Raw genomic sequence first — 112,260 nt, forward strand, 5'->3', positions numbered from 1 at the left:
CCGGGGGTGGGGCGACCGGAGGCGGAGCGACGGGGGGGGGGGGGGAGTCGGTTTGCGGGGCGCCGAAGCCCTGGTGTAGGGTTCATCTTCGTGCCCGGGTGACCGGGCGCACAGGGGTATGGGGTAATTGGCAGCCCGCCGGATTCTGGTTCCGTCAGTCTAGGTTCGAGTCCTAGTACCCCTGCGGAAGGTGTTAAACTCCTTCTCGCTAGGGCCCCGTTGTGTAGCGGCCTAGCACGCCGCCCTCTCAAGGCGGTAGCGCGGGTTCGAATCCCGTCGGGGCTACGAGTTGAATCCCTTGCCGGAGAGATCCGGCAAGGGATTTTTCCGTGTCCGGCCCATCGCGGGACCCGCCCAGCTCCTTCCGGGTATGCCTGGCGACTGCCGCTGTGGCGCTGTCCGACTCCTGCCCTCAGTCGCGGCCTCGGGTCGCTGCCGTCGTCGGCTCACGGGGCGCAAGAGCAGGGCTCTGGATGCACAGGGAAGCCTGGCGCGCCGCGGCCAGGAGGCAGATGTCGACGGGGGATCCCGCCAGGTGGGCGGCAAGGAACCCTGCGAAGAAGGCATCTCCGGCGCCGTTGGTGTCCACCACCTCCTCGACGGGGAGGGCCTGGACGTGCCTGAGCACCCCGTCGGTCGCCATCGCGATCGCTCCGGCCGCGCCGCGGGTCACCACTGCCAGCTGGGCGCCGCCGCTGATGCGGTCGGCGACGAAGCCAGCAGGATCCGGCAGGGCGTCGTCGTTGCAGAAGACGAAGGAGGCCTCGTGGACGAACTGCTGGTGCCACGGTGAGGTGCCGTCGTAGTCGTGCAGGTCGCACCAGACTGGGCGGCCCAGCTCGCGCGCCTGGCTCAGGAGCGCTCGGCCGGGGTCCGACAGGTCGATCACTACGGCGTCGGCGGACTGCATCGACCGGCGCGCTTCATCTGCCAAGCGGACGTCGGCCACCTCCAGCGTGGGCGCGCGCAGGTACAGCGACACCCGCCCACCAATGGGGTTCATCAGGTTGAGGTGCTGTTCGGTGATCCGGTTCGAGGCCTCCTCGGCGAGCACGTCGATGCCGGACTCGCGGAGCGCCATCAACACCTGTCGCCCCTCGGGGTCATCACCCACCACCGTCCGCAGAGTCACGTCGACCCCGAGAGAGCGCAGATTGAGCGCCTTCCCGGCGGACGTCCCGCCCAGGGCCCATCGGTGCGAGCGCGCGAACGCCATGTGCGAAACGGGCTGCGGCAGCGCGTCCAGCATGACGATCTGGTTCCACGACGCCGGTCCCGCGACGAACACGTGACCGGACATGGCCACTACTCCGGGGCGCCGCTGCGACGCAGCACCTCGCTCAGCCGCTCGGCCGCCGCAAGGACCGCCGGGGCGTGGAGACGGCCGGGCGAGCGGGTCAGCCGCTCGATGGGCCCGGAGACGGAGACGGCCGCGATCAGCTTGCCCGACGGGGCCAGCACCGGGGCGGACACGGACGCCACCCCCGCCTCCCGCTCGGCCACCGACTGGGCCCAGCCCCGCCGTCGGACGGACTGCAGGGTGGTCAGGGTGAACGAGGCGCCGTCGAGGAGCTTCTCGAGCTTCTCCGGCTCCTCCCAGGCCAGCAGGACCTGCGCCGCAGATCCGGCCGTCATGGACAGCTGGGCGCCGACGGCGACGGTGTCGCGGAGGCCGGTGGGGCGCTCGACGGAGGCCACGCAGATGCGCATGTCACCCTGGCGGCGGAACATCTGCACCGACTCGCCTGTGATGTCGCGCAGCCTGGTCAGGATGGGGCCGGCGGTGGCCAGCAGGGGATCCTCGCCGGCGGACTCGGCCAGCTCGATCAACCGCGGCCCGAGGACGAAGCGCCCCTGAAGGTCTCGGCCGACGAGGCGGTGATGTTCGAGTGCCACCGCGAGCCGGTGCGCCGTCGGGCGCGCCAACCCTGTGGCGGTCACGAGGCCCGCCAGGGTGAGGGGATTGCGCTCCAGGGCTGCGAGAACCGAGGCCGCCTTGTCGAGTACGCCAACGCCACTTGTGTCGTCCATATGGTGAGATTATCAATCCACTATGTGGACATGCAAACCGGTGGTGGGCGTGTTGCGGGTCATACTTGGCGACAGATTTCCACGTCGAATGTTTGAGAAGAGGAGCCATGGGCAAGACCCTGAGCGAGAAGGTATGGGACGCGCACGTCGTCCGCGCGGTGGAGGGAGAGCCTGACCTGCTCTACATCGACCTGCACCTCGTCCATGAGGTGACCAGCCCCCAGGCCTTCGACGGCCTGCGCCTGGCCGGCCGCCCCGTCCGCCGCCCGGACCTCACCCTGGCCACCGAGGACCACAACACGCCCACGCTCAACATCAACCTGCCGATCGCGGACCCCGTCTCGCGCACACAGGTGGACACGCTGCGCAAGAACGCCGCCGAGTTCGGCATCCGGATCCACTCGTTGGGCGACCGTGACCAGGGTGTCGTGCACATCATCGGCCCCCAGCTGGGCGTCACCCAGCCCGGCATGACCATCGTCTGTGGCGACTCGCACACCTCCACCCACGGCGCTTTCGGCGCGCTCGCGTTCGGCATCGGCACCTCCGAGGTGGAGCACGTGCTGGCCACGCAGACGTTGCCGCAGAAGCGGCCGCAGACCATGGCGGTCAACATCAACGGTGAGCTGCCTGACGGCGTTACCGCCAAGGACGTCGTCCTGGCGCTGATCGCCAAGGTAGGCACCGGCGGCGGACAGGGCTACATCGTCGAGTACCGCGGCTCCACCGTCGAGGCGCTCTCGATGGAGGGCCGGATGACCATCTGCAACATGTCCATCGAGTGGGGCGCGAAGGCGGGCATGATGGCCCCGGATGAGACCACCTTCGCCTACCTGAAGGGCCGCCCGCACGCGCCCGAGGGCGAGGACTGGGACGCCGCCGTCGAGTACTGGAAGACGCTGCGCACCGACGACGACGCCACGTTCGACGTGGAGGTGGACATCGACGCCACCCAGCTCACCCCCTTCGTCACCTGGGGCACCAACCCCGGCCACGGCGTCCCGCTGGGCGGAGTGGTCCCGGCACCTGAGGACTTCGACTCCGAGGTGGAGCAGTCCACGGCCAAGCGCGCCCTGGAGTACATGGCGCTGACCCCCGGTACACCGATGCGCGACATCACCGTCGACACCGTCTTCCTGGGCTCCTGCACCAACGGCCGCATCGAGGACCTGCGCCTGGCCGCCTCCATCCTGGAGGGCCAGCACATCGCCGACGGCGTGCGCATGCTCGTGGTGCCCGGCTCGGCCCGTGTGCGCCTGCAGGCCGAGGCCGAGGGCCTGGACAAGATCTTCCTGGACTTCGGTGCCGAGTGGCGCGCCGCCGGCTGCTCGATGTGCCTGGGCATGAACCCGGACCAGTTGGCGCCGGGGGAGCGCGCGGCGTCGACGTCGAACCGCAACTTCGAGGGCCGCCAGGGCAAGGGTGGCCGCACGCACCTCGTCTCGCCGCCCGTCGCCGCGGCCACCGCCATCGTCGGCCACCTGGCCGCCCCCGCAGACCTGATTGGACGCTGATCATGGAACCCTTCGTCAACCACACCGGCGTGGCCGTCCCGCTGCGCCGCTCCAACGTCGACACCGACCAGATCATCCCGGCGGTGTACCTCAAGCGGATCACCCGCACCGGCTTCGAGGACGGGCTGTTCGCCGCCTGGCGCAACGACCCCGAGTTCGTGCTCAACCAGGAGCCGTTCACGACCGGCACCATCCTGATCCCCGGCCCCGACTTCGGCACCGGCTCCTCGCGCGAGCATGCGGTGTGGGCGCTGCAGAACTACGGCTTCACGGTGATCGTGGGCACCCGCTTCGGCGACATCTTCCGCTCCAACTCCGGCAAGGCCGGCCTGCTGGTGGCAGTGGTCTCCGAGGAGGACCGTGACCGGCTGTGGGACGCCATCGACGCAGACCCGAACGTGCCCACCACGGTGGACCTGCCCAGCCAGACGATCACCCGCGGCGACGTGGTGGTGAGCTTCGAGATCGACGAGTACACCAAGCATCGCCTGCTCAACGGCCTCGACGACATCTCGCTGACCCTGATGCAGTCGGACTCCATCTCCGCCTACGAGGCGACCCGGCCGTCGTTCAAGCCGAAGACCCTCCCGGTGCGGACGGCCGACACCGTCGCCTGACGCTCGCTGATTCCACTCGACGGCAGCACGGGTTCCCTCGGGAACCTCTGCTGCCGTCGTGCTTCTCCCTGGGACTCTCACTCGCTCACCGGCGGCCTTCGGGGTGTCGGGAACGCAGGTGGCCAGGCTCCGCCACGCCATGGCCGGCTGGGTTGCGTGTGTCGCATATTCCTCGAGCCCACTGACGCATACGACGGCGGCGCGGCTCATCGACACCCGACCACCCGGCGCGCGAGGCGGGTCCAACGCTGAGGTCCCTACACTGTGACAGTGACCTCCCCTGACGATGCGTCGGCCCCTCGTGACGACCCGTCGGCGCCGGCTCGGTTCGACCGCTTCAGCCGCGGGATGTACGGCGCGTTCCTGCTGTGGGGATGGTTGCTCTACTCATTCGGTCCGGTGATCCAGATTCTGGGCGGCGAGTTAAGCTTCAGCGCCGCGGAAATCGGTCTGCACGGGACCGCGCTGGCGATCGGGACGGCGCTGGCGGGCATGGTCCTGGCCCCCGTCGTCAGAGCGCTCGGTCGACGCGGGGCGATCCTGCTGGGAGCGGGCCTGGTCGCGTCGGGCGGGGTTGGGCTGACGGTGTTGTCGACCCTGCCCGCGACCTTGAGCGCAACGGTGGTGCTCGCCGTCGGGGGCAACATGGCGATCGCGGCGGCCCAGGCCGGGCTCGTCGTCCACCATTGGCTCAAGCCGGCCGACGCCGTCACCACGGCGAACGGCCTCGGGACGCTGGTGGGTCTGCTGGGCCCGGTGGCGGTCGGTGCGGGTGTGGCGGCGGGCTTCGGCTGGCGCCCCGTGGTCCTGGTGACGGTGCCGATGAGTGTGGTCATGGCCGTCGTCTGGCTGCGAATGCCGGCGTCGCGTGCGATGACGCCACGTGGTCAGTCCGGGCCGACCAGTGCCGAACGCCCTCGCGGTGCGGACGGGAGGCGCACGCGTGGGCCTGCGCTGCGCCAGCTGCCCGCTGCCGGCTGGTGGTTCCTGATGGCCATGCTCATGGGGGTCGCCATCGAGAACGCCACCACATTCTGGGCCCTCCCCCTGATGACCGAGCGCACCTCGGCCGGGACTGCTGTGGCCGCGGCGGCGGTGGCGGCCTTCATCGGGGGCATGGCGACCTCGCGGCTGATCTCGTGGTGGTTCACGGCCCGGTACACACCGAGCCGGCTCGTGGTTGTGGCCTTCGGCGTCACGACCGTCGGCTGGCTGGCGCTGTGGTTGGCCACGGTGCCTCCGGTGGCGATCCTGGGGCTTGCGGTCTCCGGGATGGGCTGCGGCCTGCTGTACCCGTTCGCGTCCAGCATCATGCTCTCCACCGCACGCGGGTCCAAGGACTCAGCCCAGGGCCTGGTCATGGTGGCGCTGGGCGTCGCCGTGGGCGTGGTGCCGTTCTTGCTTGGTGTGCTCGCCGACGCCGCGGGCGTGCACACCGCGTTCCTGCTCATTCCCGCGCTGGCGGCCCTCGGGGCGGTGGCGGCAGGGCTGGGCGCGTGGCTTCTCGGGAACGCAGGTGGCCAGGCTCCGCTGCGCACGCAGCGGTGATGCTGCACTACCGCTCTGCTGCAGTGGCGACCAACGCTCGGTGCCTGTCGCTACGTTGTCTTGAACCCCTTCAGCACGAGCAGGATCAGCGAGGAGACACCGACGATCAACGCCACGGCGGCCGCGACCTCGGCCACGCCTGACCACTGCCGGGTCCTGTCCATCCACGCCACCTCGTCGGCCGAGAGGCGTTCGCCGGAGAGTTCGATGGTGAGACTGGCGGACCTGCTGTCGGAGGCGTTCTCGAAGTAGCTTGTGAGCGCCGTTCCGGGACCGGCGTCGACCGGGTAGAAGAGCTGATAGTTGAGGACCAACGAGGCCTCACCCGCAGCGACATCCTCGTCAGGCAGGTGGACCCGATGCTCGACGGTGAAGTCCCGCTCGTCGGGATCTCCCGAGAAGGAGTTGGGCCAGTCCCGGCCGATGGGCCCGTGCTCACGCCCTTCGCCGACGGACCGTCGACCGCCTGGTAGCTCGACGGCGGTCTCAACGCGACGTGAAAGGCGACGAACAGCAGTACAGACGCCAGCAGGAGCGCGCCCCAGAGCACCCGAGCCCGTTTCGTGGCGGCGCCCGCACGGGCGGGCGGCCGACGTGACGCACTGCGCACCCGAATGGGCCCAGCCTTGCTCATGGCCTTACCTTCCTGGTCCCTCACTGCCCATGATCCTCCCGGGGTGGCCGCCCCGCACGGGAACGGCGCTTCCGGCCGCCGCGTGCCCGCGTCGGGTCTAGGCTCGATATGCCCGCCCTCCCGGGGCGCGGGCTGCGGCGGCGACGGTGCGGGAGGTGGCACTCGTGGGGCTCGATTACCGGTACCTGCTGTTCTTCGAGCGTGACGCTGAGATGGACGCGTTCCGACACCTCGCGCGCATCTCGGCGGGCCGCCCCGACGAGACGTCCGTGGAGGTCCCGGCCGCCGGCGACATCCCGTACCGGACCGAGACGCTGCCGTTCCGTGTGTCCGGCGGGACGCCGTCGCACCTCTGGTGGGACGACCCCGGCCCGCGCTGGGACTTCGCCACCGTGCTGGCCTTCGAACCCGACGACGCGATCCGGTGGTACCAGCGCGACGACCCGAGGCTGGATGCGCAGGGCCGCCACGAGATCGGCTACATCTACCTCACTGTCCATCGTCGGATGGGGGAGTGGGCCTCAGGCGCCGACGAGGGCGTGGTGCTGTTCGAGTACGGGACCACCGGCTCGAAGATGAGCGCGATGTTCTCCGAGTCCGAGTCGGTGCGCCGCGCGATGGTGAGCCTGCTCGAGGACTCTCGCGGGGTGTGCGGGATCTTCGACTGGGAGGATCACGCCACCCTCTTCTGGTGGCGGGGACGCGAGGTGGACGTCGAGTTGGAGCAGGCTGAGCTGGACCTGGCCGAAGTTGCGCTGTCGGTTCCGCCGGTGGATCCGGAGCCGGAGGTGCCCGCACCGCCCGAGCCGCCGTCGGAGCCGGACGTGGCCGAGCCGTCGTTCTGGACACCCCGCAACTCCACCTGCGACCCCTGGTGGCGTCGCATGCTGGACCGGATCCTCAGCGCGGCTCGCCGGCCTAGCTGAGGGGCGCGTCGGGACGAGGGTCCCGAGGAACCTCTGGCAGCGGCAGCGGCAGCGGCCGGGCCGACGGCACGACGAGCAGTGCCAGGAGCGAGACGGCGCCGACCACGATCAGCGCGCGGAGGATCCCGTAGTGGTCCCCGAGGAAGCCGAGGAGGGGCGGGCCGGCCAGGAAGGCGGTGTAGCCGATGGTGGAGACCACGCTGAGCCGGGCGTGCGCCCGGGCCGGCTCGTCGGCCGCCGCGGACATGCCGACGGGGAAGCCGAGGCTTGCGCCTACGCCCCAGATCGCGGCGCCCACGAAGGCCAGCCATGGCGTGCCGAAGACCACCAGGAGGCAGCCGACGATCGCGGAGACGAACAGGGCGCGCAGCACCGGCACCCGTCCGTAGCGGTCAAGGAGCCGGGTGCCGAGGATCCGTCCTGCCGTCATGAAGCTGAGGAACACGGCAAGCGCCAGCACGCCCAACGTCTTGTCCAGGCCGTGGCCGTCGACGAAGGCGACAGCCATCCAGTCGTTGGCCGTGCCCTCGGTGAACGCGGCGGCGAGCACCATGACCCCGATGAGGAGCGTGCGCGGCTCCGTCCAGGCCGACCGAGAACGGACGGCCGGCGCGGGGGAGGCGTCGTGGTCGCCGTCCTCGAAGGCAGGCAGGAACTTCGACGTGCCCCACAGCACCAGCGCCGCGGACACCGCGCCCACGGCGCCGATGTGCCAGATCATCGGCACCTCCAGCCACACCATCAGTGCGCCGACGAGCGCGCCGAGCACGGTCCCGCCGCTGAAGGCGGCGTGGAACCACGGCATGATCGAGCGGCCCAGGCCCCGCTCGACGATGGTGCCCTCGAGGTTCTGCGCCACGTCCCACACGCCGGTGCCCAGCCCGAGCAGAAACAGACTGGCCGCCACCGCCGCCATGGGAAGGCCCATCTGCACGCCCACTGCGGCCAGCACCAGGCCGGGGAGCGCGACCACCATCGCGGCCCGGACGGCGCGGGTGGCGCCGAGGCGTCGGGTGATCAGCCCGGCGAGCGGCAGCCCCAACAGCGCGCCCACGGAGACAGCCAGCAGCAGCAGCCCGAGCTGCCCTGGGCTGAGCGCCAACTGCTCCTTGACGTCGGGCACCCGCGACATCCAGGACGCGAACGCGAACCCGTTCACGGCGAACACCACGAAATCGCCGTTTCGGGCGCTCATCACAGCACCCCGCCCGCTGGTCGTGGCAGTTCCGGGGTCGTCGTCGCTCGTCATGGGCACGAGCCTACAAATGCCGCGCCGACTCCATGGCATTGGCCGGCCCCGGCGGTTGGCGTCGATCTACGTCGGGACCGGGCCAGGAACGCTAGGACCAGGGGGTGCGCTGCCGAGGCTGGTTTTCACCGTCGACGGTGACGTCGAGCCGTTCAGTGAAGAAGGCGATGAGATCGCGGACGGGCTCCCCGTCGTGGAGCGGGTCCTCGTAGGACCAGGCAATGTCATGCAGGATGGTGTCTCCGACGCGGGCGGACCAGTACGAGGCGCGACCTTTGTAGGCGCAGATGGTGCGCGTCTCCGAGGGCTCGAGGAGATCCATCGCGACGTCCTCGCGTGGAACGTAGAAGCGCGGCGGAAGCGGTGTCTCGAAGAGCAGAGTCGGCCGGTTCGTGGAGGCGAGGCTGACGCCGGCGTGAGCGATCTGCACACGCCGGCTCGAGCGAAGGCAGTCGATCCGGTCGAAGGGGTCATGCGGGTGACCTATGACAGGCTCGTCCTCTTCGTACCACTGGGTGAATGCGTTCCAGTCCAGGACGACATACCCCGCCAGGTCCGGATCGTCCGGCAGGAAGGCCGCCGCCGTCAGGTTGGCGTGGGGCGTCTGGATCGTCATCGGAGTGCCGGGCGTCGTGTGGGCGGCGAACGGGGTGGTGGGATCCAGGACGGGCGGGCCGTCCTCCATCGTGACCGGGCGCTGGGGCGTTGCCGCCGCAGAGGCGGCGACGAGCTGCCCGAGGACGTCATCCTGAGGAACGGCGTACGACCCCACCGCACGCCGCGGCTCCCACACCAGTAGGGCCCGGCGCGTGTCGATGACGGTCTGGGTGCCAACCGTGGCGCGGATCCACTTCCGGACCGGATGGACGCGGAGGTCGTCGATCGCACTCCACCACAACTGACTCATTCGCGTCGCCATCGCACCAGTGTCCACCCGGCTGCCTCGGCTCACCAGAGGGTTGGCGGGCACGACACGCCGATCGATTCGATCCTCGTGGCGCTCCTCGCTCCTCAGCCCGCGGCTCGCTCAGAACATGCCGTTGGCGTTCTCCGCGTGGCCGGGCACCACCTGCAGCACGTCCCAGTGCTCGACGAGCTTTCCTTCTCCGTCGAGGCGGAAGATGTCGATCCCGGCGTAGTCGCTGTCGCCCGGCCAGGTCTGGCGGCAGTGCAGCACCACGTAGTCGTCCTCGGCGATCGCCCGCACGAACTCGACCCGCTTGCCGGGATACTCGGCAGCCATCCGCTCGAAGTACTCGACGAAGGCCTGCTTGCCGTCGCCCACATGGGGATTGTGTTGGGTGTAGGTGTCGCCGGCGTGGCGCTCGATCGCCTCGGCCGGCCGGCACTGGTTGAACATGAGGTCGTAGAACTCCTGCACGTTCCGCTTGTTCATCTGCTCGCGCTCGTTCCTGGACACCTGCGCACCTTCCGTGACTCGATTACCCAGCAAACCCCTCGTCGGCTCGGCATATTCCGCCAGTAGCGCGCAGCGCCCTGCAACTTGCTACCTATACGGCGGCTTCTGTGTATATGCGCAGAAACCGCCGTATAGGTAGCAAGTTGCAGGGCGAACGCGAGGGGTCGAGGGTCTTGAGCCCCAGGATGGCCCGACCAGGGCCCTCGGGGGCTCTGCCAGACCCCTGATGGGGACAGGTGCTTGTGTCGCGGTCGGCTCGTGCGGATGTGCGCGCGAGTCTCGGCAGGTCGCGTGGTAGGTGTTGACCATGACGATCCTCGACGCAACGACTCTCAGCGGCCGTCTGGTCAGGCTTGAGCCCCTCGGCGACAAGCATGTCGATGGCCTGACTGAGGCGGTGCAGGACGGCCGCATCCACGACCTGTGGTACACCTCAGCCCCCACGCCCGGGGGGATGGCGGCCGCCGGCGTGTGTGCTTCCGGGCGACGTGGTTCAATCATCAGTCGCGACGGGCGATCGAAGGTCTCGGGGCCGTGTTCGAGGGGCGCATCCGCAAAGACCGGATCCTGCGCACCGGCGAAGTGACCGACACCGCGCAGTACTCGATCACCGACGGCGACTGGCCCGCCGTCAGACGGCACCTCCACCACCTCCTCGACAGTCCCTGATTCCGGGCAAAGGCCGCGGTGAGGTTCAGTCGGTGGGCTAGGGCCGGCGGACGCTCTGCCACACAGCCTGCGAGCCCAGGTGTCACGTGCCCGCCCGGTGCTGGTGGCCCACGGTCGCGGTTGTCCCTGATCGTCGACGGCGTGGCTGCACTAAGCGATCGCTACCGCGCCCGCCAGGCCGATGGCGCCGATGAGGAGGGTCGCGGCGCCCCCCAGCACCAGGGGTCTGCGCCCGACCGCCACCAGGGCGCGCAGGTCCACGCCCAACCCGAGCGCGAACATCGCCGCGGCGAGCAGCAGTTGCTGCGCGTGGCCCAGAACGGCGAGCGCGGGCTCGGGGATGAGCCCCGTCGTCCGCGCGGCCATGGCCGCGAGGAAGCCAACGACGAACAGCGGGAGCGAGGGAGGCAGCCGCACGTCGCCGCTCCCCCCGGGCAGCCGCCGGAGGCGCCGTCGCTCCCGGAGGGCGAGCACCCCCATCACCGGCGCCAGCAGCGCCACCCGGGCGAGCTTGACCGTGACCGCCACCGCCAGCGCCTCGGCCCCCACCAGGCCGGCTGCGGCGACCACCTGCGCCACCTCGTGGGTGGAGGCGCCGATCCACACCCCGGCGACGGTGGGCGTCAGGCCGAGGAGCGCGGCCAGCAGCGGCAGCGCCACGATCATCCCGGTGCCGAACACCACCACCAGCGCCACGGCGGTGGCCACCTCCTCGTCGTCGGAGTCGGTCACACCCTCTGCTGCCGCGACCGCGGCCGCCCCGCAGATCGAGAACCCTGCGGCCACCAACAGCGACTGCTCGGCGCCCAGCCCGAGGCGTCTACCCAGCCAGGCGGTGGCGGCGAAGGTGACGCCCACCGCCGTCGCGACGAGCACCAGTGTCGCGGGGCCTAGCCCGGCCACGGTCACGAGCGACACCTGCAGCCCCAGCAGCACGATCCCGACGCGCAGGAGCTGTCGGCCGGCCAGCCCAACCCCCGGAGCCCAGGAAGCCGTCGTGCCCCGCGCCGTCCGCCACGCGACCCCGGCGAGGATCGCCACCAGCAGTGGGCTGGCGATCGGCACCACCGTGTTCACCGCGACCGACGCGACGGCGGCCGCCAGGCAGGCGGCCAGTCCGGGGGCGACGGCGCGGAGGAGGTTCACCGCTCTACCGTGCGCCGGATCAGTCGCGCGGCGGTAACCCGATCGAGACAGCAACCCATATGATCGCGATATGACCGCCCTTCCTCCCGACGAGCCCGGCCTGCCTGCCCTGCGGCTGCTCGTCGCCGTCGCCGAGCAGGGGTCGCTGGGCGCCGCGGCACGGGAGATCGGGATGGCGCAGTCCAACGCGAGTCGCGCCCTGGCCGGCCTCGAGCGACGACTGGGATTCGCCGTCGTGCAGCGCAGCGCAGCCGGCTCCGAGGTCACGCCCGAGGGCGCGCTGGTGGTGGGCTGGGCGCGGGAGGTGGTCGAGGCCATGGACCGGCTGATGGCGGGGGCGGGCGCCGTGACGGCCACCGCCGGGGGAGCGGTGACGGTGGCGGCGAGCATGACGATTGCCGAGTACCTCGCGCCGGTATGGCTCGCCGCGCTGCGGCGCGTGCACCCCGACGCCGCCGTCTCCCTGGAGATCCTCAACTCCGACGCCGTGATCGAGGCGGTGCGGCACGCGCGGGTGGCCGTCGGGTTCGTCGAGTCCCCGGACGTGCCCGACGACGTGTCCAGCCGGCTGGTGGGTCGCGACCGGCTCACGGTGATCATCCCGCCCGAGCATCCATGGGCTGAGCGTCGCGGGGCGGTGACGGTGGGGGAGTTGGCCGGCACGCCGCTCGTGGAGCGGGAGCCCGGCTCCGGGACACGTCGCTTCCTGGACCGGGCCGCCGCGTCCGCGGGGGTGACGACGCGGGCAACGCCGGTGGCTCAGCTGTCGAGTAATGCTGCCATCGTGGCCGCCGTGGCCGCAGGGTTGGGGCCGGCCGTGTTGAGCAACCACGCCGTCCGCGGCGCGCTGATGGACGGCAGGGTGCTCGCGGTCCCCGTCGAGGGCGGTCCGATCGAGCGGGAGCTGCGCGCCGTGTGGATGGGCGGTCCGGTCCCGGGCGGCATTGCAGGGCGCTTGGTCGACGTGGCCGCGTCAACGCAGACCTCCCCCGGTCCCTGAGGAGGGTCGCCCGCGGAGCGGCGTGGCCCGTCCCCCGGTCCCTGAGGAGGGTCGCCCGCGGAGCGGCGTGGCCCGTCTCGAAGGGTCGTGGCTCGCGCCCTGGAGTGAGACTGCTTGTCAGGTTGGGTTACGACCCTTCGAGACGCCACGCGCCTTCGGCGGTGGGGCCCTCAGGGAGCGATAAGCGACGCCCACGCGCCTCCGGCGGTGGGGCCCGTCCCCCGGTCCCTGAGGAGGGTCGCCCGCGGAGCGGCGTGGCCCGTCTCGAAGGGTCGTGGCTCGCGCCCTGGAGCGAGACTGCTTGTCAGGTTGGGTTACGACCCTTCGAGACGCCACGCGCCTTCGGCGGTGGGGCCCTCAAGGAGCGATGAGCGACGCCCACGTGCCTTCGGCGGTGGGGCCCTCAGGGAGCGGTGGTGGTGCGGAATCCGGTTGGGCGGATCAGCCTGGCCGGGACGCCCGCGACAATCATGTCCGGCTCCACGTCCTTGGTGACGACCGAGCCGGCACCGATCACCGCACCGTCGCCGATGGTCACCCCTGGGACCACCGTCACGCTCGCGCCGAACCACACCTTGCGGCCGACGGAGATGGGCGCGGGGACCATATCTCCGCGCCGGTCCGGATCCATCGCGTGGTTGATGGTGGTGAAGGTGCAGCCGTGCCCGATGAGGGTGTCGTCGCCGACGGTGATGCCGCCAGTGTCCTGGAACCGACAACCCATATTGATGAAGACGCGCTTGCCCAGTGTGAGGTTCCTGCCGAACTCGCTGTAGAACGGCGGGAACACCGTCACCGACTCGTCCACAGGGCGGCCGGTCAGCCGCGACAGGAGCGCGCGCACCTCGTCGGCGGACCGGTACGCGTTGTTGAGCTCCGCGGTGATCCTCAGCGCCTCCTCCGAGGCCCCGATCATGAATCGGTGGAGCTCCGAGCCGCTCTCAATGAGCTGCCGGCGTTGGACGTGGGCGAGGAAGTCCTGCATTTCCATGGGCTCACCGTCCTGTCAGGCGCTGTACTCGTCGTCGGTGACGTGCTCAAGCCAAGTCACGGTCACGCCCTGATCGTCGGCCTCGTGGATGGCGACGTGCGCCATGAACCGGTCCGACGTGGCGCCGTGCCAATGCTCCTCGTTCGGCTCGATGTAGACCACGTCGCCGGGGCGGATCTCCTGCACCTCGCCGCCGCGCCGCGCGACGTACCCGATCCCGTCGGTGACGTACAGCGTCTGCCCCTTGGGGTGGCGGTGCCAGGCGGTCCTCGCGCCCGGGGCGAACCGGACGTGGGCGGAGCCGACGGCCGACTGCTCGTCCGGGGTGCGGATGGCATCGAGGAACACGGTGCCGGTGAACCAGTCCGCGGGGCCCTGGGTTGTCTGGCCGCCGCTGTGGGTGATCTTCATGGGGTGACTTCCTTATCGTGTGTCGTGGTTGTGGACGAGCCGGCGCAGCGATCCTTCGAGCCGTTGCGTGGTGCCGGACGGAAGGGTCACGCGCCCTTGGCCAGGTAGTGGTTGATAGCCTCGCGTGCGAGTTCGGACTCGCTCACTCCTGCGGCGTCCGCGGCCGACTTGAGCCGGTCGTGCAGTTCGCGGGGAAGGCGGACTCCGATCCGGCTCGTCTCGGTGGACAGTCGGGGGCGCCCGCCCTTGCGGCCGTGGCGGGCCGCGATGTCGCGGGCAATAGCGGCGGCGCGGGCCTCCGTGAGCCGCTCGCCTTCGAAGTAGACGACCTCGTCGTCCAGGTTGATGTTCTCGATGCTGGTGATCTCGGCGCTGGTGCCGTCACCTAGCTGGATACGCATGGCGCTCATTTCCTCCTCAGTGCCGTCGGCATGGCATGGATAATCAGCATCGTCGGCTCGCCGTCCGTCTTGACGAGGACCCCGACGATCTCCAGTTCCAGTCCACGGTCATCCTCGCCGATCCAGCAATACTCAGGTTCCCCGCTGGTTCTGACCCCTACTGTGGGCTGACTAGTGCTGACCACATGGGCGATCCGGGCTGCACCGATGCGATGCTTGCGAGCCGCTTGAGTCAGCTTCAACCTCACTCTTCAAGTGTGCAACGAAACCGGGATATGTTCAACAAGATCTCCATGGATTATTCCTCCTGCGCCCGGGCTCTTGGTGAATACTCTCGTCCCATGACCGACATGAGCCGATCCGCCGAGGGGCCTCGCCGCCGGCGGCCCATCGTGGTTGCGGTGATCGGCACCGGCATGGTGGTGGCGTACGCGCTGCTCGCGGCCGTCCAGATCCTTGTGTTGAACCCGCTGGCGGCGGTGCCCGGTGCCGAGCTCTCCCAGATCTACGCCGACGTCTCCGCGGCGGGGGAGTCCATGGGCGCGCCGCTGGTCTTGGGCGGCCTGGCGGTTGGTCCCATCGTCGCGGTCGGCCTGCTGTTGCGCACACGGAGGCGGCCCGACGTCGAGGCTCGGATCGTCGCTGTGCAGTACCTGGCGCTCGTGGCGCTGGGCGCTTTCGGCTACTTCTGGGCCAGCTTCGGACCCGGCATGGCGCTAGCCGACACGTATGGAATCAGTGGTGGAGACCACTCACCGTGGGCCACGCCCCTGCAGGCGGTCAGCGGCGTCGCGTTCGTGGTGTTCCTCATGCAGGTGCCCGGAGCCGTGTCGATGGCGCGGGCTCTGCGTGGCGGCGCGATGCGGGGCTGAAGCCCGTACGTCTATACCCGGGCGAGACTGTCTCTGGCCTTGCTGGCGCGCTGATGCTCTTCACTCCTCCTTGACACGAGAGCGCTCTCACGGAAAGGTGGGGCTTGCGCGCAAGCTGAGAGCGCTCTCAGTGACCGTGCGTGTCCGCGCTACTGCGCGGAGGTCAATGACGACTAAGGGAGTCACATGTCATCTGTTTCATCCTCATCCCGATGGAGAGCGCTGGCGCTCAGCGGGTTGGCGGCAACGCTGCTGGCCCTGCCCGCCCAGGCCTCCGGTTCCACCGATGGGCTCGCCGGCTCGGACCTCTACCTCAACCCCTACAGCACCACGCTCGAGGCGGCCCAGAAGCTGAGCGGTCAGGCGCGCGCCGATGCTCAGCTCCTCGGGAGCATCCCCTCGGCCGACTGGTTCACGAAGGGCACGCCGGAGGAGGTGCGGATCGCCGTCGACGAGGTGGTCAGTGCGGCCGAGGCGCGCGGCGAAGTGCCCGTGCTCGTCGCGTACAACCTCCCGTTCCGCGACTGCGCCCAGTACTCGTCGGGAGGTGCGCTCGACACCGCGGCCTACACGGCCTGGATCGACGGGTTCGCGGCCGGGATTGGCGACCGACCTGCCACGGTGCTCCTCGAGCCCGACGGCCTCGGCGTCATCCCCCACTACGAGACGCTCGACGGCTCGGTCGAGTGGTGCCAGCCGGCTGGGCTCGACCCCGCGACGGCGACCCAGTATCGCTTCGAACAGCTCAACCACGCCGTCGACGCGTTCGAGGCGCTGAAGGGCACCGACGTGTACCTCGACGGGACGTCGTCGGCCTGGCTGAACGTCGGCGAGATCTCCGACCGGCTCGTGAAGGCCGGGGTGCAGAACGCGACGGGGTTCTTCCTCAACGCGTCCAACTACCAGTTCACCGCCAACCAGGTGGCCTACGGCACGTGGATCTCATCGTGCATCGCCTACGCCACCGAGGTGGCCCCGGGCGTCTTCGCCGAGTGCGGCAACCAGTACTGGAACGGCGGGCCGGCAACCGAATGGCAGGGCGACGCGATGTCCAACTACGGCGAGTGGTCGGCTGACAATCCGGACGCCGTGCTGAACACGTCGGGCATCGACTCGCGCTACGCCGCAATCCTGGGCGACGTGGAGCCGTCGACCCATTTCGTCATCGACACCAGCCGCAACGGCATCGGGCCGTGGGACCACGAGGGCCAGTACGACAGCACCCACGAGGACTGGTGCAACCCGCCGGATCGCGGCGCTGGGGCCCGTCCCACGACCACGACCGGCATCCCGCTCGTGGATGCCTTCCTGTGGATCAAGGTGCCGGGCGAGTCCGACGGCCAGTGCTACCGCGGCACCGAGGGTCCGCTGGATCCGGAACGCGAAATGCAGGACCCGCCCGCAGGGCAGTGGTTCGCCGAGCAGGCCAGGGAGCTGATCGAGTTCGCCTCCCCGGAGCTCAAGCCGCAGGAGTGCCACGTGGTGTGGGACGCCAAGGGCAAGGGCAAGGCGTTCTCCGCGAAGGTCACCGTGACCTCTCCGTCACCTGAGTGGACGCTTGAGTACGCGTGGCGCGACGATCAACGCATCAACAACGTCAGCCGCGGCCGCGCGACCCAGGTTGGCGTGGACGTGAAGATCGTCTCGGGAGCACCGTCTGTGGTCGTCTCCGCCAAGGGCGGCGCGACGGAGCCGTGGCTGTTCACGGTTGACGGCCAGCCCTGCACCTCGGCCTAGGGGTCAAAGGCGCAGTGAGGAGGGGGTGCCAGGCGATGTCTGGTGCCCCCTCCCTTTGTTTTGCGACGGCCAGGTGAGCGTCAGCAGGTCGCCGACGGCTCGACCTTGGTCGAGCAGCGTCTCCCTCACGCAGGACCCCTCCAGTCACCTTGTTCACCGGTTGTCGCCCCCAATAGAACTGAACAAACTCCGAGTGAGACGAGGCGATCCATGTGCCTGTCTGGGGTGTCATGGACGGTTCACCGCGTTTCTGCAGGCGAACTCTGTCCTCGCATGACACCAGCGTCCGGGTTGGGCTGTGGCATCCAGGGCTACCCATAGTGGTAGCGGCAAGCGGCGATCCGGACCTCGTCGCCGGCGATCTTGTAGACGAGGCGGTGCTCGTCGGTGATTCGTCTGGACCAGTAGCCGGCGAAGTCGTGCTTGAGCGCCTCCGGTTTACCGATGCCTTCGTTGCCGTTGCGTTGGATGTCAGCAAGGAGCGCATTGATCCGCTTGAGGACCTTCCGGTCCTGCGCCTGCCACCAGAGGTAGTCGTCCCAGGCGTTCTCATCCCAGACGAGCAGCACGTCAGTCGGTGTCGATCAGATCGTGGGCCTGACCGCGCCCAGCCTCAAGTCGCTCCATGGCGTCCAGCAGCCGGCGGGCGTTCGCGGGGGAACGCATGAGGTAGGCGGTCTCGCGCAGCGACTCGTAGTCATCGAGCGACACGATCACCACGGGGTCGTGCCCGGCGCGGGTGATGACCACCTCTTCGCGGTCGTTGACGACCGAGTCGAGAACCTCTGCGTATCGTGCTCGGGATTCCGTGTAGCTCATAGTCTTCATGGCAGCCTCCTGTACAGAAAAGTGTACGTCCCTCCCGGAGGTCAGGCAACCAGTGCCAGGTCAGTGGCTCGTCGACGAGTGGCGAAGGTCGTACGTGGACAGCGGCTCGGGTCCCGCCACCACCCGGCGGGTCACCTGCAGGATCGCGTCCTCGTTGGGGTCTACACGCCACCTGACCAGAGAGATGGCGCTGTTCTCGATCTCCAGGGCGGTGATGTGCGACGGATAGATGCAGCTGCCGGAGTTGAAGTAGGGCATCTGGTCGCCCCGCGGGAACTTCTCGCGGTGTGTGTGGCCGCAGATGAGTGCCATTCGGTTCTGGCGGATCCACTTCACATAGTTGCGCTCCACCTTGTGCCGCTTGTAGGAGTTGGCAACGGGGCTTGTGGGGCTGTGGAACCCGAACGCATGCGCATACCTCCAGAACGCGCGCATCATGAACCGGCTGAACCTCCAGGCCTGGTCGTTGGGGAAGTCGCCCTGGTGGCCGTGCACCAGTAGGACGTCCTGCCCGGTCTCCCGGTGCCGGAACACCACCGACTCAACCGCCTCCAGACCGTGGAAGAACGGCTCGATCTCACCGGTCACCGCGTCCTTCGCGGTCCAGAGGTGTTGTCGCACGAACCTGGGGTCTCTCAGGTCGAGGTCATGGTTGCCCCACATCCGGATCAACCTGCCCGCCTGGTGGAATTGGCGCAGCTGCTCCCACACGGCGCGGTTGGCCCTGATGATGTGCTTGAAGTCGTGCTCCCAGAGCTCGTCGCCGTCGCCTGCCTCCACGTAGGTGAAGCCGTTCTTCCAGTAGTAGTCCATCGCGGCCGTGAACGAGTTCTTGTTCTTGAGGAACTCGTCGGACTTGGAGCCGTCCCCGCGATGGCAGTCGCTCATGATCACGTAGCGGGAGGTATCGTCGATGAACTCGACGCGGGCGTCCCTGTAGGCCTCCGTCAGACGTGTCATCGTCTTCACAGTCATCACCGCCATGCTCGGTCGTGTCGTTTCCGATCATAGGTCGGTGGCGCCGGAGGTGTCCGCCAATCGCCCAGGTGCTACCTGCTCGGCGCATTGAGTTCGCGTAAGAGCCAGCCGACTTCGTGGGCCAGCATCGCGGGGGGTAGCTCATGTCCGCCGTCGAAGATCTCGTGGTCGGCGATGCATGGTGCGAAGGCGGCGACGACCTCGTCGACGCCCGAGATGGGGAACAGAGGGTCGTCGCGGCCGGCCACGAGGAGGACTCGTTGCTGGTGGAAGGCGCGTGCGACGGCGGGGGAGTCGCCGAGTGTCACGATGCCGGGCGGATACCAGGCCGGGTTATGGAGAATGCCGGCGGGCTCGAAGGACGCCACCGTCCCGACGCCGCAGTTGAGCACGCCGGCGACGATGCGCTCATCGCAGGCCATGGAGAAGAAACTGACTTGGCCGCCGAGCGAGTGTCCGATCACGCCGCACGAACCGGCGCCGGTGTGGTGGAGGATCCAGTCGATGGCCATGGAGACGTCGGTGACGTGTGTGCCTTGCAGGGTAGTGCCGTGGGCGATGAGGTTCCATGCGTGGAACCGTTCGTCGTGGGCGCCGTCGCCAGAGGGGTCGCGCCGCCCCTCGAACCCGTGGAGGTCAGGGATCAGCGTGGTGACCCCGGCCTTCGCCAGTGCGAGGCCGTAGGCCATGCCCGGGTCGCCCGCCATCCCGGCAGGTTCGCTCTTGCCGAGGTGGAACTCGCCGTTGTGTTGGTGCACGGCCACGACGGGCAGGGGCGTCGAGAGGTGCTCCGGTTCCAGGAGGAGGCACGGAATCGTGTGCTCGTCGGAGGCGCGCAGCAACACCCGTGATCGTGAGATCCCCTGCCATGGCTCCGGTGCCGAGGCTTCGGCACCGACGAGGCGATTCCGCGCAGGCTCAATACCCAGCAGGCGTCTCACGCCTGAACGATCCATGACCACTCCTCCTCAGGCCCAGCGGGGCGCGTGTCCAGTAGACCACTGTGGGTGGATCTATCAACGATCTGTGTCGGGTCGGGTGTCCGACCCTGGGGAGTCCTGTCACACCCTGGACGGACGGGCATGCGGACGCTTGACACAATACGTCGTTCTAGCGAATATATGTGCCATGGAGTTGACGGTCGCACAGATCGCGGAACAGCACGGACGCTCGGACAGGTTCGTGCAGCAAGCAGTGCGCTCTGGGGATCTGGCCGCGCTGAGGACGGTGGGGCGCCTCGCGCTGGTCGACGACGTGGCAGTGATGGCATGGGTGCGCGCCTTGGCGCGGGGCCGGCGTTGGAGCTCCGACGTGCGCGAGGCCGCCATGGACCTTCTCTCGAACGGTCGCACGGAGAGGCTGTCGAGTTCCGAGAGGTCCAGGCTCCGCTCGCGACTCAGGGAAATGTCGGTTGTGGAGATCGCGCACGCAGCCGACGGACTCGGCGGAGGGTGGGCGCGCTACCGGGTGGCGCACGCTCCCGACCTCCCCAGGGTCGGTCCTTCGGCCGCGGACATGACGACGCTGGGCGTCGTTCCGGGAGAGGGTTGGATCACGTTCGTGGAAACCGACGACTTGGACCGGCTGGAGCAGGGACACGACGTGATCCTCGATGCTGACGGGAACCTGGGCGTCGTGGAACGCCCAGTCACCACCCCGCGCCCCGCCAGGTTGCTTCTGGACAGTTATCTGCTGGGCGACGCCAGGGTGTCGGCCGCTGCGGCGAACGAGTTGGAGCAGCGGGCTCATGATCTCTGACGTCTTTGAGCGCCTGGACGAGATCGCAAGCGCTCTGCCCCCGGAGCGTTGGATGCTCGTGGGCGGACTCATGGTCCACGCTCACTCGCTACTGTCCGGGGTCAGTCTGCGCGGCCTACAGATGACGCTGATCTGGTGGTCGAGCTGGTGAAAGCGCGGACATCCATACGAAAAACGTAAAATTTCGATGGCTCAGACTGATACTGTTGCTCCATGATCATGCTCAGCTTCACGGTGCGCAACCACAAGAGCATCCGCGACGAAGTCACGCTGGACCTCGTCCGTCCTTCATTGCGGACCCTTCATCCCAAGGATGGGGACTGGAGTTCAGCGTCCTACCCCCTGGCTGGCATCTTCGGTGCGAACGCAACCGGGAAGTCGGCAGTGCTGGACGCGATGAGCTATGCCTTTGCCGCGATTCGCCGCTCAGCAACGGCCTGGCAGGATGCGCCGTCGATGATGCGGGCTCCCTTCCTGCTCGACGGCACTTCTCGCACCTCCACGAGCACCTACGAGCTGGATTTTGTGCACGACGGGCGTCGTCATCTCTACGGTTTCGAGGTTGACGCCGATGGGGTCAGGCGCGAGTGGCTCCGCGATGTCCCCAGCTCTCGTTGGCGCTCGCTGCTGGAGCGAGACCGTACCGACGGCACGCTCAAGCTCCACCCGAGCATGCGCACTGTGGGTGCGGTGACTAACCGCGAGTTGGTGCTCAGCCGCGCGCTCCTCATGCCCGACTCGCCGTTTCATGCGATCGCCGAGAGGTTGGTCGGAAGTTTTGACTACGTCACCGTGAAGGACTCTCACCGGGAGGCACGCCTCAAGAAGATCGCAGACTCGCTGGCTGATGGGACGATCACGTTTGCTGATCTCGAGTTGCTGCTTCAGGTCGCTGACATCGGGGTAACGAGCGTGAGCATCGAGGAACGGAACATCCCGGAAGAGATCTGGCGGGCCGTTTCGCGCTTTCTCCGTGAGGTTCAGAGCGGCAGCGATAGCGATGGCCAGGCTAGAAAGTCGGCTGAGACCGAAGCGGCCGACAACCCTGGTGAGCTCGACGACGATCAGCTGGAACAGGTGGTTCGGCACCTCACCTTCACGCACCGAGGGACGGTAGACGACTGCCCACCGTTCTCGATTCAGAACGAAAGCGACGGCACCATCGCGTGGCTTGCGACCGCCGTTCCCGCGCTGGAAGCGCTGCGCGCCGGGGGACTCCTAGCGGTGGACGAGATTGACGCGAGCCTCCATCCCCATCTGCTGGAGTTGCTGCTGGAGATGTTCGCCGATCCCGCGGTCAACAGCCATCATGCGCAGTTGGTGTTCACCAGCCACGAGTCCTACGTGCTCTCGCCGTTGAGTGACGTGCAGCTCGCGCCGGAGCAGGTGTGGTTCACGGACAAGACCTACGACGGGGTGACCACGTTGACGTGTCTGGCGGACTTCCCGCAGCACCCTGATGCCAACGTGGCCAAACGCTATCTGACGGGCCGCTATGGAGGGACGCCACGCCTCTCGAGTAGCTCCTTTGCCGCACTCGTCAACTCTGGGGCTGAGTGACGGGCGTGGCATCGAGCAAGAACTCAACTCAGCGTAGGCGTCGTCCGCCGCGTCAAGAGGCCCGGCGCGTGCTCGTCGTCACAGAGGGCACGGAAACGGAGCCGCAATACGTGGAGCGCCTGGATGCGTTTCTACGAAGCAGTGAGTTCACGACCCATGTCAAGCGCGTCGGCGTAGGGAAGGATCCCCTCAGGGTGGTGGAAAAGTGCGTGGAGCTCCGGGACAAGGCAGACAGTGATGACAAGCCATACGACATCTGCGTCTGCCTGGTGGACGTTGATCAGCACTCCACTCTCGAAGAGGCATGTCGTCTTGCCCGAAACGAGAGCATCCTGGTGCTGATCTCAAACCTCAAGTTCGAGGTCTGGCTGCGCTGGCATGTGGAGGAGAGCCGCTCGGTCCTGACCTCTGATCGGCTCGATCAACTGGTCTCCAAGTTGGGACTCCTTCAGGGAAAGGCGCTTACGCCCAAGTTCCCGATCGAGTCCGTCCACGCTGCCTGCACCGTGGCGCTCAAGGCGGATCCAGACTTGGCTGCGTGCAGGAAGGGTCCCGATCCGTCCACGGCCATGCCGCTGCTGGTGGATCTACTTCGGGGACAGCTCTAGGGTGGTCGTTCTCCGCCGGGGGCCTTCGACTCTCGGTCAAACACTCTGACTCCGCCCTCGCCCAACCTGACCGACCCAGCCGATAGGCTCCATCCCACGATGAGTAGCACGAACACCTTCGCACCCGGCAACGTCGTCGTGGTGCGCGACGAGGACTGGCTGATCACATCAGTCGACGAGTCGTCCGACGGACCCGTCCTCAACGCCCAGGGTCTCTCCGATCTGGTCCGCGGCCAGGACGCCGTCTTCTACCCCTCGCTGGACCGGATCAAGCTCAACGACCCCCGCGACACTCAAGTCCGCGCCGACGACTCACCCAAGTACCGCCGCTCCCGCCTCTGGGTGGAGTCCACCCTCCGCAAGACCGCCGTCCCCCTCAGCGACGACTCGCTCACCGTCTCGCCGCGCATGCTCGCCCGCCAGCTCGGTTACCAGCACAAGGCCGTGGCCAAGGCCCTCGACCCCGCGACACTGCGGCCCCGCATCCTCCTCGCCGACGCCGTCGGCCTCGGCAAGACGCTCGAGATCGGCATGATCCTCTCCGAGCTCATCCGCCGCGGCCGCGGGGAGCGGATCCTCGTCGTCACCCCGCGACACGTCCTGGAGCAGATGCAGCACGAGATGTGGAGCCGCTTCGCCATCCCGTTCGTGCGCCTCGACTCCCAGGGCGTGGCCCGCGTCAAGCAGAAGCTGCCCGCCAACCGCAACCCGTTCTCCTACTTCCGCCGCGTGATCATCTCCATCGACACGCTGAAGCAGGAGCGCTTCGTCCACGACCTGCGCCGCCACCACTGGGACGCCGTCGTCATCGACGAGTCGCACAACGTCACCAACACCGCCACCCTCAACAACCGCCTGGCCAGCATCCTCGCGCCGCAGGCCGACGCCCTCATCCTCGCCTCCGCCACCCCGCACAACGGCTCGCGGGAGTCGTTCGCCGAGCTGGTCCGCCTCCTCGACCCCACCGCAGTCAAGGCCGACGGCGACCTCGACGCCAAGCGCGTCGAGCAACTCACCATCCGACGACACCGACACAGTGCCGAGGTGGCCGAGGAGGTGGGGGCCGACTGGGCCGAGCGTCTGGAGCCCGACAACCGCCTCATCGACGCCTCGCCGCAGGAGGACGCCGTCGTCGACGAGCTGGTCGACACCTGGCTCCGCCCGACGACCACCTCGCCCTTCTCCGGCGCCAACGGCCCCCTGTTCCCGTGGACGCTGGCGAAGGCCTTCCTGTCCTCGCCGGCCGCCCTCCGCGACACCCTCCGCAACCGCATCGAGCGCCTTGACCACACGCCCGCCGCCCACCGCGAGGCCGAGGCCCTGCGCCGCCTGGCCGTCCTCAACGAGGCCACCATGGCCACCTCGTCGAAGTACCAGGCCCTCGTCAGCTACCTCCGCGACGAGGTCCGCGTCGGCCCCACCTCGCCCATGCGGGCCGTCGTCTTCTCCGAGCGCGTCGCCACCCTCCACTGGCTCCAGACGAAGCTCCAGAAGGACCTCGGCCTCAAAGCCGACCAGGTCGAGGTCCTCCACGGCGGCCTGGCCGACGACCAGCAGCAGGCCATCGTCGAGAGCTTCAAGCAGACCAGCTCGCCCATCCGCGTCCTGGTCACCGGCGACGTCGCCTCCGAGGGCGTCAACCTCCACAAGCAGTGCCACCACCTCATCCACTACGACATCCCGTGGAGCCTCATCCGCATCGAGCAGCGCAACGGCCGCATCGACCGCTACGGCCAGAAGCAGCCCCCGCAGATCACCACCCTCCTGCTCAACACCTCAAATGAGCGCTTCTCCGGCGACATCCGCGTCCTCACCGCCCTCGTCGCCCGCGAGCACGAGGCCCACCGCGCCCTCGGCGACGCCGCCAGCCTCATGGGCCGCTACAGCGTCACCGCCGAGGAGGAGGCCATCCGCCAGGTGCTCGCCGGCTCCAAGAGCTTCGACGACGTGGTTGCCGGCCCCGAGGACATCGCCACCAGCGTCGACGACTGGCTGGCCCAGTACCTCGACGACGACGCCGACGATCAGCCCGAGCCCGCCGTCGTCGGCGATCACCTCCTCTACGCCAAGCCGGTCGACTTCCTCCGCGACGCGCTCCACGAGTACTACCCCTCACCCGAGGACAGGCCCCTCCCGCGGGACCTCGGCGGCGTCGCATGGCGCGAACACCAGGCCGAGCACATCGTCGAGTTCGTCCCGCCCGCCGATCTGCGCCAGCGCTTCGAGGTGCTCCCGCAGAGCTACCTCGCCGACCGCAACGTCCTCGAGCGCCTTCAGCTCGTCACCGACCCCAACGCCGCGAGCACCATCCTCGACGCTGCCCTCACCGACGCCAGCGCCTCCTCCTGGCCCCAGGCCCACTACCTCGGCCCACTCCACCCCGTGCTCGACTGGGCCGCCGACCGCGCCCTGGCCCGGCTGGCTCGCGGCGAGATCTTCGCCGTCCGCGGCGACGTCGACGTGCCCACCGTCCTGCTCAACGGCACCCTCATCAACCGCCGCGGCCAGGTGGTGGCCTCGTCGTGGCTGTCCGCCCAGTTCCACGGCGCCACGCCCTTCGTCGAGGTCCACGCGACGGCGGGGGAGATGCTCGCCGACGCCGGCGTCATCGGCGAACGCAGCAACCCCGGCCCCGTCCAGCTACCTGACATGGATCTCGTCCGGCCCGCCGTCGAGCGCGCCGAGGACACCCTGCGCTTCCAGTTCCAGGCCGCCGCGGACGCCGCGAAGGCGCGGGTCGACGAGTGGGTGGCCCGCGCGGAGGAGTGGCAGTCCGAGGCCGAGGCTCTCATCCAGCGCGACCAGGTGCGCCGCCGCCGCGCCCTCGTCGACGCGCAGGAGCGGCTGAGCCGCGACATGACCCCCGACCGCCAGCTGGTGCGCCCCCTGCTGGCGGTCCTCCCCGCCGACACCCCGGAGGCCACCCATGGCTGACAGCGACGCCCTCCTCGTCGTCGAGGACTGGATCAGCGAGCACTTCTTCACCACCGACGCCCGCAAGGAGTCCTACCTGGCCCGCGTCCTGGACCGGGTCAAGCAGTGGCGCGACGCCGAGCACCCCACCACCAAGCCGCGGTTCACCGCCGAGCGCTCCAAGCTGGCCACCTCGATGGCCGCCCTCTACGCCGACGAGGACCCGGACCCCGACGCCGCCGCGGCCCTCCACGCCGACCTCCGCCGCATCCTCGGCTACGAGCCCGGCCCCTACGAGACCACCGTCAACGGGCCCGTGCGGCTGCTCCGCTCACCCGGCCTCGAACCCACCCTCGCGATCGTGGAGGCCAAGCCCGCCGCCACCCTCGACGAGCTGTTCGCCCGCCACGTCGACACCCTGGCCGAGCCGTACGTCGTCGACGACGAGGACCCGATCACCTCTGCCACCAAGCTCGTCTCCACCCTGTTCCTCGACCACGAGGAGACCAAGTTCGCGCTCATCATGGCCGGCCGCTGGCTGGTGGTGGCCGAGGCCTCCCGCTGGCCCGAGGGCCGCTACCTGGCCGTCGACCTCCACACCGTCGCCGAGCGCGGCGACACCAAGCAGGGCGGCGAGATCGACCGCGCCCTGGTGGCCGTCGACGCCGAGTCGCTGGCCCCCGACGCCGACGGCAACATCTGGTGGGACGCGACGCTGGAGGCGTCCGTCGCCCACACCGTCGGAGTCTCCGCCGACCTGCGCGAGGGCGTGCGGGAGTCCATCGAGCTCATCGCCAACGAGGTGGTGGACCGACGGCGCGCCCAGGGCCTCGACCCGCTTCCGCAGAGCCAGGCGCAGCCGCTGGCGCTGCAGTCGCTGCGGTTCCTCTACCGGATCCTGTTCCTCCTCTACGCCGAGGCGTCGCCGGAGCTGAAGATCCTGCCCGTCGGAGACCCCGACTACGCCCGCGGCTACTCCCTGGACCGGCTCCGGGAGCTGGTGCAGGTGGAGCTCGCCTCCCCGCGCGCCCGCTCCGGCACCCACCTGTACGAGTCGCTGGCACTGCTCTTCCGCCTCGTCGACCGCGGCCATTCGCTGGTTGAGGAGCTCGACGGCGGAGCCGGCGAGCGTCTCGAAACCTATGAAACGCAACCTGCCGCAGAGACCGAAGACGGCAACTATCTCCCCAACAACCTGGACCGCCTGGTCGAACGAGGACTAGAGTTCCAACCCCTCCGCGCAGACCTCTTCTCACCCCAGGCCACCGCCCTCATCGACGAAGTACGCCTCGGCAACCACGCCCTCCAGGAAGTCCTCCGCCGGCTCCTGCTCAGCAAGGAGCGCTCCGGCAAGGAGCGCGGCTTCATCAGCTACGTCGAGCTCGGCATCAACCAGCTGGGCGCCGTCTACGAGGGCCTGATGAGCTACACCGGCTCGTTCGCCGACGTCGACCTCTACGAGGTGGCCCGCGACGGCAACCCGGAGAAGGGCTCCTGGGTGGTGCCCGTGGAGCACGCCGACCACCTTGAAGAGAAGGACTTCGTCAAAGACACCGACCCCGTCACCGGACAGAAGAGCCGCCGCCGCTACACCCGCGGCCAGTTCGTCTTCCGGCTCTCCGGACGCCAGCGACAGCGCTCCGCCTCGTACTACACCCCCGAGGTGCTGACGAAGTTCACCGTCTCCGAGGCGCTCGCCGAACTGCTGGACCAGGACGGCCGCACCACCACCGCCGAGGAGATCCTGGGCCTCAGCGTCTGCGAGCCCGCACTCGGCTCCGGCGCGTTCGCCATCGAGGCCGTTCGGCAGCTGGCCGAGCAGTATCTCAAGCGCCGGCAGGAGGAGCTGGGGGAGCGGATCGACCCCGACGTCTACCCGGCCGAGCTACAGAAGGTGAAGGCCTACCTGGCCCTACACAACGTCTACGGCGTAGACCTCAACGCCACAGCCGTCGAGTTCGCCGAGATCACGCTGTGGCTGGACACCATGGCCGAGGGGCTGCAAGCCCCGTGGTTCGGGCTCCGGCTGCGCCGCGGCAACTCGCTGGTGGGGGCGTCGCGCTCCTTCTACACGCGCGATCAGGTCAACGACAAGCGCTGGCTCACCTCCCCGCCCACCGCGGAGCCGCTCACCGACATCGCTGCGCGCATCGAGCAGGACCGTCCCGAGCTCAGCGGCTCCGGCGGCCGCATCCATCACTGGCTGCTGCCCGCCGCGGGCTGGGGTGCGACGTCCGAGTCCAAGGAGGCCAAGGAGCTCGTCCCCGACCGCGTGGCCAAGGTCAAGGCGTGGCGCAAGGCGATCAAGGGCAAGCCGACAAAGAAGCAGCTCGACCAGCTGGTGGCGATCTCGCACCAGGCCGAGGAGCTGTGGGCGATGGCCTACCGCCGCCTCAAGGTCGCCGAGGAGCAAACGGCCCGTCACATCAAGCTGTGGGGTGACCCCCTTCCGCTGGCTGAGGTGCCGCGAAGCGGCCTCGAAGCCTCAGGAACCCTCGGCTCTCCGTTGGCTGAGGTGCCGCGGAGCGGCCTCGAAGCCTCAAAGACTCGCACCCCCAACGTCACCCGCGAACAGATCGAAGCCTCCCTCGCCGACGACGACGGCGCCTACCGCCGACTCCGCCGCATCATGGACGCCTGGACCGCGCTGTGGTTCTGGCCGCTGACCGGCGACGAGGTGGCCCCTCCCACGCTCGACCAGTGGATCGTCGCCGCACAGGGCATCCTCGGCGCCCACCAGCCCAACCGCGGAAAGAAGGCCAGCGCAGCAGACCAGCCTCTCGCCCCAGCCGACGCCTGGCAGGCGTTGGCCGACCAGGAAGACTTCACGCTTCACACGTCGAACGCCAAGCGCGTCTACGTGGTGCTCGAAGAACACCCGTGGCTGCGCGTCTGCGAAGACGTGGCGCGCGAGCAGGGCTTCTTCCACTGGCAGCTCGACTTCGCGACGGTCCTTGGTCGCGGGGGCTTCGACCTCCAGGTCGGCAACCCTCCGTGGGTCCGGCCTCGAGGCGACGTCGAGTCTCTCCTGGCGGAGGGCGACCCGTGGTGGCAGTTGGCGTGGAAACCGTCCGTTGCGGAGAAGAAGGCGCGCCGCGAGCAGACGCTCCAGCAGCCCAGGGTCGAGCAAGGCGTGGTCGAGGGCGACGCGGAAATCGTGGCCCTAGCCGAGTTCATCGGGGACGTCACGACCTATCCGGTGCTGGCAGGTCTACAGCCTGACTTGTACCGCTGCTTCATGTCCCGGACCTGGCTGAACTCGTCCGCTCGCGGGACGACCGGCCTCATTCACCCGGAGACCCACTTCACAGACGAGAAGGCTGGCGTGCTTCGCGAGGCAACCTACGCGCGCCTCCGCCGCCACTGGCAGTTCGTCAACGAACTGCAACTCTTCGACGAAGTCCACCACCTGGTCAACTACGGCGTACACGTCTATGGCCCTATCGGACAGGCAGTCTTCCTTCACGCGGCCGGGCTCTACCATCCCGAGACAGTTGCTCGTTCGGCTCAGCATGATGGCTCGGGTCCCGAACCGGGCTTCAAGCACGAGGGTGGCTGGGATCGTCGCCCTCACCGATCACGCATCCAAAGGGTCAATCGGGAGACACTGCAAGTGTGGCGCGATGTCCTGGAGTCTCCGACCACGCCGGTCGAGCGCTCACGGATGCTCTACACGGTGAATAGCTCCTCGGCTACGGTTCTTGCTCGTCTGGCGAAGGCCAGGAGAGTCGGGGAGCTCGGCTTGAGTTTCTCACGAGGCTGGGATGAGTCGATCGACCGACAGAAAGGCCGCTTCGTCCAGGAGTGGGGGCCGGCGTCCTGGGACGACGCGATCCTCCAAGGTCCCCACCTTCACGTCGCGAACCCTTTCTACAAGTCGCCGAACCCCACGATGCTCCACAACCTGGACTGGTCGTCGGTGGACTTGGAGACGCTCGAGCCCGACGCTCAACCGGTCACGGCCTACAAGCCGGCCGGCGAGCGAGCGGTCTACGACTCCGCCTACGGCACCTGGGACGGCGTCCCTGTCCGCGACCACTACCGCGTAGCGTGGCGAAAGATGGCCGCGAACAGTGGGGAGCGAACGCTCATCTCAGCCGTGGTCCCTCCGGGTGTGGCTCACGTTGACGGCGTCTTCTCGGCTGCTGGTCCTGGCGATCAGGACACTGTCCTCCTAGCTGTCGTGATGTCGTCGTTGCTGGCCGACTTCACGATTAGGGCTGCTCCCAAGGCAAATATCCGGTCCGCGCAGATCGATCAGTTGCCGCTGCCCCCAGCGGATCATCCGCTGCTCCCGCGTGCTCGGCTGAGGGTCCTTCGCCTGAACTGTCTGACCTCGGCCTACGCGAAGCTGTGGGCGACCAACTGGGATCCAGCGTTCGCCGCCGACGAATGGCTGCTCGACAAGGCCTCCCCTGAGGCGCCCGAATTGGGCGACGTCGGACCTGAGTGGACGCCCGACACCCCGCTGCGGCGCGACCTCGACCGTCGCAACGCCCTAGTGGAGATCGACGCCCTCATGGCTACGATGCTCGGCGTCACTGCGGATGAACTCTCGACGATCTACCGCACCCAGTTCGCGGTCCTACACGGCTACGACCAGAACGACTATGTCTACGACGCCAACGGCCGCCTCGTCCCCACCCAGGTCCGCCAGGTGTGGCGCAAGAAGGGCGACAAGCTCACCCAGGAGGAGCGCACCGCCACCCGCCCCGCTGGCACGGTCTACACCTACGAACTCCCGTTCGCCCCCCGCGACCGCGAGGTAGATCTCCACGGGGCAAAGAGTGGTTTGGGGCGGTATGTGCAACTTCTCACTGTGCCTCCCTCGATGCGTGGATAGTTGTGCTCCGCCGGCAGCCTATGTTTTGGCACTTCCGGCCTTCGCCAGATTGGCGGCGCTTATGGAGACATGACGTGAGTGGGCCCTGCGACGTGACCAGCACGGGAATGACATCGCTCTAGTGGCTTTGTTCACCCCTGAGTCAAGGCAGGCTGTCCCTCGGTCGGGGAGGTGTTCGTGGCCGCCGAGCAGGGAGTCCACGGATCCTTTGCGCCTAGCGAGTAGCGACGGGCCCGCCGCCTTTGGATCTGGAGTAAGGCGCCCCTCCCGCGTGAGCGAAGTCGGAAGAATGGTAGGGTTCAACGATGCAGATTCTTTCAGTCCTAATGCCGGGTTTCCGTGAGCTGCGCGCGCCCCTTGTCTCCGGTGTTCTTTGGACACTGATGCTCTGCGTCGTTCTGTTCGAGCGGCGTCAGGACGTGTATGCACTCGCCGCCGCAGCCGAGGCCCTGCTGCCCTTCTCGCCGACGTATTCCGACGCAGTTTTGTTGGGGGTTCTTGCAATCCTTATCTACATTATGGGAACGCTCGCGATGACCGCGTCTAGAGGCGCCATTTGGCTCGTTTTCACAGTCGTGCGCATAGCCGTGCACCGGGGGCGGCTAATGGCACGCGCTCCACGCAACGGATACTGCTTCTATCGGTCCTTCCGTATACGTAGCCGATTTCATCCCATCCCCCGCGAATCGATCGAGTACGCTAGAGCGACGGTAGTTCGCACTCTTCCTGGCCCGATCGCAGAGAGGTTTCCGCTACCGGCGGTTCTATGGGACTCCGCCGCCTCGGAACAGCAGCTTGCTACGAGTCACCCTGAGCAGTTTCAGCGTATTGATCGGTCGAGGGCTGAGTCTGATTTCAAAATCGCAGTCGCCGGTCCCATGCTTGCCTGTTCTTCATTTCTGCAATTCCAACTGGGACTGAATGTGTTCAGTGTGGCACTAGGTGGAGCGGCATTGCTGCTATTGGTCCTTGCCCTGGATGACACTCGCACAGCGAACCGTGTGCTCTGGACCGCGGTATATCTGGGATACGCGAGCCCTCCCATTCTAAGCTCAGCGGCTGCCAAGCTGGACCCAGAGGAGGACTTGCACGACTTTGATATCCGTAATTGGCTCGATGGGCATCTCCGTGACTCCGGTGTTAGTTGGCAGATTAGGCAGGATTACATTGCGCAAGCTTGGTGAACACGTCACTCGCGGCGCAATATCCACCTCATAATCTCGTTCCCTCAGCTTTCCCTCGATCACTTTCGATCCGCTTTCCTTCACCGTCCTATACCCTGAGTGGTCGATGGTGTCAGGTGAAAGTCTGTTATGCCGCCAAGGCGCGAAGTGCCGGATTCCTATGATTGGCAGCAGGATGTTTGACTGAAGCGGGCGCGGAAGTACTGCGGCCCGATCTCGATGACAAGCCTCCCCGAAGCGCCGTGCGTCTGTCAAAGTGCGCCCCGTGGCGGGAACTCCGGGCTGAGTCGTCGTCTCACGCTTGCATGTCCGACTGGTTCCTGGGGCGATCAGGCGTTGAACCGGTAGAAGCGTTCGTGACGGTATCCAACCCTTTCCAATACGTAGTCACGGCCGTCTGGCACAAGAGATGTTCGATAGGTTGGTGTGCGGACGGGGTCAACCGTCGCCCCCGCGCAGGAGGAAGACGTTGTGAGTGAGTTGCTGCCCGGGCGTCACTCCATGCGGCTGCGGGCAGGCCTCATTGACTACCTCACCACCACCTTCGCCCTCGTCGATTCGGATGCGCAGGGAGCTCTCCGCGAACTGTTGGCGGATGAAGCGGAAGGGATGTTCAAGGGCCCTTACCTGCGGACAGGGATGCCGTTCAGCGCAGCCCCGCGCCGAGCCGTCGCTCCGCTTGACTGGATGCCCTCCGGTTTCGACCCGTACGCCCATCAGGCAGCAGCATTTCGGCGGCTCTCCAGCCTGAACGGCCGTCCCCAACCGACGCTGGTCACCACCGGCACCGGTTCGGGTAAGACAGAGGCCTTCCTCTACCCGATCCTCGACCACTGCCTCCGCGCCCGTCGGCAGGGAGTCGGTGGCATGAAGGCCCTCATCCTCTATCCGATGAACGCCCTGGCCAACGACCAGGCGCAGCGCCTTGCCCGCCTGGTCACCGAGCGCGACGCGGATGGCCACCAGCCCCTCGGCTCGATCACGGCTGCCCTCTACACGGGTGAGGCAGCCGTCTCTGCCGCTGGAAAGCGCTCGGGTCCCGCCACCAAGGTCACGGAGAACGGGCTCATCACCGACCGGGCGATCATCCGTGACGACCCGCCGGACATCCTGCTGACCAACTACAAGATGCTCGACCAACTTCTGCTGCGTTCCGCCGACCAGAGGCTGTGGGAGAAGTCGGCCGAGTCGCTGACCTACCTGGTGCTCGACGAGTTCCACACCTACGACGGGGCGCAGGGCACCGATGTCGCCATGCTGTTGCGCCGGCTTGGGTTGGCGCTGAAGTCGTACTGGCCGGAGCGGGGAGGCACTGGCGACACCCACAGTGCCGAGGAGTGGGGTCGGCCGCTGGGACGGATCACGCCTGTGGGGACGTCCGCAACCCTGGGGCCGCGGGAGGATGCCGTCTCTGAGGATCGGGACATCACGAAGTTCGCCACGCGAGTGTTCGGCGAGAAGGTCGATGAGGGCAGTGTGGTGGGCGAGCAGCGCTTGGCTCCGGATGACTGGTCCCTGGCCGTTTCTCAGGCTCCGAGGCTCGCTGGCGCTCGCACCTCAGCCAGCGGAGAAGGCGGGGGAGTGGAGGTCACGGAGCAGGTGGCTGCCGACGTCGTCGGGCAGATCGACGACGACACCGAGCCTGCCGAGCTGTGCCGGATCGTGCTGTCCGCTCTGCACGAGGATCCGGACACCGCCGATCTCAATGCACTCGCGAAGTCCAGCGCGTTCATCCGCGACTTCCTCGCCGCCACCGCGCAGGCCACCGACGTCACCGAGCTGGCGCGACTCGTCCGCGGCACCCCTGAGACGCTGGACGTTCGCCGTCGGTTCGTCATCGCCGTCCACGGGGCGCTCGGACACCTGCGGGCCCGCGGCAAGGACGGCGGGCCCGACCGGACCATGCCGTCCACCGAGGCCCACATGTGGGTGCGGGAACTCAGCCGAATCGACCGCTACGCCGACTCGGCCGCCCGCTTCCGCTGGGCCGACGACGGCCCACCTGTCGCCAGTGAGGACGCCACCCAGGGCGGGGGCATCGCGTTCCCGGCCATCCACTGCCGGTTCTGCGGCCGTTCCGGCTGGGGCGTCGAGCTCGGCCCCGTCGGTGACACGCTCGCAGCCAACGACGAGAACATCCGACGCCACCACGTCACCCGAGAGGGCCGGTTCCGGCCGCTGCTCAACGCCTCCGCCGAGGTCGATTCCGACGCCGCACCCGAGACCGGGCTGGCCTGGTTCGACCCCCGCGATCGCCGGATCACCACCACACCCACCGACGTCGACCCCACCGCCGTCCGCGAGGGCCGCGTGCTGCGCGTCGTCACCCACACCGGCGAGGACGCCGACGACGACTCCGCCAAGGACACCTGCCCCAGTTGCGGGCAGACCGACGCCATCCGCTTCACCGGCAGCGCCATTGCCACCCTGATGTCGGTGACGCTGTCCAACATGTTCGGCCAGGCCACCCTCGATGAGGCCGAGAAGAAGTCGCTGGTCTTCGTCGACTCCGTCCAGGACGCCGCCCACCGCGCCGGCTTCGTCTCCTCCCGCTCCCACACCCTCACCCTGCGCTCCGTGCTGCGCGCCGCCGGCGACGCGCCGCGATCGCTGCCCGCTCTGGTGGAGCACGCCGTCGACCAGGCCAAAGACGACAAGTTCAAGCGCTACCGGCTGCTCGCACCCAACCTCACCGCCCGCGAGGAGGAGTTCAAGCCCTTCTGGGAGCGGGACAACCCGCCCGCCAAGCTCACCGCCATCGCCAAGGAACGCCTGCTGTTCTCGGCCACGCTCGAGTTCGGCCTCACCAGCAGCTTCGGCCGCACCCTGGAGCGCACCGGCACCATGAGCGCCCACGTCGCCATCGACGAAGCCGACCTGCTGCGCTCCGCCATGAAGGCACTCGACTCGCTCGACCCCGGGCTGTTCCCCCACGACGTGGAGGACCGGATGCTCACCGCCTGGGCCCGCGGTGCCGTCGAACGCATCCGCACGCAGGGCGGCATCTGGCACCCGTGGCTGGAGCGGTACGTCACCGAGGACGGCAACCGCTGGCACCTGTGGAGCCGCAAGGGCCGCGCCAAGTACATGCCGCCCTTCCCTCCCGGCCGCTCCACGCCCGCCTTCCCGCGGGTGGGCGGCGCGAAGATCGATGCGAACAAGGCGCTGCTCGACCCCGTCACCGGCACCCGCGCCTGGTACGCCCAGTGGGCCCGTCGCTGCCTGAGCGTCGACGGCGCCGCCGGGGGAGTGCTCGCCCGCACCCTGCTGGACCAGCTGGCCAAGGACCAGCTGCTCCACGCCGTCGAGACCCGCAGCGGCGCCACCGTCTACGCCATCGAGCCGGAGCGCGTCGTCGTCGCGCCCACCGAGGATTCGGATGTGGACGCCGGCCGCCACACCTTGCGCTGCACCACCTGCCACGGCGAGTTCCCCGTCAGCCTCGCCACCGGCGCAGAACTCGACGGCGGCCCCTGCCTCCACGCCACCTGCGCCGGCACCCTCGCCGGGCACACCGGCGACGCGGACAACTACTACCGACGCCTCTACCGCTCCTCCGAGGTGCGGCGCGTTGTCGCGCGCGAACACACCAGCCTGCTCGACACAGCGAAGCGCCTCGAGTACGAGAACGCCTTCAAGTCCAGCGCCGACGACCCCACCGCGCCCAACGTGCTGGTGGCCACCCCGACGCTGGAGATGGGTATCGACATCGGCGACCTCTCCTCGGTGATGCTCGCCTCCCTGCCCCGGACCGTCAGCAACTATGTGCAGCGCGTCGGCCGCGCCGGCCGCCTCACCGGCAACGCGCTGGACCTGGCCTTCGTCCAGGGCCGCGGCGAGTTCCTGCCCCGCCTCGGCGACCCGCTCTCCCTCATCAACGGCGCCGTCACCCCGCCCGCCACATACCTCAGCGCCGAGGAGATCCTCCGCCGCCAGTACATCGCCCACCTCGCCGACAGCCTCGCACGCGACCCCGACGCCATCCACCCCCGCACCACCGGCACCGCGCTCGCGCAGCCCACCGGCGGGAAGAACACCTTCCTCGACCAGCTCGTCGAGGCCTCCCGGCAACCCGGCGCGGTCGACCGCTTCCTCGCCGCGTTCGCCGTCGACGGCGACCTCACCGCCACCCTCCGCCGCGACGCCGCCGAGGCCCTTCGCGAGTGGGCCACCCCCGGGCCCGACGGCTCCAGCGGGCTGGTGGTCACCATCGGCCGCGCCGCCCAGCGCTGGCACGCCGAGCAGCAGGACCTCAAGGACCGCCTCGAGCAGCTGGTCGCCGAAATGCCCGACCTCGAGGCCCGCGAGCAGGACAGCGACGACGACGCTCGTGCGCTCAAGGAGGCCCGCGCCGAGCAGCGCATGCTGGAGGCCCAGATCGGCGCCGCCTACGGCGACTTCTGGATCTCCGCGCTGGAGCGGATCGGGCTGCTGCCCAACTACTCGCTGGTCGACGACTCCGTCCAGCTCGACGTCACCATGAGCTGGATCGACTCCGACACCGGCGAATACCACTCCGAGGCCGCCGACTACTCCCGCGCCAGCGCCAACGCCCTGCGCGACTTCGCGCCCGGCGCGTCGTTCTACGTCGGCGGCCACCAGATCGACATCGACGCCGTCGAGGTGGGCCACGACGGCTCCGCCATCCGCACCGTGCGGCTCTGCCCCCACTGCGGCTACAGCCACGACGGCGACGACACCCCCACCACCTGCCCCCGCTGCGGAAAGTCGGGCATCAACGACGTCGGCCAGCGCTTCGAGACCATCGAGCTCACCCGCGTCTCCGCGTTCGTCCGGCGCGACGAGTCCCGCATCGACGACTCCAACGACGAGCGCGTTCGCGCCGGCTTCTCCATCGTCACCGCCGCCGACGTCGACCCGCAGACCGTGCAGGACCGCTGGTACACCACCGGCGGGCTGGGCGTGGCGTACCTCAAGGGCATGGATGTGCGCTGGTACAACCTCGGCCCCCGCCGCCACACCGCCGGCGAGATCACCATCGCCGGCAACCGGCTCGCCGGGCCGCGGTTCCGGATCTGCGAGGCCTGCGGCCACCTCGACCGCACCGGCCTGGCCAACAAACGCGACGAGCACCGGCCCTGGTGCAAGCACCGCCACAGCCACGAGGAGCACACCCGCTCCGTGCTGCTCACCCGCAAGCTCACCACCGAGGGCGTCGTGCTCACCCTGCCGCAGGGCATCGCGTTCGGCGACGACGTGTTCGCCGTCCCCAGCCTCACCGCCGCCGTGCTCCTCGGGCTGCGCGAGAACTACGGCGGCGCGCCCGACCACCTCGACGTCGCCTTCATCAAGGACCCGCTGCTCGACAACCGCGACGCCCTCCTCCTGCACGACCTCGTCCCCGGCGGCACCGGATACCTGGCCGAGCTGGCCGATCCGCGCGAGCTGTGGCAGGTGCTGACCGGCGCGCTGGAGCGGGTCAAGGACTGCGCCTGCGCCGACGAGGGGCGCCTGTCCTGTCACCGCTGCCTGCTGCCATTCGCCGCTCCGTACAACCGCGAGGTCACCTCCCGGGTCGCCGCCGAGCGGCACCTGCGGACGCTGCTGGGCATCGACGGCGGGCAGCCGCCGCTCGTGCCGTCGTGGAAGGTCACGGCGGCACCGCCGGCGCCGGACCCGACGGGGGAGTCGTGGCTGGAGGAGCGGTTCCGGGCCGCGTTCCTGAGGCTGGCGGCCAAGCTCGGCGGCATCGTCAAGCAGACCCCGAGCATCTCCGGCAGCAACATCATCACCGTCTCCCTCGGCAGCCGCACCTTCCGGCTCCGCCCGCAGGTGCACGTCGCCAACTCCAAGCCCGACTTCGTGCTCTCCAGCGAGGGCCTGCCCGACGTCGCGATCTTCACCGACGGCTGGCAGTTCCACGCCTCCCCGAAGTGCAACAACATCGCCGACGACGCCGCCAAGCGCCGCATCCTCCGCCAGGGCGGCACCCTCGTCCTGGCGATCACGGCGCAGGACCTGGCACTCAACGAGGCGGGCGAAGCGGTGGCGCCGCCGTCATGGTTCAAGGCGCCACTGGCCCAGCGGCTGAACGCCGAGCCGACGATGCAGCACACCGCCGCCGCGCGGGAGGCACTCCTGGGCGGGCCGCTGGCGTTCCTGGCCGGGTGGATGCAGCAGCCCGACCCGGACAACCTGCAGCGCTTCGCCCGGGCTGCGGCGTTCTCGGTGTTCGCCTCCGGCGCCGCTCCTGCGGACGGGCCGGTGGACGACCTCGCGGTCGGCCTGCTGTCCGGATCGGGCGGGCAGACCCGGGTCTGGCGGCACGGGAGCCTCGTCGTCGCGGTGAGCGTCCCGGCCCCCGGCTCGGTGCGGCTGGCCGCCGTGCTCGACGACACCGTCGACCTCAACATCCCCGAGGCCAAGGAGGCCTGGCGCGAGTGGCTGCGGCTGGCCAACGTCCTGGCGCTGCTGCCGGCGTCGATCGCCGCGTTCGAGGCCCGCTCGGCCGCGGCCGTCCCGGCGGCTCCGGTGGTGGACATCGTGCACGGTGGCGTCGACGTCGGCGCCGAGTGGCAGCCCATCGTCGAGGAGCTCGCGGGGGAGTCGGCCGAGGTGCTGGACCTCATCGCCGCGCTCAGCGAGGCCGGGGTGGCCGCGCCCGACGGCGAGGTGGGCTACGAACTCGACGGCGTGCCGTTCGAGCTGGTGTGGACGAGCGAGAGGATCGCGGTGCAGCTCGACCCCACCGCGGGCGTCGAGGTGGACGGGTGGCGCATCCTCGCGCCCGACGCGGCCGCGATCGCGGCGGCATGGAAGGAACAGAGCAGTGCCTGAGAGCGTCATCATCTACCCGAAGCAGGACAAGCTGCTCGACTCGTCGATCAAGCAGAAGGCCTACAGCTTCCTCGAGAAGCTCGCCCAGGATGACAGCGCGCCCGGCCTGCACATTGAGCCGGTCAACAACGCCGCCGACGCCCGCGCCCGCACCGGGCGGGTGGACCAGCAGTACCGGGCGCTGCTGTTCAAGCTCACCACGCCCACCTCGACCGCCTACGTGGTGCACGGCATCTACAACCACGACGACGCCTACACGATGGCCGCCAAGGTCAAACTGACGATCAACCCCATCAACGGGCTGCCGGAGTACAGCGAGGCGGCGGCGCCGGAGCCGGTCCTGACGTGGGCGGAGCCGGCTGGAGTTGAGCCTCTGCCGGCAGCGCCCCAACCGCTGATCGCGTTCAGCGCCGCCGACCTCACCGTCTCCCTCGGCATCCCGCCGGCAACAGCGGAGCAGGCCGTCGCGCTGACGAGCAAGGACGCGATGCAGGCGTTCGCGCAGACGCTGCCGGAATGGCAGGGGCTCGCGCTGCTGCTGCTGGCCGACGGGGAGTCGATCTCGCAGATCCAGCAGGAGCTGGAGATCATGAACCGTCCGATGAGCCACGAGGAGGCCGCCACCCGGTTCGTCGAGCCGGAGCCGGTCAGCGACCAGGAGCTCCTCGACAGCTTCGACCACCCCACCGCCCAGATGGGGTTCGCCAAGCTCGCCGGCGCCGACGAGCTCCGCCGGGTCATCACCGGCGGCGACTTCTCCGCCTGGCGCGTGTTCCTCCACCCGCAGCAGCGCACCTGGGTGCGGGGCGACTGGAAGGGCCCCTACCGGATCTCCGGCGGCGCAGGGACCGGCAAGACGGTCGTCGTGCTCCACCGGGCGCGGCGGCTGGCCGTCGAGGACCCGGGCGCGCCCATCGTCGTCACGACGTTCACCACCAACCTGGCCGCCGAGCTGTCGCGGAGTCTCGAGCGCCTCGACCCAGACCTCCGTTTCGCCGACGCCCTCGGCGCGCCCGGGCTGCACGTCAAGGGAATCGATGCGCTCGCCCGGGCCGTGGTGCAGTCGGCGGGCGCGGACGTGAGCGAGGCCGTCGCGACCGTGCTGGGGGTGGGGCGGACCGACATCTCCGGCCGGACGGATGCGGAGCCCGCGTGGCGCCAGGCCATGCTGCGCGCCGGTGAGGACCTCGACGAGAAGCTGCGCAAGCCCGCGTTCCTGGCCGCGGAGTACGAGATGGTGATCCTGCCGCACCGCATCACGCAGCTCGCGGACTACCTGAAGGTGGCGCGGCCGGGCCGCGGGGTGCGGCTGTCGCGGGCGGGGCGCAAGGCGGTGTGGGCCGTCGTCGAGGCCTACCGCGGAGCCGCCCGCGAGGCCGGCACGCTCGACTTCGCCGAGGCCGCCTCCATCGCCGCCGCCCACCTCGAGGCGACGGGGCAGCGGACCGCCCGGCATGTGCTGGTCGACGAGGGGCAGGACTTCAAGCCCTGCCACTGGCAGCTGGTCCGGGCGCTGGCGGCCGAGGCGTCCAACGACATCTTCATCGCCGAGGACGCCCACCAGCGGATCTACGGGCAGAAGCTGATGCTCTCGGCGTACGGGATCCGGACGCAGGGCCGGTCGCGGGGGTTGAAGCTCAACTACCGCACCACGGCGCAAAACCTGGCGTGGGCCGTCGGGGTGCTGACCGGGCAGGAGGTCGTCGACTCCGACGGCGAGGCCGAGACCATGGCCGGCTACCTGTCGGCGCGGACGGGCCCGAAGCCGGAGGTGCGGTCGTTCCCGACGCTGACGGCGGAGCTGGACTTCGCCGCGGACCTGGTCGGCTCCTGGGTGTCTGGTGGTGAGGTGGCGGCGGAGACGGTCGCGGTGCTGGTCCGCGACCGGGTGACCCGCGACCGCGTCGTCGCCGGGCTGGGGGAGCGGGGCGTCGAGGTCCGAGCCCTGGAGGCGGGGACGGTGAAGCCCGGCTACCCGGTGGCGCTGACGATGCACCGGGCCAAGGGCACGGAGTTCGCGCGGGTGCTGCTGTTCGGGCTGAACAAGGACTCGATGCCCATGGGGCTGAAGGCCTACGACTACGACGACGAGGAGCTCAGCGAGGCTCAGCTGCGGGAACGGTCGCTGCTGTACGTGGCGGCGTCGCGGGCCCGCGACGAGTTGGTGGTGACGTACAGCGGCACGCCGTCGTCGCTGCTGCCGAGCTCGACGGGCACAGTGGCGGCTGGCGGGACTGAGGAGTAGCGGAATCATGATGCGGCTGAACATGGCGGTGTCGCGCGAGGTGCGCGCCGAGCTGGAGCGCCAGGAACTGAAGCCCAAGGCGATCACCTTCTGGTTGAACTGCAGCGACGGCAAGGCAAGAACCCTCTGCGCCGGGAATTCTGTCTGGACGATGGCCGACTTTGAGGATGTCTGCGATGGCCTAGGCGTAGACGTCTCGGAGATGCTGTCTCGCTGCGCGGCTCGTCTCCAAGACCCTTGAGGCGGCGGTCGGGTTCTCCGCCGCCTATTGCGACTCGAGCCACTAGGGGTAACGAGGAAAAGCCTCGTGGAGCTGCCACAGCAGAGAATCGGATGTTGCCGTGAAACTGATAGCTGGTGGTGCGATTCTTTGGATGTCAGCGTCGACCCCACGATCGCGAACGGTGACGGAGTGACGCCGCGCAGCACACCGAGCGATTCGGCTAAGACAGTGTCGCCTCCACTCTGCGAGGCGGCACCTGGTGAGAATGCCCTGGACCTCGCCGCTGCCGCGTTGGGTCACGGGCAGCCCCGACGAGACGGTCGGCGGAGCCGTGGGCCAGGCTGGGTGAGGCTCCTCTGAATGACAGAATTCTGCGCGGCACAGGGGCTCGAACAGGAATTCCCGTGACCATGCACCCCAGACCATTCGGAACGGCACTGCGGATAACGATAGTGAGCTGCGTCCAATGGACCTCCCGCCGCAATCGAAGCCAGACCCTCCTGCTAGGTTTCGTGCTATGACTAGTAACTTTGGGGGAAATCAGTCCGGACCGTACGGGGTCCCTTACCGGGTGCCGGGTCCACCGCCACCGCCACCGCCACCGCCGCCGGCAAAGGGTCTGGCGATCGCGGCCTTGGTGGTCGGCGTCGTCGCTTTCTTGCTGGGCTGGGTACCCGTCGTCGGACTGCTCGCCGGTGCGGGGGCGATCGTGCTTGGAGTGCTAGCGCTGAAGCGCGTGCAGTCGAAGCCCATGGCGATCACCGGGATGGTTCTCGGCGGGCTCGCTGCCCTGACGTCACTGATCATCACCGCCGCGCTGATCGTCGCGCCGAGCGAAGTTTCTGATGGCTTCGAGGAAGGAGTGGCTGCCGCGACTGTTGCCCCGAAGGAGACACCGGTCACGACGGTCGAGGAGGTCGCGCCAGAGCTTGCCCTAGTGCCCGATGTGGTCGGTATGCCTGTGTCGGAGGCGATCGTCGCGTTGCAGGATGTGGGGTTCACCGTTAACAACGGAGGCGCAGGGGCGAGCGACGTAGTTTCCGCGACCGATCCCGCGGTCGGTGCAGAGGTGGAGGTGGGTTCGGCGATAGTGCTGGTTGCTGAGCCTCCGCTGGTGGAGGTGCCCAACGTAGTAGGTATGGCCGTCGGCGAAGCTGAGAGTGCTCTGAGCGAGACGGGGCTGACAATAGACCCGGGTGGCTCGCCTGACGAGTACGTCATCTCGCAGCAGACGCCAGCCGCTGGCGAGGAAGCCGATGAGGGTGGCGTGGTCACCGTCAGCGCGGCGCCTCGACCGGTAAACAAAGGAGAGTACGCGTCTCTCAGTGAGCGGGAATTTGGACTAATCGGCAAGGATCCTGACGCGCATACTGGTGAGCGGGTCGTCCTCTACAGCCACATCTTCCAGTTCGACTCCTTCACCGGTAAGTGCGGGTTCATGGCGAACTCAGCGAACACGGAACAGGAGTACTCATTCGAATACGACCAGAACACCGCGGCGTTCGCCGGCGATGGCAACACGAATTGCCCAATCCTGGATGACATCATCGAAGGTGATGTCGTGAAGATGTGGGCCACCGTGTCCGGATCATACGAGTACGAGACGCAGATCGGCGGCAGCACGACCTCTCTGCTAATCCAGGTCGACGCAATCGAGTTCGTGTCCAACGGAGAATAGATCCTGGTCGCTGTGCTGAGCGGCCTACCTGAGGGTCAACGCTGGATCGGCGGGCGTGGGGGACCGAAGCTCGCCGAGGCCTTCGGCGCGCCCGGCCGCTACGTCAAGGGCGTCGATGCCCCGAGACCGCGTCGTCGCCGGGCTGGGGGAGCGGGGCGTCGAGGTCCGAGCCCTGGAGGCGGGGACGGTGAAGCCCGGCTACCCGGTGGCGCTGACCATGCACCGGGCGAAGGGCACGGAGTTCGCGCGGGTGCTGCTGTTCGGGCTGAACAAGGACTCGATGCCCATGGGGCTGAAGGCCTACGACTATGACGACGAGGAACTCAGCGAGGCGCAGCTGCGGGAACGGTCGCTGCTGTACGTGGCGGCGTCGCGGGCGCGGGACGAGTTGGTGGTGACGTACAGCGGCGCGCCGTCGTCACTGCTGCCCGCCTCCGCCTGAGCGGTTGTCGCGGACGCGAGGAGCTTGGTGCTGGGCCGCGGGTCGAGTTCGGATCCGATGGTCGGGTGGTTGGTTGTCGTTGACCTCGATGTCATACTGGTACAAGAAGTAGTACCAATGGAGAGAAGGGTGGCCATGGCTGTCACCGCAAGTGAAGCTCGCAAGAACCTGTTCCCGCTGATCGAGCAGGTCAATGAAGACCGCACGCCGGTCGAGATCACATCCCGGCGGGGTGACGCAGTGCTCATGTCCCGAGCTGACTACGACGCGCTCACGGAGACCGCTCACCTCCTGCGGGTGCCCGCCAACGCACGACACCTGCTCGAAAGCCTCGCCCAGGCACATGCGGGGCAGCGCGACAAGCACGACCTCATTTGATGAGGCTGGTCTTCACGCCGAACGGGTGGTCGGACTACACGTACTGGTTGGCAGCCGACCGGCAGACACTCACACGGATCAACCGCCTCATCGACGACGCGATGCGCGACCCTGTCAGCGGAATAGGTAAGCCCGAACCACTGCGACACATGCTGGCCGGTGCGTGGTCCCGACGGATCGCCGAGGAGCACCGCCTGGTGTACCTGGTCGACGGCGACGACCTGATCATCCTGCAGGCACACTTCCACTACAGCTGACCAACTCATCTGCCAATGTGCGAGCATGCAATCTGTCTGATTCATGCCGTGCTAATTGACTGATTCAGATCCTGCTTCTTGTATGGTTCATGCATGGAGTATGCGCGCCGGATTCTTGATGACGAGTTGGATGAGCTGTTCGGGCAGGTTCCGGCGATCGCGGTTGACGGGCCCAAAGGGGTGGGGAAGACCACGACCGCTGAGCAGCGGGTTGCCGGAGTGGTGCGGTTGGACTCGAGGGCTATTCGTGAGTCGATCGCCGCGGAGCCGGAGCAGGTGTTGGGGCGTGGGCGTTCGCTGTTGATTGACGAGTGGCAGAAGGTCCCCGAGGTGTGGGACGTCGTGCGCCGTGCGGTGGATGCTGATCCGACGGGCGGGCAGTTCCTGCTGGTCGGCAGCGCCTCCCCGGCGCCGGGCGCCACGGCGCATTCCGGGGCTGGTCGGATCGGCCGTTTGCGGATGCGTCCGATGACCTTGTCCGAGCGGGGAGTGACGCAGCCCACGGTCAGCTTGCGGGGTCTGCTGGGTGGAGATCGCGGGCCGCTGGCCGGGTCGTGCCCGCTGACTTTGAGCGACTACGTGGAGGAGATCGTCGCGTCGGGTTTCCCGGCGATGCGACCATTGGTGGGGCGGTCGCGGCGGTTCCAGCTCGACTCCTACCTGCACAACGCGGTTGATCGTGACGTCCCGGAACAGGGGCTGGCGGTGCGGAAGCCTGAGGCGATGTTGGCGTGGTTGCGTGCCTACGCTGCGGCGACGGCGACCACTGCGAGCTATGCGCAGATCCTGGATGCCGCCACGCCGGGGCAGGGCGATAAGCCGGCCCGCTCCACGTCGATCGCCTACCGTGACGTGTTGTCCAGTTTGTGGCTGCTGGACCCGGTGCCGGCGTGGGCGCCGACCGGGAGTCTGTTGACCCGGCTGGGGCAGACGCCCAAGCATCATCTTGCAGACCCGGCGCTGGCCGCGCGTCTCCTAGGCCTCAGCCGTGACGCTCTGCTTGATGGCGTTGGCACGTCGGTGGGTCCGCAGTCAGGCAGCGTTCTGGGTCACCTGTTCGAGTCGTTGGTGACCTTGTGCGTCCGGGTCCCGGCGCAGGCAGCGGAAGCCGCTGTCGGTCACCTGCGTACCCGCAACGGCGACCACGAAGTCGATCTGGTCGTCGTCCGCGACGACGGCCGAGCCCTGGCGGTCGAGGTCAAACTGGCCAACACCGTCACCGACCAGGACACCAAGCACCTCCACTGGCTGGCCGACCGCATGGGCGACAAGCTGCTAGACGCAGTCGTGATCAACACCGGGCCAAACGCCTACCGGCGTCCCGACGGCATCGCTGTGGTCCCCCTCGGACTCCTCGCACCGTGACTGGACATCCGACTCTGCCGCGCTGGGGACAGTGCTGCCAGCGAGTCCGTGGGTCCGGGAAGCAGGCTGAGCTGCGCCGTCTGGAGCGTTGTTTGACGGCCGAAGCCGCTCGCGGGCGGTGTTGAATTCGGTGATGAACTCGCCCCTTGTGTTCCCTAGAGGGAAGGCGATGCCGCTGTCGTGGAGGAGGGTGAGCCCGGCGGCCCGAATCGGGCCTTGCAGAAGGGGGTACAGGTCCTTCTTGACCACTATGACCCCGTCAGGGTTCAGCTCAGAGGCGCGCTGCACGCAGTCGTTGACATACTCTGCACGCCTCCTGCGGAGGTGCGCCTGACTGGCGTTCACAGGATGGGGCACAAGATCGATCAGGTAGAAGCCGTCCTGGTGAAGGCGTTCGAGCCACGGGCGCTTCCCTCGCTGGGCCAGGTCGTGGCTGGTGACCCCGTACATCGCCGCCACTACTCCGCGAAAGAGATTGTCGGGGCCGAGTCGTTCCGAGTAGAAGAATCGCCGCTTGCTTGGATCGCCACCATCGTCAGGGGCGGACTCGGCGATGAGTAGAAGGCTCACATGGCTCGGTCTCCAGACTTCACGAAGCTGCGAGTACCACGGGTTTTCGGTCACAGCGTCACGCTACCCCGGGTCAGACGTGGGGATGTCTTCCTTGTATCCGCTCATGCCGCTCCAAGGAAGTCAAACAGCCTGGAGCGGCTCGATCCGGTCGAGGGCGTTGCCGAGGTGGTCCTTCTCGACCTCGAGATCGAAGCGGGTCTGGAGGTTGAGCCAGAACCTGTCGGTGGTGCCGAAGTAGCGAGCCAGCCGCAGCGCTGTGTCGGCGGTGATGCGACGCTTGCCGTGCACGATCTCGTTGATCCGACGTGGGGGTACGCCGATCGCGACGGCGAGCCGGTTCTGGCTGATCTGCAGCGGCTCCAGGAACTCGTCCATCAGGATCTCGCCCGGGTGGATCGGTGGGATCGCTGTTGTTGTCATGGGTGGCACCTCCTCAGTGATAGTCGACGATTTCGACGTCAGTGGGTCCGGCGTCGGTCCAGGTGAAGCAGATCCGCCATTGCTGGTTGATCCGTACGCTGTGCTGTCCGGCCCTGTCTCCACGGAGTGCCTCGAGCCGATTGCCGGGAGGTACCCGGAGGTCGTCCAGGATGTGGGGGCGGGTGGGGTCCCCGCGCTGGGACGCGCGTGGGGACCCCTGCCCATTGCCGTCGGTCAGGCGCCGAAGGCCGCGCGACCCTGTGTGGCGGAGGTGCCCAGATCGCTCTTGGGGAGGGCGTGGCCGGCGGTGACGGCCGCAGTCCATGCCTGGGTGGTTGCGACGGCGGCGAAGTTGGAGTGCAGGAGCACGAGCAGGGTCTCGTGGAGCTGGTCCGCGGAAACCTGGCCGGCCTCGTTGGCCAGGTGGATGGCGCCGGTGGCGTCGGAGAGGATCTCTGCCGCCAGGCCGAGCTCCTCGGCGCCCACTGCCGTGGCGATGTCGCAGTTGTTGGTCATGTAGCCGACGATCGTGACGGTGTCGACCTCTCGTTCGGCCAGCCACTGGGCCACGTCGGTGCCGGCGAAGACGCTGCCCTTGTCCTTGCTGACGCACTTCCAGGACGGGTTCAGGCGCTGCTCGATCTCGGGGTGCAGCGACCAGCTTTCGCTGCCGACGGCGAAGACGGGTGCACCCTGCGGCAATTCGTGCTGCACGACGACAACGGGCAGGTCCTGCTGCTCCGCGACCTCGAGGGCGGCCACGATGTTGGCGAGCGTCTGGTCGCGCGGCGGGGCCTGGATCTGGAGGATCCCGGTGAAGTACTCCTGCTGGACGTCGACGACGATGAGTGCTCGGCGGGGGGCGGTCATGGTTTCTCCTTCGGTTGGCGGATCTGTCTTGATCCATGATCGCCAGGGGCGATGGGCTATCGTGAGTGGCACAAAAGACGTTCTTCGATGGAATCGGGCCAATCATGCGGATTGCCGTTCATGCCTTCGACGGCATCACGATGTTCCACCTGGCCGCCCCCTTGCTCGTTTTCGGTGAGGTCGGCCGTCAGTGCCTGGCCGCGGGGTGGGATCCGGTCGTGTGGACCCGCGACGGTCGCGGCATCCGGACAGCCGAAGGCCCCCGCATCGAGGACGTCAGGGGCCCCGACGCGGTGGAGGACGCCGACCTGGTGGTCCTGCCATCCTGGCCGATCGATCTGCCCATGACCGACGAGCCCCTCACGGCCCGAATCCGAGCCGCGCACGCACGCGGAAGCCGGATCGCCGGCCTGTGCCTGGGGGCGTTCCCGGTGGTGGACAGCGGCCTGCTCGACGGCCGCGAGGCCGTGACCCACTGGGGCTCAGCCGACGTGCTCGCACGCCGTCGACCCGAGGTGAAGGTCCAGCCCGCCGCGCTCTACGTCGACCACGGGGACGTCCTCACCTCGGCCGGCACAGCGTCGGCCATCGACGCCTGCCTGCACATCGTCCGATCCCACCTGGGCTCCGCCGCCGCAGCCACCGTCGCCCGCAGCCTCGTCGTCGCGCCCCACCGCGACGGCGACCAGGCCCAGTACATCGATCGCCCGATCCCACAGCCCGGGGGAGTGCGGCACCTCGGACCAACCATCGACTGGGCCCTGGCCCACCTCGACCACGAACTCACGGTCGACGACCTCGCGGCCCACGCGCGCATGAGCCGCCGCAACTTCACCCGCCGGTTCGCAGAGGCCACGGGCACCACCCCCGCGCGCTGGGTCTTGGCCCGCCGCCTCGACGAAGCACGGCGCCTCCTGGAGACGACGGCGTGGCCGGTCACGCGCATCGCCACGGCCTGCGGCTTTACCAGCGTCGTGACGTTCAGGCAGAACTTCACCGCCACCTACGCCACCACGCCCACCTCCTACCGCCAGCGATTCTCGGCTTCCTCGACGTGACGCGCTCAGGACCGTGAAAGCCGCATAGCATCGCAGCATCAGAGGAATGGGGTGTGATGAAGGTGGTGGACCGAGTGGCCGCGGGCCTGGCGCGCGGAGTGCGCGGGTGGATGGCCGTTGCCGCGGTGGTGCTGTTCGCGGTGTTCACCGCCATGGTGCTGCCAGCCCAGGCTGAAGCCGGGGCTTTCTACACGGACCGCTACGCCGCCCCGGACACATCCCTGTGGTACTCCCCGGACGACCTGTACGCGGCGGCCGAGGCGTGGGGATCTGACGGTCGAGCTGCCTACGTGTACGCGCGGGTCACGTTCGACGTCATCTGGCCGCTGGTGTACGGGGCGTTCCTGGTGACGACGCTCGCGTGGGTCTGGGCGCGGGGGACAGCTCCTGGGAGTCGGTGGCGATGGGTGGCCCTGCTGCCGGTGGTCGCGGTGGCGCTGGACTACGCCGAGAACATCTGCGCCGCGACGGTGATGGCACGCTATCCGGCCCGGACGCCGGTGCTCGCGGAGCTGGCGCCGTTCTTCACCACCGGCAAGTGGCTCGCCCTATCGGCCAGCTTCGTGCTGTTGGCGATCGGCGTTGTCATCGCCATCGCAGCGTGGTGCCGCGGCTGGAGGCTGAGCCCAGACCAGCTTGCCACGAGACGGCACCTGTAGACTGATCGGTCTACAATCGGGTAGAGTTGGTTCATGTCCGAGACAACGACGATCCGCATCAGCAGGGTCACGCATGCGCAGGTGACCCGATTGGCAGCCGAACGCCACGAAACGATCGATGAGACGGTGAGCAAGGCCATCCGCACGCTCCGCCAGGACGCCATGGCGCAGGATCTCCGCGTTAAGCTGACCGACGACGAGACTGAATGGCTCGATGCTGACGCCGGGTGACGTCGTCGAACTCGACTTCGGAGTGCCCGCCGGACACGAGGCCGGACTTCTTCGGCCGGCCATCGTCGTGACCGCGAGGCGGGTCCTGAGGGGCGGGCCGAACGTTATCCAGGTTGTGCCGTTGACCCGGATCCTTCGTGAGAGCAGTACCGAGGTGGTCATTGAGCCCGATGACGACAACCGACTCGCGGCCCCATCGTCGGCGCAGTGCCAGCATGTGCGCTCCGTGGCCGTGACTCGGATTCATCGGCGCACTGGCAATGTTGGGCCGGCAGCCCTGAGCGAGGTGCGCGAGATCCTGGGGTTGCTGCTGGACCTGTAGCCGCTCTGACAGGCGAGCCTAGCCGGCCTTGTGTCGTCGGGCGAGGTGGATCGAGTGCGAGGACACCGGCCACGTGGTCATCTGGGACAACCGGAGAGGCTGGTCAGCCGCGCGACGAGTCGCCGCATCGTGGGGATCCCGCGGCAGGTGACCGGGACACCGATCAGCCGGGTGAGTATCGGTCCGGCCGAGACGCCGGCCCCGGTGGCGCTCGTGACCGCGTGGCGGTTGGTGAGTGCGTGCACCACGAGCTCACCTGATGGAGTGCGTTCGACGTGAGGCAGGATGAGGTCCGGCAACAGGGGGGCGTCGAAGAGGGCGACCTCCCCGGCGGTCAGGCCGGGGTCTATGTATCCGAGTGTGTCGATGAGCCAGGCAGCGGAGCGGACGACGACCAGGTCGGCGTAGCCGGTGACTGCGGTGAGGCGGGTCACGACGGACTCTGCGAGTGCTGCCGGTTCGCCGCAGGTGAAGATCACCGTGCCGTTGGTCTGGAAGTTCACTGCGCTGGCGGCGCCGGCGGCTGCGAAGGCATCCAGCAGTTCGGAACTGCGCGGCGATCGGCTCCGCGCCTGGCCGAGGTTCATGTTCCGGAAGAACGCCACCTGGATGCTCACGTGCCCGATCATCCCATGCTGTCCCTCGTCGAACATCGGCTGTGGCCCCTGACTTTGTCGTCGTGGCGGAGCCATCGCGCGCTGTGGGAACTGGGTCGTGTGCCAAGCTGGCGGCGTGCCTCTGCCTCTGCTCACCTCCACTCAGTCACTTCAGGCGTGCCCGCGCCGCGTGCTGGTGGCGGGGACCCCCGGGTCGGGGAAGACGACCTTGGCGTCTCGAATCGCACGCCAGCTGGGCATTTCTCACGTCGAGATCGACGCGCTCTATCACGGTCCGAACTGGACTCCTCGGGAGTCGTTCATGGACGACGTGTCTGCTCTCGTGGCGGAGGACGAGTGGGTGACCGAATGGCAGTACAGCAGTGCCCGCGCCGTTCTGGCTGCCCGAGCCGATCTGGTGGTCTGGCTCGACTTGCCCGTCGCCACTGTGATGCGTCAGGTCACGGTGAGGACTCTGCGTCGACGGCTGCGACGCGAGGTGCTCTGGAACGGCAATCGTGAACCGGCGCTCTGGACCGCGTTCACCGACCCTGACCACATCATCCGCTGGGCCTGGAAGACCCGTCGCCGGACGGCTGAGCGGGTCGTCGCTCTGATGGGCGAACGCCCCGAACTGCCCGTTGTCCGCCTGCTCTCGCACCGGGAGGCGCGCGCATGGCTCGCCGGACCGCTCGCTGCGTCGTCGCGCTGAGGCAGCGGCGCACCGAGCGTAGACGCGGCTCATTGGTGGTTCTGATGCCGTCATCGGTACTCAGGTCTGACTCTTAGTCCTCGTGAGGCACCTGCGGGGGCCAGAGGACGGGCAGCACCACCTCGTTGCGACGGCGGAACCACGGCGTCCAGGGAGGGTCGAAGCGAGCGAACCGCGGGACCCCGCTGGCCTCGAGGCCAGCCTGCTCTATAGCGGCGCGGAGGTCGCCCAACTGCTTTTGGTAGATGTGCTCCGTCCAGCGTCCGGTGAAGCTCTTGACCGCGGCCACCTGGACAGGCACCTGCCGGACGGTGATGCGCGGGTCGGACGGTGTCGGCAGCGTCTCCAGCGTGAAGTGAGAGGGCATCACGAAGGCCACCGCCTGTGGGCCTGACTCGGCGGCGGGCTGCTGGACCACGGGTGAGGTCATCTCGATCGTGGTGGGCGCCTGCTCCTGCAACACCGTCGCGGTCGTCGCGACCTTTCCTCGGGTGCTGTTGCGGCCCGAGATGAAGCTCACTAGCACCCCGACGCCTCGTTGCCCGCGCGGGTGAACGAGGCGTCCACCTCGACCTCGGCCACCAGGTGTGCTGGGTAGCGGCGCACCTCGAAGTGGGGGAATCGCGCGAGGACGTCGTACGGTTGCTGCTCCGTCATGACACCAGCGTGACACTGGGGGCCGACGGATCACCCGGAACTCCCACATCCGGCCCGTGAGATGTGGGAGGCAGCGGCACGTGAGGTGTTCAGCCCGCGTTGTGGAAGGCCTCAGCCATCCAGCCGCGGACCTCGTCGTCGATCTCTTCGATGTGGTGGAGCTCGATGTGGTGCATCCACACGTTGCTGGACGGGTGGGCAACCTGCTTGAACCGGGGGGAGGTCACCTCGTGAGGCAGCACAAGGGACAGCACGGCGGGCACGTCGCTGTTGACATACTGCCCAGGACGCCAGAGGTACAGGAAGCCCCTCCGTCGCCGGAAGGCGATCTGGCTCTTCGTCACTCGCACGGAAGCCTCGCCGAAGTTCCGCACCGCCTGCTCCACCGCCGCGTACAGCCTCAACCCGGCCGGAGAGCCATCGAAGAACCCCTCCGGGGTGCGCTCGGGCTCGCCCGTACCCATGGTCCCCACCGTAGCCACCCCAGGGCGCGCTCGTGCTGCCCGATGGTGATGGACCGGATAAAGGTCGGGGAGCCAAGCGAGGAAGGCTTCGAGAGCTCACGTGCGGATGATCCGGCGCTCGATGGCAGCAGCCACCGCGCCGGCACGGGTGTCCACGCCGAGCTTGGTGTAGATGTGGGAGAGGTGAGACTTGACGGTGGCCTCCGAGACGAAGAGCTCGCGTGCCATCTCCTTGTTTCCCAGCCCGCGGGAAAGCAACTCCAGGACCTCCACCTCGCGTTCGGTGATGGTGATGGCCCCGGGTGTCGCACGGCGCACCAGAGTGGCGGCGACGGAGGGCGCCAGCACCGTCTGGCCCCGGGCGGTGGCCCGGATGCCCGCGAACAGCTCATCGGGCGGGGCGTCCTTGAGCAGGTAGCCGCGCGCGCCCGCGTCGAGTGCGCGCAGGACGTCTGCCTCGGTGTCTTAGGTGGTGAGCACGAGCACCTCCGGCGGGGCGACGAGGCCGCGAAGCGCCGTCGTGACCTCCGCTCCTCCGGGTCTGCGCTCCCCGAGGTTGAGGTCGACCAGCACCACGTCGGGCCGCTCGTCGGTCACGACGGCGACCGCGGCTTCGAGCCCGTCGACGTCGGCGATCACCTCGAGATCGTCCTGGCCGTCGAGGAGCGCGCGCAAGCCGGCGCGGACCACGGGATGGTCGTCCACCAGAACGATGCGGATCACGGGGTCTCCAGTGGTGGGCGGATCGGAAGGTGAACCGAGATGGTGGTGCCCTCGCCGGGCGCGCTCTCAACGTACGCGGCGCCGCCGAGCGAGACGGCCCGCTCCCGGATCCCCGCCAGCCCCCGTCCACGTGCACCCCGGACTCGCGCCTGGGCGGGGTCGAAGCCGCGTCCGTCGTCGCGCACGTCCAGGACCACCTCGTCGGAGTGATAGGTCAGGGTCAGGGTGACGCGATCCGCTTGGGCGTGCTCCCGCACATTGGCCAGGGCGCCCCGCGCGGTTCGCACCAGGGCCGCCGCGACGTCCGTGGGAAGCGCCTCAGGCTCTCCGTCGACTCGCACCTCGACCTCCATCCCAGGTCCGAACTGTTCCGCGACCCGGTGCAGGGCGGCCGGGAGTCTGCCGCGAGGGTCGTCGCCTTCGAGGTCCGTGGGCGCGAGGTCGCGCACCACTCGGCGCACGTCCTCCAGGCTGTCGCGGGCGGTCGCGGCCGCGGTCCGGGCGTGGTGACGCGCGCGCCCGGGGTGGCTGTCCCAGTCCTGGTCCGCGGCCTGGAGCAGCAGGTTGATGCTGGAGAGCCCCTGGCCAACTGAGTCGTGGATGTCGCGGGACAGGCGGGTTCGCTCGGCGAGGGCGCCGGCGCGCTGCTGCTCGTCGGCCAGGTCCTCCTGCGCATCGATCAGCTGATCAAGCAGGTCCTGGCGGGCCCGCGACTCCAGATCGAGGGCACGGAAGGCCATCACAGTGACCAGCGCCACCCCGACGGGGCCGACGACCTGCACCGGGTCGAAGTCCTCCACAATCCGCTGCCAGGCCGCGGTCAGCAGCAGCATCATCGCCACCACCGTCCCCACCGCCCACCCGAACGGCAGCACCCGCAGGACGGCGAAGGCCACCGGGACGGCGCACCACGCGAAGGACGGCGCGGCGGCGGTGAGTGCCCCCCACAGGACGACCATCCCCACCACCCACGCCGCGGGCCACCACGGGCGCGACGACATGAGGCCACGGGTGGCGTAGGCGAGTCCGAGCAGCGCCGCTCCGGCCAGCACAGCGACGCCGGCCGGGTCGAGCCCGTGCCGATCCACGTAGCGGACCGCGGAGGTGACCAGCAGCACGATGAGCACCACGAGGAGCCAGCGGTCGAGCCGGACGGCGGGGGCCAGGATGCCGTGCACACCCGAGGCGCGGTCTCGGACGTCCGTGGGGGTGCTCATGGTGTCCTCATCGTATGGAGAACCCCGGCGAGCCGCATCAACCAATCGGCTACCCAGCGGTGGCCGTTCCACCGACGCGCCGCGCCGGCCGCGCACGCAGACTGGACCAGTTCGCAGACCTCAGTTCGAGGAGACCACAGTGACTCGCTACACACGCCCGACCATCACGTTCGCCGTCGCAGCGATCGCCACCCTCGGCCTGGCCGTCGGCGCGGCTCCGGCTGTGGCTGACGGCCCCCGCCCCACCACCTACCAGCTGACGGGCGACGTCGACACCGCCACCGGCTCCAAGTTCGAGGGAATCGGCGCGGACGAGCGGCGGGGCCTTTTCTACGTCAGCGAGGTCACCGGCGGGGAGATCCACCGCGGCTCCGCGGACTCAGACGAGACCGTGGAGTGGCTTGCCGGCGACGGGACCGACGGTCGCTTCACCGCGCGGGGTATCACCGTCGACGACCTGGGTCGGGTCTACATCGCCGGTGGCCCCAACGGCCTCGGCAACGGACGCCCTGACCTGTGGGTCTACGAGGCAGACGGCACGTTGCTGGCCGCCCTCCGCGCACCCGGCGCCGGCGTCTTCCTCAACGATGTCGCGCTCGGGCCGGACGGCGCGGCCTACTTCACCAACTCCAACGACGCCCAGGTCTTCCGCGTCGCCGACGACGGTGCGGGCTGGCAGGCGAGCCTCTGGGCGGATGCCACAGACCGGGTCGAGCGGCTCGCCGGGTTCAACCTCGGCGGCATCGTGCTGTCGGCCGACCGTAGCGCCTTCGTGGTGGCCCAGGGCAACGCCGGCCTGCTGTGGCGCTTCGACGCCGGCACCGGCGACGTCTCGGAGGTTGCGTCGGGTGGTGCGGACCTCGTCAACGCCGACGGCCTCGTCCGGCGCGGCAACCAGCTCACGGTCGTGCGCAACTTCAGCCGGATGATCACCACTCTGCGCCTGTCGGCCGACGGCTCCCGGGCGGTCCTCCTGGCCCAGGAGGCCACGGCGGCTGACCGGGTACTGACAACTGCGAAGGCGCTGCGCGGGCGCATCCTGTACGTCGACAGCAAGTTCGACGAGCCGGTCGCCACCGGCCCCTACGAGATCGTGACGGACCCCACCCGATGAGTCCCATCATCCGTACGGCGATCGCCGCCATCCCTCTTGCGCTCATCCTCAGCGCGTGCGGGCCTGGCGAACCCACCGCGCCGCCGAGTACCGTGCCCCCAGACTGGGCGAGCAGCAGCCCGGCCCCCGAAACGACCCCCAGCGTGGCCCCCAGCCCTGCTCCCAGCGCCGCTCCCAGGAAGGACGAACGCGTGCCAGACCCCTCTCTCGACGCCCAGGAGCAGGCAACCCTCGACGAGCAGTTGCGGGATGCAGCGTGGGCCAACGACGTCGAGCTTGCCCGACGACTCGTCGAGGCGGGCGCCGACGTGAACGCCAAGGACGAGACCGAGCAGTCCGCCTACCTCATCGCGACCAGCGAGGGGTACCTCGACCTGCTTCGCCTGGCGCTCGCCAACGGGGCACTGGTGAACGACAAGGACAGCTGGAACGGCACCGGTCTCATCCGCGCCGCCGAACGCGGGCACGGCCTGGTCGTCGGCGAGCTGCTGCAGGCCGGCATCGACCGCGACCACGTCAACCGGATCGGCTACCAGGCCATCCACGAGGCCATCTGGCTGGGCGAAGACACCCCGACTTACGCCACCACAGTGCGGGTGCTGGCGGCGGGTGGCGTCGAGCTTGACCGCACCTCGCCGTCAGCGGGGTTGACGCCGCTGGAGATGGCCGTTGAGAGGGGTTACGCGGGTTTGGGGCGAATCCTGCGGACGGTGACGACCGCCGATCACCCCGACGACCCGGACGCCGCGCTGCTGAGGGCGGCCGAGGCAGGTGACGCGGACGCCGTCGCGATCGCGCTGAGGGCCGGCGCCGACATCGAGGCGCGCGACGAACGCGACCGTACGGCACTGCTCCTGGCCGCGACCTTCGACCGTGTTCCGGTGGCCGAGGTCCTCGTCGCGATGGGCGCCGATCCCGACGCGCTGGACGACCGCCACGACACGCCCTGGCTGGTCACAGGCGTGACCGGCAGCGTGGCGATGCTCGAGACGCTGCTGCCCGCAAACCCCGACCTGACCATCCGGAACCGCTTCGGTGGGCTTTCGCCGATTCCGGCCAGCGAGCGCGGCCACGTCGACTACGTGCGGCGCGTGGTGCAGACCGGTGTCGACATCGACCACGTCAACAACCTCGGCTGGACCGCGATGCTCGAGGCGGTCATCCTCGGCGACGGCGGCCCCCGGCACCAGGAAATCGTGCAGATCCTGCTCGACGCCGGCGCCGACCCCACGATCGCGGATCGGGACGGCGTGACGCCGCTGCAGCACGCCGAGCGAAGCGGCCACGACCGCCTCGTCTCCATCCTGCGCGGCAGCACCAGCTGAGGCAACCTGGATCACGGGTCCGGCGAGGATCCGCCCCTTGACAAGATTAATTGTCAGGCGCATGGTGGGGTCATGCGTGACGTGGAGGTCATCGAGAGCGCGGGGGCTGCCGCCGTAGCGCTGGATCCGATCCGGGCCCGGCTGCTCCGCGAGCTGGCTGTACCGGCCTCCGCAGCCGGGCTCGCGGCCCGGGTCGGTATCACGCGCCAGAAGGTCAACTACCACCTCAAGGCGCTCGAGGCGCACGGCCTGGTGGGGCTGTCCGAGGAGCGCCGGCACGGGGGCATCACCGAGCGCGTGCTTCAGGCGTCGGCGGTGTCCTACGTCGTGTCTCCGGCGGCCGTCAATGAATCGGCGGCCGACCCGGACGCCAACCCGGACCACCTGTCGGCGGGCTATCTGGTGGCCCTGGCCGGCCGGATGGTGCGCGAGGTCGGCGCCCTCGCGCGCCGGGCCGCGGCCACCGGAAAGAGGCTCCCGACACTGGCGATCGACGCGGAGATCGGCTTCCGCTCGGCCGCGGACCGGGCTGCCTTCGCCGACGACCTCACCGCCGCGGTGATCAGCCTGGCCGCTCGCTACCACCACGAGGACGGGCGCCGGCACCGCCTGGTCGTCGCCGCCCACCCACTCCCCGAGGAGCAGTCATGAGCACCACCCCGAACGTCCCCTACCGCCTCGAGTTCAGCGTCGAGGTGCCGGGCACCCCTGAGCAGGTCTGGCAGGCCATTGCCACCGCACAGGGCATGAGCGCCTGGTTCCTGCCCACCGAGATCGACGAGCGCGCGGGCGGCTCCCTGCATTTCGCGATAGGCCCCGACATGGGCTCCGACGGCCAGGTCACCGGCTGGGACCCGCCTCGCCGCCTCGTCTACGAGGAGGATTGGGCCGCTCTGATGGGGAAGGACCCGGACGAGCTCAGCCCCTTGACGTCCGAGTTCCTGGTCGAGGCGCAATCCGGCGGCACCTGCGTCGTGCGGGTCACGAGCAGTGGCTTCGGGACCGGCGCCGATTGGGAGTCGGAGTTCTGGGAGGAGATGGGAATCTACTGGATGCCGTACTTCGACAACCTACGTCTGTACCTGTCGCACTTCCCCGGCCAGGTGGCAACCCAGCTGGAGGTGACCGCCTCCCACCCCGGCGACGGTGAGACGCTCTGGTCCACCCTGCGCGACACACTCGGCTTGGCCGGCGTGGGCACGCCGGTGGAGCTGCGCGACACCACCGGCACGGTTGAGGTCGTCGGCGATCGGCAGGCGCTCGTCCGGCTCACCGCGCCTGTCCCCGGGATGCTGAACATCTACGTGTTCGAGGAGGGGGCCGGCAAGTCCCTGGTGGGCGTGCGCGCGTACCTGTTCTCCGAGGATGCGAAGGACTACGTGCGGCGCGAGGAGTCGGCATGGGAGGCCTGGCTGCAGGATCGTGTCCAGGGCACCATGGACAAGGGAGGAACCGCGATGACCGTCGAGGCCGTCACTCACACCGCCGAGGCACCCGGGGCCACCATCGTCTACGACGTGCGCGGGCCCCTACCCACCGTCGACGGGCGGCCCCCGCTGCTGCTGATCGGGCAGCCCATGGACGCCACCGGCTTCGCCACCCTGGCTTCGCATTTCCCGGACCGGACCGTCGTCACCTACGACCCGCGCGGCCTGGGCCGCAGCATCCGCACGGACGGCCGCACGGACAACAACCCGCAGCAGCATACCGAGGACCTGCACCGCCTCGTTGAGGCGCTGGGCGCCGGGGAGGTGGAGATCTTCGGCAGCAGCGGCGGAGCGGTGGACGGGCTGGCGCTGGTCGTCGCGCACCCGGAGGACGTCCGCGTCCTCGTCGCGCACGAGCCGCCGCTGACCCACTTGCTGCCCGACGCGAACGCAGTGCTCCGCGCCGAGCAGGCCATCAACCGTGCCTACCAGGAGGGCGGCTTCGGCCACGGCATGGCCCGTTTCATCGCCTACACCTCCTGGGAGGGCGAGCTCACCGACGAGTTCTTCGATCGCGCCGCCGCGGATCCCGCGGCCTTCGGCCTCCCCTCTGAGGACGACGGCTCCCGCGACGACCCGTTGCTGTCCGGCGACTCCGACGGCGTGGTCGCGTGGACGCCGGACCTCGATGCCCTCCTTGAGTCTGGCGTGAGGCTGGTGATCGCAGCGGGGGAAGAGTCGGCGCGTCAGGTGACCGGGCGGTCCGCCGAGGCTCTGGCGGCGAGGCTGGGCCTGCCGCTGACGATGTTCCCCAGCCACCATGGAGGGTTCGTCGGCCCGGAGTTCGGCTGGCCAGGCCAGCCGGAGGCGTTCGCCGCACGGCTCCGGGAGGTCCTGGACGCACAGGGCCGCTGACTGCGCCTACACCCTGGGCTACTTGGCGGCAAAGCCTCCGTTGCTGTGCAGCAACTGCCCGGTGATCCAGCCGCCGGCGGGGGAGAGCAGGAACCCCACGAGATCGGCGGTGTCCTGCGGCGTGCCCAGGCGTCCTGCCGGTGTCTGCCGGGTGAGGAGGTCGCGCAGCTCGTCGTCCATCCATCCGGTGTCGATGGGGCCGGGGTTGAGGGCGTTCGCGGAGATCCCGCGGTCGGCGAGCTCGATGGCCGCGGCGATGACGACGCGGTCCAGGGCGCCCTTGCTCGAGCCGTAAGGCAGGTTGTGGGCGGTGTGGTCGCTGGTCAGCGCGACGACGCGCCCCGCCCGGGCGGCGCGGACCTTGTCGGGGAGCTGCTCGGCGAAGGCCTTGATGAGGAGCCACGACGCCCGGGCGTTGACCGCGTAGTGCCGGTCCCAGCTCGCGACGCTGGTGTCGAGGATGGAGGAGTCGACACTCTCGGTGTGGGAGAGGACGAGGGCGGTCAGGTCGTCGCGGCGGTTGGCCGCGGTGATGAGGTGGGCGGGTACGTCCGGGTCTGCCAGGTCCGCGGGCAGCAGGTCGACGGTGGCGCCGGAGGCGCGGCAACGTTCGGCGACATCGTGCGGGTCCCGGGGGTCGTGCTCGAGTCCGATGCGGTCGTCGTAGTCGGAGAGGTATCCCAGCGCGAGGTCCCAGCCTTGCTCGGCGAGGTGGACGGCGATGCCGGCCCCGATCCCCCGAGCCCGGCCAACACCGGTCACCAGCACTGTGCCCTTGGCCATGTGGCTCACCCCTTCCGACCGTGTACGACGTCTGTGCCATTGCATCATCTCCGGGCCCCTGAACCGCGGTAACCGGAGCTCGTCCTGTTCTCGGGGGGCGGGTAGTGGCAATGGCAAGCCGCGGCCCGCTCGTTGACGACGATGGGGGATTCATCGCCTGCCTGATATAGTAGAAACGTCAACTACTTGAAGGACCGAATCGCCCATGACTCTGCTGGCTGTCTCCGAGCACCTCACCGCCGACCGCATCTTCACCGACATGCACACCGCGTACCGGTTCACCTCAGAACCGGTGACCGACGAGGAACTGGCCCGCGTTTACGAGTTGGCGAAGTACACGCCGACGGCGATGAACAGCCAGCCGCTGCGGGTGACGTTCGTGCGGACTGCGCAGTCCAAGGGGCGGCTGCTGCCGTTGATCGGGGAGGGGAACCGGGCGAAGTCAGCCTCGGCGCCGGTGGTGGCGATCCTCGCCGCGGACGCAGACTTCCACGAGCACCTCCCCGTCGTGGCGCCGCAGCACCCGGGCGCCCGGGAGCGCTTCGCGGCGAACGTCGACCAGCGTCATGCCATGGCGATGAACAACTCCTGGCTTCAGGCGGGCGGCTTCATCCTCGCCGTGCGGGCAGCCGGCCTCGACGCGGGACCGATGGGTGGGGTGGATCTCTCGGGTATCGATCGGGAGTTCTTCGCGGGCTCGTCGCTACGCACGATCATGGTGGTCAACATCGGCCACGCTGCTGAGGACGGCACCTTCCCCCGCAACCCTCGGTTGACGTTCGACCAGGCGGTTGCTCTGGCCTGAGCCCCCGGCTTGGCCCGCGACGCATCCATTCGCGACTCTCGTCCGGAGTAGCAGTCGTGTCACTCCGCTCGGCGGAGTGTCGCGGCTCAAGCGGTTGGCCTCTGGCGTGGGAAGGCCTCGTGGAGCTGCCACTGCAGGTCGGCGATCTGTGCTTCGTCCAGGGGGCCGAGTTCTGTCAACAACGCCTTGAGCTTCTTGGGCCAGACCACCGCCACGTTGTTGACGGCGAACGAGCCACCGATGAGCGGCCAGTCCGCATCCACGAAACACAGCACACCTCGCACCGGGACCTCGGGCCGGTCCGCCAACGCTGCGCGGACCAGGGCGACCTGCTTCTCCATGCCCGTCACGAGCGCGGTCCGGTTGCGACCGGCCACCATCAGCAACTCGGTGCGGGGCCGAATCAGGCCGCCCTCGACGCGCAGCTGGGGGCGCGAGTTGCGGTAGCGCTTGGCATCCACAACCACCACGCCAGCGGGGCACACGACCAGATGATCGATGTTCGCCCTGGTGCGCGGGATGCGTCGGTCGTGCAGAACACGCAGCGAGTTCCCGGCCATGGACGCCAACATCTCACTGAGCATCCGTTCGCCCTCGGCACCGACCGACCAGGCACGCGTGGACTGGGGATCATCGAACACCGCCAGCAGAAACCGTCCCATCCGCGGATGGTTACTTAACACGCGTTCCCGGCGGGCATCGTTCCGCCGCTGGTACTCGGCAGCCGCGGACGCGCCCCCGTGCCCGTCCACCACTCCCAGGCTGGGCTGGTCCCCTGTGCCCGACTGAGGACGCGCTGGATCGGTGGCGGCGTCCACGATCGTCGCCTCGACAGCCGTGCGGGCGGCGCTCGGGTCCATCTGGTCGGGCTGGGCCTTGTGGGGTGGGCAGGTCATGCACGACACCGTCCGGCTAGCGCGGTTGTAGTCCGCAGTGACGCCTGCAATCAGCGACGTGCCGCAGAGTACGCAGGTGCCTGCGTAGCGAAGCCGCATCCGCTTCACGTCCATGATCGATCCCGGGTCCCCCTCCATGCCGAACAACGTAGCGGTCCAATCGGCTAGCGTGACTGCGAGGCCGAATAGGGGGCCGACGAGCCGAGGGATAGGAAACCTGATGGAGACAGCAGCAATCACGGCGTGGACCTTTCAGGCGGAGGTGGCAGTCCCGCAAGACGTCGCGCACCTCCTTGTCGCGAACGAGAGGGCCGTGGCCGCCTACCAGACCTTCCGCGACATGGCGATCTTCACAACTCGACGAGTTATTGTTCGCGACGCGCAAGGGATCACGGGCAAGAAGGTCGAGGTTTACTCCCTGCCCTACTCGAGCATCAGCATGTGGTCGTCGGAGAATGCGGGGACTCTTGACTTCAACGCCGAGATGGAGCTGTGGACCCGCGCCGGTCACATCACGATCAAGCTTGGTCGGGGCGTCGACGTGCGTCGGTTGGACAACTTGATTGCGCACGCGGTGCTCGGCGCGGTCGTGTGAACCGCGCAGCGGTCACGTCGGAGCGGCGTGACCCGTCTCGAAGGGTTGTAACTGGAGCTGACAAGCAGTCTTGCCCTGCCTGAGGGGCGGCGACGCCCTCCATGGACTGGTGTCGGGGAGCGCCAGAAATTGCCCAGACTTTCTTTTGCCGGGGCGGCTACCTGGGCCCGTTTCTGTCAGTGGTGGGTGCCAGAATGATTCACATGAGCGAGACGGTGGTGGATCTGGGGCAGCGGTATATCGCTGCGCTGTGGGACGCCGCGGGATCGCTCGGCGCTGACGGGGCGGCTGTGGAGCGGTTGGTTGGTTTGGTGGCCTCGATCGGTGAGGCGGAGGCGCAGCTGGCCGGGTTGCGGCTGCATCTGCTGCGCGAGGCGCAGTTGTCCGCGGCCGCCGCGGTGGTGGAGGGGGTGCGGCAATCGGTGCGGACCACGCCGGCTCAGGCGACGGCCGCCTTGCGGCTGGCCTCGGATCTGGGCGACAGGTTCCCGCTGATCGCGGCGGCGTTGAGCGACGGGGTGGTGTCGTTGGCGCAGGCCGACGCCATCGTGACCGGTTTGCGGAAGCTCCCTCCGCGGCTGACCCGCGCCCAGCTGGCCGAGTGTCAGGAGCTGATCCTGGCCCACGCCGACACCCTGGGCCCCGCCGAGTTGCGGACGTTGGCGGCCCGGTTGTCCGAGGTGGTCGATCCGGATCGGTCGGATGCGGATGAGGCGAAGCGGCTGGCGCGGGAGGAGGCGGCGGCGCATCGGGACCGGTTCCTGCGCATGTCGCCGGACTTTCATGGGTCGGTGCGGATTTCGGGGCAGTTGCCGGTGGCGGATGCCGCGTTGTTGTCGGCGGAGTTGGATGCGTTGATGCCGGCGGCGTCGGCGTACAAGCACACCGGCGAGCACCCCAGCAGGGACGCGCGCCGCGCGGATGCGTTGGTGCTGCTGACCCAGCGTGCTGCGGGCGGGGGGACGTTACCGTCGCATGGGGTGGACCGGCCGCAGGTCCACATCACCGTGGATCTGGACACCCTCAGGTCGGGTGTCGGTGAGGTGGTGTTGCTGGGTGCGGGCGGCGTGGACGGGCTGTCGGCGGGTGAGGCGCGGCGGATGGCCTGTGACGCGGGGCTGATCCCGATGGTGCTGGGCACCGCGTCGCGGCCGTTGGATGTCGGGCGCACGCATCGCCTGTTCACCCCCGCCCTCCGCGCGGCGTTGACCGAACGGGACCAGGGGTGCGTGTTCCCCGGCTGCACCGCCACCCCCGCCGCCTGTGAGGCGCATCACATCGTTCCCTGGTGGCAGAGCGGTGCAACGTGCCTAGCCAACGGCATTTTGCTGTGTCCCTTCCATCATCGGTTGGTTGAGCCGGATCCGTTGCAGTCGGAGGAGTCGCAGTGGCGGGTGCACCTCGACGAGGCAACCGGGTTGCCGTGGTTCACCCCACCCCGCCACATCGACCCCGCCCGCCGGCCGAGACAGCACCAACGCCACAGGCTTCAGCAACTCACACCCCACGTCGGGGCACCACCCTGCCCACCCGACCCCGGGCCCCCCGGTTGGGATCCGGACCCGCCGGGCCCGGACGCCCGCAGCGCCAACAGCGCCCGCGACAAGTACGCGGAGCACAGCCTCGATGAGCTGATCGAGCGCAGCGCCGCCATCTGGGCGAGCGCCGGCTAGCTGACGGTTGCATTCTCAAGGTGGGCTTGGCGCAGCGCGTCGAGACGGGCCTGTCTCTCCTCGACAGTGTCTCCGAGGTTGGGTGCAAAGCGACTGGTGGTGGGGTCGATGCGGGCGCCCAGGTGGCCGAGCTCCACCAGGAGCGGCACCGTCGACAGCCCGAGCTCGGTGAGGGAGTAGCGGCCCTGCTTGCCGCGCGCGACCGCCGTCTTGGTCAGGAACCCCGATGCGACGAGGTCTGCCAGCCGCCGCGACAGCACGGGGGCGCTGATGCCCTCGCCGCTGCCGGTGAGCAGGTCCCGGAACGAGCGACGGTCGTGCACGGCGATATCGCGCAGGATCAGCAGGCTCCACTGGTCGCCGAGCATCTCGAGGCTGCGGTTGATGGGGCAGTCCGAGCGTGGGTCGGGGATCATCGCGCCTCCGGTTCGGTAGTTGCTTTCTGTTATCACTCAGCCTACCCTGGGAATGTAGTAACAGACAGAAACTAGTTGAGTTTGCAGCGAGGAGCAGAGCGTGAAGGCATTCGTCCTGGAGAAGTACGGCACACCGATGCGGGAGGTGTCGATGCCCGAGCCGACCGCCGGCCCGCTGCAGGTGCTGGTGCGGATGGTCGCAGCGGGCGTGAACCACGCCGATGAGCGCACCCGCGCGGGGGAGCTCAAGACAGTGTTCCGGCTCGACCTGCCCCAGGTGATGGGTGGGGAACTGTCCGGTGACGTGGTCGCGGTCGGTGACCAGGTGACGGAGTTCGCCGTCGGGGACGAGGTCTACGGCTACACCGGAGTGGTGGGGATGGGCACCTTCGGTGAGGTTGTTGCGATCGACGCCGACGCGGTGGCCCTCGCGCCAGCCTCCGCTGACCTGGTGGAGGCAGCGTCGCTGCCGGTGGTTGCACTGACCGCATGGCAGGCGCTCGCCGAGATCGGGCACCTGCAGCCTGGGCAGCGGGTGCTGGTCCATGGCGGATCCGGCGGCGTCGGGTCGGTGGCCATCCAACTCGCCAAGCACCTCGGCGCGACCGTGGTCACAACAGCCTCTGCCCGGAATGCGGAGTTCGTGCGCGGGCTGGGCGCCGACGAGGTGATCGACTACCGCACCGACGACTTCGTCGCGCGCCTCGCCGGAAACCCGGTGGACCTCGTCCTGGACACCCAGGGTGGGGACACCACCACCCGGTCGCTCACGGTGGTGCGGCCCGGCGGCACCGTCGTTGGGGTCGCGGGCACCCCGGATCCGCACCTGGCCGACCAGGCGGGCGCGGGCAGGGTGGTCAAGCTCGTCCTGGCCGCCGTGAGTCTGCCGCTGCGTCGACGGGCCAGGAAGCTCGGCGTCTCCTACCGCTTCCTGTTCATCCGTCCGGACGGCCAGGCGCTGCGCACGATCGCCGGCCTGGTCGATGAGGGCGTGCTGCGCCCCGTCGTCGACCGCGTCCTGCCGTTCGACGAGACACCCGAGGCGCTGAGGCAGGTCCTGGCGGGCGGAACACTAGGGAAGGTCGTCGTCACGACCCGGCTCTGATGGGCAATGGGCGGTCAGGCTGTCGTCGTCGTCCGAAGTTGCGGCGACCTTCCTCCGCGATCGGCACGCCAGGCGCCAGACTGGGGGCATGTCTCGTTTGTCGCCTGAGCAGATCTGGCCACCGTTCGCGCTGCGGATCACCGCCGGGGACCTGGAACTGGCTGTGGTGCGCGAGGGGGAACTCCCTGAGCTCGTCGAACTGGTGCTCGACGGCATCCACGACCCGGCCCAGATGCCCTTCCTGTTCCCGTGGACCGACGCGCCGGCCGAGCTGCTGCCCGCCAACTACGTGCGCTACTTCGGCCGCACCATCGCGGGGCAGACGCCTGAGACCATCAACCTGCAGCTGGTGGTCCGACGGGCTGGTCAGGTCGTCGGGATCCAGGCACTGGAGGGGGAGGGGTTCCCCGTGACCCGCACCCTGGAGACAGGTTCGTGGCTCGGCCGCCGGTTCCATGGCCAGGGCATCGGCACCCGGATGCGCCAGGCCGTGTGCGCGTTCGCATTCGACCACCTCGGCGCCGAGCGCATCACGTCGTCGGCCTTCCTCGACAACCCGGCGTCCCTGGCCGTCAGCCGGAAGGTGGGCTATCAGCCCAACGGGCGGCAGTGGGTGTCGCGGCGCGGGGAGGCCGCCGAGCAGCAGCGGCTGCTGCTCCCTCGCGGCACTTTCGTGCGTGGCGACCAGATCCACGTCGATGGCGCCGCCGAGCTGAAGGCTTTCCTGGGCGTCGCTTGAGCGCCGGCTTTCGGCTCGCCAGATCAGTTGGACTAGGCCGGCGCTCAGAACGGCAGGGGCTGCGCGATCGCCATCCAGGCGATGACGCCGCAGTTCGCGACGACCGTGATCCAGTACGCCGTCCGGAACGGCTGTTTGCGCGTCTTGTGCCGCAGCGCGTGCCGGGCGACCAGAGCGCCGGGCCAACCGCCGATCAGCGACACGAGATGGAGGGTCGATTCCGGGACCCTGCGCTCGCCGCGGACGGCTGCCAACTTGTCGAACCGATACATGAAATAGGCGACGGCGCTCAGAAGAAGCAGTACGCCCGGCGCCGCACGAGGCAGCACATCAAGGACCGCGAGGACACCCACACCCCCGATGAACAGCGTCGCCCCAATCACGGCGGCGACTGATCCCTGCGGCAGCGTGTGGCGGCGCCGCCCGGAACCCACGTACTGGACGTCGGCGGCGCGGGGTCGGCCCCGATCGTCGGCCGCCGGACGGTAGGTGATTGTGGACCCGACGGTGGGGCGGGTCCCTGAGGGAAGTGCGCTCACGTGCACGAAGGCCTCCGGTCCCCCCGATGTGGGAGTGATGAATCCAAAGCCGCGCTCGTCATTCCACCGCGTGATCGTCCCCTGTTGACGCATGAGCTCCCTCTCTGTGGCTGCGCCCCCCGCGCCCGCCGCCGGCTCAGGATACTTCGGTGCGTACTGGGGCAACCCTTGGGGGAGACGCGGCCGGTAGAGTTCTGGGCCTACGTGGCGATCACCACTGGAGGCGCGAGATGTCCCTGACGAGAGTGCACAACCTGTCCATCTCCCTGGACGGCTTCGCCACCGGCGAGCCGCAGTCGGCCGAGGCTCCCTTCGGCCATGCGGGCCAGAGGCTGCATGAGTGGATGATCGCCACGCGGTTCTGGGACCCGGCCGGCACCGCAGGGGTCGATGACGCCTTCGCGCAGCGACACAGTGTCGGCATCGGCGCCGAGATCATGGGGGCCAACAAATTCGGGCCGCCAGGCTGGCAGGACGACCCTGAGTGGAGGGGCTGGTGGGGCCCCAACCCGCCGTTCCACACGCCGACGTTCGTGCTCACGCACCGCCCACAGGCGCCGATGTCGATGGAGGGCGGCACCACCTTCCACTTCCTCGACGCCGCCCCCGCCGTCGCGCTGCAGATCGCGCGCGAGGCGGCCGACGGTTTGGACGTGCGCATCGGCGGAGGCCCCACCGTCGTGCGCGACTTCCTCGCCGCCGGGCTGATCGACCACATGCACGTCGTCCAGGTGCCGTCCTGCTCGGCCGCGGCGTCCGCCTCTGGGACGGGCTGGAGGGTCTCGACGAGTCCTTCGACATCGAGACCGTCTCCTCACCCAGCGGGGTCACCCATCTCACGTTCACGCGCAGGGTCGACGCGTAGAAGGCGCGGCGTCGGCTGCATCACGTGCGGCTCTCCATGACGAGGAAGAGGAAGCTGATGAACCGCCTCGTTCCGGAGGGCGGCAGGAGCTCCTCAGGGGTGTCGTCTGCCACGGCCGGCTCGTGGAGCGAGACGATTCGCAGCCCGGACTCGTTGACTGCCTGATAGATGTCGTCGAGCGTGCGGTGCCACATGAACAGGCTCGCCTCACGGCCCGCGAACGTGTGCTTGAACTCGTACTGCTCGATCCCGAAGTACTTGTTCTCGGTCATCGCGTACGCGAGGGGGTGGTTGACCGAGGCGACCAACCTTCCCCCAGGCCGAAGCACCCGCCGGATCTCGGACAGCGGGGCCACCCAGTCCCGCAGGTAGTGCAGCACCAGGGAAGCGCACGCCACGTCGAAGCTGTCGTCGGCGTAGGGCAGGGGATCCGCCAGGTCCGCGACACGCAGGTCGACGGCGTCTCCCAGTCTCCTGCTGGCGATCTCCACCATTGCGGAGCTCTGGTCGAAACCAGACACTCGAGCGCCGCGCTGAACCAACTTCTCCGCCAGCGGGCCTGCGCCGCATCCGATGTCCAGCACATCTCTGCCGGCCACATCCCCGGCGAGGTCCAGCATTGCCGGGCGCTCGTAGTAGGCGTTGAGGAGGCTGCGCTCGTTTTCCTCGTTGTAGTGCGCGGCGAAGGCGTCATAATCGGTCTGCATCGGCTCAGGCTCCATTCTGCTCGTCCCGTCCGCGAGCCTAACCCGCAAACGCGGCCGTCAGGCCGGTGTCGGCACCACCTCCGGAGCTACCTGAGACTCCTCTGCCGGTGAGCTCGGGAGGTTTGGCGACGCGATGCTGAGGATGAATAGGTTCCACCGGGAGCACGCCTGGGGTCGAGACGTCACACTTGAATGCCAAGAGCAGACAGAAAGTGGGCGCGTCGGCATGGGGTTCCTCATCGCTCCGTTGGTGCTGGGTGCCATCGGCTACCTCCTGCGGTTCAGGCACTGGGGTTGGCTGGTGTCGGGGTACAACACGTCATCGAAGGAGGCGAAGGCGCGCGACGACGTGGTGGCTCTCACGAGAGGCGTGGGGAACTTCACATTCCTGCTGGCCGCGATTCAGGTGGTGGCCGGGATCGGGTTCCTGGCCGGCCTGGACTGGGTGCCGGTCGCGGCGATGGTCTCGCTGGTGGTCGCATCGGTCGTCTTCATCGTCTATGCGAACACTGGGCGCCGCTACATGAAGAATCCGTGAGCCTTCCGTCGACCGACGGCGACACCTGGCCGGGCTGACCCCTCATGGAGAAGCCGATGCGGCATAGTCCGAGAAAGGTGGTCGGCAGAGCGTCCAGCTCGACCCACAGCTTGGGGCCGCACGTCTTCCTCCCACACATCCTCCGTGTCAGCCGGGCACGGGCTGGGACGCATCGACGAACGTGCGCACGAAGGTGGTCAGGTCTGTGGGCTCGATTCCGTAGGTCGCGTTGGATTCGGTCATGTCGATGGGGGAGTCGTAACCGTCGAGAGCCGTGAGAAGCTGTGCCACAAAGTCAGGGAGGTCCACCGGGTCGCCTGCTGCCACTTTGCGGACCGGGACCCGCCGGCCGAGCTGGTGCTCGAAGGCCTGCACCACGTCGTCCCAGCACAGTGGCCTGGGCCCGCCGACGCGGATGGTCCGCCGGTGCGCCTCCGGGTGCTGCACGACGGCGACGGCGTAGGCGGCGACGTCACGAACGGCCACGAAAGAGTGCTCGCTCCTGCCCTGCCCGATGAGTGTGACGGTGCTGTTCGATAGCGCCGGGAGCCCGACCACCATTGGAATGAGCCGGTCCATGAACACGTCGGGCTGCAGGATCGTCCAGTCCATGCCCCCGGCGCGCAGGCGCTGCTCGCTCAGGCCCTTGGCGCGCAGCAGGGGCATCGGGTGCCCGGGGGCCGCGCCCAGGGCGGACACGAAGATGAACCGCTGAACCCCGGCTGCCTCGGACGCCTCGATGAGGTTGAGGTTCCCGGCCAGGTCCACCGACTCGATGGTGTCCGGAGCGCCCCGCGTGGTGGCGCTAGCGGTGGTGACGACGGTGCTGACTCCGTCGCAGGCCGCCCTCAACGTGGCGGGGTCTTTGAGGTCTCCGAGGACGGTCTCCGCGCCGGGCCAGCGGTCGGTTGGTGCAGCCCCGTGCCTACTCAGCACCCGGACGCAATCGCCCCGCTGCAACAGACGGTCTGTGATCTGGCTACCGAGATCACCGCTAGCTCCGACGACGAGAATCATGACGGCTCCTGAAAGGGTGAGGGATGGTCGGTGACGCGGCGGACTGCTTCATCTACTCCGCCGCTGAGGTGTTCCACGGGTTCCAGGTAGAACAGTGCGCTGCTGATGCTGGAATGTGAGGGGACCTCCATGATGAGCACCCCGCGCATGAGGAACTCCGTAGCATCTGTCCGCGTGCCGCTGAGTTCCCATTCGCTCCACAGGCACTGCCCATCCCGCGTGCACCGCAGGACGCTCGCCCGGACGTCGGGCACCGTGGCGAAGATGTGCGCCCAGTTGCGGCGGACCTGATCCCTGCCGACGAACCCGCGGGTGGGGTGCGCCGGGGTGTGGTTGACGTAATCCTCGGCGAAGCAGCCCACCAGGGTCTCGAGGTCGTGGAGGTGGATGGCGCGGACCATCCGGTCCAGCGGAGGCGGAAGGGCGAGGTTCGGCATGGCGGCACCTGGTTTCCGTTACAGTGGTATGTAACTGATTTCAGTATGGGAGTTGCCATGAGTCAAGTCAAGACCCGCCGCTACGACTCCAGCCGCCGTCAGGAAGCTGCCCGCCGCAACAGGGAGACCGTCCTGGAGATCGCCGAGCGCCTGTTCCTGGCCCACGGTTATGCCGCCACCACCGTTGCGGCCATCGCCGGGCAGGCAGGCGTGTCCTCGGAGCTGATCTACAAGGTCTACGGCGGCAAGGGCGGGCTGATGAAATCCATCTACGAGCGTCGACTCGCCGGGACAGGGCTGGTGCCGGCCTACCAGCGATCTGACGACATGCGCGAGCAGCAGACCGACCCGAAGGCGATCATGCGCGAGTGGGGTCTGCTCACTGCAGAGGTCGCGGCCGAGCTGACGCCGGTCCGGCTCCTGTTGCGTGCCGCGGCCACGGCCGACCAGGAGATGGCCGGCCTCCTCGAGCGCACCGAGGCCGAACGGTTGGCCAGAATGCAGCATCACTCCCAGTTCCTCGCCGAGCGCGGCTACCTCCGCCCAGACGTGAGCCTCTCGGAGGCCACCGACATCCTCTGGGCGTGCAGCTCGACCGAGTTCTACGAGTTGTTCGTCGTCCGACGACAGTGGTCGCTGCCACGGTTCGCCGCATTCATCACGGACTTCATGACTGCGGGCCTCCTGCCTCGATAGCGGCCGAACGGGGCCGGCGTCGAAGCCTGCATGCTCGCCACCGGCGAGTCACCCGACGACACACCTGCCGGCGCCCCTGCTCTCGACGGCATCCGCGAAGGCTGCGATGGACTCGTTCACCGGCTACCGTCTGGCGCATGACTGCGTTTGAGGGCGTCCCGTTCGAGGCGGTGGACTTCTACGAGGAACTGGAGCTCAACAACTCCCGCGAATGGTGGGGCACTCACCGGCAGCTGTACGACACCGTCGTCAGGGCTCCGATGGAAGGGTTGGCCGCCGCTCTGGAGGACGAGTTCGGCCCTGCGAAGCTGTTTCGACCCAACCGCGACGTTCGCTTCTCGCAGGACAAGTCCCCGTACAAGACCCACCAGGGCATCGTCGTCGCGACCTCGTCCGGGATGGGCTGGTACGTGCAGGTCAGCGCGGCCGGTCTAATGACCGCGGCCGGGTGGTACTCGGGCACGGCCAGCCAGGTCGCCCGCTATCGCGGCGCCGTCGACGACGAGGATTCGGGGGAGGAGCTCCAGCGGATTGTTGACGGGCTCCGAGAGGAGGGGTACGCCATCGACGGCGACCGTCTGAAGACCCGGCCGCGCGGTGTCGCGGACGACCACCCGTTCCTCGAGCTGCTGCGCCACCGGACGCTGACGGCTGAACGGCAATACGGGGCACCCGAGTGGTTGCCCACGCCGGGGGTGCTGGATCACGTGGCGGCGGACTGGCGGGCCTACCGCCCGCTGATGGCCTGGCTCGGCGAGCACGTCGGCGAGGGCTGATCACCGGCCCAGGCTCGGTTCACACCGGACGCTCCCCGCGTGTCGCCCGTCCCACGATCGTGGCGATCCGAACAGTCCTCGTCTCCGGACGGCGGGCCAACGCGATCCAGCCGAGCGCCTGCTTGCGCACGCTCGGCGGGAACGCATCCCAGGCGGCCCGCGCGTCAGGATCGGCATCGAGCGCGGCGGCCAGCTCCGGCGGCTCCTCGAGCGACTCGACGGAGTCGAACAGCGTCCACATCCCGCTGGATTTGGCCCGTTCGATGGCCGCGATCCCGGCCGGCTGGAGCCGGCCCTCCTGTTCGAGCTCCGAGACGCGCGCCTTGTTCGACGCCGCCCACGGGCTGTTCGACCTGCGTGGCGCCATCCACTGCATCGACAGCTCCTCGTCGAGCACCTTGACCTGGCCGTCGATCCAGCCCCAGCACAGGGCTTCCCGGACAAGCTCGTCGTAGGGCAGCGGGGTCCGACCCGATCGGCTCCGCCAGCCGACCACCCACACGCCCTCGCGACGGGTGTGGTTCTCGGCCAGCCAGTCCCTCCACTCCGCCAACGCCGCCGGGTGGAACCGCTCAGCCTCTGCTCTGCCCATGCACGCATCCTGGTAGCCAGGAGGCCTCCCGACAAGCCCGACGAGCGGAGAACGTCACAGAACCTGCGACTGCTAATGTTCGCCGCACAAGCGGGGCGTCCCGGACTGCCCTTCGTCCCCGAGTTGGTGGCGTCGGCATCGCCGTCGGGGCAATCGCACGGCGAATCGAGGCATCGTGAGTGACACCCCGCAACGGGCGCAGATGGCCCGTCTCCTCCGACTCGGGAGGGCGAGCTGGGCGGCTGTCGGCGCCGTTGTCCTGCTCGTGATCATGTCGGCGGCGCTCGGAGCGATCAACGGAATCGTGGTGCCGCTCATCGTCGCCTTCATCATCGGGGTGGTGCTGGAGCCGCTCGTGTTGAGCTTGGAGCGCCGAGGCCTCAGCCGGCTTCTCGCCGCTGTCGTCGGCCTGTTCGTGGCCATCGCGCTGGCCGCGGCGACGGTCACCGTCGTCGTGCGCGGCTTCCTCACTGAGTTGCCTCAGATCTACCAGCAGCTGTGGGCCGGCTGGAACTCGTTCGTGGCCTGGGGGCGGACGCTCGACCTGGACCCGCTGATGCTCGAACGGTTCAGGGCCAACCTCGAGGAGTACGCACCGAGGGTGGCTCAGGGCGTCGTCGGCCTGGCCTCCGGCACCTTCTCGGGGGCGTTGGCGTTCGGCATGGGCACCTTCTTCGCCCTCTTCTTCCTCTTCTTCGTGCTGCGCGACGGCCGCGAGTTCCCGGGGTGGCTGTCGCGGGTGGCCTCGTGGGATCCCGGACTCACCGACGATGTGGCCACCGTCGTGCGGCAGTCGCTTCGCGGCTACTTCAAGGGCATCTCCATCACCACACTGCTGACGGCGCCCATCTTCATCGTGCCGCTGCTGCTGCTGGATGTGCCGTTGGCCGGCTCGATCTTCATCCTGTACTTCGTCCTCTCGTTCATCCCGTTCCTCGGTGCGTGGATCACCGGCGCCTTCGCGGTGCTGATCGCCTTCGGATCGGGAGGCGCCTCCACCGCTGCCATCATCGCCATCACGTTCGTGATCTCCAACGGCACGATCCAGAGCGCGGTCAGTTCGTGGGCGCTCGGCTCGGCACTGCGCATCCATCCCCTGGTGGTCCTGCTGTCCACCCTGATCGGTGGCACTGTCGCGGGCCTTCTCGGCATGGTCCTCGCGCCGCCTCTCGTCGCTGCGGCAACCAAGTCCGTCGCCGTCATCCGGGAGCGGAGGGCGATGGCAGCCGCCGGGCTCCGCGCTCCAGGCCAGGAGTCGGCAACAGCACTCCACTCAGGGTGATCGCGGCGACGCCCACTCCCGTCGAGGGTGCGGTCGTCACTCCAATGCCGCCACTGTCAAGCGACGCGGCCGGAGTCTGGGGAATTCTCAGGAGATTCTTCGTTTCAGGGTCTTGTGCTGGCTGCCAGACAGGCGTTCAATGGTCTGTACGCGAAAGGCCATCGACAAGCACAACCCTCGGGAGAAGCTGAAGATGGAATGAGCGGTCGAGTGGTTTCCAGATGGATTGCCGACGATCTACATCGCCGACGCCCGCCGAGACGGACGGGCAGGTCTCAGAGCCACGCGAGTCCGGGAGCCGTCCTCCCCCGAACAATGTGCGAAGGCCGAGCACTGAGAAGTGCTCGGCCTTCGTTTTTGTTCTCGGCGGAGGCGCTGGAGGGTGTCGGGGATCGTGGGCGAACGCTGGGTGCGGCCCTCCTCAGCTGCAGGATTCTACGTGGAGCGCGGCTTCTGCATATATGCACAGAAGCCGCGCTCTGGATAGCAAGTTGCAGGCCGGGCCCGAGGTGCAGCAAGCCGTCGGCCTGACCAGCTCGTGAGCTGACGCTCAAACGGGGACGTAGCTCAGTCGGAGGACGTCACCGTCGATCCGGTCGGCGCTCACCAGGTGCAACGGCGGTCGAGGCCCGGCGAAGTACGGATCCCCATGGCCGAGCACGACGGGGTGGAGATAGATGCGGTACTCGTCGATCAGCCCCAGGTCGGTCAGGCTTCCGGCCAGCCGTGGGCCCGCCACTGCGATCTCGCCGTCGTAGTCCGCCTTCAAGCGCCGGACCTCGACCTCCAGGTTCCCCTCGACCAAACTTGCGTTGGGGCCGACCGAGGTGAGGGTGCGGGAGACGACCCACTTCGGCTGGCTTCGCCACGCCGTCGCGAAGGCGCGGTCGTCGTCGCACCAGGAAGGATCGTCGTCGTCCCAGTAGCTCATGATCTCGTAGATGCGGCGGCCATAGATCGAGGCCGCCTCGGCCTTGGCCTCCTCGATGAAGTGTCGGAAGAGCGTGGGGCCGGGGGCGAACTTGTCGTGGTCCACGTAACCGTCCAGGGACATGTTCATCCCGAATACGAGCCTGCCCATGCTCTGATCCTTCCCTTGTGCCCCGTTGGGACCCACTCCACAACTATGGCTGGCAATCGGTGCGCCCACCAGACCCCGGACCCGACTTCATCCACCCGCCGAGCCCGATGCTCCCCCGACCGCCCACATGACAACATCAGCGCATGGTCACCCTGAAGTCCGTCGTCCTGTTCGCCCTCGCCGCCGTCGCCGAGATCGGCGGCGCGTGGCTGATCTGGCAGGGAGTCCGGGAGCACAAGGGCTGGATCTGGATGGGAGCCGGGGTGGTCGCGCTGGGCCTGTACGGGTTCGTCGCCACCCTCCAGCCTGACGCGAACTTCGGCCGCATCCTCGCCGCCTACGGCGGGGTTTTCGTCGCCGGTTCTCTAGCCTGGGGCATGGTGGTCGACGGGTTCAGGCCGGACCGCTACGACCTCGTGGGCGCGCTCGTGTGCCTCGTCGGGGTTGCGGTCATCATGTACGCGCCCAGAGCCGCCTGACTCTGAGCACCCCCACCCGGCGGAGTAGCTTTCACCGCAGCGGGCGGGTGGCGGCTTCGACCATGCAGCGAGGCTCACGCGGAGCCCCTGAGGGGGTCTCCGCCGAGGTCGTAACCCTTCGGGACTCGGCGTGCGGGACGGCCGAGCAGGGAGCGGGCTTCGGAGGCAAGCGAGATCCATCCATAACGCAGCCGGCCCATGCGGCGGATGCGGCGCATCGACGTCGGGATCCGGACTGAACGCAGCACGCCGAAGCGTCCAGCGTGAGCGGCCCGCCGCGCGTAGTCGTGGTCCTCGGCGAGGGCAATGGTCTCGTCGAAGCCGCCGAGCCGGTCGTGCATAGTTCGCCGCACCAGGATGCAGGCCCCCACTGCGTGCGGCCGCGCCTAGGAGGCCCACTGAAGCCAACGGGCGATGACGGCGTAGACCAGCCTGAAGTCCCAATCGCGGTCGGTCGGTACCAACGCTGCCGTGGCGACGTCCAGGCGGCGGTCGAGGAACTCGCCCACTGCGCGCTCGAGAAACCGGGCGTCAGGCCGAACGTCTGCGTCGAGGAAGAGCACCAGGTCACCGGTCGAGGCGGCGGCCCCGGCGTTGCGAGCCGCCGCGGGCAGTCCGCCCGCAAGGACAAGGGCCCCGGCGCGACGCGCCAGCAACACGGTGCCGTCGTCGGAGCCCGCGTCGGCCACCACCACCTCGATCGGCGGCAACGTCTGCGCAGCCAGCGCATCCAACAGGCACGGCAACAGGACGTCCTCGTTCAGAGTCGGCACGACAACCGACACTGTCGGAAAGCCTCCACGACCAACCATCCCGCCACCTCCTGACCGAACTCCCAGGAGACCTCTCGCCGAACCAGGTCCCCACGTGAGCATCCTCGCGTAGCCGCGTCCACTCTGGGTCAGGCGCGCTCCACACGTCGCTCCCTCCTCGCAGGTGGCTCAGCTCCTACCGTCCTGCTGAACAGCGAAGTCCAGCCAGGGCCGGGCGGCCCGGACGCAGGCACCAGGGGCGTGACAGGGGCTGATTCTGCGGCACAATCGTTGCGTGATTGATGAGCAGCGGCTTGTGGCCTGGTGGGCGGGGCTCACACCTGAGCAGCAGCAGCGCGCCGCGGCCATCGCTGCGCGCCCGGCGCCGCGGGGGATGGCGGTCGATGACCTCACCGCCACGATGATCCTGGCCGGCCTGCCGACGTCGCGCCAGATCTGGACCGGACAGCCCGATCACCTCGTCGAGATGCTCGACGACGTGGCTGAGTTCGTGTTGCGCACCGTCCGGGCGAACTGAAGGCAGCTGTGCACGTCTCCCGGGCCGGCTTCACCTCGCTGAAGGGCGCCCGTCACGTGGGTCGGCCGTTCGTCGACCTGACGCTGGACGGGCCGGTCGGCGACAGGGTGTTCTGCCTCGTCGACCCGTCGCGAGGACGGGTGGTTCGCACCGTCGAGAGCCCCACCCTCATGCAGGCCACGGCCAGCTGGACCGACGGCGTGCTGACCGTCACGCTGCCCGGGGCGGTGGTGGACGGCGTGCCGGGGTCCAGAGGCGAGACGCGCACACTCGACTACTGGGGGCGAGGTGTGGAGCTCGAGATCGTCGAGGGGCCGTGGGCGGAGACGTTCTCCGCGTTCCTGGGATTCGACGTGGTGCTTGCGCGGGCCGGCGGGGGAGAGGTGGTCTACGGCGCCAGCGTCAGCCTCATCACCACCGGTTCGCTTGACGAGCTCTCCCGCCGGGTCGGCACGGCCGTACTCGACTCGCAGCTGCGGGCCACGTTCACCGTGCGGACGGATGCGCCGCACGTTGAGGACGCATGGATTGGTCGGCGACTGGTCCTCGGGGAGGCCGAGATCGAGGTGCGCCGCGCGATCCCTCGCTGCCATGTGATCGACCTGGACCCCGTCACGGGCAGGGGCCGCACCCAGGGGCTGAAGGCCCTGGCGGACTATCGCCGTCAGGGAAACGAGCTGGTGTTCGGGGTGGACGCCGTCGTGACGACGGCGGGACGGGTCCATGTCGGTGATGGTGTTCACCTGGCCTGAGGCCTCAAGGCGCTACTGCGGCGGGCCTTCAGCAACGGCGCAGTGGGTGCCTGCGCGTGACGACGGCCTCGGTCGCCATGGGAAGGTGTGCGCCCGCTTGTCGGCAGATGGGAATCCGTGCTGTCACGGATGACGACGGCAGCTCCTGCCGGTCGGACAATGGAGACATGCCCACGATGCAGACATCGGTCGGCGCCTCCTATGTGTTCCTCGACACCGTGCGGGACGGCCTGCTCGACATTCTGGTCGCACTGTCGCTGGCCCTCCTGGCGAGCCTCGCCATCGCCGTGACTACGCTCGGCGCTCTCGATCCCTCGACCACGGACTTCAGGGCACCCAGCCCTAGCGCCCAGGCCGCGCCCCTGACCCCGCACGGGTAACGGACCGGCGCGTGGCTCCCCGGGCCCACGACCCGGTCAGGCGGCGACCCGTTCGGGCGCCTCGGGCCTGACGTCGGCCGGCCGCAGCTCCCACCGGTCGACGACGGGCTGTGGGACCCTCAGCGCGACGATCGCCGTCGAAAACAGCATGAGCGCCACCACCGCGACAAACACGGCCGGAATGCCGAACCACTGCGCCACCTGCCCGCCGACGACGGCCCCCAGCGGCATGGTGCCGAAGCCGATCACCCGGGCTGCGCCGTGCACGCGGCCCAGCAGCCGCTCCTCGACCATCCGCGGCCGGAGCGACCCGCTGACGACGTTGCCGACGACGCCGAACACTCCCGCGCACATGAGGAACAGTGCGAAGGACCAGGCAGCGGGCCACAGCAGGGGCAGCAGGTTGATCAGACCGGCGGATCCCCAGCAGGCGACCAGCACCCGCATCTCCGGCCACCGCGACGTGAGCGGCCCCGCGACCACGCTGCCCAGGAGCCCGCCGACCGGCATGGCCAGCAGGATCAGGGACCACTCCTGGGGTGTCAGCTCGCCTGCCGATCCCGGACCCACCATCCACAGCACGATGACGGCGGACAGCGCGGTGGACGCGAAGTTCCACAGGCCCGCGGCGATCAGCAACGGGCGCAGCACGCGATGCCGCCAGAGGACGCCGAGGCCCTCCCCGAGCTCGCGGCGGAGCGTTCCGGCTCCAGCCCCGGCCCCGGCGTCACCCCCATCCTCGACGGCCGCCCGAGGCGCGGTGAACCGGCCCCGGAGCCCTAGCGCCAACACGATCACCGCCGCGACGACGATGAGCGCCGGGACCCCGGTCACCCACCCCGCTCCGACGGCCACGAGCAGGCCCGCCACCGGCGGGGCCACGAAACCCCCGGCGGCCTGCTCGACGGCGAGCAGCCGCGAGTTCGCGCTCCGCAGCGTCGCTCCGTCCCGGCCGACCAGTGCGGGCACCTGCGCCTGGGCGGCCAGGTCCGTGAACACCTCTGTGAACCCGTACGCCAGCGCGAAGCCGACCAGCCACCAGATGCTCAGCCCGCCCGCGGCGCCCGCCACCGCGACCGAGGCGAGGAGGAGTGCGCGCACAGTCAGCGCCACCAGCATCGTGCGACGGCGGTCCCATCGGTCCACCAACACGCCGGCCGGGATGCCGGCCAGCAGCCATGGCAGCCAGACGGCCGCGGTGAGCAGCCCGATGAGCGCCGGGGAGCGGGTCAGGGTGACGGCCAGCAGCGGCACGCCGGTGGCGACCACGCCGTCGGCCAGATTCGCCAGCGCGACGGTGGACAGGTGGACGCGGAATCGTCGATCCAGGGGACGCACGGCCATGAGATCCTCCAGTAGACTGATGCAGAAGAAGCTATGCAAAGATTTCTCTGCAAAGGTACCTCTGCATCATGTCCGAGCGCAAGACCCATTCCCGGCCGGCCACGGCCCAGCAGATCAAGGCGTTCGCGCACCCCCTGCGCATGCAGCTCTATCGCCTTCTCAGCGACCAGGGGCAGGCCACCGCGAGCGTCCTCGCGCGCGAGACGGGGGAGAGCAGCGGCCAGACCAGCTACCACCTCCGGCAGCTCGCGAAGTTCGGCTTCGTCGAGGAGGTCGCGGGCGAGGGGACAGGGCGCGAGCGCTGGTGGCGCGCCGTCGGCTTCTCCTACGACAAGGTGGCAGACCCGGATACCCACACCGTGCGGACCCTCAACCGGTGGATGATCGACAACCAGGCAGACACGCTGCACGCCGCCGTCGAGGCGCTGGAGGACGACCCTGAGGGCTGGCGGGACGCCAGCGTGCTGGGATCCACCAGCGCGTGGCTCACTCGAGACGAACTCGAGGCGCTCAGCGACGAACTGCTGGCCGTCGTCGAGCGGCACACCGAGGAGGCGAAGGGCCTGCGCGAGGCCGCGGGCCCCACCCCAGCCCACCTGGCCGCCCGTCCGGATGAGCGCCGGGTGCGGGTCTACGTCAGCGCCGTCCCGCTGCCGTCTGTACCCGGAGACGCCGCGGCGATCGGGGCCGGGCGATGAGCCGGGGGGCACACCGCCGGGTCGAGCGACCCGGAGAGCCCGACGGGCCGCGCGTCGAGCGGACCGAGAGAGTGTGGCGCATCAGGTCGCTCGCCGCCGCCCAACAGGTGCTCCGCGCCCGGCACGCCACCACCCAGGCCGGATTCACCGCCGAGGCAATCCCCAAGGGCTACCTCACACACCACCCCATCCTCATGTCTGACGGGCCGATGCACGACGAGCAGCGCAAAAAGGTTGCCCGGTTCTTCGCCCCCGTGGTGGTCACCAGACGCTACGAGACGCAGATGGAGGACTGCGCGGACAGGCTGCTCGACGAGGCGGGCCCGGAGATCACGCTCGACGAGCTCGCGCTCCACTACACCGTCGAAGTGACCGCCGAGGTGGTCGGGCTCACGGCAGCGCCGCCGAAGAAGATGGCCAAGCGGCTGGTGAGCTTCTTCAACCAGCCCCCGTTCGACATCACCAAGCCCGGCCTCGGCCGCACCAATCTGCAATGGGCGAAGGCGGCCTTCAACGGGCTCCTGCCCATCGCCCGCTTCCACCTCCAGGACGCCCGCCCCGCCATCCGCGCCCGGCGCAAGGAGCCCCAGGACGACATCATCAGCCACCTCATCGCGGAGGACTACTCGGACATCGAGATCCTCGTCGAGTGCGTCACGTACGGCACCGCCGGGATGGTGACCACCCGGGAGTTCATCTGCATGGCCGCTCTGCACCTGCTGGGCGACGACGCCCTTCGGGAGCGGTACCTGGTGGCGGGTCAGCCGGAGCGGCACGCCATTCTCAACGAGATCATCCGGTTGGAGCCTGTCGTCGGGCACCTCTACCGCCGCGTCCAGGAGCCCATCGAGGTGACCGACCGCGGCGAGACCTGCACCATGGCCGCTGGAGACCTGGTGGACATCTTCGTGCGCACCGCGAACGCGGACCCGGACGCAGTCGGCGAGGACCCGCTCCACCTCAGCCCCCACCGCGACACCGCCGCCGGCGTCAACGAGGCCGGGCTCAGCTTCGGCGACGGCGCCCACAAGTGCCCCGGACAGCCGCTGGCGATCCTCGAATCCGACGTGCTCCTCACCCGCCTCCTCCGACGCCGGCCGCGGATCCTACGGGAGCCCGACGTGGGCTGGGACGACCTCATCGCCGGATATTGGCTGCGCGGTTTCCGGCTCAGGATCGACGGCTGAGGGCGGCCACCTGCCATGATGACCCAATGACGAAACCGGTCACCGTCGCGAAGCCTTGGCGTCGCCCGCTGCGCAAGGTCAACCATGAGCCCGCTCCCTGGGTCTACCACCTGATCGGGCACCTCGCCCGGTCCGGGGTGCCGATCTTCGCCCGCCAGACCTGGGCCGGGCAGGAAAACATCCCGCCCACCGGCGGCGTCATCCTCGTGGCCAACCACATCTCCAACTTCGACCCCATCGTGCTGGGCGGGTTCGTGATCTGGAGCGGCCGGTGGCCGCGATTCCTGGGCAAGTCGGACATCTGGAAGGTGCCGGTGCTCGGCTGGGTGGCCACCCAGTGCGAGCAGATCCCCGTGCATCGCGGCACCTACCGTGCGGGGGACTCGCTCTCCCACGCGGCGAAAGCCCTGGAGAAGGGGCAGGCCGTGGCCATCTACCCCGAGGGCACCATCACGGCAGACCCGGACGTGTGGCCCATGACCGGCCGACGGGGGGCCGCGCGCCTGGCGCTCTCCTCCGGGGCGCCCGTCGTCCCCATCGCACAGATCGGGGCCAACCTGATCCTCGGCCAGAAGAAGCTCGAGTTCCGGCGGATCTTCGGCCGCCGCAAGGACGTGGCCATCATGGCCGGCCCGCCCATCGATCTGAGCCGCTACATGGGCATGAAGCCCACCCCGGACGTGCTCGACGCGGTGACCGACGAGATCCTCGACGTACTGACGGACATGGTGGGCAAGCTCCGCGGGGAGGAGCCGCCCACGGACCGCTTCGACATCAGGGTGGGCAGGCGCGTGCCGAAGAAGCCGCGACCCTCCGAGTAGACTGCCGCTCGCATCACCCCTAGGAGGACCAGTGAGCGACCGCATCCGCGTGGCGTTGATCTTCGGCGGCCAGTCATCGGAGCACGGCATCTCGTGCCTGACGGCCTCCGGCGTCCTCAAGGCCATCGACCGTAGTCGCTTCGACGTGGTGGGCGTGGGCATCAGCCGCAACGGCCGGTGGACGCAGGTCCCGCTCGAGGTGATCGCCGGCTACCGGATCGTCGACGGCAAGGTCCCCGAGGTGGCGGACCCCGAGCACGACGCGGTGTGGATGGTGGGCGAGCACGGCTGCGAGGTGGCCACCCGCTCCGGCGAGAAGCTGGTCGACATCAACGGGGTGGACGTGGCCTTCGCACTCCTGCACGGCCCCTTCGGCGAGGACGGCACCATCCAGGGCATGTTCGAGCTGATGGGCATCAAGTACGTCGGCAGCGGCGTCACTGCGTCGGCCGTCGGCATGGACAAGCACTTCATGAAGGTGGCCTTCGAGGCCGCAGGGCTCCCGGTGTGGCCCTACGTGGCCGCGTCGGGCCACCGCCTCCGGCACGACCGGGCCGCCGTCGTCCGGGAGATCAACGAGAACCTCACCTACCCGCTGTTCGTCAAGCCCGCCCGCGGCGGATCATCGCTGGGCATCTCGCGGGTCACCGGCCCGGACCAGCTCGACGCGGCCATCGACGAGGCCCAGCGCTTCGACCCGAAGATCGTGGTGGAGCAGGGCTTCACCGGGGCGCGGGAGCTCGAGGTCGCGGTGCTGGGAGACCCGGAGGACGCAGAGGGCTGCCGCGCCTCCGGCGTCGGTGAGATCAGGGTCCAGGCGGCCGACGGCTTCTACGACTTCGAGGCCAAGTACATCGACGAGAACGGCGCCGCGCTGGACGCCTCCGCGGACATCCCCCCGGAACTCACCGCACGCCTCCAGGCCCTGGCCAAGCGTGCCTACGCCGCCGTCGACGCCGAGGGCCTCGTCCGCGCGGACTTCTTCGTCACGGATCAGGGCGCGTGGATCAACGAGGTCAACACGATGCCCGGCTTCACGCAGATCTCCATGTATCCCACCCTGTGGCAGGAGACGGGCATGACCTATCCCGAGCTGGTGGGTCGCCTGATCGACCTGGCGCTGGCGCGCCCGGTGGGGCTGCGCTGACGTGGCGGGTGAGTTCGAGCTGATCGAACGGATCACCTCGGGGCTCGTCGTCGGCGACGACGTGGTGCTCTCGGTGGGCGACGACGCCGCGGTCCTGGACCTGGCCGGCCATGTGGTCGTCACCACCGACATGCTGATCGAGAACGTCCACTTCAAGCGCCAGTGGTCGCCCGCCCGCGCGGTGGGCCGCAAGGCGGTGGCGGTCAACGTCTCCGACGTGGAGGCGATGGGGGCACGGCCCAGCTCCGTGGTGGTGGCGCTGGCCTTTCCCAAGGACCTGGACCAGGACTGGGTGGCCGAGTTCGAGGAGGGCGCCAAGGAGGAGTGCGCCAAGGCGGGCGTGAGCCTGGTGGGCGGAGACCTGTCGTCGTCGGCGCACATCGCCATCTGCGTCACGGCCCTCGGAGACCTCGGTGGCAGGCCTGCCGTGACCAGGGCCGGTGCCCGGGTCGGAGACGTGGTGGCGGTCTGCGGGCGCCTCGGCTGGGCGGGTGCAGGGCTCGCGGTGCTGCAGCGCGGCTTCGGCTCACCCAAGGAGCTGGTCGCGGAGCAGCTGACCCCCACCGTGCCGTACGGGCAGGGGATCGCGGCCGCCCTGGCGGGGGCCACCGCGATGCTCGACGTCTCAGACGGACTCCTGGCGGACCTCGGCCACATCGCCGAGGCCAGCCACGTGCTCATCGACGTCGACACCTCCTCACTCGCCGTTCCCGAGGCGGTCCAGCGGGTGGCCGCGGCCACAGGCAAGCCCGGGCTGGGCTTCGTGATGGCCGGGGGAGAGGACCACGCACTCGCCGCGACATTCCCGCCCGGAGCCCCCCTCCCCGTCGGATGGCGCAGGGTCGGGGTGGTCCGTGAGGGCCGGGGCGTGCTCGTCGACGGCGCCCACTTCGACGGCAGCCTCGGCTGGGACCACTTCGCCTGACCCGCCGGATCCGCCGAACGGCCGGGGCAAATACGGGCCACGCGGCGGGCCTGGGCTAGGTTGGGACGCATGGCGTCCCGCGGCTCTTCCCCCACGCGGAGCGCCAGCACGAAGTCGAGCTCTTCGACCAGTGCTGCGCGTTCCAGCAAGACAACGGCAACCAAGAAGCCGGCCTCCCCGTCGAGGTCCGGCTCTTCGTCGCGCCGTCCCGCGCCCGCGAAGGCGGCGCCACCCCAGGGCCCCGGCGGCTTCAGCCGCGCCATGCGGGCCCTGGCCCGCGGCATCGGCGCCACGTTCCGCGGGCTCGCCGGGGGCGTCGGCTGGATCGCGCGCAGCTTCGGCGGTGCCGCCCAGGACGTGGACCCCAAGCTCCGCCGCGACGGCTGGGGCCTGTTCCTGCTGGCGCTCGGCATCGTGGTGGCTGCCCGGTTCTGGTTCCTCCTGCCCGGCCCTGTGGGCCAGGGCCTGGGGGACGGCATCTCGACGGTATTCGGTTCGCTCTCGGTGGTGGTCCCCGCGGTGCTGCTCTACGGCTCGTGGCGGGTGCTGCGTCATCCGCGTGATGTGGACGCCGCTCCCCGCACTGGACTCGGCTGGGTCCTCATCACAATCGGCGTCCTCGGGTTGGTGCACATCAACCGTGGGATGCCCCAGCCCAGCGACATGACCGCGCTGCGGGAGGCCGGGGGCATCGTCGGCCACGTGGCCTCCAGCCTGCTGGTGGAACTGCTGACCGTCTGGGTTACGGTGCCGATCCTGGTGCTGGTCACCCTCTTCGGCGTGCTCGTGGTGATCGGGCGCCCGCTGCATGAGCTCGCTGCCGGGGCGAAGGGCCTTGTCAGTGCCCTCGTCGAGACCGACGGCGACGCCGACGAGTCGCGCCCCAAGCTGAAGCTGGGCGTCGACGTGCCCTACGACACGCCGCTGGTGGCCGATCCGGCCGAGGAACCCTCCGAGGAGGCCGTCTACGACATCGACGACGAGGGCTATCTCCTCCCCGCCGAACCCGAGGTCCGGCCCGCGCCCGGCCGGCCCAAGACCGAGGCGCACCGCGAGCTCGATCCGCCGCCGCACACGCCCCCGCCGGCCAAGGCCGAGCAGCTGCAGCTCGGCGGAGACATGGTCTACACGCTCCCCGACGACCGGACGCTGGCCACCGGCTCCAAGCCGAAGTCGCGCACGGAGGCCTCGGACAAGGTGGTGCGCCAGCTCGGGGACGTGCTGCGCGAGTTCGAGATCGACGCGCGCGTCACCGGCTACACCCGCGGCCCCACCGTCACCCGCTACGAGGTGGAGCTCGGCTCGGCCATCAAGGTCAGCAAGGTCACGGGCCTGGCGGACAACATCGCCTACGCGGTGGGATCCAACGAGATCCGGATCCTCACCCCCATCCCCGGCAAGTCCGCCATCGGCATCGAGATCCCCAACCTGGACAAGGAGGTGGTCTCGCTCGGCGACGTGCTGCGCTCCCCGAAGGCGAAGAACGACCACCACCCGCTCACCGTGGCGCTCGGCAAGGACGTCGAGGGTGGCTTCGTGGTGGCCAACATGGCCAAGATGCCGCACCTCCTTGTGGCCGGCGCCACCGGCTCCGGCAAGTCCAGCTTCATCAACTCGCTGATCACATCGATCATGATGCGCGCCACCCCGGACGAGGTTCGCCTCCTCCTGGTGGACCCGAAGCGGGTGGAGCTGAACCACTACGAGGGCATCCCGCACCTGGTCACCCCCATCATCACCAACCCGAAGAAGGCCGCGGAGGCCCTGGCCTGGGCCGTGCGCGAGATGGACCTGCGCTACGACGACCTCGCGGCCTTCGGGTTCCGGCACGTCGACGACTTCAACAAGGCCGTGCGCGCCGGGCAGGTCAAGCTGCCCGAGGGCTCGGAGCGCGTCCTGGCGCCGTACCCCTACCTGCTGATCGTGGTCGACGAGCTCGCCGACCTCATGATGGTGGCGCCGCGCGATGTGGAGGAGTCCGTGGTGCGCATCACGCAGCTCGCCCGCGCCGCAGGCATCCACCTCGTGCTCGCCACGCAGCGCCCCTCCACGGACGTCGTCACCGGCCTGATCAAGGCCAACGTGCCCTCCCGGCTGGCCTTCGCCACGTCGTCGATGACCGATTCGCGCGTCATCCTGGACCAGCCCGGGGCCGAGAAGCTCGTCGGCAAGGGCGACGGGCTCTTCCTGCCGATGGGGGCGGGCAAGCCCGTCCGCGTCCAGGGCGCGTGGGTCAACGAGTCCGAGATCCGGGATGTGGTGTCCTTCGTCTCCACGCAGCTTCAGCCCAACTACCGCGACGACGTGACGGTCGCGGGCGGGGGCGAGAAGAAGGTGGTCGACGACATCGGCGACGACATGGACCTGGTCCTGGACGCCTGCCGCCTCGTCGTGGAGCTCCAGCTGGGGTCCACCTCGATGCTGCAGCGCAAGCTGCGGGTGGGGTTCGCCAAGGCCGGACGGCTGATGGACATCCTCGAGAGCAGGGGAGTGGTGGGCCCGTCCGAGGGCTCCAAGGCCCGCGACGTGCTGGTCAAGCCCGATGACCTCGACGACGTGCTGGCCAACCTCGCGGCCGGGTAGCGGATAATGGCCCGGTGAAGACAGCCACCCACTCCGTCCACATCGCCTCCCTCGGCTGCGCCCGCAACGACGTCGACTCCGAGGAGCTGGCCGCGCGCCTCGAGGTGGGTGGGTTCCTTCTCGTCGACGACCCGGGCGCCGCGGAGACGGTGGTGGTCAACACGTGCGGCTTCGTCGAGCAGGCCAAGCAGGACTCCATCAACACCCTCCTGGAGGCCGCGGAGCTGAAGGACGCCGGAACGGTGCGCGCCGTCGTCGCTGTCGGGTGCATGGCCGAGCGGTACGGCGTCCAGCTCGCCGACGAGCTGCCGGAGGCCGACGCCGTCCTCGGGTTCGACGACTACGCCAACATCGCCGACCGGCTCCGAGGCATCCTCGACGGCGAGCACCACACCTCGCACGTCCCCCGCGACCGCCGCCTGCTGCTCCCGCTGACGCCGTCGGCCCGTCCCGCCGCGGCTGGAGGTGTCGCGGTGCCGGGGCACTCCCCGCTGCCCGACGGTGTGGCCCCGGCCTCGGGGCCCCGCACGCTGCGCCGCCGCCTCGCCGGGGGGCCGTCCGCGTCCCTGAAGATCGCCTCCGGGTGCGACCGTCGATGCGCGTTCTGCGCCATCCCCGCCTTCCGCGGCAGCTACCTGTCGCGCCCCGTCGACGAGATCGAGGCGGAGGCACGCTGGCTCGTCGAGCAGGGCGTCAAGGAGGTCTTCCTCGTCTCGGAGAACACCTCCTCCTACGGCAAGGACCTCGGGACGGAGCACCGGCTGGAGACGCTACTGTCGCGGCTGAGCCGGGTGGACGGGCTGGACTGGATCCGGGTGTCGTACCTGCAGCCGGCGGAGATCCGCCCCGGGATGCTGGACGCCATGCTCACCACGGAGAAGGTGGTGCCCTACTTCGATCTCAGCTTCCAGCACGCCTCACGCTCCGTCCTCCGCGCCATGCGCCGTTTCGGCGATGCGGACAGCTTCCTGGACCTCATCGGCAGGATCCGGGCGCATGCCCCCGCGGCCGGCATCCGCAGCAACGTCATCGCGGGGTTCCCGGGGGAGACCGAGGCGGACCTCGAGATCCTGAGAGGGTTCATCGTCGAGGCGAACCTCGACGTCATGGGCGTCTTCGGCTACTCCGACGAGGAGGGCACCGAGGGCGTCGGGCTGCCAGGGCACCTCCCCGAGGACGAGATCGAGGCGCGGCGCGCCCACCTGGCCGATCTGGCCCTCGAAGTCTGCGAGGCGCGCGCCGCGGACCGGGTTGGTGAGGATATCGTCGTCCTTGTGGAGAGCATCGACGATGAGATCGTCGGGCGCGCGATGCACCAGGGCCCTGAGACCGACGGTGTGGTCACGCTCGATCGCGAGGCTTCGGTCGGCGATCTGGTGGCCGCGCACGTGGTGGATTCGGCCGGAATCGATCTGATCGCGGAGGCGACATGAGCCAACCCAAGCGGGCCGTCGGGAAACCGAGCAACCTGAACGTCCCCAACGTGCTGACGGTGATCCGCATCCTGCTGGTGCCCGTCTACGTGGTGCTCATGTTCATCGCCCCGGATGATCTCGGCTGGCGCCTCGCCGCCACCGCCGTGTTCGTGGTCGCCATGTTGACGGATCTGGCCGACGGCTACATTGCGCGCCGATACAACCTCGTCACGGACTTCGGCAAGCTCTGGGACCCGGTCGCGGACAAGGCGCTGACCGGCGCCGCCTTCGTCTCGTTGTCCATCCTGGACTCCTTTCCCGGCCAGGTGGGCCTGCCGTGGTTCTTCACCATCATCATCCTGGTGCGCGAGTGGGGCATCACCTGGGTGCGCGCCGCCATCGCCAAGTACGGGATCATGGCCGCGAACAAGGGTGGCAAGGCCAAGACGCTCACCCAGACCCTTGCGCTGATCGTCTTCAGCGTCGGGCTGCAGTTCCTTCCGAGCGCCGTCCAGTTCATCGCCTGGGCGCTCATGTGGGCCGCGCTGATCCTCACGGTCGTCACAGGCGCGGACTACCTCCGCCACGCCTGGAACATCCGCAAGCAGGGCAGGGCGGGCCAGGTAGGCTGACCGGACGGACGCGACGAGGGGGCCTGGTGACCACGGCAGAAGATGTGATCAAGAAGATGACCCACCGGTCCGTGACGCTCGCCACCTGCGAGTCGCTCACCGGCGGCGGCATCGGTGCGGCCCTCACCTCGGTGCCCGGCGCCTCGGTCGTCTACCGCGGCGGCCTCATCACCTACGCCAGAGACCTCAAGGCCCGCCTGGCCGGGGTGGATCCGGAGCTGATCGACTCGGAGGGGGTCGTCAACGAGCTCACCGCCCTCCAGATGGCGGTGGGCGCCAAAGCACGCTGCGATGCGGACTGGGCCATCGCCACCACGGGCGTGGCCGGTCCCACGGAGACAGACGGCGCCAAGGTGGGCACCGTGTGGTTCGCCGTCGTCGGCCCCAGGGTGGGGATGTCGCCGGCTCCCCAGTACACGGAGCTCAGGGTGTTCGACGGAGACCGTGAGGCCGTGCGTGCCGCCGCGGTCGAGCACGCCTTCGAGATGCTGCTGCGCGTTCTGTAGATCCAAACAATCGGGAACAAACCGGCAGCTGCCGTGGTTTCACCCTCCGAGGACGGGCAGTGAGCCCTCCAGTTGGGTAGGTAGCCGTGAAGACGATTCTGATTCGTAAGGTGATGGGTGAGACGCTCCGGGAAAAGCGGATGTCCACCGGCATGACCCTGCGTGAAGTGTCGCTGGCGAGCATGGTCTCGCTCGGCTACCTTTCGGAGATCGAGCGGGGCCACAAGGAGGCCTCCAGCGAGGTGCTCTTCGCCATCGCGACCGCTCTGGACCTGTCGCTGTCGGATCTGATGATCGCCATCAGCGGCAAGTTGGCCGCCCTCGAGGCGCAGCGGATGCGTCGCGTGCCGGTGGCCGCCTGAGCAGAGGGCCCGCTCAGTGGCTGGGTGGTCCCTCCACCACGTAGACCTCGACGCCCGCGTCGCGGATGCGTTGCAGCTCGTCTTCGGGCGCTCCCGCATCCGTGACGAGGGCGTGGATCTCTGTGATGTCGGCCATCTTGGCCAGGGTCACGTGACCCACCTTCGTCGAGTCCACCACCACCACCACCCGCTCGGCGCGCTCGATCATCGCGTAGTTGGTGCGCGCCTCGATCTCGTCGTGTGTGGTCAGCCCACCTGAGGCGCTGACCCCGTCGACCCCCACCACGGCTGTGCCCACGTTGACCAGCTTCATGGTGGATTCAGCCAGGGAGCCGACCAGCTCCAGTGAGCTCGGACGGAGGACGCCGCCGGCGATCAGGATCCGGGCCTGGCCCTGCTCGGCGGCCTCGAGGCCGATGCTGATCGAGTTGGTGATGATCGTCAGATCGCTGCGGTGGTGCAGTGCGCGCAGCACCTCCGCCGTCGTCGTGCCCCCGGTGAGGCCGATGGCGTGCCGCCCCGGAGGGAGGAGCCCGACGACGGTGCGGGCGATGCGGCGCTTGGCGTCCTGATTGCGCCCATCCCGCAGCCGCACCGGCAGTTCCCTGCCCTTGACCGCCCGCGCGCCGCCGTGCGTGCGCTCCAGCAGTCCCTGTGCGGCGAGGAGGGCCACGTCGCGGCGGATGGTGGCGGCCGACGCGCCGAGTGTCGAGGCCAGGTCCGACAGAGCCAGCGGCCCGTTCTCGTTGAGCATCGCCAGCAGCGCCACCATGCGGTCTGAGCGCTTGTGGGAGGTCAGTCCAGGCGCATTCATCCGAGCGGGCTCCTTCGCACCGGTTGAGCGTTGTGCTCAACTTTCTGAGCGAGTCTACATCCCTCGCTCATCGCTCTCGCGTGAGTCGAACGCGGGTTGCGTGGGCGGCTACGGTGGCGGTGTGCGTGAGGTGGAGTTGTGGCTGCGAATGGGCACCGTGCTGCCCTCCGGGTACGCCGCCGTGTGGGCGGATCAGGTGGTGCTCGCGGAACTCGGGGGCCGCACGGTCCGGGAGGCGCTCGAGGCGGGGCTGCCCTGCAAGCGCATCTGGCGGGCCGTATGGCTGCACCTCGAACTGGATGACACGCAGCGTTGAGCGTGTCGCGCGGCATTCGAACGAGTGTTCGCCTAGGCTGGGTTCCACAACAGTTCTCCACAGGCGGTGGCTCGGCTGAAAAAGTGTCCGAGCCGTTTCCTAGAGTGACAACACCACACAGCAGCTGGCCGTTCGCGGTCCAGTCCTCGAGAGGATTCATCCCATGGCCGTAGCGGACCGCAACAAGGCGCTAGAAGCAGCCCTCGCCCAGATCGAGAAGGCCCACGGAAAGGGATCCGTGATGCGCCTGGGGGAGGACAACCGTCAGCCCATCGACATCATCCCCACCGGTTCCGTGGCGCTGGACGTGGCGCTCGGCATCGGGGGTCTTCCGCGCGGCCGGGTGGTCGAGGTCTTCGGCCCGGAGTCCAGCGGAAAGACCACCGTGGCTTTGCACGCCATCGCCAACGCCCAGCGCGGCGGCGGCATCTGCGCGTTCATCGACGCGGAGCACGCGCTGGATCCCGACTACGCGCAGAAGCTCGGCGTCAACACCGATGAGCTGCTGGTCTCCCAGCCGGACAACGGCGAGCAGGCCCTGGAGATCGCGGACACGCTCGTGCGGTCCGGGGCGATCGCGCTCATCGTGATCGACTCGGTGGCCGCCCTCACCCCGCGCGCGGAGATCGAAGGCGAGATGGGAGACTCGCACGTCGGCCTCCAGGCTCGCCTCATGTCGCAGGCGCTGCGCAAGATGACGGGCGCCCTGAAGACCACCAACACCACCGCCATCTTCATCAACCAGCTGCGCGAGAAGATCGGCGTCATGTTCGGCAGCCCGGAGACCACCACCGGTGGTCGCGCCCTGAAGTTCTACTCCTCCGTGCGCCTGGACGTCCGCCGCATCGAGACCCTCAAGGACGGCACAGAGAGCGTGGGCAACCGCACCCGCGTCAAGGTGGTCAAGAACAAGGTGGCACCGCCCTTCAAGCAGGCCGAGTTCGACATCATCTACGGCGAGGGAATCTCCCGTGAGGGCAGCCTGATCGACATGGGCGTGGAAGCCGGCATCATCCGCAAGGCCGGAGCCTGGTTCACCTACGACGCGGATCAGCTGGGGCAGGGCAAGGAGAACGCCCGCAACTTCCTCAGGAACCACCCCGACGTGGCGGCCGAGATCGAGCGCCGCATCCGCCTCCACCTCGGGGTGGACAAGGAAGGGGTCCCTGAGGGGATCAACCCGGAGACAGGCGAAGTTGACTTCTGAGGTTCCCACGGAGCGGGCCACCCAGCTCGAGGTGGCCCGCAAGATCGCGCTGGACCAGCTGGCTGTGCGCCAGCGCTCCGAGAAGGAGTTGCGCAGCGCCATGGCGCGGCGCAACGTTCCTGAGGATGTGGCAGACGAGATACTCGAGCGCTTCACGGATGTCGGCCTGATCGACGACGCGTCGTTCGCTGCAGCGCTCACCGCGTCCAGGTCGGGGTTCGGTCTTCGAGGACGGATGCGGATCAGGCAGGAGCTGCAGACCAAGGGCATCGAGCGTCACGTCGCCGATGAGGCGTTGGCAGGGCTCAGCAGGGACGACGAGCGCCGTGCCGCACTCACGCTGGCCCGTCGCAGGCTGCGGTCGATGGCTGCGCTGGAGCCGGCGGTCGCGCGCCGCCGGCTCTACGGTGCACTCGCCCGTCGCGGGTTCGACGGGGGCGTGGTGGCCTCGGTCGTCGATGAGGTGATGGGGGAGTCCGAGGAGACCGGCGTCGCGGATGATGATTTTTGATCGTGCCAACTGTTGAGTTTTCCACAGGTCAGGAATAGGCTCGGGGGCAAGGTTCCAGGACCCCGCATAAACTCTCGCCTGCTTCGGCCGGTGAATCTGAAACGACACCACTCGGTGGCCTCGGCCACCGCATGACGCCCACCCTCGGAGTGCGCTGGCGCGCTCCGAACCTTTTCCCGACCCATGAGGTCGGGCGTGTCTGCCCGGAGATGTGCGGTGCCCGCGAACCATGTGGTTCTAGCGAAGGAGGCGCCGTGCGCGAGCTCGGTTGGATCGTTGCAGGCCTTCTCCTGGTTGGCGTCCTCGTCCTGATGTGGTTCCTGTGGCGATCAGCCGCGCGGTCACGGGCGGAGCGTGACTCCTGGGAGCGGCGTTCCCGGGACGACATGGCCTCGATGCGGGAGTCGGCCCAGGTGGCCGCCAACTCGCTGCGCGAAGACGCGGAGCGGATGCTGGCGAAGGCCCAGGACCGGGCCCGGGAAGCCATGGAGGACGTGGAGCGACGGCGTGCGGAGATGGAGATCTCGCTCGCCGCGCAGCGCGCCGAGCTGCGGGAGATCCGAGCCACCCAGGAGAGACGCGAGTCACGCCTTCACGAGCGCGAGGACCGGGTGGCTGCAGACGCAGAGGGCCTCGAGTCCCGCGCCCAACGGATGGAGGCGCAGCGTGCCCAGCTGCGCGAGCAGCGTGAGGCCCTGCGCGAGGAGCGGGAGCAGGCCAATGCTGAGTTGGAACGCGTGGCCGGCCTGACGGTGGCCGAGGCGAAGGCGGAGATCATCGTCGAGGCGGAGCGGCAGGCCAAGCTCACCGCCACATCGCTGGCCCGCGACATCGAGGCCACCGCAAAGCGGGAGGCGGATCGGCTGGCACGCTCGATCGTCATCACCGCCATCCAACGGGTGGCCTCCGAGCAGACCAGCGAGTCCGTGGTCTCGACGGTGGATCTCCCGAGCGACGACATGAAGGGCCGCATCATCGGGCGTGAGGGCCGCAACATCCGTGCCTTCGAGCAGATCACCGGCGTCAACGTCCTCATCGACGACACTCCCGAGTCGGTACTGCTGAGCAGCTTCGATCCGGTCCGGCGGGAGACGGCCAGGCTCACGCTGACGGACCTGGTGGCGGACGGCCGCATCCACCCCGCCCGCATCGAGGAGGTCTTCGAGCGCAGCCAGCGCCGCATCCACGAGCGGATCGAACGGGAGGCCGAGGATGCTCTCGCCGAGGTGGGCATCGTGGATCTGCATCCGGACCTCATCCCGATCCTCGGCTCGCTGGCCTACCGCACCTCCTACGGACAGAACGTGCTGCGCCACCTGGTCGAGTGCGCGCACCTCGCCGGGGTGATGGCGGCGGAGCTCGGGCTGGACGTGGCGGTGTGCAAGCGGGCCGCCTTCCTCCACGACATCGGCAAGGCGCTCACGCACGAGGTGGAGGGCCCCCACGCCCTCATCGGCGCGGAGCTGCTGCGCAAGCACGGCGAGCACGAGGACATCGTCCACGCCGTCGAGGCCCACCACAACGAGGTGGAGCCCCGCACCGTCGAGGCGGTGCTCACCCAGGCCGCGGACGCCATCTCAGGCTCGCGTCCCGGCGCCCGGCGCGAATCACTCGAGGCCTACGTCGAGCGGATGGAGAACCTCGAGGGCATCGCGATGGCGCACGAGGGGGTCGTGCGCGCGTACGCCATGCAGGCAGGCCGCGAGGTGCGGATCATGGTGGCCCCGGAGAGCGTCGACGACGCACAGGCGCACTCGCTGGCGCGTGACATCGCCGCGGAGGTGGAGCGGAACCTGAGCTATCCGGGGCAGATCAGGATCACCGTGGTGCGCGAATCGCGCGCCACGGAGACCGCCCACTGACGCCGGTCAGCTGACCCGGAAGCCCCACACCGAGCGCGACGACGCCCCCGGCTCCAGCACGATCAGACCCTCGTGGGTGGGGCCCTCGTTGAACGCGTCCGGGCCGCAGGTCATAGGCTCGACGGCCAGAGCCTTGCGCTGAGGCTGCGTGAACACCTGCCCCCAGGGGAGCGTCTCGTCGGCCCACAGGGTGACGGTGCGCCCGAGCGTGGTGAGCGTCAGCTCCCACGCGCCGTCGACGCCGGTCAACGCCGTGTCGAACTCGGTGTCGCCGATGACGCGCGTCTCGCGGAAGTCGTGCTCCGCTGTGACCTCGGCGATGGAGATCGGCAGCAGCCGCTCCGGGTCCACCAGCAGCTCCTGCGCGAAGGGGAGGGTGAGCTCCGCCGTGGCGAGGTCCGCCGCCAGGTAGGGGTGCGCGCCGTAGCCGTAGGGGGCGCGCGTGGCGCCCACGTTGGTCACCTCGACGCTCACCGTCAGCCCGTCGTCGCCGACGCGGTGCCCGATGGTGGCCTCCAGCACCGCGTTCCACCCGCGTTGCGGGTAGTAGCGCGACGTGAGGATCACCTCGTCGGCCGTGTGGCTGACGAGCTGCCAGGCGACGCCGTCGTTGAGCCCGTGCAGGGCTGTGGTGCGCGGCACCTCGGTGATCGGCAGCTGGTAGCTCTCCCCGTCGAAGGTGTAACGGCCGTCGCGGATCCGGTTGGGCCAGGGGAGGAGCTGGCGCCCCATCGAGCCGGAGGGGGCCTCGTTCTCGGCGAAGGTCCAGAGCACCTCCTGGCCGTCAAAGGTCAGGCTGCGCAGCGTGGCTCCGACCTCCGTGACGACGGCGGCGAAGCGGCCGTGAGTGATGGTGAACTGGGTGCCGGTGGGGTTGAGCGTCATGGGGCCGAGCCTACGGCAGGCCCATGATTGGGTGGCCCTCAGGCGGGCGATTAGCATGGTGGAACCATGGCTGACCCACGCACCTACCACGTCATCACCTACGGGTGTCAGATGAACGTCCACGACTCGGAGCGGATCAGCGGGTTGCTGGAATCGGCCGGCCTGTCCCGCGCGCAGGCAGGCGACGGGCTCGGCGCCGGAGCCGACGTCGTGGTGTTCAACACGTGCGCGGTGCGGGAGAACGCGGACAACCGGCTCTACGGCAACCTGGGCCACATGGCCAGCGTGAAGGCCCGTCATCCGGGCCTGCAGATCGCCGTGGGCGGCTGCATGGCCCAGAAGGACCGGGACCTCATCCTCGCGAAGGCGCCCTGGGTGGACGTGGTGTTCGGCACCCACAACGTCGGCTCCCTCCCCACGCTCCTCGAGCGGGCACGCGTGGAGCGCGAGGCGCAGATCGAGATCAAGGAGGCGCTGGAGACGTTCCCCAGCAACCTGCCCACCCGTCGGGAGTCGCCGTACTCCGCGTGGGTGTCGATCTCCGTGGGCTGCAACAACACCTGCACGTTCTGCATCGTGCCGGCGCTGCGCGGCAAGGAGGCTGACCGGCGCCCGGGCGACATCCTCGCCGAGATCGAGATGCTGGTGGAGCAGGGCGTGCAGGAGATCACCCTGCTGGGCCAGAACGTCAACGCCTACGGCGTGGAGTTCGGGGACCGGCAGGCGTTCGCGAAGCTGCTCAGGGCCTGCGGGGAGGTGAAGGGCCTTGAGCGGGTGAGGTTCACCTCACCCCACCCCAAGGACTTCACCGACGACGTGATCGACGCCATGGCGGAGACCCACAACGTGATGCCCCAGCTGCACATGCCGCTGCAGTCCGGATCAGACCGGATTCTGAAGTCCATGCGCCGCTCCTACCGGTCCGAACGGTTCCTCGGGATCCTGGACCGCGTGCGCTCAGCCATGCCGGAGGCCGCCATCACCACCGACATCATCGTCGGCTTCCCCGGCGAGACGGAGACGGACTTCCTGGCCACGATGGACGTGGTCCGCCGCGCCCGGTTCTCCGCCGCCTACACGTTCCAGTACTCCATCCGGCCCGGGACCCCCGCCGCGACCATGCCGGACCAGGTGCCGAAGGCGGTCACGCAGGAGCGCTACGAGAGGCTGGTGGAGCTCGTCAACGACCTGGCCTGGGAGGAGAACCGCCGCCTGGCAGGCAGCGACATCGAGGTGATGTTCGCCACCGGCGAGGGCCGCAAGGATGCGGAGACACACCGGATGAGCGGCCGAGGCCGCGACAACCGCCTCGTGCACGTGGCTGTGCCCTCGGAGCCCGCGCTACGCCCGCGCCCCGGGGACATCGCGACGGTGCGGGTCACCCACGCGGCGCCCCATCACCTCAACTCCGACGAGCCCCTGAGGAACCTGCGGCGAACCCGGGGCGGCGACGCCTGGGAGGCGGCCACCGCTCAGCCGAAGCCCGTGGGCATCGGGCTGGGGATGCCTGCGGTGGGCGAGCCGGCGCCCGAAACGGTGAGCGCCGGCTGCGCCTGACCCGTCAGGACCCTGCGGGGGGCGCCTGGTCGCCCGTGACAGAGTCGAGCTTCTCGTTGGCGAACGCCTGCGCCTGATCGACCTGGCCGGCGTACTTGCCGCCGGTCTTCTCGTCGATCAGGTCACCGGCCTGCTCGATGCCGGCCTCGATCTGCTCCTCGTGCTGCTTGGCGAGGTCTCCGATGTTGTCGAAAAGTCCCATGTTGTGCTCCTTCTTTGGTTGGTGGATCGAACGCCTCCATCATGCCCGGCGCGCAAACCGACGGCGGGCAGCGTGGCACACTGGCGTGCGTGTCCCTGCCGCTCATCGTGCTCGTGGGCCCGACGGCGACGGGCAAGTCCCGACTCGCCGTCGACCTGGCCCTCAGCCTGATCGCCTCCGGCCGTCCCGCCGAGATCGTCAACGCGGACTCGATGCTGGTCTACCGCGGCATGGACATCGGAACGGCCAAGCCGACCCGCGAGGAGCGGGCCGGGGTGCCGCATCATCTGATCGACACCGCTGAGGTCACCGAACGGGCCTCCGTGGCCGAGTTTCAGGCGGCGGCGCGGTCGGTCATCGCCGAGCTGCGTGCCCGGGGGGTGGTGCCCATCATGGTGGGCGGTTCGCCCCTGTACACCCGGGCCATCGTGGACCACTTCGATTTTCCCGGCTCGGACGCGGAGATCCGGGCCCGGTGGGAGGCCGAGCTGGACCGGGTCGGGGCGCCGGAGCTGCACCGTCGGCTCGCCCTGCTCGCGCCGGAGTCCGCGGCCAAGATCGAGCCGGGCAACGGACGCCGGACCGTGCGGGCGCTGGAGGTGGCGGAGCTGACCGGGGGCCACCGGCCGAGCCTGCCGGAGTGGACCTACGAGCTACCCGACGTGCACCAGTTCGGCCTCAGCTTGGAGCGCGCGGCCCTGGACGCGCGCATCGAGCAACGGGTCGATGCAATGTTCGACCAGGGGCTCGTCGACGAGGTGCGGCGGCTACTGGACGTCGGGCTGCGCGAAGGGGTGACGGCGGTGCGCGCCATCGGCTACCGGCAGGTGGTGGACCACCTGGACGGACTGAGCACCGCAGAGGAGGCGCGCGCGGCGGTCAAGGCGGCCACCCGCAGGTTCTTCCGCAGGCAGCTCGGGTGGTACCACAGGGACCCGCGCATCGTCTGGCTGGACGCAACCGCCACCAGCAACGTCGCGACGGTGCTTGCCGCGCTAGGATTGGCCGATCACGCGGGAGAGGGTCACGATGCGGCGCTTCAGCTTCCACAAGGGTCACGGCACCAAGAACGACTTCATCATCCTCGATGATTCCTACGGCATGCATGAGATGCATCCCCAGTTCATCCAGGTGGTGTGCGACAGGCGTTCGGGCATCGGCGCCGACGGCGTGATCCGGGTGGTCCGCGCCGGCAGCGTGCGCGACTGGGAGGGCGAGCCCGGTCTGTGGTTCATGGACTACTACAACGCCGACGGCTCCGTGGCGGAGATGTGTGGCAACGGGCTTCGCGTCTTCGCCCGGCACCTCATCAACGAACAGCTGGTGGACAGCGGGTCCTTCGACGTCGCCACCCGCGCCGGAGTCAAGCACATCGATGTCGCCCGGCACGGCCTGATCAGCACGGACATCGGGCGCGTCGCAGTCCTCGACACCCCCGTCACGGTGCTCCACGAGGGCCTCGAGTGGCCCGCGGTGAAGGTGGATGTGGGCAACCCGCACGCCGTGGTCTTCGTCGACGACGGGGTCCTGCCGGGGCTGGAGCTGCATCATGCACCGGTCTGGGAGCCTGCGTCGGCCTACCCCGAGGGCGCCAACATCGAGTTCGTGCACGTCGAGGGCCCCGGCCGGCTGGCGATGAGGGTCTACGAGCGGGGCGTGGGTGAGACGATGAGCTGCGGCACCGGCGTGGTGGCCGCAGCCGCCGCCCACCGGAACAGCTCCGGGCATCCCGGCCCAGTCGTCGTCACCGTGCCCGGCGGGGAGCTGACGGCCGAGTTCGTCGACGGCGAGGCGCGGCTGACCGGCCCCGCCGTGATCGTGGGTCGCGGCGAGTTCTGGATCTGATCCGTCGCGGGTTATCCACAGCCAGGCTCCCGCAGCTTGGGTTACGGCGTGTGGGCTGGGACAATGGGGCCCACGATGACAGAACATTCACTTGACGAGCAGCTCGACTTCGACGCCGAACCCGAGCCGGACCTCGACGGAGACCAGGAAGACCTTGAGGCCCGGCGCTCGCTGCGCAGGGTCGCGGGGTTGCGCACCGAGCTGGAAGACGTCACCGAGGTCGAGTACCGCCAGCTGCGCCTCGAGCGGGTGGTGCTGGTGAGCGTCTGGACCTCCGGCACTCAGGAGGACGCAGACAACGCGATGACTGAGCTGAGGCTGCTCGCGGAAACGGCCGGCTCCGAAGTGTTGGCAGAGCTGGTCCAGCGGCGCAGCCACCCTGACCCGGCCACCTACGTGGGTCGAGGCAAGGTGGAAGAGGTCGCGGAAACGGTGCGCTCCACCGGCGCGGACACCGTCATCTGCGACGGCGAACTGGAGCCCGCGCAGCTGCGCAACCTGGAAGACCGGATCAAGGTGAAGGTGGTGGACCGCACCGCACTGATCCTGGACATCTTCGCCCAACATGCCAAGAGCGCCGAGGGCAAGGCACAGGTGGAGCTGGCGCAGCTGCAGTATCTGAAGCAGCGGCTCCGCGGATGGGGCGGAAACCTCTCCCGCCAGGCGGGTGGCCGCGCCGCGGGGGGAGCCGGCATCGGAGGCCGTGGCCCCGGCGAGACGAAGATCGAGACGGACCGGCGCCGGATCTACAGCAGGATCGCGGTGCTGCGGCGGCGGCTCCGGGAGATGGACGCCACGCGGGAGGGAAAGCGCGCCGAGAGGCGGCGCCATCAGGTGCCGTCGGTGGCCATCGTCGGCTACACCAATGCGGGCAAGTCCTCGCTGCTCAACAGGCTGACCGGGGCGGGGGTCCTGGTCGAAGACGCGCTGTTCGCCACGCTGGATCCCACCACGCGGCGCACCGAGACGGACGACGGCCGCGTCTTCACGCTGACGGACACCGTGGGGTTCGTCAGGCATCTGCCCCACGACCTCGTCGAGGCCTTCCGCTCCACGCTGGAGGAGTCCGCTCAGGCGGACCTGCTGCTGCATGTCGTGGATGCCTCAGACCCTGACCCGGAGGGGCAGATCGCCGCGGTCCGCACCGTGCTCAACGAGATCGGCGCCTCCCAGGTGCCCGAGCTCCTGGTGCTGAACAAGGCCGACGCGGCAGACGAGGCCGCAATCATGGCTCTGCGGGCCAACCATCCGGACGCGGTGGTGGTCTCCGCCCGCACGGGCCTGGGCGTTGAGCCGCTGCGCGCGGAGCTGGACGCACGGCTGCCGCGTCCCGAGGTGCAGCTCACGGTGATGGTGCCCTATGAGCGGGGAGACCTGGTGGACAAGGTCCACAAGACCGCCGTGATCGACTCCCTGGAGCACACCGCTGAGGGCACCCTCATCACGGCACGCGTCCGCCCGGACCTGGCCGACGAGCTGGTGGCCTTCGTCCGTGACTGATCACGGCCTCATCCTGGCCGCGGCCGTCGGGGAGATCCACGGCGAGGCCCGCCCGGGCCAGCAGGCGATGGCGGACGCGGTGGCAGACACGCTGGAGGGCGGGGTCCACCTGCTGGTGCAGGCGGGCACGGGCACCGGAAAGTCGCTCGGCTACCTCGCTCCGGCGCTCGCCCGCTGCGTGGACACCGACGAGCGCATCATCGTCGCCACCGCCACCCTCGCGCTCCAGGCGCAGCTGGCCAGCAAGGACATCCCCACCGCTCTCGACGCCGTCGAGGAGGTGACGGGAACCCGGCCCAAGGCCGCCATCCTCAAGGGGCGCACCAACTACGCCTGCCTGTACCGGGCGCGGGCAGGCGGCTCGGCCGAACAGGACTCGCTGCTGGGCAGCTCCGCACTGGCCGAGGCTGCGGGCAAGGCCGACGACGTCTCCAGGCTTGGCGCCGAGGTGCTGGCGCTGAGGGAATGGGTGGAGGAGGAGGCCGAGCGGAAGGGCCTGGCGGATCGTGACGACGCGCCGTCGCACACCGCCAAGGGCTGGGCGCAGATCTCGATCCCCACTCGCGAGTGCCTAGGGGTGGCTCTGTGCCCCTTCGGCTCGGAGTGCTTCGTGGAGGCCTCCCGCGAGGAGGCCCGCAGCGCCCAGTTGGTGGTCACCAACCACGCGCTGCTGGCCATCAACGCGATGCACGGGGGCACCGCGCTGCCGGAACACTCCGCGGTGATCATCGACGAGGCCCACGAGCTGGTCAGCCGGATCACCACCGCCGCCACAGACGAACTGACCCCTGGCGTCGTGGAGCGCACCGCCCGCCGCGCCCTCCCGTGGCTCGACGACGACCTCGGGGTGGACTTCCTGGACCAGGCGGACGTGCTGCGCGAGGCCCTGGCCGAATCCGATCTGACGCGCATCCTATCGGCCTCCGCGCCGCTGCCGTTCGCCGCCGCGCAGCTGCGCGACGTCACCCGCAAGGTGGTCAGTGCGCTCGGGAAGGTCACCGACGACGCCGAACGCACCCAGGCATCGTCTGCCGTGAAGGAGATCTTCGACGTGGCGGAGCGGATCGCCAAGGTCAGCGAGGAGGACGTCGTCTGGGTGACCGAATCCGACATCCTGGGCCGCGCCGCCTACGTGGCGCCGTTGAATGTCGCGGGGCTGCTGCGGAGCCAGGTTTTCGGGGAGACCACGGCCGTGCTCACCTCAGCCACCCTCGAGCTCGGGGGCTCCTTCGAGGCGGCGGCCAGCTCCGTCGGGCTCAACTACAACGACAGGCTCACCGGCGACGCCGAGCCCGCAGACAACTTCGCGTGGCGCGGGGTGGACGTCGGGTCGCCGTTCGACTACGCCCGCCAGGGGATCCTCTACGTGGCCAAGCGGCTTCCCCCGCCGGGCAGAGACGGGATGAGCCCCGAGACGCTCGCCGAGATCGCGCAGCTGATGTGGGCGGCCGAGGGGCGCACCTTGGGGCTGTTCTCCTCGCGCCGCGCAGCCGAGCAGGCCGCGGAGTACTGCCGCCGGGAGCTTCCGGACCTGCCGCTGCTGTGTCAGGGGGATGCGCAGCTCTCCGAGCTGACCCGCACCTTCATCGAGGACCCGAAGACCTCCCTGTTCGGCACCATGTCGCTCTGGCAGGGCGTGGATGTGCCGGGGGAGACCTGCCAGCTGGTCATCATCGACAAGATCCCGTTCCCGCGCCCAGACGATCCGCTGATGCAGGCACGGAAGAAGGCCGTCGACGATGCCGGGGGCAACGGATTCATGAGGGTGGCAGCCACTCACGCGGCGCTGCTGCTCGCGCAGGGGTCCGGCCGGCTCATCCGCCGCCTGGAGGACCGGGGCGTGGTGGCCGTACTCGATCCGCGCCTCGTCACGAAGCGCTACGGCGAGTACCTCAAGTCCTCGCTGCCTGGGTTCTGGATGACCACCGACGGCGACATCGCTGTCCGCGCGCTGCGGCGCCTCCGCGGCTCGGAGTAGCCGCTGAAGCAGGCCCTCAGAGCTTGCGCATCACTGCGACCACCTTGCCCATGATGAGGGCGTGGGTGCCGTCGATGGGGGAGTAGTCCGGGTTGTGCGGCAGCAGCCACACCTGGCCGTCCTTGCGCTTGAAGGTCTTGACGGTGGCCTCGTCGTCCAGCAGGGCCGCGACGATGTCTCCGTTGTTGGCGTCCGACTGCTGCCGCACCACCACCCAGTCGCCGTCGCAGATGGCGGCGTCGATCATGGACTCCCCGCGCACCTCCAGGAGGAACACCTGGCCTTCGCCGACCAGCTGCCGGGGGAGAGCGAACACGTCCTCCACCTGTTGCTGGGCCAGGATGGGCCCGCCGGCGGCGATGCGGCCGATGAGGGGAACCGCGACGGACTTCGGGACGTCGTCGTAGGACTGAGCCGGGTCCAGCTGATGCTGCTCGCCGGGCATCGTGACCACGACGGCGCGGGGACGGTTGGGATCCCGGCGGAGGAAGCCCTTCTCCTCCAGCACACGGAGCTGGTAGGTCACGCTCGAGGTGGAGGCCAGCCCTGCGCGGGCGGCCACCTCGCGGATGCTCGGCGGATAGCCCAGCTCTTCGATGGACTGCTTGACGACCTGCAGGATGGCCACCTGGCGCTTCGTCAGCCCGTGGACATCCTCCGGCCCGTCCGGGAAGGAGGCGATGTTGCCGAGCTCGGCCTCGATGGATGCGTTGGTGGGGCGGCCTCGTCGTGGGCGCTTCGTCTCTTCAGCCATACCGGCAGCCTACCGCTCGCGAGAACGTGTGTTCGAAATGTCGACGCGTGTCGCGAAGGGACCCGGAAAAAAGTGTCAGTGGGCTCGTGTGGACTGCATCTATCGCTCCCGCGACACGCCGGATAGAACGAGTGTTTCATTCCGGCGGTGGAGGCGCTAAGGTTTATTTCGAACAGGCGTTCTAGGTCAGGAAAGAGGTTGTCATGACCGCAGCACAAGCAGTCAGCTTCAAGGTCGTTCATGCCGGCGCGCGTCGCGTGGTCACCGTGTCCCCGGCCGGCCGGCCAGAGCTCGCGGGACCCCTGGCCCGCCCGGCGAGGCCCGCCGCGCCTGGCCGCGTGGGCACTGTCTCCTCGTGCCAGGTGGCCCGCCCGGCCACGGCGTCGCCATTGCTGGCGTTGAAGGTGGCGTTCGTCGGTATCCTGGCCGCCGTCGGGCTCACCCTGTCTGCCGCCCAGTTCGTGGGCATGGCCCAGGTGGATCCGGCGACGGACTACGTCGCGGGGGATCCGGCCTGGGCGCATGTGACGGCCTCCCGATAGGTGCGAAGTCGTCGGCGTTTCGCCCTTGCCCTCCGGCGGACCCCGATCTAGGCTGTCCCTACATCTAGTAGTTACAGCGGTGTCTTTCCCCTATAAGTTGTGGTTCCGGCTGCAGCATGGCAAGGTAGGGCCTCCGCTGTCCACCAGGGAAGGCCCGCCGGTCATGCACTGCCCGTTCTGCCGCAATACAGACACCAAGGTGTCTGATTCGCGCGCAACCGAGGACGGGTCAGCCATCCGACGGAGGCGGGTCTGCCCCGTCTGTGAGCGCAAGTTCACCACAGTCGAGCAGTTGGTGCTCACCGTCGTCAAGCGCTCCGGTGTGGTCGAGTCCTTCAACCGGGACAAGGTCATCATGGGGGTCTCCAAGGCGTGCAAAGGCAGGCCGGTGACGGCCGCGCAGCTGGCGGCTCTGGCCCAACGCGTCGAGGAGTCGCTGCGTGCGTCCGGCCAGGCCGAGATCCCGGCCGAGCAGATCGGCGTGGCCATCCTCGGCCCGCTCGAGGAGCTGGACTCCGTCGCCTACCTCCGGTTCGCCAGCGTCTACAAGAACTATGACTCCGTGGACGATTTCCAACGCGAGATCGATCTGCTGCGCCTGAGCGCGGCCGAGAAGGATCTGAGCCGCGCCGCCGCGGTCGTCGGGCCCGTCTCGGCACAGCAGCCACTCATCAGCTAACACACATCTTCCAGCGCTACACATCAGGAAACCGAGGGGAATGACTATGACCGCGACAGCCGCACGCGCCACGCGTACCAAGGACGCAGCGCCGCGCAAGGGACTCACCATCGAGCGGGTCTTCACCAAGAAGGGGGTGCATCCCTACGACGAGGTCGAGTGGGACCGCCGTGACGTGGTGCAGACCAACTGGCGGACCGGGGAGAACGTCTTCGAGCAGCGCGCGGTGGAGTTCCCGTCCTCCTGGAGCGTCAACGCCTCCACCATCGTCACCACCAAGTACTTCCGTGGCGCGCTGGGCACCCCTCAGCGTGAGGAGAGCCTGCGCACGCTGATCGACAGGGTGGTCACGTCCTACGCCAAGGCGGGTCAGGACTTCGGCTACTTCGCCACGGAGGAGGACGCCGAGATCTTCGGCCACGAGCTCACCTGGATGCTGCTCAACCAGTACTTCTCCTTCAACTCACCCGTCTGGTTCAACGTCGGCACCCCCTCGCCGCAGCAGGTCAGCGCGTGCTTCATCCTCAGCGTCGATGACTCGATGGACTCCATCCTCAACTGGTACAAGGAGGAGGGCTTCATCTTCAAGGGCGGCTCCGGCGCCGGGCTCAACCTGTCGCGCATCCGCTCCTCGAAGGAGCTGCTGAGCTCCGGAGGCACAGCCTCCGGCCCGGTGTCGTTCATGCGCGGCGCGGACGCCTCGGCGGGCACCATCAAGTCTGGAGGTGCCACCCGGCGCGCCGCCAAGATGGTGGTCCTGGACGTGGACCACCCGGACATCGTCGAGTTCGTCGAGACGAAGGCGCGCGAGGAGGACAAGATCCGTGCCCTGCGCGACGCCGGGTTCGACATGGATCTGGGTGGCAAGGACATCACCTCCGTGCAGTACCAGAACGCCAACAACTCGGTGCGGGTCACCGACGAGTTCATGACGGCAGTGGTTGAGGGTGGCCCCTTCGGGCTGCGTTCGCGTACCGACGGCTCCGTCCTCGAAGAGGTGGACGCCAAGGAGCTCTTCCGCAAGATCTCCACCGCTGCGTGGGAGTGCGCCGACCCCGGCATCCAGTACCACGATCACATCAACGACTGGCACACCAACCCGGTCACCGGCCCCATCACGGCGTCCAACCCGTGCTCGGAGTACATGAGCCTGGACAACTCGTCGTGCAACCTCGCCTCGCTGAACCTGCTGAAGTTCCTCAAGCCGGATGGCACGTTCGACGCGGAGTTGTTCGTCAAGGCCGTCGAGCTCATCATCACGGCGATGGACATCTCCATCTGTTTCGCGGACTTCCCCACCGAATCCATCGGGGAGACCACCCGCAACTTCCGCCAGCTGGGCATCGGCTACGCCAACCTCGGGGCGCTGCTGATGGCCATGGGCAAGGGATACGACACCGACGGCGGGCGCTCCACCGCGGCGGCCATCACGTCTGTCATGACGGGGGCCTCCTACCGACGCTCGGCTGAGCTCGCCGCCATCGTCGGCCCCTACAACGGGTACGCCGTCAACGCCGAGGCGCACCAGCGCGTGATGCGCAAGCACCAGGCCGCCAACGACGACCTGCGGGTGCTCATCGACGACAGGCACCTGTACTCCATCGCCGCACGCGAATGGGACCGGGTGGTCACCCTCGGTGCCAAGAACGGCTTCCGCAACGCGCAGGCCTCGGTGCTGGCCCCCACCGGGACCATCGGCTTCATGATGGACTGCGACACCACCGGCGTCGAGCCGGACTTCTCCCTGGTCAAGTTCAAGAAGCTCGTCGGTGGCGGCTCCATGCAGATCGTCAACCAGACCATCCCGCGCGCCCTCAAGCGCCTCGGCTACAGCACCGAGGAGATCGACGGCATCGTCGAGTTCATCGGCTCCAACGGCCACGTCATCGGCGCCCCCGGTCTGGCTGCCGAGCACTACGAGGTCTTCGACACCGCCATGGGCGCACGCTCCATCAAGCCGATGGGCCACGTCCGGATGATGGCGGCCGTCCAGCCGTTCCTCTCCGGCGCGATCTCCAAGACCGTCAACCTGCCGGAGACGGCCACGGTCGAGGAGATCGAGGACGTCTACCTGCAGGGCTGGAAGCTGGGCCTCAAGGCGCTGGCGGTCTACCGCGACAACTGCAAGGTCGGCCAACCCCTCTCCGAGGGCAACGGGGAGACCAAGGAGGAGAAGAAGGCCGAGCCCGAGGTTCGGATCGAGTACCGGCCGAAGCGCCAGCGCCTCCCGAAGTCCCGGGCGTCGCGCACCACGAGCTTCTCCGTCAGCGGGGCCGAGGGCTACATGACCTCCAGCGCCTACGAGAACGGCCGCATCGGCGAGGTCTTCCTCAAGCTCGGCAAGCAGGGCTCCACCCTGGCCGGCGTCATGGACGCGTTCTCCATCGCAGTCTCGATCGGTCTGCAGTACGGGGTGCCCTTGGAGAGCTTCGTGCAGAAGTTCACCAACCTCAAGTTCGAGCCCGCAGGCATGACCGATGACCCGGACATCCGGATCGCCCAGTCGTTCATGGACTACATCTTCCGACGCCTCGCCCTGGACTACCTGAGCTTCGACGACCGCGCCGAGCTGGGCATCTACACCGCCTCGGAGCGCGCACGCTACGTCGAGACCGGGTCCTACCTCTCCGAGGAGGACGAGGCGGCCATGTCCGAGGCGGACTCCCTGCGCAACGACGCAGGCGATGACTTCCAGGTCGACGGGGCTCGTCAGCCCTCACTGATCGACGCGCCGTCGACGGCCGGTTTCACCACGGCCCACACGACGGCGGAGCTCATGGAGTCGCTGACCGGCCGGGAGGTTGACGCACCTTTGTGCATGACGTGCGGCACGAAGATGCGGCCCAGCGGGTCCTGCTACGTCTGCGAGGGCTGCGGCTCCACCAGCGGCTGCAGCTGATCTGAGTCTGCTGGGGGCGGTCCGGCGATGAGCCGGGCCGCCCCTTTCAGGATCCGAGGCCTTGGCCCTCTCTGATGGGGATATCGTTCAGCCAGCGCCCACCGAGGGCGCCCAGGGAGAGGAACGCCACTGTGAGAAGTCTGAATCTGTCGGGTCACGTGCGCAGGCTTTCCGCGGCGGTCGCGGTGCTGATGATCGGCGGCTTCCTCGCGGCGCCCGTCGCGCAGGCCGCACCCTCCCCCAACCCCGATGTGGTGGGCAAGACGTTCGCGATCGCCACCGACACCACCTTCGCGCCGTTCGAGTTCCGCGACACCAGCGGCGAGCTGACCGGCATCGACATGGACCTGATCCGCGAGGTGGCCGAGCGCGGTGGCTTCACCGTCGACATCAAGTCGGTGGGCTTTGACGCCGCCCTGCAGTCGTTGCAGTCCGGGCAGGTCGCCGGGGTCATTGCGGGCATGTCGATCACCGACGAGCGCAGACAGACGTTCGACTTCTCCGATCCGTACTTCGAGTCCGGCATCCAGATGGCGGTCAAGCAGGACTCCACCATCGCGTCCTACGAGGACCTCCGCGATCAGACTGTCGTCGCCAAGACCGGCTCGGAGGGCCTGAGGTTCGCCCAGTCCATCGCGGGTGAGTACGGGTTCACGGTCAAGGCGCTTCCTCAGGCAGACACCATGTACTCCGAGGTCAATGCCGGCACGGCAGCGGCAGTTTTCGATGACTACCCGGTTCTGGCCTACGGAATCAAGCAGGGCAACGGACTCAAGACCGTCACCGCCAAGGAGCCCGGAGGGTCCTACGGATTCGCGGTGAGCAAGGGTCAGAACGGGGCCCTGCTCGCCGAGTTCAACGCGCAGCTGGCTGCGATGAAAGAGGACGGCACCTACCAGCAGATCCTCGACGAGTACCTGGACGACGGCGGGGGCGGTGCCGGTGGCGAGCCCGCCTCCGGGATCGATCCGCTTGTCGCCGGCAAGACCTACGCGATCGCCACGGACACCACGTTCGCGCCCTTCGAGTTCAGAGACGCCAGCGGTGAGCTGACCGGTATCGACATCGATCTTCTCTACGCCATCGCCGAGCGCAAGGGGTTCGAGGTCGACGTGAAGTCGGTGGGGTTCGACGCGGCCCTCCAAGCCCTGCAGTCCAACCAGGTGGCGGGTGTCATCGCCGGCATGTCGATCACCGACGAGCGCAGGGAGATCTTCGACTTCTCCGATCCGTACTTCGATTCGGGCATCCAGATGGCGGTGAAGGGGGACTCTGCGATCGCAACGTATGAGGACCTCGAGGGTGAGACGGTCGTCGCCAAGACGGGCTCGGAGGGGTTGGCCTTCGCCGAATCAATCAAGGACCAGTACGGCTTCACAGTCAAGGCGCTGCCCCAGGCAGACACCATGTACTCCGAGGTCAACGCCGGCACCGCGGCCGCCGTCTTCGACGACTACCCGGTGTTGGCCTACGGCATCAAGCAGGGCAACGGGCTCAAGGCCGTGACGCCCAAGGAGCCCGGAGGCCAGTACGGGTTCGCCGTGAACAAGGGGATGAACCCCGAACTGCTCGCCGCGTTCAACGCCGGCCTCGCCGAGATGAAGGCCGACGGCTCCTACCAGGCCGTGCTCGACACCTACCTCCAGGCGCCGACGGAGACTGGTCGCCTGGGCTTCATCGACCTTCTCGTCACCAGCCTGCCCGCCCTGAGCAAGGGCATGCTGATGACCATCGCGGCCACCGCATTGTCCCTGCTGTTCGCGCTGATTCTCGGTCTGGTGCTCGGGTTCTTCAAGGTCGGCGGAAACGCGGTGCTCAATGCCATCGCGAGCGTCTACGTCGACATCTTCCGCGGGACGCCGCTGCTGGTTCAGGCGTTCTTCATCTACTTCGGGCTGCCGACGCTGACCGGGGTGAAACTCGACGTCCTTGTGGCCGGCATCCTGACGCTGGCCCTCAACGCCGGCGCGTACATGACAGAGATCGTCCGCGGCGGCATCCAGTCGGTGGATCCCGGCCAGCTCGAGGCGGCCCGTTCACTCGGGCTTCCGTGGATGACGTCCATGAAGAAGGTGGTGGTTCCCCAGGCGGTGAAGATCATGACGCCGTCGTTCATCAATCAGTTCGTCATCACGCTGAAGGACACGTCGCTGCTGGCGGTCCTTGGCCTGGCCGAGCTGACCTATCAGGGTCAGCAGATCATCGCCAACAACTTCCGATCCGCGGAGATCTGGCTGATCGTGGGTGCGCTCTATCTGATCGTCATCAAGGCCCTGACCATGCTGTCCAACGCCGTCGACCGGAGGTTCAACAAGTGACCACGCAGAACAGTCCACTTCTCGAGGTCAAGGACCTGCGCAAGTCATTCGGCACCCTTGAGGTGCTCAAGGGTCTGGACGTCTCGATCCGGGAGGGTGAGGTCGTCACCGTCATCGGGCCATCAGGCTCCGGCAAATCCACCTTCCTGCGCTGCCTCAACAAGCTGGAGGAGCCCACGAGTGGCCGGATCGTCTTCGAAGGCCAGGATCTGACGGACCCCAAGACCGACATCGACGTGGTCCGTCAGCGGATCGGCATGGTCTTCCAACACTTCAACCTGTTCCCGCACATGACGGTCGCGGAGAACATCATGCTTGCCCCGGTGCAGCTGAAGCGGATGTCCAAGGCTGAGGCCCATGACAGGGCGGTCGAGCTCCTCACCCGCGTTCAGCTGGCTGACAAGGTGGATGCCAGACCGGCACAGCTCTCAGGTGGGCAGAAGCAGCGCGTCGCGATCGCGCGGGCGTTGGCGATGCGGCCGGATGTGATGCTGTTCGACGAGGCCACCAGCGCCCTCGACCCCGAAATGGTGGGGGAGGTGCTCGCGGTCATCCGCACGTTGGCCGCGGAGGGCATGACGATGGTGATCGTGACCCACGAGATGGGATTCGCCCGCGAGGTGTGCGACAGGGTCCTGTTCATGGCGGAGGGCACCATTGTGGAGGAGGGGCCGCCGTCGGAGCTGTTCGGCTCCCCGAAGGAGCCACGGACGCAGGACTTCCTGAGCAAGGTTCTGTGACCCACTTCCGGCACGAAGGAGACGAGATGATTTCACGTTCGACCGCCGAACGGCTGGCCCGCGCCGGGGTGGCCTGGAAACCCGCGGAGGGGGACCGGTTCCTGGTTGAGGCGCTCGACCTCGAGGACGAGGTGTTCACGCTGGCCAACATGGTCGTCGAGGCCCGTGACCACGCCACGGGGACTCTGCTGGCGTTCAACGGCACCACCGAGTGGGCGTTGGATTCTGTGCCGGCAGACAAGGCGCTGTGGCTGCCGCGCGAGGACCAGTTGCGCGAGCTGCTGGGCGGCACGTTCCGTTCGCTCGGCAGGTCACAGACAGGCGAATATGCCGTCGTGATCGAGATCCCGAGCCAGCCCGCCCGTTCCTTCATCGCCGACGATCCCGCCGAGGCATACGCCGCCGCGCTGCTGGCGCTGGTGTCGGCCGCGCGCTGACTTCTACTGGGAGCGGAGGCTGCTCCACGGGGAGCGGCCTGACCTTGGGCGGGCCCCCAGCCAGGAAGCGGGGGTCGTAGGCTGGGCGCGTGATTCCTCCAGTGGTTGACCAGGGCTGGCTCGCCGCCCATCCCGACGCGATCGTCGCAGACGTGCGCCACTACCTCGACGGGCGCTCGGGCCGCGACGCCTACGCCGCCGGCCACCTCCCCGGGGCCGTGTTCGTCGCCATGGACGACGTGTTGGCGGACCCGCCGTCGAAGGCCCGCGGGCGTCACCCGCTCCCGGACCCGGCCACCTTCGCCGAAGGCTTGGCCCACCTGGGCATCAGCGACGCGGACACGATCGTGGCCTACGACGACGCCGGCGGGGCGATGGCCGCCCGCCTGGTGTGGCTGCTGCGCATCCTCGGCCACGACGCAGCCCTCCTCGACGGGGGCATCCAGGCCTGGGACGGCCCCCTCACCTCGGAGGTGCCGAAGCGACCCCATGGGGAGTTCTCCGTGAGGTCCTGGCCGGACTCCGCCCTGGCGGACATCGAGGAGACCGCGGCGGGTGAGTTCGTCATCGACGCCCGCGGACCCGAACGCTTCCGCGGTGAAGCGGAGCATCTGGACCCCAGGGCGGGCCACATCCCCGGGGCGCGCAACTATCCGATGACCGGCAACCTCACCGACGGCTGCCGATTCAAGACCCCCGGGGAGCTGCGCGAGCGCTTTGCCGCCGTCGACGACGCAGCCGCCGTCATCTCCACCTGCGGCTCGGGCATCACCGCTTGCCACAACCTGATCGCGATGGAATACGCCGGGCTCGGGAGGGGGCGGCTCTACCCCGGCTCCTGGTCCCAGTACAGCCACACGTCCCGTCCCCTCGCGACGGGGGAGTAGCCGCCGCGGACCCAGGTCGGCCGCGGACCGCCCGGGCGCGGAGACTGCCGGAGGGTACCCTTGGTGGGTACGTCGCCTGCCCTTGGAGGATCCTCATGCCGGCACTCCGGTCCCGCACCACCACCCACGGCCGCAACATGGCCGGCGCCCGCGCCCTCTGGCGCGCCACGGGCATCACGGACTCGGACTGGGGCAAGCCGATCGTCGCCGTGGCCAACTCATTCACGCAGTTCGTGCCGGGCCACGTCCACCTCCGCGACATGGGCAAGCTGGTCTCCGAGTCCATCGCCGAGGCGGGCGGCATCGGACGCGAGTTCAACACCATCGCCGTCGACGACGGCATCGCGATGGGCCACGGGGGCATGCTCTACTCGCTGCCCAGCCGCGAGCTGATCGCCGATTCGGTGGAGTTCATGGCCAACGCGCACTGCGCGGACGCTCTGGTGTGCATCTCCAACTGCGACAAGATCACCCCCGGCATGTTCCTGGCCGCCCTCCGGCTCAACATCCCCGCAGTCTTCGTCTCCGGCGGACCCATGGAGGCCGGAAAGGCCGTCGTGAAGGAGGGCGGCGTCGTGAAGTCCCTGGACCTCGTCGACGCCATGGTCTCCGCCGTGGACCCGAGCGTCACCGACGACGAGTTGGGCCGGATCGAGGCCAACGCCTGCCCCACCTGCGGTTCCTGCTCCGGCATGTTCACCGCCAACTCCATGAACTGCCTTCTTGAGGCGGTCGGCCTCGCGCTTCCCGGCAACGGGTCGACGCTGGCCACCGCGTCGGCCCGCAAGGGCCTGTTCCAGGAGGCCGGCCGCCTCATCGTCGAGCTGTGCCGCCGCTGGTACGACGAGGAGGACGCCTCCGTCCTGCCGCTGTCGATCGCCACCAAGGCGGCCTTCTCCAACGCCATGAAGCTGGATGTGGCGATGGGCGGCTCCACCAACACGGTGCTGCACCTGCTGGCCGCCGCGCAGGAGGCGGGCGTGGACTTCACCATGGACGACATCGACGCCATCTCCCGCGCCACGCCCTGCCTGGCCAAGGTGGCGCCCAACTCGCCGAAGTACTACATGGAGGACGTGCACCGCGCCGGCGGCGTCCCCGCCATCCTCGGTGAGCTGTACCGGGGAGGCAAGCTCGACGACACGGTCTCCACGGTCCACTCCCGGACGATGCAGGACTGGCTGGGCGACTGGGACATCCGCAGCGGCAAGGCCCGCCCTGAGGCTGTCGAGCTGTTCCACGCCGCCCCCGGAGGGGTCCGCACCACCGAGGCGTTCTCTTCGACCAACCGCTGGGAGAGCCTCGACACCGACGCCGAGGGTGGCTGCATCCGCTCCGTGGAGCACCCCTACACGCTCGACGGCGGGCTCGCGGTCCTCACCGGCAACCTGGCCCCGGACGGCGCCATCGTCAAGACCGCCGGCGTGCCGGAGGCCCAGTGGGAATTCACCGGGCGCGCCGTCGTCACCGAGTCCCAGGACGACGCCGTGGAGGCCATCCTGGGCAAGCGGATCCAGCCCGGCGACATCGTCATCGTCCGGTACGAGGGTCCCAAGGGCGGCCCCGGCATGCAGGAGATGCTGTACCCCACGGCGTATCTCAAGGCGCTCGGCCTCGGACCGCAATGCGCCCTGATCACCGATGGCCGGTTCTCAGGAGGCTCCTCGGGCCTGTCCATCGGCCACGTGTCGCCTGAGGCGGCCTCGGGCGGTGCCATCGGCCTCATCGAGGACGGCGACACCATCACCATCTCCATC

At 68.8% G+C, this 112,260-nt stretch carries 114 protein-coding genes and 2 tRNA genes (1 of these 116 cut by a window edge); 74 read left to right on the plus strand and 42 right to left on the minus strand.

The genetic code is table 11. From position 1 onward, the window contains the following. The first annotated feature begins 112 nt into the window (after positions 1–112). Both ACZK39_RS03045 and ACZK39_RS03050 read left to right on the plus strand, forming a co-directional pair. Positions 113–184 (plus strand) — tRNA-Gln (locus ACZK39_RS03045). A gap of 28 nt (positions 185–212) precedes the next feature. Then, positions 213–285 (plus strand) — tRNA-Glu (locus ACZK39_RS03050). A gap of 127 nt (positions 286–412) precedes the next feature. Here the strand turns inward: ACZK39_RS03050 and ACZK39_RS03055 are convergent. Further along, positions 413–1,300, minus strand: a complete 888-nt coding sequence (locus tag ACZK39_RS03055; protein ID WP_182799496.1) for a carbohydrate kinase family protein — start codon at positions 1,298–1,300, stop codon at positions 413–415. 5 nt (positions 1,301–1,305) lie between these two features. After that, positions 1,306–2,031: an IclR family transcriptional regulator gene (locus ACZK39_RS03060; protein ID WP_463612466.1), complete on the minus strand. Its 726-nt coding sequence runs from the start codon at positions 2,029–2,031 to the stop codon at positions 1,306–1,308. 107 nt (positions 2,032–2,138) lie between these two features. Between ACZK39_RS03060 and leuC the strand changes: the two genes are divergently transcribed. The 3 genes from leuC (at position 2,139) to ACZK39_RS03075 (ending at position 5,710) form a co-directional block, all read left to right on the plus strand. Further along, positions 2,139–3,545, plus strand: a complete 1,407-nt coding sequence (gene leuC, locus ACZK39_RS03065) for a 3-isopropylmalate dehydratase large subunit (RefSeq protein ID WP_182799498.1) — start codon at positions 2,139–2,141, stop codon at positions 3,543–3,545. A 2-nt stretch (positions 3,546–3,547) separates the two neighbouring features. Further along, a complete protein-coding gene (gene leuD, locus ACZK39_RS03070) occupies positions 3,548–4,162 on the plus strand; it encodes a 3-isopropylmalate dehydratase small subunit (RefSeq protein ID WP_463612467.1) in 615 nt (204 codons plus the stop codon). A 270-nt stretch (positions 4,163–4,432) separates the two neighbouring features. Then, the gene (locus ACZK39_RS03075) at positions 4,433–5,710 is read left to right on the plus strand and encodes an MFS transporter (protein WP_463612468.1); all 1,278 of its coding nucleotides are present in this window, start codon (positions 4,433–4,435) and stop codon (positions 5,708–5,710) included. Between the two features lie 50 nt (positions 5,711–5,760). On the opposite strand, the gene ACZK39_RS03080 is transcribed toward ACZK39_RS03075, so the two are convergent. Next, the gene (locus ACZK39_RS03080) at positions 5,761–6,024 is read right to left on the minus strand and encodes a hypothetical protein (protein WP_463612469.1); all 264 of its coding nucleotides are present in this window, start codon (positions 6,022–6,024) and stop codon (positions 5,761–5,763) included. Between the two features lie 475 nt (positions 6,025–6,499). Here ACZK39_RS03080 and ACZK39_RS03085 point away from each other — a divergent pair, with 475 nt between their 5' ends. Further along, positions 6,500–7,270 carry a hypothetical protein gene (locus tag ACZK39_RS03085; RefSeq protein WP_463612470.1) on the plus strand — a complete coding sequence of 257 codons (771 nt, stop codon included), beginning with the start codon at positions 6,500–6,502 and terminating at the stop codon, positions 7,268–7,270. Here ACZK39_RS03085 and ACZK39_RS03090 read toward each other — a convergent pair. From ACZK39_RS03090 to ACZK39_RS03100, 3 genes are all read right to left on the minus strand, one after another. Then, positions 7,263–8,519 (minus strand): MFS transporter, encoded by a 1,257-nt coding sequence (locus ACZK39_RS03090; RefSeq protein WP_463612471.1) that lies wholly within the window; start codon positions 8,517–8,519, stop codon positions 7,263–7,265. The genes ACZK39_RS03085 and ACZK39_RS03090 overlap by 8 nt on opposite strands. A gap of 91 nt (positions 8,520–8,610) precedes the next feature. Continuing rightward, the gene (locus tag ACZK39_RS03095; protein WP_463612472.1) at positions 8,611–9,426 is read right to left on the minus strand and encodes a DUF427 domain-containing protein; all 816 of its coding nucleotides are present in this window, start codon (positions 9,424–9,426) and stop codon (positions 8,611–8,613) included. Positions 9,427–9,546: 120 nt separating this feature from the next. Then, the gene (locus ACZK39_RS03100) at positions 9,547–9,939 is read right to left on the minus strand and encodes a nuclear transport factor 2 family protein (RefSeq protein ID WP_463612473.1); all 393 of its coding nucleotides are present in this window, start codon (positions 9,937–9,939) and stop codon (positions 9,547–9,549) included. 534 nt (positions 9,940–10,473) lie between these two features. On the opposite strand from ACZK39_RS03100, the gene ACZK39_RS03105 reads away from it, so the two are divergent. Beyond that, on the plus strand, positions 10,474–10,608 hold the full coding sequence (locus ACZK39_RS03105; protein WP_463612474.1) for a hypothetical protein: 135 nt from the start codon (positions 10,474–10,476) through the stop codon (positions 10,606–10,608). A gap of 150 nt (positions 10,609–10,758) precedes the next feature. Here the strand turns inward: ACZK39_RS03105 and ACZK39_RS03110 are convergent, their stop codons facing one another. Next, positions 10,759–11,754: a YeiH family protein gene (locus ACZK39_RS03110; protein ID WP_463612475.1), complete on the minus strand. Its 996-nt coding sequence runs from the start codon at positions 11,752–11,754 to the stop codon at positions 10,759–10,761. A gap of 70 nt (positions 11,755–11,824) precedes the next feature. On the opposite strand from ACZK39_RS03110, the gene ACZK39_RS03115 reads away from it, so the two are divergent. After that, on the plus strand, positions 11,825–12,754 hold the full coding sequence (locus tag ACZK39_RS03115; protein ID WP_463612476.1) for a LysR family transcriptional regulator: 930 nt from the start codon (positions 11,825–11,827) through the stop codon (positions 12,752–12,754). Between the two features lie 403 nt (positions 12,755–13,157). Here the strand turns inward: ACZK39_RS03115 and ACZK39_RS03120 are convergent, their stop codons facing one another. The 4 genes from ACZK39_RS03120 to ACZK39_RS03135 form a co-directional block, all read right to left on the minus strand. After that, positions 13,158–13,745: a sugar O-acetyltransferase gene (locus tag ACZK39_RS03120; protein WP_463612477.1), complete on the minus strand. Its 588-nt coding sequence runs from the start codon at positions 13,743–13,745 to the stop codon at positions 13,158–13,160. Positions 13,746–13,760: 15 nt separating this feature from the next. After that, entirely contained in the window at positions 13,761–14,156 is a 396-nt protein-coding gene (locus tag ACZK39_RS03125) for a (R)-mandelonitrile lyase (protein ID WP_463612478.1), read from the minus strand. A gap of 86 nt (positions 14,157–14,242) precedes the next feature. After that, the gene (locus ACZK39_RS03130; RefSeq protein WP_182783997.1) at positions 14,243–14,557 is read right to left on the minus strand and encodes a ribbon-helix-helix domain-containing protein; all 315 of its coding nucleotides are present in this window, start codon (positions 14,555–14,557) and stop codon (positions 14,243–14,245) included. A 5-nt stretch (positions 14,558–14,562) separates the two neighbouring features. Next, entirely contained in the window at positions 14,563–14,805 is a 243-nt protein-coding gene (locus ACZK39_RS03135) for a hypothetical protein (protein ID WP_463612479.1), read from the minus strand. 93 nt (positions 14,806–14,898) lie between these two features. On the opposite strand from ACZK39_RS03135, the gene ACZK39_RS03140 reads away from it, so the two are divergent. Both ACZK39_RS03140 and ACZK39_RS03145 read left to right on the plus strand, forming a co-directional pair. Beyond that, positions 14,899–15,429: a hypothetical protein gene (locus ACZK39_RS03140; protein ID WP_463612480.1), complete on the plus strand. Its 531-nt coding sequence runs from the start codon at positions 14,899–14,901 to the stop codon at positions 15,427–15,429. A 186-nt stretch (positions 15,430–15,615) separates the two neighbouring features. Continuing rightward, complete coding sequence (locus ACZK39_RS03145) at positions 15,616–17,166, plus strand: glycoside hydrolase family 6 protein (RefSeq protein WP_463612481.1); 1,551 nt, start codon at positions 15,616–15,618, stop codon at positions 17,164–17,166. Positions 17,167–17,477: 311 nt separating this feature from the next. On the opposite strand, the gene ACZK39_RS03150 is transcribed toward ACZK39_RS03145, so the two are convergent. The 4 genes from ACZK39_RS03150 to ACZK39_RS03165 all read right to left on the minus strand — a co-directional run bounded on the left by ACZK39_RS03150 (position 17,478) and on the right by ACZK39_RS03165 (position 19,928). After that, a complete protein-coding gene (locus tag ACZK39_RS03150; protein ID WP_463612482.1) occupies positions 17,478–17,735 on the minus strand; it encodes a Txe/YoeB family addiction module toxin in 258 nt (85 codons plus the stop codon). 1 nt (position 17,736) lies between these two features. Next, a complete protein-coding gene (locus ACZK39_RS03155) occupies positions 17,737–17,994 on the minus strand; it encodes a type II toxin-antitoxin system Phd/YefM family antitoxin (RefSeq protein ID WP_182799515.1) in 258 nt (85 codons plus the stop codon). Between the two features lie 60 nt (positions 17,995–18,054). Beyond that, positions 18,055–18,969, minus strand: coding sequence for a metallophosphoesterase family protein (locus ACZK39_RS03160; RefSeq protein WP_463612483.1), 915 nt, complete (start codon positions 18,967–18,969; stop codon positions 18,055–18,057). Between the two features lie 74 nt (positions 18,970–19,043). Then, entirely contained in the window at positions 19,044–19,928 is an 885-nt protein-coding gene (locus tag ACZK39_RS03165; protein WP_463612484.1) for a dienelactone hydrolase family protein, read from the minus strand. A gap of 172 nt (positions 19,929–20,100) precedes the next feature. Here ACZK39_RS03165 and ACZK39_RS03170 point away from each other — a divergent pair, with 172 nt between their 5' ends. The 14 genes from ACZK39_RS03170 to ACZK39_RS03235 all read left to right on the plus strand — a co-directional run bounded on the left by ACZK39_RS03170 (position 20,101) and on the right by ACZK39_RS03235 (position 45,224). Next, entirely contained in the window at positions 20,101–20,730 is a 630-nt protein-coding gene (locus ACZK39_RS03170) for a hypothetical protein (protein ID WP_463612485.1), read from the plus strand. Positions 20,731–20,943: 213 nt separating this feature from the next. Further along, complete coding sequence (locus tag ACZK39_RS03175) at positions 20,944–22,290, plus strand: AAA family ATPase (protein WP_463612486.1); 1,347 nt, start codon at positions 20,944–20,946, stop codon at positions 22,288–22,290. A gap of 68 nt (positions 22,291–22,358) precedes the next feature. Further along, positions 22,359–22,898: an RloB family protein gene (locus tag ACZK39_RS03180; protein WP_459054609.1), complete on the plus strand. Its 540-nt coding sequence runs from the start codon at positions 22,359–22,361 to the stop codon at positions 22,896–22,898. Between the two features lie 99 nt (positions 22,899–22,997). Continuing rightward, on the plus strand, positions 22,998–25,832 hold the full coding sequence (locus ACZK39_RS03185; protein ID WP_463612487.1) for a helicase-related protein: 2,835 nt from the start codon (positions 22,998–23,000) through the stop codon (positions 25,830–25,832). Continuing rightward, complete coding sequence (locus tag ACZK39_RS03190; RefSeq protein WP_463612488.1) at positions 25,825–30,654, plus strand: class I SAM-dependent DNA methyltransferase; 4,830 nt, start codon at positions 25,825–25,827, stop codon at positions 30,652–30,654. Before ACZK39_RS03185 ends, ACZK39_RS03190 begins: the two co-directional genes overlap by 8 nt. A gap of 305 nt (positions 30,655–30,959) precedes the next feature. Next, positions 30,960–31,838, plus strand: coding sequence for a hypothetical protein (locus ACZK39_RS03195; protein ID WP_463612489.1), 879 nt, complete (start codon positions 30,960–30,962; stop codon positions 31,836–31,838). A gap of 471 nt (positions 31,839–32,309) precedes the next feature. Further along, positions 32,310–38,636, plus strand: a complete 6,327-nt coding sequence (locus ACZK39_RS03200; protein ID WP_463612490.1) for a DEAD/DEAH box helicase — start codon at positions 32,310–32,312, stop codon at positions 38,634–38,636. Next, a complete protein-coding gene (locus ACZK39_RS03205; RefSeq protein WP_463612491.1) occupies positions 38,629–40,881 on the plus strand; it encodes a UvrD-helicase domain-containing protein in 2,253 nt (750 codons plus the stop codon). The genes ACZK39_RS03200 and ACZK39_RS03205 overlap by 8 nt, the downstream gene beginning before the upstream one ends. Before the next feature lie 7 nt (positions 40,882–40,888). Beyond that, positions 40,889–41,122, plus strand: coding sequence for a hypothetical protein (locus tag ACZK39_RS03210; protein WP_463612492.1), 234 nt, complete (start codon positions 40,889–40,891; stop codon positions 41,120–41,122). 619 nt (positions 41,123–41,741) lie between these two features. Next, positions 41,742–42,782, plus strand: coding sequence for a PASTA domain-containing protein (locus tag ACZK39_RS03215; RefSeq protein WP_463612493.1), 1,041 nt, complete (start codon positions 41,742–41,744; stop codon positions 42,780–42,782). A gap of 115 nt (positions 42,783–42,897) precedes the next feature. Then, on the plus strand, positions 42,898–43,224 hold the full coding sequence (locus ACZK39_RS03220; RefSeq protein WP_463612494.1) for a 3'-5' exonuclease: 327 nt from the start codon (positions 42,898–42,900) through the stop codon (positions 43,222–43,224). Between the two features lie 135 nt (positions 43,225–43,359). Continuing rightward, positions 43,360–43,602 (plus strand): type II toxin-antitoxin system Phd/YefM family antitoxin, encoded by a 243-nt coding sequence (locus ACZK39_RS03225; protein WP_463612495.1) that lies wholly within the window; start codon positions 43,360–43,362, stop codon positions 43,600–43,602. Then, complete coding sequence (locus ACZK39_RS03230) at positions 43,602–43,859, plus strand: Txe/YoeB family addiction module toxin (protein ID WP_463612496.1); 258 nt, start codon at positions 43,602–43,604, stop codon at positions 43,857–43,859. Before ACZK39_RS03225 ends, ACZK39_RS03230 begins: the two co-directional genes overlap by 1 nt. Positions 43,860–43,952: 93 nt before the next feature. Next, positions 43,953–45,224, plus strand: coding sequence for an ATP-binding protein (locus tag ACZK39_RS03235; RefSeq protein WP_463612497.1), 1,272 nt, complete (start codon positions 43,953–43,955; stop codon positions 45,222–45,224). On the opposite strand, the gene ACZK39_RS03240 is transcribed toward ACZK39_RS03235, so the two are convergent. The 4 genes from ACZK39_RS03240 to ACZK39_RS03255 all read right to left on the minus strand — a co-directional run bounded on the left by ACZK39_RS03240 (position 45,135) and on the right by ACZK39_RS03255 (position 47,087). Beyond that, positions 45,135–45,848 (minus strand): hypothetical protein, encoded by a 714-nt coding sequence (locus tag ACZK39_RS03240; RefSeq protein WP_463612498.1) that lies wholly within the window; start codon positions 45,846–45,848, stop codon positions 45,135–45,137. The genes ACZK39_RS03235 and ACZK39_RS03240 overlap by 90 nt on opposite strands. Positions 45,849–45,917: 69 nt before the next feature. Beyond that, positions 45,918–46,217, minus strand: coding sequence for a HigA family addiction module antitoxin (locus tag ACZK39_RS03245; RefSeq protein WP_463612499.1), 300 nt, complete (start codon positions 46,215–46,217; stop codon positions 45,918–45,920). Between the two features lie 13 nt (positions 46,218–46,230). After that, positions 46,231–46,542 (minus strand): type II toxin-antitoxin system RelE/ParE family toxin, encoded by a 312-nt coding sequence (locus ACZK39_RS03250; RefSeq protein WP_463612500.1) that lies wholly within the window; start codon positions 46,540–46,542, stop codon positions 46,231–46,233. Continuing rightward, positions 46,452–47,087 (minus strand): isochorismatase family protein, encoded by a 636-nt coding sequence (locus tag ACZK39_RS03255; RefSeq protein ID WP_463612501.1) that lies wholly within the window; start codon positions 47,085–47,087, stop codon positions 46,452–46,454. The genes ACZK39_RS03250 and ACZK39_RS03255 overlap by 91 nt, the downstream gene beginning before the upstream one ends. Before the next feature lie 104 nt (positions 47,088–47,191). On the opposite strand from ACZK39_RS03255, the gene ACZK39_RS03260 reads away from it, so the two are divergent. The 4 genes from ACZK39_RS03260 to ACZK39_RS03275 are packed head-to-tail and all read left to right on the plus strand — an operon-like array spanning position 47,192 to position 49,357. Next, a complete protein-coding gene (locus tag ACZK39_RS03260; RefSeq protein ID WP_463612502.1) occupies positions 47,192–48,145 on the plus strand; it encodes a GlxA family transcriptional regulator in 954 nt (317 codons plus the stop codon). A 53-nt stretch (positions 48,146–48,198) separates the two neighbouring features. After that, positions 48,199–48,804 carry a hypothetical protein gene (locus ACZK39_RS03265; protein ID WP_463612503.1) on the plus strand — a complete coding sequence of 202 codons (606 nt, stop codon included), beginning with the start codon at positions 48,199–48,201 and terminating at the stop codon, positions 48,802–48,804. A 33-nt stretch (positions 48,805–48,837) separates the two neighbouring features. Next, entirely contained in the window at positions 48,838–49,035 is a 198-nt protein-coding gene (locus ACZK39_RS03270; protein WP_182799767.1) for a hypothetical protein, read from the plus strand. Beyond that, positions 49,019–49,357: a type II toxin-antitoxin system PemK/MazF family toxin gene (locus tag ACZK39_RS03275; RefSeq protein WP_182799768.1), complete on the plus strand. Its 339-nt coding sequence runs from the start codon at positions 49,019–49,021 to the stop codon at positions 49,355–49,357. The genes ACZK39_RS03270 and ACZK39_RS03275 overlap by 17 nt, the downstream gene beginning before the upstream one ends. Before the next feature lie 77 nt (positions 49,358–49,434). Here the strand turns inward: ACZK39_RS03275 and ACZK39_RS03280 are convergent, their stop codons facing one another. Further along, the gene (locus ACZK39_RS03280; protein ID WP_463612504.1) at positions 49,435–49,974 is read right to left on the minus strand and encodes a DUF1697 domain-containing protein; all 540 of its coding nucleotides are present in this window, start codon (positions 49,972–49,974) and stop codon (positions 49,435–49,437) included. Between the two features lie 175 nt (positions 49,975–50,149). On the opposite strand from ACZK39_RS03280, the gene ACZK39_RS03285 reads away from it, so the two are divergent. Continuing rightward, on the plus strand, positions 50,150–50,665 hold the full coding sequence (locus ACZK39_RS03285) for an AAA family ATPase (protein WP_463612703.1): 516 nt from the start codon (positions 50,150–50,152) through the stop codon (positions 50,663–50,665). Positions 50,666–50,738: 73 nt separating this feature from the next. Here the strand turns inward: ACZK39_RS03285 and ACZK39_RS03290 are convergent, their stop codons facing one another. The 6 genes from ACZK39_RS03290 to ACZK39_RS03315 form a co-directional block, all read right to left on the minus strand. Beyond that, positions 50,739–51,191, minus strand: coding sequence for an SOUL family heme-binding protein (locus ACZK39_RS03290; RefSeq protein ID WP_463612505.1), 453 nt, complete (start codon positions 51,189–51,191; stop codon positions 50,739–50,741). Then, positions 51,185–51,322 (minus strand): hypothetical protein, encoded by a 138-nt coding sequence (locus ACZK39_RS03295; protein WP_463612506.1) that lies wholly within the window; start codon positions 51,320–51,322, stop codon positions 51,185–51,187. The genes ACZK39_RS03290 and ACZK39_RS03295 overlap by 7 nt, the downstream gene beginning before the upstream one ends. Before the next feature lie 89 nt (positions 51,323–51,411). Further along, the gene (locus tag ACZK39_RS03300) at positions 51,412–51,786 is read right to left on the minus strand and encodes a DUF5655 domain-containing protein (RefSeq protein WP_463612507.1); all 375 of its coding nucleotides are present in this window, start codon (positions 51,784–51,786) and stop codon (positions 51,412–51,414) included. Positions 51,787–51,882: 96 nt separating this feature from the next. Beyond that, positions 51,883–52,134 carry a response regulator transcription factor gene (locus ACZK39_RS03305; protein WP_463612508.1) on the minus strand — a complete coding sequence of 84 codons (252 nt, stop codon included), beginning with the start codon at positions 52,132–52,134 and terminating at the stop codon, positions 51,883–51,885. Positions 52,135–52,251: 117 nt separating this feature from the next. After that, on the minus strand, positions 52,252–52,509 hold the full coding sequence (locus tag ACZK39_RS03310; RefSeq protein WP_463612509.1) for a response regulator: 258 nt from the start codon (positions 52,507–52,509) through the stop codon (positions 52,252–52,254). Next, positions 52,506–53,726 (minus strand): sensor histidine kinase, encoded by a 1,221-nt coding sequence (locus tag ACZK39_RS03315; protein WP_463612510.1) that lies wholly within the window; start codon positions 53,724–53,726, stop codon positions 52,506–52,508. The genes ACZK39_RS03310 and ACZK39_RS03315 overlap by 4 nt, the downstream gene beginning before the upstream one ends. 139 nt (positions 53,727–53,865) lie before the next feature. Here ACZK39_RS03315 and ACZK39_RS03320 point away from each other — a divergent pair, with 139 nt between their 5' ends. The 4 genes from ACZK39_RS03320 (at position 53,866) to ACZK39_RS03335 (ending at position 58,507) form a co-directional block, all read left to right on the plus strand. Next, a complete protein-coding gene (locus ACZK39_RS03320; protein ID WP_463612511.1) occupies positions 53,866–54,840 on the plus strand; it encodes an SMP-30/gluconolactonase/LRE family protein in 975 nt (324 codons plus the stop codon). Positions 54,841–55,031: 191 nt separating this feature from the next. Then, on the plus strand, positions 55,032–56,165 hold the full coding sequence (locus tag ACZK39_RS03325) for an ankyrin repeat domain-containing protein (RefSeq protein ID WP_463612512.1): 1,134 nt from the start codon (positions 55,032–55,034) through the stop codon (positions 56,163–56,165). Positions 56,166–56,237: 72 nt separating this feature from the next. Further along, positions 56,238–56,816 (plus strand): ArsR/SmtB family transcription factor, encoded by a 579-nt coding sequence (locus tag ACZK39_RS03330; RefSeq protein ID WP_463612513.1) that lies wholly within the window; start codon positions 56,238–56,240, stop codon positions 56,814–56,816. Beyond that, the gene (locus ACZK39_RS03335) at positions 56,813–58,507 is read left to right on the plus strand and encodes an alpha/beta fold hydrolase (protein WP_463612514.1); all 1,695 of its coding nucleotides are present in this window, start codon (positions 56,813–56,815) and stop codon (positions 58,505–58,507) included. Before ACZK39_RS03330 ends, ACZK39_RS03335 begins: the two co-directional genes overlap by 4 nt. 18 nt (positions 58,508–58,525) lie before the next feature. Here ACZK39_RS03335 and ACZK39_RS03340 read toward each other — a convergent pair whose 3' ends face one another. Next, on the minus strand, positions 58,526–59,290 hold the full coding sequence (locus tag ACZK39_RS03340; protein ID WP_463612515.1) for an SDR family oxidoreductase: 765 nt from the start codon (positions 59,288–59,290) through the stop codon (positions 58,526–58,528). 205 nt (positions 59,291–59,495) lie between these two features. Between ACZK39_RS03340 and ACZK39_RS03345 the strand changes: the two genes are divergently transcribed. Then, positions 59,496–60,095, plus strand: a complete 600-nt coding sequence (locus ACZK39_RS03345) for a malonic semialdehyde reductase (protein ID WP_463612516.1) — start codon at positions 59,496–59,498, stop codon at positions 60,093–60,095. Between the two features lie 86 nt (positions 60,096–60,181). Here ACZK39_RS03345 and ACZK39_RS03350 read toward each other — a convergent pair whose 3' ends face one another. After that, entirely contained in the window at positions 60,182–61,129 is a 948-nt protein-coding gene (locus ACZK39_RS03350; RefSeq protein WP_463612517.1) for an NERD domain-containing protein, read from the minus strand. Positions 61,130–61,211: 82 nt separating this feature from the next. Between ACZK39_RS03350 and ACZK39_RS03355 the strand changes: the two genes are divergently transcribed. Further along, positions 61,212–61,586 (plus strand): PH domain-containing protein, encoded by a 375-nt coding sequence (locus ACZK39_RS03355; RefSeq protein WP_463612518.1) that lies wholly within the window; start codon positions 61,212–61,214, stop codon positions 61,584–61,586. 203 nt (positions 61,587–61,789) lie between these two features. Continuing rightward, positions 61,790–63,259, plus strand: coding sequence for an HNH endonuclease signature motif containing protein (locus ACZK39_RS03360; protein WP_463612519.1), 1,470 nt, complete (start codon positions 61,790–61,792; stop codon positions 63,257–63,259). Here the strand turns inward: ACZK39_RS03360 and ACZK39_RS03365 are convergent. Next, positions 63,256–63,675: a winged helix-turn-helix transcriptional regulator gene (locus ACZK39_RS03365; protein ID WP_463612520.1), complete on the minus strand. Its 420-nt coding sequence runs from the start codon at positions 63,673–63,675 to the stop codon at positions 63,256–63,258. The two genes, ACZK39_RS03360 and ACZK39_RS03365, sit on opposite strands and share 4 nt — an antisense overlap. 100 nt (positions 63,676–63,775) lie before the next feature. On the opposite strand from ACZK39_RS03365, the gene ACZK39_RS03370 reads away from it, so the two are divergent. Both ACZK39_RS03370 and ACZK39_RS03375 read left to right on the plus strand, forming a co-directional pair. Continuing rightward, positions 63,776–64,780 carry an NADP-dependent oxidoreductase gene (locus tag ACZK39_RS03370; protein ID WP_463612521.1) on the plus strand — a complete coding sequence of 335 codons (1,005 nt, stop codon included), beginning with the start codon at positions 63,776–63,778 and terminating at the stop codon, positions 64,778–64,780. A gap of 88 nt (positions 64,781–64,868) precedes the next feature. Continuing rightward, a complete protein-coding gene (locus ACZK39_RS03375; protein ID WP_463612522.1) occupies positions 64,869–65,519 on the plus strand; it encodes a GNAT family N-acetyltransferase in 651 nt (216 codons plus the stop codon). Between the two features lie 44 nt (positions 65,520–65,563). Here the strand turns inward: ACZK39_RS03375 and ACZK39_RS03380 are convergent, their stop codons facing one another. Further along, positions 65,564–66,151, minus strand: coding sequence for a DUF1294 domain-containing protein (locus ACZK39_RS03380; protein ID WP_463612523.1), 588 nt, complete (start codon positions 66,149–66,151; stop codon positions 65,564–65,566). 137 nt (positions 66,152–66,288) lie between these two features. On the opposite strand from ACZK39_RS03380, the gene ACZK39_RS03385 reads away from it, so the two are divergent. Continuing rightward, entirely contained in the window at positions 66,289–66,963 is a 675-nt protein-coding gene (locus ACZK39_RS03385; protein ID WP_463612524.1) for a dihydrofolate reductase family protein, read from the plus strand. Here the strand turns inward: ACZK39_RS03385 and ACZK39_RS03390 are convergent. Then, positions 66,944–67,630: a class I SAM-dependent methyltransferase gene (locus ACZK39_RS03390; RefSeq protein ID WP_463612525.1), complete on the minus strand. Its 687-nt coding sequence runs from the start codon at positions 67,628–67,630 to the stop codon at positions 66,944–66,946. The two genes, ACZK39_RS03385 and ACZK39_RS03390, sit on opposite strands and share 20 nt — an antisense overlap. Before the next feature lie 226 nt (positions 67,631–67,856). On the opposite strand from ACZK39_RS03390, the gene ACZK39_RS03395 reads away from it, so the two are divergent. Further along, positions 67,857–68,168, plus strand: a complete 312-nt coding sequence (locus tag ACZK39_RS03395; protein ID WP_463612526.1) for a DUF3784 domain-containing protein — start codon at positions 67,857–67,859, stop codon at positions 68,166–68,168. Positions 68,169–68,315: 147 nt separating this feature from the next. Here the strand turns inward: ACZK39_RS03395 and ACZK39_RS03400 are convergent, their stop codons facing one another. Both ACZK39_RS03400 and ACZK39_RS03405 read right to left on the minus strand, forming a co-directional pair. Continuing rightward, positions 68,316–69,185 carry an SDR family oxidoreductase gene (locus tag ACZK39_RS03400; protein WP_463612527.1) on the minus strand — a complete coding sequence of 290 codons (870 nt, stop codon included), beginning with the start codon at positions 69,183–69,185 and terminating at the stop codon, positions 68,316–68,318. Continuing rightward, a complete protein-coding gene (locus ACZK39_RS03405; RefSeq protein ID WP_463612528.1) occupies positions 69,182–69,622 on the minus strand; it encodes a nuclear transport factor 2 family protein in 441 nt (146 codons plus the stop codon). Before ACZK39_RS03405 ends, ACZK39_RS03400 begins: the two co-directional genes overlap by 4 nt. Positions 69,623–69,679: 57 nt before the next feature. On the opposite strand from ACZK39_RS03405, the gene ACZK39_RS03410 reads away from it, so the two are divergent. Then, a complete protein-coding gene (locus ACZK39_RS03410; RefSeq protein ID WP_463612529.1) occupies positions 69,680–70,318 on the plus strand; it encodes a TetR/AcrR family transcriptional regulator in 639 nt (212 codons plus the stop codon). 137 nt (positions 70,319–70,455) lie between these two features. Beyond that, a complete protein-coding gene (locus ACZK39_RS03415) occupies positions 70,456–71,094 on the plus strand; it encodes a DUF2461 domain-containing protein (RefSeq protein WP_463612530.1) in 639 nt (212 codons plus the stop codon). Positions 71,095–71,113: 19 nt separating this feature from the next. Here ACZK39_RS03415 and ACZK39_RS03420 read toward each other — a convergent pair whose 3' ends face one another. Beyond that, positions 71,114–71,686: a YdeI/OmpD-associated family protein gene (locus ACZK39_RS03420; RefSeq protein ID WP_463612531.1), complete on the minus strand. Its 573-nt coding sequence runs from the start codon at positions 71,684–71,686 to the stop codon at positions 71,114–71,116. Positions 71,687–71,861: 175 nt separating this feature from the next. On the opposite strand from ACZK39_RS03420, the gene ACZK39_RS03425 reads away from it, so the two are divergent. Further along, entirely contained in the window at positions 71,862–72,968 is a 1,107-nt protein-coding gene (locus ACZK39_RS03425) for an AI-2E family transporter (protein WP_463612532.1), read from the plus strand. A 550-nt stretch (positions 72,969–73,518) separates the two neighbouring features. Here ACZK39_RS03425 and ACZK39_RS03430 read toward each other — a convergent pair. Continuing rightward, positions 73,519–74,049, minus strand: a complete 531-nt coding sequence (locus ACZK39_RS03430; RefSeq protein WP_463612533.1) for a dihydrofolate reductase family protein — start codon at positions 74,047–74,049, stop codon at positions 73,519–73,521. A gap of 143 nt (positions 74,050–74,192) precedes the next feature. Between ACZK39_RS03430 and ACZK39_RS03435 the strand changes: the two genes are divergently transcribed. Continuing rightward, positions 74,193–74,528, plus strand: coding sequence for a YnfA family protein (locus ACZK39_RS03435; RefSeq protein WP_463612534.1), 336 nt, complete (start codon positions 74,193–74,195; stop codon positions 74,526–74,528). Positions 74,529–74,602: 74 nt separating this feature from the next. Here ACZK39_RS03435 and ACZK39_RS03440 read toward each other — a convergent pair whose 3' ends face one another. After that, positions 74,603–74,869: a hypothetical protein gene (locus ACZK39_RS03440; RefSeq protein WP_463612535.1), complete on the minus strand. Its 267-nt coding sequence runs from the start codon at positions 74,867–74,869 to the stop codon at positions 74,603–74,605. Between the two features lie 45 nt (positions 74,870–74,914). After that, the gene (locus ACZK39_RS03445) at positions 74,915–75,403 is read right to left on the minus strand and encodes a glycosyltransferase family 2 protein (protein WP_527252177.1); all 489 of its coding nucleotides are present in this window, start codon (positions 75,401–75,403) and stop codon (positions 74,915–74,917) included. A 172-nt stretch (positions 75,404–75,575) separates the two neighbouring features. Here ACZK39_RS03445 and ACZK39_RS03450 point away from each other — a divergent pair, with 172 nt between their 5' ends. From ACZK39_RS03450 to ACZK39_RS03460, 3 genes are all read left to right on the plus strand, one after another. Beyond that, positions 75,576–75,818, plus strand: coding sequence for a hypothetical protein (locus ACZK39_RS03450; protein ID WP_463612537.1), 243 nt, complete (start codon positions 75,576–75,578; stop codon positions 75,816–75,818). Between the two features lie 8 nt (positions 75,819–75,826). Next, positions 75,827–76,570 carry an MOSC domain-containing protein gene (locus tag ACZK39_RS03455; protein ID WP_463612538.1) on the plus strand — a complete coding sequence of 248 codons (744 nt, stop codon included), beginning with the start codon at positions 75,827–75,829 and terminating at the stop codon, positions 76,568–76,570. Between the two features lie 167 nt (positions 76,571–76,737). Further along, the gene (locus ACZK39_RS03460) at positions 76,738–76,950 is read left to right on the plus strand and encodes a hypothetical protein (protein ID WP_463612539.1); all 213 of its coding nucleotides are present in this window, start codon (positions 76,738–76,740) and stop codon (positions 76,948–76,950) included. Between the two features lie 36 nt (positions 76,951–76,986). Here the strand turns inward: ACZK39_RS03460 and ACZK39_RS03465 are convergent, their stop codons facing one another. Beyond that, complete coding sequence (locus tag ACZK39_RS03465; protein ID WP_463612540.1) at positions 76,987–78,294, minus strand: MFS transporter; 1,308 nt, start codon at positions 78,292–78,294, stop codon at positions 76,987–76,989. 68 nt (positions 78,295–78,362) lie between these two features. On the opposite strand from ACZK39_RS03465, the gene ACZK39_RS03470 reads away from it, so the two are divergent. The 10 genes from ACZK39_RS03470 (at position 78,363) to ACZK39_RS03515 (ending at position 88,570) form a co-directional block, all read left to right on the plus strand. After that, positions 78,363–78,992: a winged helix-turn-helix domain-containing protein gene (locus tag ACZK39_RS03470; protein WP_182799787.1), complete on the plus strand. Its 630-nt coding sequence runs from the start codon at positions 78,363–78,365 to the stop codon at positions 78,990–78,992. Then, positions 78,989–80,179: a cytochrome P450 gene (locus ACZK39_RS03475; protein WP_463612541.1), complete on the plus strand. Its 1,191-nt coding sequence runs from the start codon at positions 78,989–78,991 to the stop codon at positions 80,177–80,179. Before ACZK39_RS03470 ends, ACZK39_RS03475 begins: the two co-directional genes overlap by 4 nt. A gap of 26 nt (positions 80,180–80,205) precedes the next feature. Next, positions 80,206–81,000, plus strand: coding sequence for a lysophospholipid acyltransferase family protein (locus tag ACZK39_RS03480; protein WP_182799789.1), 795 nt, complete (start codon positions 80,206–80,208; stop codon positions 80,998–81,000). 31 nt (positions 81,001–81,031) lie between these two features. After that, positions 81,032–82,147 (plus strand): D-alanine--D-alanine ligase family protein, encoded by a 1,116-nt coding sequence (locus tag ACZK39_RS03485; RefSeq protein WP_182799790.1) that lies wholly within the window; start codon positions 81,032–81,034, stop codon positions 82,145–82,147. Position 82,148: 1 nt separating this feature from the next. After that, positions 82,149–83,072, plus strand: a complete 924-nt coding sequence (locus ACZK39_RS03490) for a thiamine-phosphate kinase (RefSeq protein ID WP_182784279.1) — start codon at positions 82,149–82,151, stop codon at positions 83,070–83,072. A 69-nt stretch (positions 83,073–83,141) separates the two neighbouring features. Continuing rightward, positions 83,142–85,655 (plus strand): FtsK/SpoIIIE family DNA translocase, encoded by a 2,514-nt coding sequence (locus tag ACZK39_RS03495; protein ID WP_463612542.1) that lies wholly within the window; start codon positions 83,142–83,144, stop codon positions 85,653–85,655. Between the two features lie 14 nt (positions 85,656–85,669). Then, complete coding sequence (rimO, locus tag ACZK39_RS03500) at positions 85,670–87,088, plus strand: 30S ribosomal protein S12 methylthiotransferase RimO (protein WP_463612543.1); 1,419 nt, start codon at positions 85,670–85,672, stop codon at positions 87,086–87,088. Then, a complete protein-coding gene (gene pgsA / locus ACZK39_RS03505) occupies positions 87,085–87,702 on the plus strand; it encodes a CDP-diacylglycerol--glycerol-3-phosphate 3-phosphatidyltransferase (RefSeq protein ID WP_182784273.1) in 618 nt (205 codons plus the stop codon). The genes rimO and pgsA overlap by 4 nt, the downstream gene beginning before the upstream one ends. A gap of 26 nt (positions 87,703–87,728) precedes the next feature. After that, complete coding sequence (locus tag ACZK39_RS03510; RefSeq protein WP_182784271.1) at positions 87,729–88,208, plus strand: CinA family protein; 480 nt, start codon at positions 87,729–87,731, stop codon at positions 88,206–88,208. A gap of 86 nt (positions 88,209–88,294) precedes the next feature. Beyond that, positions 88,295–88,570, plus strand: coding sequence for a helix-turn-helix domain-containing protein (locus ACZK39_RS03515; RefSeq protein WP_370585808.1), 276 nt, complete (start codon positions 88,295–88,297; stop codon positions 88,568–88,570). 13 nt (positions 88,571–88,583) lie between these two features. Here the strand turns inward: ACZK39_RS03515 and ACZK39_RS03520 are convergent, their stop codons facing one another. Next, positions 88,584–89,342, minus strand: coding sequence for a DeoR/GlpR family DNA-binding transcription regulator (locus ACZK39_RS03520; RefSeq protein ID WP_182799981.1), 759 nt, complete (start codon positions 89,340–89,342; stop codon positions 88,584–88,586). Positions 89,343–89,505: 163 nt separating this feature from the next. Here ACZK39_RS03520 and ACZK39_RS03525 point away from each other — a divergent pair, with 163 nt between their 5' ends. From ACZK39_RS03525 to rny, 4 genes are all read left to right on the plus strand, one after another. Then, positions 89,506–89,700: a DUF3046 domain-containing protein gene (locus tag ACZK39_RS03525; RefSeq protein ID WP_370585807.1), complete on the plus strand. Its 195-nt coding sequence runs from the start codon at positions 89,506–89,508 to the stop codon at positions 89,698–89,700. 163 nt (positions 89,701–89,863) lie between these two features. After that, complete coding sequence (gene recA, locus ACZK39_RS03530) at positions 89,864–90,907, plus strand: recombinase RecA (RefSeq protein WP_182799791.1); 1,044 nt, start codon at positions 89,864–89,866, stop codon at positions 90,905–90,907. Beyond that, entirely contained in the window at positions 90,897–91,418 is a 522-nt protein-coding gene (locus ACZK39_RS03535) for a regulatory protein RecX (protein WP_182784264.1), read from the plus strand. Before recA ends, ACZK39_RS03535 begins: the two co-directional genes overlap by 11 nt. A 254-nt stretch (positions 91,419–91,672) precedes the next feature. After that, positions 91,673–93,280, plus strand: a complete 1,608-nt coding sequence (gene rny / locus ACZK39_RS03540; protein ID WP_370585806.1) for a ribonuclease Y — start codon at positions 91,673–91,675, stop codon at positions 93,278–93,280. Between the two features lie 6 nt (positions 93,281–93,286). Here rny and ACZK39_RS03545 read toward each other — a convergent pair whose 3' ends face one another. Continuing rightward, positions 93,287–94,165 (minus strand): aldose 1-epimerase family protein, encoded by an 879-nt coding sequence (locus ACZK39_RS03545; RefSeq protein ID WP_182799792.1) that lies wholly within the window; start codon positions 94,163–94,165, stop codon positions 93,287–93,289. Between the two features lie 66 nt (positions 94,166–94,231). Between ACZK39_RS03545 and miaB the strand changes: the two genes are divergently transcribed. Then, positions 94,232–95,722, plus strand: coding sequence for a tRNA (N6-isopentenyl adenosine(37)-C2)-methylthiotransferase MiaB (gene miaB, locus ACZK39_RS03550; protein WP_182799793.1), 1,491 nt, complete (start codon positions 94,232–94,234; stop codon positions 95,720–95,722). Between the two features lie 4 nt (positions 95,723–95,726). Here the strand turns inward: miaB and ACZK39_RS03555 are convergent, their stop codons facing one another. Further along, positions 95,727–95,924: an antitoxin gene (locus ACZK39_RS03555; protein WP_182784258.1), complete on the minus strand. Its 198-nt coding sequence runs from the start codon at positions 95,922–95,924 to the stop codon at positions 95,727–95,729. 89 nt (positions 95,925–96,013) lie between these two features. On the opposite strand from ACZK39_RS03555, the gene miaA reads away from it, so the two are divergent. The 4 genes from miaA to ACZK39_RS03575 all read left to right on the plus strand — a co-directional run bounded on the left by miaA (position 96,014) and on the right by ACZK39_RS03575 (position 101,247). Then, positions 96,014–97,015: a tRNA (adenosine(37)-N6)-dimethylallyltransferase MiaA gene (gene miaA / locus ACZK39_RS03560; RefSeq protein ID WP_370586099.1), complete on the plus strand. Its 1,002-nt coding sequence runs from the start codon at positions 96,014–96,016 to the stop codon at positions 97,013–97,015. Further along, on the plus strand, positions 96,954–97,769 hold the full coding sequence (dapF, locus tag ACZK39_RS03565; protein WP_463612544.1) for a diaminopimelate epimerase: 816 nt from the start codon (positions 96,954–96,956) through the stop codon (positions 97,767–97,769). Before miaA ends, dapF begins: the two co-directional genes overlap by 62 nt. A gap of 75 nt (positions 97,770–97,844) precedes the next feature. Further along, entirely contained in the window at positions 97,845–99,269 is a 1,425-nt protein-coding gene (hflX, locus tag ACZK39_RS03570; RefSeq protein WP_459054570.1) for a GTPase HflX, read from the plus strand. Positions 99,270–99,336: 67 nt separating this feature from the next. Then, positions 99,337–101,247 carry an ATP-dependent DNA helicase gene (locus ACZK39_RS03575; protein WP_182799982.1) on the plus strand — a complete coding sequence of 637 codons (1,911 nt, stop codon included), beginning with the start codon at positions 99,337–99,339 and terminating at the stop codon, positions 101,245–101,247. 16 nt (positions 101,248–101,263) lie between these two features. Here the strand turns inward: ACZK39_RS03575 and lexA are convergent, their stop codons facing one another. Beyond that, positions 101,264–102,001, minus strand: a complete 738-nt coding sequence (gene lexA, locus ACZK39_RS03580; protein WP_182784250.1) for a transcriptional repressor LexA — start codon at positions 101,999–102,001, stop codon at positions 101,264–101,266. A gap of 203 nt (positions 102,002–102,204) precedes the next feature. Between lexA and ACZK39_RS03585 the strand changes: the two genes are divergently transcribed. From ACZK39_RS03585 to ilvD, 8 genes are all read left to right on the plus strand, one after another. Next, positions 102,205–102,543: a hypothetical protein gene (locus ACZK39_RS03585; RefSeq protein WP_182784248.1), complete on the plus strand. Its 339-nt coding sequence runs from the start codon at positions 102,205–102,207 to the stop codon at positions 102,541–102,543. A gap of 163 nt (positions 102,544–102,706) precedes the next feature. Continuing rightward, a complete protein-coding gene (gene nrdR, locus ACZK39_RS03590; RefSeq protein ID WP_182784377.1) occupies positions 102,707–103,222 on the plus strand; it encodes a transcriptional regulator NrdR in 516 nt (171 codons plus the stop codon). A gap of 40 nt (positions 103,223–103,262) precedes the next feature. Beyond that, entirely contained in the window at positions 103,263–106,121 is a 2,859-nt protein-coding gene (locus ACZK39_RS03595; protein WP_463612545.1) for a vitamin B12-dependent ribonucleotide reductase, read from the plus strand. A gap of 131 nt (positions 106,122–106,252) precedes the next feature. Then, positions 106,253–108,439: an amino acid ABC transporter substrate-binding protein/permease gene (locus ACZK39_RS03600; protein ID WP_370586100.1), complete on the plus strand. Its 2,187-nt coding sequence runs from the start codon at positions 106,253–106,255 to the stop codon at positions 108,437–108,439. Beyond that, entirely contained in the window at positions 108,436–109,179 is a 744-nt protein-coding gene (locus ACZK39_RS03605) for an amino acid ABC transporter ATP-binding protein (RefSeq protein ID WP_463612546.1), read from the plus strand. Before ACZK39_RS03600 ends, ACZK39_RS03605 begins: the two co-directional genes overlap by 4 nt. 26 nt (positions 109,180–109,205) lie before the next feature. Continuing rightward, on the plus strand, positions 109,206–109,616 hold the full coding sequence (locus ACZK39_RS03610) for a pilus assembly protein CpaE (protein ID WP_463612547.1): 411 nt from the start codon (positions 109,206–109,208) through the stop codon (positions 109,614–109,616). Between the two features lie 89 nt (positions 109,617–109,705). Beyond that, positions 109,706–110,503 (plus strand): sulfurtransferase, encoded by a 798-nt coding sequence (locus ACZK39_RS03615; RefSeq protein WP_463612548.1) that lies wholly within the window; start codon positions 109,706–109,708, stop codon positions 110,501–110,503. A 95-nt stretch (positions 110,504–110,598) separates the two neighbouring features. Further along, positions 110,599–112,260, plus strand: partial view of a dihydroxy-acid dehydratase gene (ilvD, locus tag ACZK39_RS03620; RefSeq protein ID WP_463612549.1) — the 5' portion only. It continues 177 nt past the right edge of the window; 1,662 of the gene's 1,839 nt are visible here — the first part of the coding sequence; it begins with the start codon at positions 110,599–110,601; its stop codon lies beyond the right edge, outside the window.

The sequence above is a fragment of the Tessaracoccus luoxuelianae genome (assembly GCF_055326245.1).

Bases quoted from the DNA above. Each gene is read 5' to 3' on its own strand.
- ACZK39_RS03055 (WP_182799496.1), bottom strand. From the start codon at position 1,300: ATGTCCGGTCACGTGTTCGTCGCGGGACCGGCGTCGTGGAACCAGATC.
- ACZK39_RS03060 (WP_463612466.1), bottom strand. From the start codon at position 2,031: ATGGACGACACAAGTGGCGTTGGCGTACTCGACAAGGCGGCCTCGGTT.
- leuC (WP_182799498.1), top strand. From the start codon at position 2,139: ATGGGCAAGACCCTGAGCGAGAAGGTATGGGACGCGCACGTCGTCCGC.
- leuD (WP_463612467.1), top strand. From the start codon at position 3,548: ATGGAACCCTTCGTCAACCACACCGGCGTGGCCGTCCCGCTGCGCCGC.
- ACZK39_RS03090 (WP_463612471.1), bottom strand. From the start codon at position 8,519: ATGACGAGCGACGACGACCCCGGAACTGCCACGACCAGCGGGCGGGGT.
- ACZK39_RS03095 (WP_463612472.1), bottom strand. From the start codon at position 9,426: ATGAGTCAGTTGTGGTGGAGTGCGATCGACGACCTCCGCGTCCATCCG.
- ACZK39_RS03115 (WP_463612476.1), top strand. From the start codon at position 11,825: ATGACCGCCCTTCCTCCCGACGAGCCCGGCCTGCCTGCCCTGCGGCTG.
- ACZK39_RS03120 (WP_463612477.1), bottom strand. From the start codon at position 13,745: ATGGAAATGCAGGACTTCCTCGCCCACGTCCAACGCCGGCAGCTCATT.
- ACZK39_RS03125 (WP_463612478.1), bottom strand. From the start codon at position 14,156: ATGAAGATCACCCACAGCGGCGGCCAGACAACCCAGGGCCCCGCGGAC.
- ACZK39_RS03130 (WP_182783997.1), bottom strand. From the start codon at position 14,557: ATGCGTATCCAGCTAGGTGACGGCACCAGCGCCGAGATCACCAGCATC.
- ACZK39_RS03140 (WP_463612480.1), top strand. From the start codon at position 14,899: ATGACCGACATGAGCCGATCCGCCGAGGGGCCTCGCCGCCGGCGGCCC.
- ACZK39_RS03145 (WP_463612481.1), top strand. From the start codon at position 15,616: ATGTCATCTGTTTCATCCTCATCCCGATGGAGAGCGCTGGCGCTCAGC.
- ACZK39_RS03155 (WP_182799515.1), bottom strand. From the start codon at position 17,994: ATGAAGACTATGAGCTACACGGAATCCCGAGCACGATACGCAGAGGTT.
- ACZK39_RS03160 (WP_463612483.1), bottom strand. From the start codon at position 18,969: ATGACTGTGAAGACGATGACACGTCTGACGGAGGCCTACAGGGACGCC.
- ACZK39_RS03165 (WP_463612484.1), bottom strand. From the start codon at position 19,928: ATGGATCGTTCAGGCGTGAGACGCCTGCTGGGTATTGAGCCTGCGCGG.
- ACZK39_RS03170 (WP_463612485.1), top strand. From the start codon at position 20,101: ATGGAGTTGACGGTCGCACAGATCGCGGAACAGCACGGACGCTCGGAC.
- ACZK39_RS03175 (WP_463612486.1), top strand. From the start codon at position 20,944: ATGATCATGCTCAGCTTCACGGTGCGCAACCACAAGAGCATCCGCGAC.
- ACZK39_RS03185 (WP_463612487.1), top strand. From the start codon at position 22,998: ATGAGTAGCACGAACACCTTCGCACCCGGCAACGTCGTCGTGGTGCGC.
- ACZK39_RS03190 (WP_463612488.1), top strand. From the start codon at position 25,825: ATGGCTGACAGCGACGCCCTCCTCGTCGTCGAGGACTGGATCAGCGAG.
- ACZK39_RS03195 (WP_463612489.1), top strand. From the start codon at position 30,960: ATGCAGATTCTTTCAGTCCTAATGCCGGGTTTCCGTGAGCTGCGCGCG.
- ACZK39_RS03210 (WP_463612492.1), top strand. From the start codon at position 40,889: ATGATGCGGCTGAACATGGCGGTGTCGCGCGAGGTGCGCGCCGAGCTG.
- ACZK39_RS03220 (WP_463612494.1), top strand. From the start codon at position 42,898: ATGCCCCGAGACCGCGTCGTCGCCGGGCTGGGGGAGCGGGGCGTCGAG.
- ACZK39_RS03225 (WP_463612495.1), top strand. From the start codon at position 43,360: ATGGCTGTCACCGCAAGTGAAGCTCGCAAGAACCTGTTCCCGCTGATC.
- ACZK39_RS03230 (WP_463612496.1), top strand. From the start codon at position 43,602: ATGAGGCTGGTCTTCACGCCGAACGGGTGGTCGGACTACACGTACTGG.
- ACZK39_RS03235 (WP_463612497.1), top strand. From the start codon at position 43,953: ATGGAGTATGCGCGCCGGATTCTTGATGACGAGTTGGATGAGCTGTTC.
- ACZK39_RS03245 (WP_463612499.1), bottom strand. From the start codon at position 46,217: ATGACAACAACAGCGATCCCACCGATCCACCCGGGCGAGATCCTGATG.
- ACZK39_RS03250 (WP_463612500.1), bottom strand. From the start codon at position 46,542: ATGGACTGCGGCCGTCACCGCCGGCCACGCCCTCCCCAAGAGCGATCT.
- ACZK39_RS03255 (WP_463612501.1), bottom strand. From the start codon at position 47,087: ATGACCGCCCCCCGCCGAGCACTCATCGTCGTCGACGTCCAGCAGGAG.
- ACZK39_RS03260 (WP_463612502.1), top strand. From the start codon at position 47,192: ATGCGGATTGCCGTTCATGCCTTCGACGGCATCACGATGTTCCACCTG.
- ACZK39_RS03270 (WP_182799767.1), top strand. From the start codon at position 48,838: ATGTCCGAGACAACGACGATCCGCATCAGCAGGGTCACGCATGCGCAG.
- ACZK39_RS03275 (WP_182799768.1), top strand. From the start codon at position 49,019: ATGCTGACGCCGGGTGACGTCGTCGAACTCGACTTCGGAGTGCCCGCC.
- ACZK39_RS03295 (WP_463612506.1), bottom strand. From the start codon at position 51,322: ATGACGGAGCAGCAACCGTACGACGTCCTCGCGCGATTCCCCCACTTC.
- ACZK39_RS03300 (WP_463612507.1), bottom strand. From the start codon at position 51,786: ATGGGTACGGGCGAGCCCGAGCGCACCCCGGAGGGGTTCTTCGATGGC.
- ACZK39_RS03315 (WP_463612510.1), bottom strand. From the start codon at position 53,726: ATGAGCACCCCCACGGACGTCCGAGACCGCGCCTCGGGTGTGCACGGC.
- ACZK39_RS03330 (WP_463612513.1), top strand. From the start codon at position 56,238: ATGCGTGACGTGGAGGTCATCGAGAGCGCGGGGGCTGCCGCCGTAGCG.
- ACZK39_RS03335 (WP_463612514.1), top strand. From the start codon at position 56,813: ATGAGCACCACCCCGAACGTCCCCTACCGCCTCGAGTTCAGCGTCGAG.
- ACZK39_RS03340 (WP_463612515.1), bottom strand. From the start codon at position 59,290: ATGGCCAAGGGCACAGTGCTGGTGACCGGTGTTGGCCGGGCTCGGGGG.
- ACZK39_RS03345 (WP_463612516.1), top strand. From the start codon at position 59,496: ATGACTCTGCTGGCTGTCTCCGAGCACCTCACCGCCGACCGCATCTTC.
- ACZK39_RS03350 (WP_463612517.1), bottom strand. From the start codon at position 61,129: ATGGAGGGGGACCCGGGATCGATCATGGACGTGAAGCGGATGCGGCTT.
- ACZK39_RS03355 (WP_463612518.1), top strand. From the start codon at position 61,212: ATGGAGACAGCAGCAATCACGGCGTGGACCTTTCAGGCGGAGGTGGCA.
- ACZK39_RS03360 (WP_463612519.1), top strand. From the start codon at position 61,790: ATGAGCGAGACGGTGGTGGATCTGGGGCAGCGGTATATCGCTGCGCTG.
- ACZK39_RS03365 (WP_463612520.1), bottom strand. From the start codon at position 63,675: ATGATCCCCGACCCACGCTCGGACTGCCCCATCAACCGCAGCCTCGAG.
- ACZK39_RS03375 (WP_463612522.1), top strand. From the start codon at position 64,869: ATGTCTCGTTTGTCGCCTGAGCAGATCTGGCCACCGTTCGCGCTGCGG.
- ACZK39_RS03380 (WP_463612523.1), bottom strand. From the start codon at position 66,151: ATGCGTCAACAGGGGACGATCACGCGGTGGAATGACGAGCGCGGCTTT.
- ACZK39_RS03385 (WP_463612524.1), top strand. From the start codon at position 66,289: ATGTCCCTGACGAGAGTGCACAACCTGTCCATCTCCCTGGACGGCTTC.
- ACZK39_RS03390 (WP_463612525.1), bottom strand. From the start codon at position 67,630: ATGCAGACCGATTATGACGCCTTCGCCGCGCACTACAACGAGGAAAAC.
- ACZK39_RS03395 (WP_463612526.1), top strand. From the start codon at position 67,857: ATGGGGTTCCTCATCGCTCCGTTGGTGCTGGGTGCCATCGGCTACCTC.
- ACZK39_RS03400 (WP_463612527.1), bottom strand. From the start codon at position 69,185: ATGATTCTCGTCGTCGGAGCTAGCGGTGATCTCGGTAGCCAGATCACA.
- ACZK39_RS03405 (WP_463612528.1), bottom strand. From the start codon at position 69,622: ATGCCGAACCTCGCCCTTCCGCCTCCGCTGGACCGGATGGTCCGCGCC.
- ACZK39_RS03410 (WP_463612529.1), top strand. From the start codon at position 69,680: ATGAGTCAAGTCAAGACCCGCCGCTACGACTCCAGCCGCCGTCAGGAA.
- ACZK39_RS03415 (WP_463612530.1), top strand. From the start codon at position 70,456: ATGACTGCGTTTGAGGGCGTCCCGTTCGAGGCGGTGGACTTCTACGAG.
- ACZK39_RS03420 (WP_463612531.1), bottom strand. From the start codon at position 71,686: ATGGGCAGAGCAGAGGCTGAGCGGTTCCACCCGGCGGCGTTGGCGGAG.
- ACZK39_RS03430 (WP_463612533.1), bottom strand. From the start codon at position 74,049: ATGGGCAGGCTCGTATTCGGGATGAACATGTCCCTGGACGGTTACGTG.
- ACZK39_RS03435 (WP_463612534.1), top strand. From the start codon at position 74,193: ATGGTCACCCTGAAGTCCGTCGTCCTGTTCGCCCTCGCCGCCGTCGCC.
- ACZK39_RS03440 (WP_463612535.1), bottom strand. From the start codon at position 74,869: ATGCACGACCGGCTCGGCGGCTTCGACGAGACCATTGCCCTCGCCGAG.
- ACZK39_RS03445 (WP_527252177.1), bottom strand. From the start codon at position 75,403: ATGCTCACGTGGGGACCTGGTTCGGCGAGAGGTCTCCTGGGAGTTCGG.
- ACZK39_RS03460 (WP_463612539.1), top strand. From the start codon at position 76,738: ATGCCCACGATGCAGACATCGGTCGGCGCCTCCTATGTGTTCCTCGAC.
- ACZK39_RS03465 (WP_463612540.1), bottom strand. From the start codon at position 78,294: ATGGCCGTGCGTCCCCTGGATCGACGATTCCGCGTCCACCTGTCCACC.
- ACZK39_RS03470 (WP_182799787.1), top strand. From the start codon at position 78,363: ATGTCCGAGCGCAAGACCCATTCCCGGCCGGCCACGGCCCAGCAGATC.
- ACZK39_RS03475 (WP_463612541.1), top strand. From the start codon at position 78,989: ATGAGCCGGGGGGCACACCGCCGGGTCGAGCGACCCGGAGAGCCCGAC.
- ACZK39_RS03480 (WP_182799789.1), top strand. From the start codon at position 80,206: ATGACGAAACCGGTCACCGTCGCGAAGCCTTGGCGTCGCCCGCTGCGC.
- ACZK39_RS03495 (WP_463612542.1), top strand. From the start codon at position 83,142: ATGGCGTCCCGCGGCTCTTCCCCCACGCGGAGCGCCAGCACGAAGTCG.
- pgsA (WP_182784273.1), top strand. From the start codon at position 87,085: ATGAGCCAACCCAAGCGGGCCGTCGGGAAACCGAGCAACCTGAACGTC.
- ACZK39_RS03520 (WP_182799981.1), bottom strand. From the start codon at position 89,342: ATGGTGGCGCTGCTGGCGATGCTCAACGAGAACGGGCCGCTGGCTCTG.
- recA (WP_182799791.1), top strand. From the start codon at position 89,864: ATGGCCGTAGCGGACCGCAACAAGGCGCTAGAAGCAGCCCTCGCCCAG.
- ACZK39_RS03545 (WP_182799792.1), bottom strand. From the start codon at position 94,165: ATGACGCTCAACCCCACCGGCACCCAGTTCACCATCACTCACGGCCGC.
- miaB (WP_182799793.1), top strand. From the start codon at position 94,232: ATGGCTGACCCACGCACCTACCACGTCATCACCTACGGGTGTCAGATG.
- ACZK39_RS03555 (WP_182784258.1), bottom strand. From the start codon at position 95,924: ATGGGACTTTTCGACAACATCGGAGACCTCGCCAAGCAGCACGAGGAG.
- dapF (WP_463612544.1), top strand. From the start codon at position 96,954: ATGCGGCGCTTCAGCTTCCACAAGGGTCACGGCACCAAGAACGACTTC.
- hflX (WP_459054570.1), top strand. From the start codon at position 97,845: ATGACAGAACATTCACTTGACGAGCAGCTCGACTTCGACGCCGAACCC.
- ACZK39_RS03575 (WP_182799982.1), top strand. From the start codon at position 99,337: ATGGCGGACGCGGTGGCAGACACGCTGGAGGGCGGGGTCCACCTGCTG.
- lexA (WP_182784250.1), bottom strand. From the start codon at position 102,001: ATGGCTGAAGAGACGAAGCGCCCACGACGAGGCCGCCCCACCAACGCA.
- ACZK39_RS03585 (WP_182784248.1), top strand. From the start codon at position 102,205: ATGACCGCAGCACAAGCAGTCAGCTTCAAGGTCGTTCATGCCGGCGCG.
- nrdR (WP_182784377.1), top strand. From the start codon at position 102,707: ATGCACTGCCCGTTCTGCCGCAATACAGACACCAAGGTGTCTGATTCG.
- ACZK39_RS03595 (WP_463612545.1), top strand. From the start codon at position 103,263: ATGACTATGACCGCGACAGCCGCACGCGCCACGCGTACCAAGGACGCA.
- ACZK39_RS03610 (WP_463612547.1), top strand. From the start codon at position 109,206: ATGATTTCACGTTCGACCGCCGAACGGCTGGCCCGCGCCGGGGTGGCC.